Source organism: Dorea sp. BIOML-A1 (assembly GCF_009875615.1).
In the GTDB taxonomy this organism is placed as follows: domain Bacteria; phylum Bacillota; class Clostridia; order Lachnospirales; family Lachnospiraceae; genus Dorea_A; species Dorea_A amylophila.
Window position 1 is genome coordinate 1 of the sequence record NZ_WWSA01000009.1, and the last position, 83343, is coordinate 83343.

Genomic DNA, 83343 nt, shown 5'->3' on the forward strand with positions numbered 1-83343 from the left:
CCTGAACAAGAAGCCTTATCTATTGTTTCCTTCAAGGACTGAGAGGCCGCTTCCCCAGTTAATAAATTAAATCCCAATACACTTACATTGAAATCCACCCAAATGCATTTGCTACCGAACTGACCAGAATAATAATAGCAAAGATTGGGCACAGATACTTGATCATTACGACAAATATCTTCTTTCTGCGGAATTTACTTTCCCCATGCCGGATTTCTTCTTCCATACGATCCACACCAACTACTTTAGATACAAATAAACTTGTCATCAACGCAGCAATCGGCATCATTACAGAATTGGTAAGGAAGTCAAAGAAGTCCAGGAACTGCATTCCGATAATCTTTACGAATGATAATGGTCCATATCCAAGGCATGACAATGTTCCGAGAATAATCATAATGAATCCCACAATAACCGTGGATTTTTTACGACTCCATTTTAATTCGTCTTCTACAGTAGAAACTGCACTTTCTGTTAATGCGATAGAACTTGTAACAGCAGCAAATAATACAAGTAAAAAGAACAGGATTCCTGCAAACGTTCCAAATCCCATGCTGTTAAACACCTTTGGAATTGTAATAAACATTAATGACGGACCTGCCTGCAGCGTATCAGGATCTCCACCTGAGAATGCAAATACAGCCGGAATAATCATCAGACCAGCCATAATTGCAATTGCAGTATCAAATACTTCAACATTCCTTGTCGAATCTTCGATGGACGTGTCTTTTTTCATGTAAGAGCCAAATGTGACCAAAATACCCATAGCAATTGACAGAGAATAGAACATCTGTCCCATGGCTGTTACAACCGTCATCCATGAAAAGTTTTTAGGATTTGGTACAAGGAAGTATTTCACGCCAGCCAGCGCACCCGGTCTTGTCACCGAATAGATTGCAATGATCACAGACAATACCACCAGTATCGGCATCATGAACTTGGAAACACGTTCAATTCCATTACGGACACCCGCATAGATAATGATCAATGTGAACATGCAGAAAACAATAAAGCATATTTCCGTAGAAAGGCCATTGGATATAAATTTTGAAAAATATCCATCTTCTGCTAATTTTGCGCCATTCCCTTTCAGGTATTCCACAAAATATTTAATTACCCATCCTCCGATGACAGAATAATACGGTACGATCAAAACAGGAATGATTGCATTGATCCATCCACCGAACGACAACCATCCGGCCTTTTTGCCAAAGGCTTTAAACGCACCAACCGGACTCTTTCTTGTCATACGTCCAAGAGCTGATTCCGCAACGATCATTGTATAACCAAATGTCAGCGCAAGCAGGATGTAGATCAGGAGGAATATACCTCCACCATATTTTGCGGCCAAATAGGGGAATCTCCAGATATTTCCCAGACCGACGGATGCGCCTGCCGCAGACAGAACGAATCCTATTTTTCCTGAAAAGGAACTTCTGTTATTTTTTTCTTTTTCCATCTCTCTTTCAGTTCTGATTTTCCATGATTACAATCAATCAGAACTTTCCCTCTTTCTTATCAGATTATATTATCAGACATTGATTATTCTTATATGCCAGACGATTTATTTTATCACATTTACGCAGTGAAGTCACTATTAATTTACAGATATCGCATTTGAAAAAGATCCCCGTCAAATGACGGAGATCTTTTTCAAATCATTTTATGTATTTTATTTATCGTATTCGTTCATCCACTTGATCAGCTCTACGCAGTAATCATCGTGTCTGTCTACGAATGTTGTATGTCTTGCTCTCTCCCAGAGGATCCATTTAGAATTCGGGATTTCATCTGCCATAGTCTTTGCAACTAATGGTGAGCACAGATCAGAGATACCACTCATGATCAGTGATGGAACTTTGATCTCGTGAAGTCTGTCGATGTACTCGAAGTCTTTCAGTGTACCAGATGGAACGAATTCGTTCGGTCCCCATCCATACAGATAAGCTTCTCCACCGGATTTCTTAGGTCTTGTACAGCACTCTGGAAGATCTTCTCTCCAGTAATTACAGTATCTGTCCATATAGTTATCTACTGCTTTCAGATAAGCTTCTCCTGTGAAGTCATTGCGCTCCAGAGCATCGTTGATTGCTGCCTGATCCTCTTCAGACATCATCTTAATTCTACGCATACCTTCTCTTGCCCACAGGCTGCTGCTTGGATGTCCGGAAGAAATGATGAAGGATTTTACCCCTTCTGCTCCACGCTCGATGGCATATGCAATCTGCATCATTCCGCCCCATGACTGTCCGATAATGTGGCATTCTTTTAATCCAAGGTGTTCTCTTAAAGCATCTAATTCATCCAGCCAGAGATCCTGTGTCCACATCTCCGGATGTCCGTCAAGATAAGATTTACCACATCCTAACTGGTCGTACATAACGATCATACGATCATCATCATCTGCAACGTTATCCAGGACTTCATAATAGTTGTGTGTAGATCCAGGTCCACCGTGTAAGCAGATCAACGGAGCTTTTCCGTTATCTTTCTGTTCTCCAACGATTCTATAATATGTCTGATAGCCATGGAAAGGCATATATCCTTCTGTAATTTTTGCCATTTTACCTATTCTCCTTTTCTTAAAAGACGCCGCAGACCGCTGGTCCGCGGCATTTTTTTATTATAATTTTCTGACACCCCTTGTCAGTTAAATTTTCTTATGAGTAAGTAAAGTTACTTACTTGCAGCTTTTTCTATGTACTTTAGAAGTATTAGATAGCTCTTGTGTATTCTTTCAGCCATTCTCTTTCTTCATCAGTCAGATATGGACCAACCTTCTCGTAGCAGGCTTTGTGATAATCATTCAGCCATTCTTTCTCTGATCTTGTCAGTTCTTCCGGATCGATACCATCAAGGTCGATTGGTACGAAGTTCAGAGTCTCAAAGTGCATGAACTGTCCATATTTATTCTTCTCACCGTTTACAGTAAGCAGGTTGTTCTCGATACGGATACCAAAATCTCCTTCTTCATAGATTCCCGGCTCATCTGTAATTACCATACCAGGCTCAAACTGATGATGTTCGTTCTTAGAAGGAACGATGTACCAGCGGAATCCTGTTGGCGGCTCGTGGATACTTCCAAGATATCCGAAACCATGTCCGGTTCCGCACTGGAAGTCTTTGTTCATATCCCAGATTGGCTGTCTCGCCAATACATCCAGAGACCATCCGTGGTTACCATAGAGGAAGTTTGCTGCGCTTAAGTGCTGCATTGCTCTGTATACAGCTGTGTAATATTTCTTCAGTTCCGGTGTGATATGTCCCAGTACTGTTGTTCTGGTAATATCAGTAGAACCTTCATAATATCCGCCGCCTGTATCGCTCAGAAGCATACCGCCTTCTTTTAATACAACGTCTGTCTCTTTAGACGGTGCATAATGCATCATTGCAGCGTGCTCACCGAAAGCCTGCAGAGGTTCGAATGAGTCACGGATATATCCTTCCTGTTCTGCACGCAGAGCTGTCAGTTTATCTGAAGCAGAAAGCTCTGTAATCTCCATCTTGTCATAATTTTTCTTAACCCAGTAAATGAACTTCGTCAGTGCAATACTGTCTTTCAATTCTGCATTTTTGATATTTTCAATCTCAACAGCATTCTTAATTGCTTTCATCAAGATAGTCGGATTAGCTCCTTCTACTACCTTACATGGAAGACTCTTATACAGTGCATAGTTCATCTTCATCGGGTCAATCAGTGCAACCTCATCTGCACCAATCTTCTTAGCATCTTCGTAAATGTCATTGTATGGATGAATGTTAACATTATTCTTTGCCATCTCTTCTCTGATGCGGTCATTCAGTTTGCTGTCATCGATATACAGATCTACACTGTCTTTACGTACGATCACATAGTCCAGTACCAATGGGAAGAAGTCAATATCATCTCCTCTGAAGTTCAGAAGCCATGCGTTATCATCCAGAGACGCAATCAAATGTACCGTTGCTCCGTATTCAGCCATCTTCTCACGAACTCGTTTCAGCTTGGATGCAACATTCTCTCCTGTGTATTTGTCTTCCAGGAAGAAACAAGGTTTCTTAGAAAGAGACGGGCGGTCTTCCCAGATCTGGTCGATCAGATCTACTTCATATTCGATCGTGATATTCTTTGCACCCAATACTTCTTCATATTCCTGTCCTTCACCCATAGAAAGGACACGACCATCAAATGCGACCTTACCGCCTTCCGGGATCTTCTGGGCAAGCCATTCTGTTGTAGAAGGTGTATCATCAACGAACATCTTCATCAGACGTACTCCACTGCCTTCCATCTCGGTCAGTGCCTGTGTGAAATATCTTCCATCTGTCCACAGACCTGCATCATCTTTTGCGATTACAGCCGTTCCGTAAGAACCACTGAATCCAGTAATGAACTTTCTTGCTTTGAAATGCTCTCCTACATACTCACTTTGATGGAAATCTGCAGTTGGTACAACATATGCATCGATATTCTGCTCTGCCATCAGTGCGCGAAGCTTTTCAATACGCTTTGCTACTTCTGTCATTCTGTTTTCCTCCTTAGCTACATAGTCCATCTCTTTGCCTGTAAAATGAATTTTCACTTTCCCCATCGGCAGTTTATCTATAGACTACGTTCTATATCTGGTTAAAATTATAACACTTTCAGAAAATGTTGCAACACAAAATGTAATCATTTTATCTTTTTTTCACTATTTTATACAAAATTCAGTCAAAAAAAGAGACGACCAAAACCGATCGTCTCTTTTTATCATTTTTCAAAAATTAATCCTGAGCAATGATTTCTTTTTTGTTGTATGAACCACAAGCCTTGCATACTCTGTGAGGCATCATTAATTCGCCACACTTGCTGCATTTTACCAGGTTTGGTGCGCTCATTTTCCAGTTTGCTCTTCTTTTGTCTCTTCTTGCTTTAGAAGATTTATTCTTTGGACAAATTGACATAGGTTACACCTCCTTAAAATTCTTAAATACATCACGGATAACTGACATTCTAGGGTCGAGCCCCGTATCTTCACAGTTACAGGTACCTTTATTCAGGTTCTGACCACATACGTTGCAAATACCTTTACAGTCTTCGCTGCATAGAATTTTCGTCGGCCACCCTACCAATAACTCGTTGTAGACCAATTGTTCTACATCTAAGCTATATCCGTCAATATAGTTATTCTCGTCTAAATCTTCTGACTGATCATATGCATCTGACTCTGTATCAATCTTATGCTTGAAGTCAAGTGTCACCTTCACTTCTACATCTTCCAGACATCTGTCACACGGTGCAACTGATGTAATCTCAGCTTTACCAGTCACTTCCAACTTGCGGTCACCTGCATATTCTACAGACAATTCAAGTGGTGTCTTCTCTGTAATTGCATAATCTCCCATCTCAGACTTGAAACAAGTCATTTCGATCGGAACAGATTCATGTATTGCTTTATGCTGCTCAGACAGAACGTCGGATAGGTTTAATATCATAGTATCGTCTCCTATTCACACACTAGACTATTATATCATGTAAAATTATTTTGTCAACAGAAATTTACATTCTTTTAGTCATTTAGTCTTAAACTAATTTTGCTGTTTCACGAGCAATAGCTAACTCTTCGTTTGTAGGAAGGACAATTACTTTTACTTTTGATTCTGGTGTAGAAATTACGGTTGTCTCTCCGTGAACATTCTCATTCTTTTCTTCGTCGAGCTCTACGCCAAGATATCCAAGGTAATCACAGATGTCTTTTCTGAGGTCCGGAGCATTCTCTCCAACACCGGCTGTAAATGTGATTGCATCTACACCGTTCATTGCTGCTGTATAAGATCCGATATATTTTGCAACACGGTATTTGTAAGTATCCATTGCAAGCTGTGCTCTTTCGTTTCCGTCAACAGCTGCCTGTCTTACATCACGGAAGTCAGAAGACACACCGCTGATTCCAAGAAGTCCTGACTTTTTGTTCAGGATATTCAGCATCTCATCTACGCTGATATCTTCATGATTGCAGATGAACTGAAGAACTGCAGGATCAACATCTCCACTACGTGTTCCCATAACAAGTCCTTCCAAAGGAGTAAGTCCCATACTTGTGTCTACGCATTTTCCACCGATAGATGCGGAGATACTTGCACCATTACCAATGTGACATACAATAACCTTTGCATCTTCTTTTCCAAGAAGTTTTACAGTTTCACCAGATACGAACATATGGCTTGTTCCGTGGAAACCATATCTTCTGATGCTGTATTTCTCATAATATTCATATGGGATTGCATACATAGCTGCTTTCTTTGGAATATTCATACCAAATGCTGTATCGAATACTGCTACATTCGGTTTGCCAGGCATTGCTTTTTCGCAAGCTTCAATACCGATCAGGTTTGCAGGGTTATGAAGAGGTCCGAGGTCGAAGCAGTCACGAACAACTTTCTTCACGTCTTCTGTTACAAGTGTTGCATCACTGTAAATAGTACCTGCATGCAGTACACGGTGTCCGATTGCTGTAATCTCATCCGCACTTTCGATCACACCATGCTCTTTATCCTGTAAAGCATCCAGTACTAACTGTACTGCTACACCATGATCTGGCATTGCCTGCTCTACAACATATTTATCTTTTCCTGTTGGTTTGTGTGTTAATACAGATCCATCGGCTCCGATTCTTTCACAGATACCTTTTGCAAGAACGCTCTCGTTCTCCATGTCGATCAACTGATATTTTAAAGATGAACTTCCGCAGTTCATTACTAATACTTTCATATTATTTCTCCTCTTACTTTATCTCTTACTGATTCTGGCACTGAACTGCTGTGATTGCAACAACACCTTCAATATCCTTAGCACTGCATCCTCTTGAAAGGTCGTTAACAGGTGCTGCGATTCCCTGTGTCATTGGTCCGTAAGCTTCTGCTTTTGCAAGACGCTGAACAAGTTTGTATCCAATGTTACCTGCATCAAGGTTAGGGAAGATCAGAGTATTGGCTTTTCCTGCAACCTGGCTTCCTGGTGCTTTAGCTGCTCCAGCAGAAGGAACAAGTGCTGCATCAAGCTGCATCTCTCCGTCTAACATAAGATCCGGATTCTCAGCTTTTGCGATCTTAACAGCTTCCTGTACTTTTGTTACGTCATCGTGTTTTGCACTTCCCATTGTTGAGTAAGAAAGCATAGCAACTCTTGGATCAGCACCAACGAGCTGTTTGAAGCTTTCTGCTGAAGACTGAGCGATTGCTGCAAGCTCTTCGGATGTAGGATTCTGGTTCAGTCCGCAGTCAGCGAATACAAATGTTCCGTTCTCTCCCATATCACAATCAGGTACTACCATTACAAAGAATGCTGAGACAAGCTTTGTTCCTGGTTTTGTCTTCAGGATCTGAAGGCATGGGCGGAGTGTGTCAGCTGTAGAGTGGCATGCTCCTGATACCATTCCGTCTGCATCTTTCATCTTAACCATCATTACACCATAGTATAAGTAATTAGTAAGAAGAATCTCTCTTGCCTGTTCTTCTGTCATTCCTTTTTTCTTTCTCAGTTCAACAAGTGTTGCTACATATTCATCTGTTTTCTCGTATGTAGCAGGGTCAACGATTGTTGCTCCTGTGATATCGAAATCCCCTTTATTCTTAGCGATCTCTTCTTCGCTTCCGATCAGGACCAGATTAGCTGTCCCTTCTTTTAAGATTGCCTCTGCTGCCTCATAAGTTCTGATGTCTTCGCTCTCTGGAAGAACGATTGTTTTTTTACAACTTTTTGCTTTTGCTTTGATTTCATCTATAAATCCCATGATAAATAGACTCCTTTCCAAATATTTTTCTCAGTATTTTCATTATAATACAAAGAACCCTTGCGGACAAGGGCTCTTACGGTAATCTTATGTCTCTTTTTGCGTACAATGTACAATATTTATCCTGCTTTTGACAAAAACTATTGCAATTTCACAGTATTATAAGTGAAATACGTAACTCACGATCGCAAAATATACACTGATCGTGCTGATATCAACCAGTGTAGAGATCAGCGGTGTCGCCATGATTGCCGGATCAAGTCCGATTTTCTTAGCGATCAGAGGGAGTGTACATCCGACTACTTTTGCGATCAACACTGTACAAGCCATCGTCAGACCAATGGTAAATGCCATCATGGCATCTCCCTGTCCCATCAACATGATACGGATTCCATTTACCACAGACAGTATGATGCTGATGCAGAATGCAATGCGGATTTCTTTCCAGATTACTTTAAATAGATCCGAAAATTCAATCTCTCCGACAGCAAGTCCGCGGATCACAAGTGTCGAGCTCTGTGATCCACAGTTTCCTCCGGTTCCGGTAAGCATCGGAACAAATCCTGCTAGCTGCGGCATCAGTGCCAGTGCATTCTCGTAGCTGTTCATGATCATCTGTGTTACCGTCGCAGACAGCATCAGAAACAACAGCCAGGGAATACGGCTCTTTACATGCTCGAATATTGATGTCCCGAAATACGAGTCTTCATTTGGATTGACACCGGCCATGATGCTGATATCTTCCGTTGTCTCATCCTGAAGTACCTGCATCGCATCATCAACGGTTACAATACCGACCATACAGTTTTCATGATCTACGATCGGCAATGCGATCAGACCATATTTTGTAATGATATTGGCAACGTCTTCCTGATCGTCTGTCGTACGGGCATACAACATATTTGTATCCATGATCTCTTCAACCGTCTTGGATTCACTGCTGGTCAGCAGTTCTTTTATGTCAACCTGCCCGATCAGATGACGTTGTTCTGTTACATAACAGGTATAAATCGTCTCCCGGTTGAGACCAACCTGTCTTATTTTTAATATGGAATCAGCAACCGTCATCTCTCTTCGCAGTGCAATATAATCTACATTCATCACACTTCCGGCACTGTCCTCCGGATACTGAAGAAGCTGATTGATCTGCTGACGTTTTTCCGCATCTGTCACCATCAGCAGTCTGTCTACCACGTTGGCAGGCATCTCTTCCAGTACATCAACGGTATCATCCAGATACATTTCCTCCATGATCTCTTCCAGTTCGGAATCCGTCAGTGCATTGATCAGGTCTTCGCGCATATCGCTGTTCATATATGAAAATGTCTCTGCCGCTTCTTCTTTTGCAAGCAGACGGAATACCAGCACCATGTGTTTCTGATCAAATTCTTCCAGAATCTCCGCAAGATCCACCGGATACATATTTGTTTCCAGTTCCTCTTTCAATTCTTTATATTCCCGGGCATCCAGCATATCCTTAATACGTTCTTCAGTCAGTTCTTCTCTGTCTTCTACATAATCAATATCATCGTCTTTTTGCCCGTCTGCCGTTAAGGCTTCCTCATTCATATTTTCTTCCATAATAATATGCCTCCTCCTTTCTTCGGATCTTGCCCGGCAAACATCCCATTTGCGTACCAAATCATTGTATAGTATAATCAATTTCAGAATGTTATACAAGGAGATTTTCATGAAAACTGTTGGACTTATTACAGAATATAACCCATTTCACAACGGACATCTTTATCATATAGAAAGAGCCAGGGAACTAACCGGTGCCGACCGGGTTGTAATCGTCATGAGCGGCGATTATGTACAGCGCGGAACTCCTGCGCTTCTATCCAAGCATTCCCGTGCGCATATGGCACTTCTAAACGGCGCATCGGCTATCTGCGAGCTTCCTGTCTGCTATGCATCCGGCAGTGCCGAATTCTTCGCCCAAGGCGCCATCTCTATTCTGGAAGGTCTGGGATGCATCGATACATTATGCTTTGGAAGTGAATGCGGAGAGCTTTCTGTTTTACAGCATATTGCACAGCTGCTTCTCTCCGAATCAGATACTTACAGCCATATGCTTCAGGATGCATTAAAAAAAGGGCATTCTTTTCCTGCCGCCAGACACCAGGCTTTGGAAAAATTAACCGGTGATGCTTCCGTTTCACAGATTCTTTCTGAACCCAATAATATTCTTGGGATTGAATATCTGAAAGCACTGAAAAAGCAGAACAGCAGGATTGTACCATACACGTTAAAGCGGGACTCTTCCGGATACCACGACACAAAACTTCAGCCACAGTCAAGTTCTGCATCTGCCATTCGGAATGCCCTGAGACATTGGGAGGAGCGGCCATTCAGCAGATATCCGGCAGATCCTCAGCAGACACCGGACGGATTCTCCGAACTGTTGCAGAACCAGCTTCCTGAAAACGCCCTGCGTCTGTTACGGGATGCATGGAATCAATCTTGTCCCATTGAAACAAATGATTTCTCCCTTTTATTAAAATACCGCCTGCTCTGCGAAACCCGGAGATCTCTATGTGAGTATCAGGATATATCCGAGGATCTTGCAAACCGTATCATCCGAAACCGGAATCAGTTTCTGAACTTCGAACAGTTCTGTCAGCTTTTAAAAACAAAAGAACTGACTTACAGCCGTATCAGCAGAGGTCTGCTGCATATTCTGTTAGCCGTAAAAAAAGAAGATATGTTGAGATACCGGGAATCTTCCTGCATCTATACCAGAATTCTTGGATTTCGTAAAGAACATGCCGATGTGCTGCGTCAGATAAAAGAAAACGCCAGCATTCCGGTTATTACAAAATTAGGACAGACAGATTCGCTTCTTCCGGAAACAATACGAATGCTGGATCAGACCACTTTTGCATCAGATCTATACGAAAGCGTAGTGTCCGACAAGTTCGGAATTCCTTTCATAAACGAATACCAAAAGCAAATCATACATGTATAGTATATAAATCATTCTTTCGTCAGCAGCGCTCCTTTCCTGTCCCGGCACAAAAACGTGTAGCATATGATAATATAAATTGTATTCATTATCATATGCCACACGTTTTTCTTATAGCTCTGTTCTTTTTTTAGTTCTTAAAGCTGTGTACAGGAGCAGGGATTCTTCCTTTTCTATTCACAAATGCACTGCAGTCATATTCATTGACCGGAATGATTGGTGCATAACCGAGAAGCCCACCAAATTCTGCCGTCTCTCCGACATCTTTTCCAATAACCGGAATCAGACGTACTGCGGTCGTCTTCTGGTTCACCATACCAATTGCCATCTCATCTGCAATAATTCCGGAAATAGTAGAAGCACTTGTCTTACCCGGAATCGCAATCATATCAAGTCCTACCGAACATACACATGTCATTGCTTCCAGTTTTTCAATTGTGAGTGCACCCATTTCCACTGCATCGATCATACCTTTATCTTCACTTACAGGGATAAAAGCACCACTCAGTCCGCCTACGTAAGAAGAAGCCATAACACCGCCCTTTTTAACCTGATCATTTAACATTGCAAGCGCTGCCGTCGTTCCCGGCGCACCAACACGTTCCAGACCGATTTCTTCCAAAATCTCTGCGACGCTGTCTCCAATTGCCGGAGTCGGTGCCAGTGACAGATCAATAATTCCAAATGGAATACCAAGACGTTTGGATGCTTCTCCGGCAACCAACTGTCCGACACGAGTCACCTTAAATGCTGTCTTTTTAATCGTCTCACATAACTCTTCGAAGCCTTTGCCCCGCACCTGTTCAATCGCATGCTTTACAACACCAGGTCCGCTGACACCGACATTGATCACAGCATCTCCTTCTGTTACACCAAGGAATGCACCTGCCATAAATGGATTATCGTCCGGCGCGTTACAGAATACTACAAGTTTTGCACATCCGAGAGAATCATTTTCTTTTGTTGCTTCAGCTGTCTTCTTTACAATTTCACCACACAGACGTACTGCATCCATGTTAATACCGGTCTTCGTTGATCCCACATTGATCGAGCTGCAGATACGGTCTGTACATGCAAGTGCCTGCGGAACCGAGCGGATCAGGTTCTCATCGCTTTTTGTCATAGACTTTGACACCAGCGCCGAATAACCACCGATGAAGTTTACACCGACTTCTTTTGCAGCTTTATCCAATGTCTTTGCAATCGTAACAAAATCCTCAGGACTTTTGCATGCCGCACCGCCGATCAGTGCTACCGGTGTTATGGAGATTCGTTTATTAACGATCGGAATACCAAATTCCTGCTCGATCTCCTCTCCGGTCTTCACAAGATCTTTCGCAACGGTAGTGATTTTGTTGTAAATATTTTCATTTAATTTATCAAGATCTGCATCTATACAATCCAACAGGCTGATTCCAAGGGTAATTGTACGTACATCTAGATTCTCCTCTGCAATCATCTGATTTGTCTCATATACTTCATATCTGTTTATCATATGTTTTTCCTGCCTTTCCGTGAATATTTTTAATTTGCTTATAATCTGTGCATTTTTTCAAATATTTCTTCTCTCTGACAGTGAATGGCAACACCGATAGAAGTTCCAATCTCTTCCAGCTCCTTTGAAACCACAGCCACTTCTTTGCTGCAATTTGTTACATCAACAATCGTCATCATATTAAAGTATCCATCTACGATGGTCTGAGAGATATCAAGGATATTAACATTTGCTCCTGCAAGATACTCACATACTTTTGCAATAATACCTACGGTGTCTTTTCCTACAACTGTGATTACACATTTCTTCATGATTTGTTTTCCTCCTATTGTCTTCGCCATTGTTTCTTTCTTACATTCTACTTTTCTTATAATGCAATGATATCAGATACCTGATCCCGTTTAGCTACCATCATCGGAATGTCATTTCCCTTATAAGGATTATCACCAATGCTGATTTCCAGTCTGACCGTCTCATATGCCAATTCTTCATAATTATTCTCTTTACTTAAATGTCCAAGAACGACATACTGCAAGTCATCATGTAATATATCGCAAAGAAGCTTTCCTGACAATTCGTTAGACAGATGTCCCTTATCTCCCATAACTCTCCGTTTCAGGGGGTATGGATATGGTCCTACTTCCAACATATGTATATCATGATTTGCTTCCAGAACGACCGCATTCAAATCTTTTAGATGTTCTACGGTATAATCATCATATATTCCAAGGTCTGTTGCAACTGCGACTGCCTTTTTTCCATTATCTATCCGGTATCCGGATGGTTCGTTCGCATCATGGGAGATTGCAAACGGATCAATATTCAGTGTTCCCAGCGAAAATGGCTGATCTATATCTACCTCGTGTAATAGTCCATCCGGAAGGTTTCCTAATTTTTTATAATTACGGATTCCTGCAATAGTTCCGGGTGTCGCATAGATTGGAATCTCATATTTTCTGCTGAACACACCAAGTCCCTGAATATGATCCACATGTTCATGTGTAATCAGGATACCTTCCAGTTCATCTCCTTTTATATCCAATTTTGCCAACCCTTCTTCTATCCTTTTCTTGCTGATACCGGTATCAACCAGAAGATGAGTCTGATCATCTCCTATATAGATGCAGTTTCCACTGCTTCCACTTGCAATACTGCATAATCTCATATTAAATATTATCTGCCTTTCTATAAGTCTTCTATGATCTTATTCAGCTGGATCTTTGTCTCTTCAAACTGTCCGCTGTTGTCGATCACCCGGTCACAGTGACGCATGAACAGATCTTTCGGAAGTTGTGCTTCGAAAATCTGATCCACTTTACAGTCCTCATATCCTCTTGCATATTTCAGACGTTTTCTGCGGATCGAATCTTCCACATACACATACCAAAGTTCATCACAGATCTCCTCATAATGATCCTCGATCAGAAGTGCTCCTTCAATCAGCATCAGATTCGTACTTTTGCGTTCTTCTCTTGCAATCTTCTTCTGAATTTCTTCTTTTACTTTTGGATGTACAATCCCATTCAGTACAGAAAGTTCAACCCTGTCGGCAAAAACAATGTCTGAAAGCTTTGTCCGGTCCAACTCTCCTTTTTCATCCAGAATTTTCTCTCCGAAATGTGCAACAATTTCATCAAAGCATTCTGTTCCTTTTTTCTGCAGTTTCTTTCCTACTTCATCTGCCATACAAATAGTCGCACCATATTTATTATTCAGATATTCCAAAATCTGTGTTTTCCCTGCGCCTACTCCTCCGGTAATTCCTATAATCTTCATCTCTCACACCTCTTATTTTGCTTCGTACCAGTTCACTCCTGTATGCATGTCTATTTCAAGCGGCACCTTTAATTTGGCCGCATGCTCCATCTCTTCTTTTAAAATCTTTTGAACTGCTTCCAGTTCCGGTTCGTATGCTTCTATCAGAAGTTCATCATGCACCTGTAAGACAAGTCTTGATTTCATCTTCTGTTTTTTCAGTTTCTGATTCACCCGGATCATTGCAATCTTTATGATATCTGCTGCCGCTCCCTGAATCGGAGAATTCATTGCCACCCGCTCTCCAAACGAACGTTGCATAAAATTACTGGAAGAAAGCTCCGGAACCGGACGTCTTCTTCCGAACAGTGTTACCACATACCCTTCTTCTTTTGCATGTGTCACTGCATGATCCAGAAATGTCTTGATTCCCGGATAGGTTGCAAAATAATCATCAATATATTTTGCAGCCTCTTTTCGTGTAATGCTCAGATCCTGACTAAGTCCAAATGAACTGATTCCATACACAATACCGAAATTTACGGCTTTAGCATTCCTTCTCTGCTGCGGAGTCACCTCGTCAAACGGTATATGAAATACCTGTGAGGCTGTAATACGGTGAATGTCACTTTGTTCTTTATATGCCCGGATCAGATGCTCATCTCCGGAACAATGTGCCAATACGCGAAGTTCGATCTGTGAATAATCGGCATCCACGAACCGGTATCCATCTTCCGGAATGAATACTTTACGGATCAGGCGGCCAAGCTCCATCCGCACCGGAATATTCTGAAGATTTGGTTCTGTACTGCTGATTCTTCCGGTTGCCGTAATCGTCTGATTGAATTTTCCATGAATCCTTCCATCATCCTGAATATAATTTGCCAGTCCGTCCGCATATGTGGATTTGAGCTTTGTATACTGTCTATATTCCAAAATCTTTGCAACTACCGGATGTTCCGGCGCCAGTTTTTCAAGAACATCTGCAGCAGTGGAATAACCCGTCTTTGTCTTTCGCCCACCCGGAAGCTTCATATTTTCAAACAATACCACACCCAGCTGTTTTGGCGAATTAATATTAAATGTTTCGCCAGCCTCTTCGTAGATCTCCTTTTCCAGATCACCGATCTTGCCGGCGAGCTGATTGCCATACTGTTTTAATGCCTCTGCCTCAACACGGATACCATTCTGCTCCATATCGAACAATGTAAATACCAGCGGCATCTCAATTTCCCGGAATAAGGTATCCATCTTCGTATCCGCTAATTTCCGGCTCAGGACTTCTACCGATGCATAATTTGTATAAGCTTCATAGCAGGCCTTTATTTCCTGATCTGCCTTTTCATCAACCATCAGGTCCAGATATTCTCTCGCAACATCTTCCCATGTATAATTATTCTTAAGTGGATTCAGCAGATATGCAGCCACACTCACATCAAAACAATTTTCCGGTTTCCGGATCTTAATCTGATCCATTGATTCTTTCAGATGAAACATCGAAAATGTATCTGTCGCTTCTGCCACATCTGCAAGCTTTTCCAAAAGCCATTCTCCTGATATATCATTCCCGGTTTTTATACAAAAGCCTGCTTCATTTGAGAAGCACAGACCGATACCTCCGAGTCCGGCCTGATCTGCAAATAACGGCAATACATTTTCCATATCTTTAAAAAGTACTGTTCCTGTCGTCTGTGCCTTTTCAGCCTTTGCAAAAATCTCTTCTGCCTCTCTTTTTGAAGTGATAATCCTGAAACCATCCTCGATCTTATTTGCCGGTGCCGCAACATCGAATCTGGAAAGAAGATTTTTAAACTCTAGTTTCTGAAAGAAGACATATGCTTCCTCAGTGTATATGTTACCCAGTTTTGCTTCTGAAAGTTCATATGAAAACTCAGCATTCACATTGATTGTTGCAAGTTCTTTGCTGAGCACCGCAAGATCCCAGTATTCATTTAATGATTTAGACGCTCTCGGCGGCTTCAGTTCTTCCACATGATCGTGCGCCGTTTCTATCGAGTGATACTGTGTAATGATCTTTGTCGCTGTCTTTTCCCCGATACCAGGAACTCCCGGAATATTATCTGCCGTGTCGCCCATTAACGCTTTCAGATCGATGAATTCTTCCGGTGTCACCTGATAGCGTTCAAAAACATCTTTGGCATAATAATCTTCTATCTCCGTTCTGCCCTGCTTCGTCTTCGGAATTCGGATCTTTACATGCTCAGTCGCCAGCTGCAACAGATCACGGTCTCCGGAAATAACCACAACTTCCATATCCTTGCGCTCACAACGCTTGGAAAGTGTACCGATCAGGTCATCGGCCTCCAGCCCCGCACATTCGATCGTCTTCACTCCCATTGCCTGAAGCACTTCTTTGATCACAGGAACCTGCTGCCTTAGTTCATCAGCCATCGGCTTTCTGGTGCCTTTATATTCTGCATACATTTTATGTCTGAAAGTCGGAGCATGGATATCAAATGCCACCGTCAGATAGTCTGGTTTTTCTTCTTCCAGAAGTTTAAACATAATCGTCAGAAATCCATATATTGCATTTGTATGAAGGCCTTCTGCATTCGTCAGATCCGGCAGCCCGTAAAAGGCACGGTTCAAAATACTGTGGCCATCTATCAGAACAATTTTACTGCTCATTTTATCTCTCCACCTAAATAGTTCATTTTCTTATAAAATCACTATCTTACTATACACCAATTTGCTTCTTTTTAAAAGGCTAATTTTTACTCCTACTTATTCTTCCCTTATCTGTCACATTCACCTTTTCTTTTTTTTAAAAAAAGATTGACAGACGATACATTTATAGTTATAATTTATTTTGTTGTGTGAACAACACATATGCGGATATGGCGGAATGGCAGACGCACAAGACTCAAAATCTTGCGGAGGTGACTTCGTGTGGGTTCAAGTCCCACTATCCGCATTGAACTCAACTGAAAAAATGCCGGAAACTCGATGGTTTCCGGCATTTTCTTTTAATCTAAATCTCTGTATGGGACACTCATGGGACAAATTGTTTTTTTAATCTAGTATCCAATATTCTTACAGTCCAAGCAAAACTCTCCATGTGTTCTGGCCAACTACGCCATCCGCCTGAAGTTCATGTGCTTCTTGACAAGCTTTTACTGCTGTTTCTGTTTTGCCCCCGAAGATTCCATCTACAGAACCACAATCGTAGCCGAGGTTGTTTAACCTCTCCTGGATCAGTTTTGTGATGTCACCTCTCGCTCCTATTCTGCAAGTCGGGCAACCAGCAAGCGTATTTTTCCCGGCTATTCCATCAACAGTCTGGTTTGAGAATCCTTGAGCATTGCACGCCGCTTGCAATCTCGCAACCCAAGAGTTATTGACTTTTGCTGATGATCTTGTATTGTACGCATTGTTAAGTTTGGCTCTTGTGACTTCACCGGCAAGGCCATCTTCTTTGATTCCTACGTTATGCTGGAACTTCTCAACGGCCGTATAAGTTTCTTTTCCATACTTTCCATCCGCACCGGAAGGTAAAAAATACCCAATAGCAATAAGTTTTTGCTGTACATCCTCAACTTCTGCTCCCGTGTCACCGATCTGTAGCCATGTACGTTTAGTTTCCTCTTGGCTCGGAATCGTTGCTACAGGTGTCTGTGTTGCTCCTCCCCAGTCTGGAATACCATATCCAATAATCAACGGTGAATCCACATTGATCTGTCGATCGCAGAGCATATCATTTCGATTGCCTTCTCTTACCGTCAGGATATTTCCATTACGTGCGATAATCGTTCCTACATGATCTGATATCAGATCCTTATTCCAGTCATAATAGAGGATGTATCCCGGCTGTGGATTGTACGCATTAGTATAACGTCCTACCCATTTGCCCCACTGTTTGAAAATATTGATACCGGTCGGGCAGTAACAGGTATTCGGCACTTTACCGGCATTCCCAGAAGCATAAGCTGCTGCTGACACTGTTGCATGGCACCAAGGGTCTGTATGTGTCATTTTGTAAGAACCGGCCGGACGCTGCGAATTGTAAATATCGATGATAATGTCATCCTGGTTCTTTGTTTCGCTATATCCATACCATTCCTTTAATTTCTTTTCATATTCTGTCCATCCCATAATGAGTTCTCCTTTCATCTATTAAAAAGAGGATGATTTCTCACCCTCTACTACTCTTTCTTGCTTAATTGTTTAAAAACCTGATTAACGTATGTACTTAATCCGGCTACAAGCACGCCCTGTACGATTGCTGTAAATACTGCCATTGCTATATTCTGCACACCGGAAAGGCTACAGGTTGCGACTACATAGATTCCACAAATCGCAATTCCAACCGCTCCAAGGATGATAGGAATATATTTATCTGTCACCGTCTCTGCCTTTTTCAGCCACATTCCGATGAAATACAATACAATTGCTACAACCACAAGTTCCGGTTTTACATAATTCATAATCTGTTCCATAGTTAATCACCTTTCTTTTTTAAATGCAATTCTTCAATTTCATGCATCATTTTAGTTATCATTCCATTTCCACCAAGCGCATGATACGCTTCGTACATCTCGCAGAAGTTTTCGTATGCATAAGACGGTATATCTCCAATCTGCATATATTTGCTGTGATACTCAATCAGCTGTACCCGGAGCAGAAGCATCGTTCCTTTGCTATTTGCATCCCTGTCTCTTTTCTGATTTTTTAACAGCCAGACAATATAACCCAATATAATAGGAAGTACCAGAGTGTACGTCTGTAACAATAATTCTTTCACTGCGTCTATCTCTCTTTCTATATTCTATGCAATAAAATAAGACCTGGTTAAGGTCTTGCCCTGATTTCCATGTATACCTCCATAAAAATAAGAGCGGTAATTCCGCTCTTATCATGATTTTACCAAAAATCCACAGAACAATCTTTACCACATTTAGGGCAAATTTTTCCGTCTTTCGAATATCCAGAATATCCACAATTCAGACATTTGATGTATTCGATTTTTTTTGATATTTCTTTAAGCTGTTGTAATAATTTTTGACGAACAGTTTTTACAAACGTTATGTATTCATCACTCACTATTTCTCCATGTATGCCACGACTAGTAATTTTTTGAACTTCCATAATTAATTTTTCAGTACCATTGTCAATTAGTCCCTTCTCACTTATTAACCGCAACATTTCCATACTCGCTAATATTTCAGGATGTCCTATTTTCTCACATATTTCACGTAAAGCCATTTCTATTTCTTGTCTAGTCTCGAATAAAAATATATTTTTATCTCTGTTGTTCTGAATCTCCAACTCCGAAACCTCTTTTTCTGAACCAGAAATATTTTTCTGCATATCCTCGAGTGTTTTTTCTGACGGCAATGGAGTATTTTCTATACTAATCTTATTAGATACCGAATTATTCATTTGTAGCTGTATGATTTGTGTCTGAATGTTTTTCAAGGATTCTTTAACTTCTTCAGTTGCCTTTTCAACTTCCTTTTTTACCTTAATCCCAAGTATCTCCATTTCTGAAAATAACGGAAATGCTAACAAAAAAATCCACAAAATAAATATTATATTTTTCGCATTCAATTCTTTCAGCTGATTTATTTCAAAACGATACTTCCATACATATAATGAACTAAGCAAAAGTAATAATGAATACCATTTTCTCCCATTCATGCATTTCCAAATATATCTTATGAACTTCCAAATATACCCTGTTGTTTTTTTATACCATTCACCATTTTTATTATTCACGTTCTTTTTCTCCTTCCACTGCAATTATACAGCAGAAGGAGAAAATCCTCAATTCTATAGTTCGTTAAATCTGATTTCCATATTCACCTCGATTTATTCGAAGAAGCCACTACCTAAGTAATGGCTTCTTCGAATACAATAATATCTTTTTCTTTTAAATCAAGTCTTTTGGCTACATCTTCCTTTAACAATCGTTTCTTATATTCTTCCGTTTTAACAATGACCTTAAATGGAAATCGTGTTATCGTCACATCTCCAGGTATTCTCCACTCACATTCGTGCGTCCAATCCAAGCATTTCATTTTATTAATGTTCAAATCAAGATTAACTACTCGCCAATGTATATCTTCTCTTATGAATTGGAATATTTCTTTTCCATCGTAAATTACTGGTCTTGCTCCTTCAGAAAAAAGCATTCTTTTATCTATCTGTATTCCAAATTCTTGATATCTCTGCGGAATTTCACACCATCTCTCGCCTTCAATTATTTCCTTTATGCCATCCAATGATGCGTCCTGAAAGCAAACTACTTTCTTATCTCCTTTTACAGTTCTAATATTATTTCTCAAAGAAAATGACGCTTTTAACATTTTGTCATCTAATATATCCACGAGGGTTTTATATGCTTTTTCATTGTCGTATGCTCTGATTAAATGTGTCAAATAAACTGATTTAACATTTCTTGCCTCTGTTAGTACTTTCCAATCATCATAAAAAATCCCGTCCATCTTTATCATCTCCTTCTGTTTCTATTATACTTTATCCTCATTTTATTTTCACCCAAAAACTGAACGGGAAACTTATTTATGTTATCAGTTAACTATACTATATTGCTGAAATAACCGTAACTATTTTCAACACATGTGATAAATAGATTTGTATTTGCGTTAGCCATTCCGCTATATAATGGTGCTGTTGGGTGATTAAATTTTTTACCTGTATGGTAAATGCTAGATTGTTGATAATATTCACTGGTTTTAATGTCAATACACGGAATAGAATAAGCGTTAGCTAAAATTTTAATTGCCTCATTAAATTTACTTTCAAGCGCATTGTATGAATACGCAAAAGTCAGTAATATTATTTTACTGTTAAGTGCTTTTGTTTTAATAGCGTCAATAATTTTGGCGTAGTTACCATAGAACGTATCAGATTTAGTGTTAATATCGGACGGTTTACCTAAATAACTTTGGTTTCACAAGAAGTAAATGTTTCTTTTTTTATACAAAAAGCACTAACAGAAGATTCTATTTCTTCCGCTAGTGCTTAACTTTCATCAATCCCGTTTTTTTCTATAAATTGCAATTCCGGCCGCAACCGCTGTTCCCAGAGATCCAAGCGTCAACATCCATAAAAATGTATGATTTTCCACTCCTGTCTTCGGTGATTTACGGATGGATGAAGATGGTTTCGGATTGTCTGTGTTGATTTTCGGCGATACTGCAGATTTTTCATTATTCTTATATATAATTGTCTGATCCGCGTTATCTATATTCGCTTCATCTGCAATCAGATGATCTTCCTCATCGTACAGATTCTCAAATACCACAACCGCTTTCCCGCCCAATTCACGTGCATCAAGTTCGAATGTCATTTCGACTGTTCCTGCTGATTTTTCCGGCGTAAATGTTGTTCTGCCTGTGATTTTTCTGTTGTTTTTATCTGTCATTTCTTTCCCGTCCACTTTATCCATCAAAACGCCTTTTAATATGTAAGTTTCGCCAGGCAGCAGATTTTCATAAGACACCTGATCTATGATTGTCTGCTTTTCTCTTGCATCTCCTTCCTGCGTCTTTGACTTTTTATCCATAGCTTTTGTACCAATCTTCGGGAAATAAATACTTTGTTCTTTTGCCTCCGGATCTTTATGTTCTGCGATGCTTTTTCCGTCTATTTTAATCTCTTCATATATGACTGCCGTTTTTCCAGACAGATCAGTTCCGTTGATTTCAAATGCAATTTCAATACTGCCATCTGCCTTTTCCGGAATAAATTCCTGCTGTTTTTCTTCACTCAACCGCTGTTCTGTCTCCTTCTCGACTACCGTTCCATGTAATGTGTAGGTTTCACCAGGCAGTAGATTCCTGTATTCTATCGTATCTGTGAGTTCTACATATTCACCGGCATATGCATGATGTGTCCCTGTATTTTTTTCAGAAGCCGTTGTCCCTGCTGACGGCACATGGATTGTCTGATCTTCATCTTCCAGATCTGTATGTACTGCATATAATTTATCACCATAATATAATTTTTCAAATGCGACCAATGTCTTTCCTGCAAGATTACTTCCATCAAACACAAATTCTACTTCCGCTGTTCCATCTTTTCCTTCTGCAACAAATTCTACACTTTCTGTTATCTTTCTGCCAGACGCACTTCTTGCTGCTTTTCCTGTTTCCTTATCCATTAACGTTCCGGTAATCTTGTATTTTTTCCCTTTTTTCAGATTATGATATTCTACCGTATCTATAATCCGCATATCTTTCTCAGCTTTTACCATTTTCATATCTGTTACTTCGTCTTTTACAGAAGTTTTTAATTTTGGAAAATGAATCATCTGATCTGCATCTTCCAGATCCTTATGCACTGCGATCACTGTATTATCCAACATGCATTCTTCAAATATTGTAATACTTTTTCCGGCCAGAGACTTTGCATCAAATTCAAATTTCACTTTCACACTGCCTTCGGCTGTCTTCGGCTTAAATCTCTTAGAAGCAGTAATATTTCTGTTTTCGCCATCCAGAATCATTTCCCCTGTTTCCCTGTCCATCAATGTACCCTTCATGACATATTCCTGCCCTTTTTTCAAACCTGTATAAGTGACGGTATCTATGATCGTTACTTTTTCATCTGCATTTGAATAATGTGTTCCGGTTGCTTCATCTTTTGCTGATGTTGCAATTGTAAGATCTGGATTAAGTATTGTCCCAAGATCAACAACATACCGGTCCCTGGAAATACGGAATGTTCCTTTATACAGAACTTTATCTACATTTTCTTCACAGCGAAGTTCTTCCAACCGATAGGTATCATAAGGAAATGCACCATATGCATCATTTACCTCTACACTTTCTCCGTTACTGTTCGTTCCAAACCACACACCACTTTCAGATTGTCCGCTATTGGTATCTTTGCTGTGTTTCGTATAATCAGATGCCGATGAAAAATATCCATTTTCGTCTGTCATGATCCGGTGACATTCACCCGTCGTTACCGATGTGATCTGAAACGGAATTCCTGCCATTGCCATCTGTGTTTCTTCATCTTTTTTCTGAAATTCAATATCCCCTCTACATATACGGTCTGCTATTTTATAGTTGTTTCCACCCTGTATATTGGTCTGATTTCCATTCTGAACGATCTGTGTCAGGTAATAATTTTCTGCAAGTTTTCCGTTATCTCCTTCTATATAAGCCTGTTCCAGCATATATCCTTTTGGTGCTTTGGTTTCTTCAATGCTGACTGTTCCAAGCGGAAGCACCGGCTTATCTCCATTTTCTGCATAATAAAAATCATCACCGGATATCTGATACTCTTTTCCCAGTTTACTTCTGCAGACGTCATTCTCCTTTTTGGTACGTAACACCCATACTTTCGAAGGTTTTTCAGGCAAAGAATCCTGCGTATATCTGCCTGCATAAAAGCGTACTGTAAACTCTGCACCTTCCAGGCTTCCACCGCCAAGTGCTTTTCCCTCTTTGCTCTCCTGATCGATTTTATCCAGGAGCAATTCTATATCTGAATACACCGGTACATCCTTCACATTTACTTCTGCTGTCTGTCCGGATGTAACTGTTACCGGATATATCCTCTCATCCAGTTTATATCCTTTTGGTGCTTTCTTTTCTTTTACATAATACATACCTTCTTCTAATTCCAGCGTATTAGACTCTCCGTTTTTATCCGTTGTAAATACAGCGTTTTCTTTCGTTGCGCCACGATCTGAATAGACTCCGTAGGCTGCACCTTCCAAAGAATATTCTGCATTACCATCTGTAAGCGTTGTCAGTGTCTTTCCTTTTTTTAACTTTGCATACCCGTTGTAACTGCGGTGTATGACGGCAGTTCCGCTGACTCTCTGATACCCGATCAGCCTGCCGCTGCTGTCTTTTGTCACGCCATCCGTTGCCCCAGTCACACTCGTACAGTATAAGTTTCCTGTAACTTCTCCCGTTGCTTTATTCACTGCAGTGATGGTGTATTTATAGGTGCATTCCTGCCCTGTATATGGCGCAGCAGCCGTATGATCCGCACACCCTCCGTTTGCAGTAACGCCGGCAAGGATTCCGGTAAATCCGCCCATGGTTACCCCGTGTACCGTATGACCGTTTCCACCATTCACAGCCGTGACCACACAATTTCCGGTAAATACATCCCCTACTTCCGGCTTTTGCTGATTTTCCCGCGCCTGTACCATTCTTCTTGAATATACACTGCTTCTTCCTGCTTCTTCCCCGAATGTTATGACTACTTTCTTGTTCATACCCATAGCTGTAATATCACGCCAGTAACTCTTCCCCTCTGTCACCGAAGTGTCTTCCAGCTCGTATCTGCCTTCTTCATCAAGTATCTTCATGCTGATCCTGGTGTCTTCTTCTGCATCCGATTGTACACGTATACACATTCCATCAGGCACTGTTATTTCACTGCCTGATTGGACCGTTCTTATACAATCCTCTACATCTGTTACTGTTACGGAACCTTCTCCTACAACTTCAAAACTCATCTTCCTTGCCGGATTTTCCGCATTCACACTGGTCTGTGACACGCCAAACGCAGAGACCTGACATAGCAATATCCCTGCCAGTAACGAAGCTATCGTTTTCTTACTTTTTTGAATCTTCGTCATACAATTCCTCTCTTTCTTGTTATTTATATTAATCCGACCGTTGTAAATACCTCCTTTCCATGTCAAACACAACGTAAAATCTGTCAGATTATTCCATATTCACTTGGATAGATTATAAATGGGTTATCTGGCAACGTCATATGAGAAGCATGACCTGCCTTTTGATCATTTATCTGAAATTAAATAAGACCGAACAACAGAATGTTATTCAATTATTTTTGTATATAATACAACACAGATTCCAGAGATGTCAATCCCCAAAACCTGTGTTTTACATAGTTTTTAATTCATATTTTGTTTACCGGAACCTAAAGCTGATTCTGCGGGAATAGTGCATCATCTACTGCCGTGAGATCATCATTCGGAATATAATATGCTCCGTCTTTATTCACCTTTACGTGAACTTCTTTTTCCATCTTATCGCCATACGTCGGGTCAGCGAGTTTTGCACTCATAATTTCATACATCTTCCGCATAATCGCCTCATTAAGCTCTTCATCTGACGGGATTGATTCTACATTCGAATATGTGTCTGTCACCCATTGATCAAGCTCATCTGATACAGTAGAAAATGCCGTAAACGGACACACTTCAACAGTTACAGTAAATTCATCATCTTCTGTTTCTTTTGCTTCTTTCACTTTATAATTTGCACTCTTTAACATTTTTTCAAACATCGAACGATAGTCCGCTTTTAATTCATCTGATACACCGGTGTCATCAAAGCCGGCTTCTTTCATAATTGTATCAAGATTTGTCTCGTATTCTTTTTTGGCTTCTTTTTCTGTCGTCTCTGTTATCTCGGCATACTTCTCAACTTCTGCTTTGTATCCACAATCCAAGGCAGACTGTACATAATCCATTGCATCGTCCGTTGTCATACCTCCACATCCGCATAACAGTAACATCACTCCGGCCAGCACCAGCGCCAGTACACCATGTTTTTTCATTTTATTGCCTCCTCATAATAAAAAATGATAGTGCCCGTTTCTTAATTGAAAGGACACTATCATTATATCTAAACCCGATTTTTTCCACAACTATTTTTCAATCAGTTTTTTTCCGATATCAAAGCAGTCGAATGTTGCGAAATAATCAGCCGGTGTTTCTGCTCTTCTGATCAGTTGTGTAGTCCCGTCTTCTTTCAGAAGCACTTCGGCAGATTTTAATTTTCCATTGTAATTATATCCCATAGAGAAGCCATGTGCTCCCGTATCATGAATTACCAGCACATCACCCATATCAATCTTCGGAAGCATACGGTCGATTGCAAATTTATCATTGTTTTCACACAACGATCCTGTTATATCATATTTGTGATCGCAAGGTGCATTTTCTTTACCCATTACAGTAATGTGATGATAAGCTCCGTACATAGCAGGGCGCATCAGGTTAACTGCACATGCATCTACACCAATATATTCTTTGTGTGTATGCTTTTCATGAATTGCCGTTGTAACCAGGCATCCGTAAGGTCCCATCATAAAACGTCCCATCTCTGTATAGATTGCCACATCGCCCATACCGGCAGGTACCAGTACTTCTTCATATACGCGGCGCACACCGTCACCAATCGCACGGATATCATTTGGCTCCTGATCTGGTTTATAAGGGATACCTACACCACCGGACAGGTTAATAAATTTGATATGTACACCTGTTTCTTTCTGAAGCTTTACTGCAACTTCGAACAGAACTTTCGCAAGCATCGGATAATACTCATTGGTTACTGTATTACTTGCAAGGAATGCATGAATGCCGAATTCTTTGGCACCTTTTCCCTTTAAAATCTTAAATGCATCAAATAACTGTTCTGTTGTCATTCCATATTTCGCATCTCCCGGATTATCCATGATGTCATTACTGATCTTGAACATTCCACCCGGATTGTAGCGGCAGCTGATCGTCTCCGGAATATGTCCGATTGCTTCTTCAAGGAAATCAATGTGTGTGATGTCATCCAGATTGATGATTGCATTCAGCTTGTCTGCCAGTACAAATTCCTCTGCCGGAGTATCATTCGAAGAAAACATGATATCTTCTCCTGTTGCCCCAATTGCATCGGAAAGCATCAGTTCTGTATAGGAAGAACAGTCACATCCACATCCATACTCTCTTAAAATATTGATCAGAAACGGATTTGGCGTTGCCTTTACCGCAAAATACTCTCTGTATCCTTTATTCCACGAAAATGCTTCTTTTAAAGCTTTCATATTCTCACGGATTCCTTTTTCGTCATATAAATGAAACGGTGTCGGATAAGTTTTAATAATCTCGTCTAACTGTGCTTTTGTTACAAATGGTTCTTTTTTCATCAATCCTTGTTCTCCTCTCGTATAGATAATAACTTTATCTCATTCGCAAGTGCTGTTTTGTACAATTCTACAAAGTTTTTCTGTCCGGAATAGAGACATGTATTCATACTCCCCTCTCCGTATTCACCTGTCAGTACATATTTCGAATCGGCAATGATTCCTATCTGCATTCCTCTGTTTTCTCCAAAATATACTTTTGCATTGTGAAAGGTCGCCGGTTGATCGGTGATGATCACCACTTTTTTTCTTTCTTCCATCAATGTATCAAGCTCCCGGATCAGAAGCAGCAGATAATTTCTTGTACAACTGATATAGACTCTCTGATCAACCTGAGATAACAGATTCTTTATCTTATTCAGTATATTCTCTGCGCCTTCAATTGTAATGTATCCTTCTACATACGCTTTCTCCGTCGGCATATGTTCCTGCAGCCATTTTCCGGATTCCTCCAGCTTACGGATACGATTCTTACAGAATTCGTTAAGCGGGACAGGCACATATTTTCTGGTACTGGCCTCTTCTACAAGGTAAGCCGCACCTTTCTCTGTCATACTAGCCAGAGAATTATATGCATTGGATCTGGATATTCCGGTCTGTTTAGCAACTTCGTATCCAGTTACCTTTCCCTCTGTCAGCAGGCACTGATAAATGCTTGCTTCTTGTCTTGTGAGTCCGAATTCCATCAGGCGCTCTGTAAATGATGTCTGTTCCATCTTCGTCATCCACCTTTTGATTCTTTAGTAGTTCTCTACAGGAACACTATAAGTGAATTTTCGCTGTATGTCAAGGAGAAACTTTCTCAAAAACATGCAAAGAACCAGAAGGCCCAGGCTGATTCAGCCTCATTGCTTTCTGGTTCTTTATAAGCAGTCCTGCTTATTTACTATTTTTATTTTCTGTCATCTACCATCGCAATTCTCATCATGTTACTTACTGTTCTGTTCTCAGATACATTTGTAGATGGAATTCCAAGCGTTAATACAACCATGTCTCCTGCTTCTGCAAGCTTCTTTGCACAGATCAGATCGATTGCAGTATCACAGATATCTTCTGTTGTATATACAGCAACTGATTTCAGCGGCATAACTCCCCAGTTGATCTGCATTCTTCTCAGTGTTGCCTCATCCGGGCTGATACCGATAATACCTGTCTTAGGTTTGAACTTAGATACAACTCTTGCCGTAGCACCTGATACAGTTGGTGTTACGATACATTTAGCACGAAGATTATTAGCCGTTGTTACTGTTGCATTTGCAAGTGCGCTGGATGCACTCTTAAGTCTGTGTTCTCCTGCTTTTCTAAGGATCATATCATAATCCAGATGCTCCTCTGTATTTTCAACAATATGAACCATCATCTGTAAAGCTTCTAACGGATATTTACCCTGAGCTGTCTCTCCGGAAAGCATGACTGCATCTGTTCCGTCATATACCGCATTGGCAACATCTGTAACCTCTGCTCTTGTAGGACGTGGATTACGCATCATAGAATCAAGCATCTGCGTAGCTGTGATAACCGGTTTAAAGTTATCGTTACATTTCTGGATAATTGTCTTCTGAAGGTATGGAACTTCCTCTGCCGGAATTTCAACACCAAGATCTCCTCTGGCTACCATGATTCCGTCTGCGCAACGGATAATCTCATCAATATTCTTGATTGCTTCAAAGTTCTCGATTTTTGCAATTACAGGGATATACGGAGCCTTACATTCTCTTAAGAATGATTTGATCTCCAGAATACATTCTGCATTTCTGACAAATGAAGCTGCAATAAAATCTACACCCTGCTCCACACCGAATTTCAGGTCATCACGGTCTTTATCTGTGATAGCTGGAAGACGGATCGCAACGTTTGGTACATTAACACCCTTCTTTTCTCCGAGCTCGCCGCCATTGACAATTTCACAATTGATGTTATTTCCCTTTTTATCTTTTACTTTCAGTTCAATCAGACCATCATCGATCAGGATCGTACTTCCGGCTTTGACATCTTCTACCAGACCTTTGTATGTAATAGAAACAATCTTGTTATCTCCGACAATCTCGTCTGTTGTCAGGGTAAATGTCTCTCCTGCTTCAAGCTGTACTTTCTTTCCATCTTTTAATACACCTGTACGGATCTCAGGTCCTTTTGTATCCAGAAGAATTGCGATCGGTTTGTTCTCTTCTTCACGAATCTTCTTTAACATATCCATACGGCCCTTCTGTTCTTCGTGATCACCGTGTGAAAAGTTAAATCTTGCAATGTCCATTCCATTCTGAACTAACTTTCTCATCATGGTTTCATCATTTGTATTTGGTCCCATTGTACAGATAATTTTTGTTTTTTTCATATTTCTCCTATTCCTCTCTTGATTATTTAACATGTGTATGTGTGAACAAATGATCCTGGCAATATTCATAATTGCCATTACATTTTGAACAATACCGGAATTCCAGATTCGGATCATCCAGTTCTGTTCTTCCGCAAACTGCGCATCTGTGTTTTGCCCCATTTGCATAGCTGTTTACCGGTCTTTCCGCATGTCTCATCTTGCGTTTGAAATCATTCTTTCTTTTCATCTGACCTGGTGTGTAAGGCTTCATATTACGTGAACTCAGGAAAAAAATGATAAAGTTCAGTATTGAGATAAATGCTGCAAGCGCATTCGCCTTATAATATATACCGAAAACACCTCCGCCGTAGGCCGGAAGAAAAGCCTGCACAATCGCATAGATAAAATACAAGCCATCAAGTATAGCCAGCCATTTGATCTTAATCGGAATAACGAAAAATAATAACAGCTGGATATCCGGATACAGTGCTGCAAATGCAAAGAATAACGATAAATTCAGATACCATGTATCCATTGGTAACACAGTGCCTGTCAGTAAATATGCCAGTATGGCTCCCAGTACAATAAAGAGCATTCCCGAAAAGAAATACAGATTAAAACGAAACGCCCCCCACGCTGCCTCTAACTGCTTCCCTATCATATAATAGAGATACAGTGCAAATGCAATAAAGATCAGACTGTCAGACGGAGGCTGGATAATAAATGTAACAATTCTCCATATCTGCCCCTGGAGAATCTTGCTGGCATCCAGACTTAAGAACTGGCTATAGAACGTCGGGTTAATCAACTCCAGCGCAAATCCGGCTGCATATAATATTATAATATATGTGATCAAATTCGGAATAGCATATCTGCTAAATTTCCGTTCAAGTTTATCTAACCAATTGTTCATATAACTGCTCCTTTACGTTTATTCTCACACTGTAGATATTCTACCTTCCCAACTGATATTTGTCAATTGTGCCAAGTAAAGTTCATCTCTTTTTAACATATCTTCAACATTTGTTAATTGTCTTTTGAGAACTTTTGTCGTATAATGTTACAGGTTGCAATTAAGCAAAATGCATTTAATAAGAAGAAAGACATATAGATCAACATGATAAGGAGTTACATAATATGAATCAAAAAGAATTATACGCACTTGGTATCGACATCGGTTCTACAACCGTAAAGATTGCCATATTAGATGAGAATAATGAAGTGGTATTTTCTGATTATGAGAGGCATTTCGCGAACATCCAGGAAACTCTTTCCGATCTGTTAGGAAGAGCGGTACATAAATTAGGTCCTGTCCATGCATCACCGGTCATTACTGGTTCCGGCGGACTGACTCTTGCGAAACATCTTGGTGTACCGTTTGTACAGGAAGTAATCGCTGTATCTACTGCTCTCCAGGACTATGCACCTCAGACAGACGTTGCTATCGAACTCGGCGGAGAAGATGCCAAGATTATCTACTTTGAAGGTGGTAATGTAGAACAGCGTATGAACGGCGTCTGTGCCGGTGGTACAGGATCCTTCATCGATCAGATGGCATCTCTTTTACAGACTGACGCCTCCGGACTGAACGAATATGCAAAAAATTATAAAGCTCTCTATACCATTGCTGCACGATGTGGTGTATTTGCCAAGACGGATATCCAGCCTCTGATCAATGATGGTGCTGCCAAAGAAGACCTTGCTGCTTCTATATTCCAGGCAGTTGTCAACCAGACTATCAGCGGACTGGCCTGTGGTAAACCAATCCGCGGACATGTTGCATTCTTAGGAGGACCTCTTCATTTCCTCTCTGAACTGCGCGAAGCTTTCATCCGCACACTGAAACTGGACGATGAACACATCATCGCCCCGACACATTCCCATCTGTTTGCAGCAGCCGGTTCTGCTCTGAATTCAAAGAAAGATCTGGACGTGCCTCTCATTGATATGCAGCACCGTCTGGAAGGAAAGATCAAAATGGAATTCGAAGTGGATCGTATGGAGCCGTTGTTTGCAACGGAAGCAGATTTTAAAGAATTCGAAAACCGTCATGCAAAGCATCAGGTACCTGTGAAGGATCTTGCCACTTATCAGGGGAAAGCATTCCTTGGTATTGATGCAGGTTCCACCACAACCAAAGCTGCCCTGGTAGGCGAAGACGGTACTTTATTATATTCTTTCTATCATAATAATGAAGGAGATCCTCTTGGTACAACGATCTCTGCCATCAAAGATATTTACAGTAAACTGCCGGAAGGCGTGGAGATTGTTCACTCCTGCTCTACCGGCTATGGTGAGGCACTGATCAAAGCTGCCCTCCTGTTAGACGAAGGAGAGGTAGAGACAGTTTCTCATTACTATGCCGCATCCTTCTTTGAACCGGATGTAGACTGTATCCTGGATATCGGAGGCCAGGATATGAAATGTATCAAGATCAAGAATCAGACGGTTGACAGCGTACAATTGAATGAAGCCTGTTCATCCGGATGCGGTTCTTTTATTGAAACATTTGCAAAATCTCTAAATTATACGGTAGAAGATTTTGCTCATGAAGCATTATTTGCCAAAAACCCGATTGACCTTGGTACCCGCTGTACTGTTTTCATGAATTCAAAAGTAAAACAGGCTCAGAAAGAGGGTGCGGAGGTTGCAGATATTTCAGCCGGTCTTGCTTACTCCGTAATCAAGAACGCATTATTTAAAGTTATCAAGGTGTCCGATGCATCTGAACTCGGTAAACACATCGTTGTTCAGGGAGGAACATTCTACAACAACGCTGTACTGCGGAGCTTTGAAAAGATCGCCAACTGCGAAGCCATTCGTCCGGATATTGCCGGTATCATGGGCGCATTCGGTGCTGCACTGATCGCACGTGAGCGTTACGTTGACTGCGAAGGTACAACCATGCTTTCCATCGAAGATATTGAAGCCATGGAATATTCTACTACTATGACAAAATGCAAGGGATGTACGAATAGCTGCCGCCTGACGATCAATCATTTCAGCGGCGGACGTAAGTTCATCACAGGTAACCGTTGTGAACGTGGTCTCGGGAAACAGAAAACAACTAACAAGCTTCCGAACTTATTTGAATATAAATTAAAACGCTATTTTGATTATGAACCATTGGCAGAGGAAAATGCTCCTCGCGGAATCATTGGTATTCCTCGTGTACTGAATATGTACGAGAATTATCCGTTCTGGTTCACATTCTTTAATGAACTGGGATTTCGGGTTGTTCTTTCTCCTGTGTCAAACCGCAAGGTATACGAACTGGGAATTGATTCCATCCCAAGTGAATCCGAATGTTATCCGGCAAAGCTGGCACACGGACATGTACAATGGCTGATCAACAACGGTATCCACACCATCTTTTATCCCAGCATTCCATATGAGAGGAATGAATTTGCGGAAGCCAATAACCATTACAACTGTCCGATCGTAACTTCCTACCCGGAAAATATCAAGAACAACATTGATGCAATTGTTCACGGAGAAGTAGATTTTCTTCATCCATTTATTTCTTTTGCCAGCGAAGACACCATCTCTTACCGGCTGGTTGATGAATTATCCGGAAAGTTCCATATCCCGGCTGACGAGATCAAAAAAGCAACGCATACTGCCTGGGAAGAACTCGCTGCATGCAGAAAAGATATGCAGAAAAAAGGCGAAGAGACGATCAGGTTCTTAAACGAAACCGGAAACCGTGGTATTGTTCTTGCAGGACGTCCGTATCACATCGATCCGGAAGTAAACCATGGTATTCCCGAACTGATCAATTCTTATAATATTGCAGTTTTGACAGAAGATTCCATCTCCCACTTAAATCCTGCCGAGCATCCGCTCAATGTTATGGATCAGTGGATGTATCATTCCCGTCTGTATGCCGCAGCAAACTACGTAAAGACGGTAGACAACCTGGATCTGATCCAGTTAAATTCTTTCGGATGTGGTCTGGATGCTGTTACGACTGATCAGGTGGCATCAATACTGAATGGCTCTGACAAGATCTACACCTCTTTAAAAATCGATGAGGTTAATAACTTAGGCGCCGCAAGAATCCGTGTCAGATCACTGCTTGCCGCAATCCGTGTCAGAGAGAAACGTGGGGAAAAACGTACCATTCATTCTTCTGCAATAAAAAAGGTCGTATTCACCAAAGAAATGCGTAAGAATTATACAATTCTCTGCCCACAGATGTCTCCCATCCATTTCGAGCTTCTGGAGCCTGCATTCAACGCATCCGGATATAACCTTCAGGTATTGCCTAATGACAACAAACAGGCTGTAGACGTAGGACTGAAATATGTAAACAATGATGCCTGCTATCCATCTCTGATGGTAGTCGGTCAGATCATGGAAGCGATTCTTTCCGGTAAATATGATACAGATAAAATCGCTGTGATCATCAGTCAGACCGGCGGTGGATGCCGTGCTTCCAACTACATCGGATTTATCCGCCGGGCTCTTAAGAAGGCCGGATACGGAAATATTCCGGTTATCTCCATCAACTTAAGCGGTCTGGAAGACAATCCGGGATTCAAGCTGACTCCGAAGCTGATCTTACGAGGCATCTATGGTGCTATATTCGGTGACATTTTTATGAAATGTGTATACCGTCTGCGTCCATATGAAGCAGTTACCGGATCTGTCAATGCAATGCACAGAAAATGGGTGAAAGTATGCCAGGACTTCTTGTCTAACGGCTACCCGAGCAGGCGTAAATTCAAACGTCTCTGCCGTGAGATCATTGGAGATTTTGACAACAACATTGAATTACTGGACATTAAGAAACCTCGTGTCGGCGTTGTCGGCGAGATTCTCGTCAAATTCCTTCCGGCTGCCAATAACTACCTGGTAGACCTCCTGGAAAGTGAAGGAGCCGAAGCTGTTGTCCCGGATCTCCTGGACTTCCTGCTCTACTGCTTCTACAACCAGAACTTCAAGGTTGAAAAGCTTGGATTCGAAAAGAAAAAAGCCACAACAGCTAATCTTGGTATCAAAGTTCTGGAATGGTTCCGTGCTCCGGCAACTGAAGCATTTGCAGCAAGCAAGCACTTCACGCCGCCAGCTAAGATCCAGGATCTTGGAAAGATGGCTTCGGACATCGTATCTCTTGGTAACCAGACTGGTGAAGGATGGTTCCTTACAGGAGAAATGTTAGAGCTGATCCACAGTGGTGCGCCAAATATCGTATGTACACAGCCATTCGCCTGCCTGCCGAACCATGTCGTAGGTAAGGGAGTTATCAAAGAACTTCGCAGACGCTATCCGAAGTCTAATATCGTGGCAATTGATTTCGACCCAGGTGCAAGCGAAGTCAACCAGTTGAACCGGTTGAAACTGATGCTTTCTACGGCGAATAAAAACTTAAACAAATAATTTTGCTTGGGATTTAATTCAGGAAGGCATGATTACCCGGACCTGCATAAAAAGTAGGAAGCTGTTCCTGTTCAGGTTCCGTCGGTGGGAAATACTAAAGCGTCAAAATTATGCTAAAAACGGGCTTCCGAAATTTGCAACTCGCCATTCGGCTCAAACAGGCAAATTTCGAAAACCCAACGCATAATTTTGACGCTTAACTATTTCCAACACCTTCTTCACATTCACTGGAACGGCTTCCTACTTTTTATTCCGTGGGTATCAAATGCCTTACGAATAAAATGGCAAATGCGTAACCGTAGTGGCTTCCGCTGGGTTACACTTCCGGGCATTTCATTTATTAACATCCGCTGCCAGTCACGAGTTGAAGGAAACAATAGATAAGGATTATTGTGAATGTGGAATGCCGTTAGAAACAGTTAGAGAGTCAGAAGCACCGTTAAAGGAACGAAGCGAACGTGTTTGAGGCGAACGCCGAGTTTGAGCGTAGTTTCTTTGCTTTTAGGTGATTCTGGCTCTCTTAGTGTTTCTTATGGTATGGAACCTGAACAAGAAGCCTTATCTATTGTTTCCTTCAAAGACTGAGAGGCCGCTTCCCCAGTTAATAAATTAAATCCTAAATCACTAAAAAAAGAGAGAACATTTTTGTTCTCTCTTTTCAAATCCGGCCTATACAAGCCAAACTAAATATTCAATTTCTTAGAACTTACCAGCCTTAGCTGCTTCCTCAACAGAAACGGCAACTGCAACAGTCATACCAACCATCGGGTTGTTTCCTGCTCCGATCAGTCCCATCATTTCTACGTGAGCAGGTACTGATGAAGATCCTGCGAACTGTGCATCTGAGTGCATACGTCCAAGAGTATCTGTCATACCGTAAGAAGCTGGACCTGCAGCCATGTTATCTGGGTGAAGTGTACGTCCTGTACCACCGCCTGATGCTACTGAGAAGTACTTCTTGCCCTGCTCGATACATTCTTTCTTATATGTACCTGCAACTGGATGCTGGAAACGTGTCGGGTTTGTAGAGTTACCTGTGATAGATACGTCTACGCCTTCTTTGTGCATGATTGCAACACCTTCACGTACGTCATTAGCACCGTAGCAGTTAACTTTAGAACGGAGTCCGTCAGAGTAAGAGATTCTCTGTACTTCTTTCAGTTCTCCTGTGTAGTAATCATATTCTGTCTGAACATATGTGAATCCGTTAATTCTTGAGATAATCTTTGCAGCATCTTTTCCAAGACCGTTCAGGATAACACGAAGAGGTTTCTTACGAACTTTGTTAGCCTTCTCTGCGATACCGATAGCACCCTCAGCAGCTGCGAATGATTCATGACCAGCCAGGAATGCGAAACACTCTGTATCTTCTTCCAGAAGCATCTTTCCTAAGTTACCATGTCCAAGACCTACTTTTCTCTGATCAGCAACTGATCCAGGAATACAGAAAGCCTGAAGTCCTTCTCCGATTGCTGCTGCAGCTTCTGCTGCTGTCTTACATCCTTTTTTGATTGCGATTGCTGCACCTACGATGTATGCCCAGCATGCATTTTCAAAACAGATTGGCTGAATACCTTTGATCTGATTGTATACATCAAGTCCGGCATCCTTTGTGATCTGCTGTGCTTCTTCGATAGAAGAAATACCATAACCAGCCAATACTTCATTGATTTTATCAATTCTTCTTTCATATGATTCAAATAAAGCCATTAATTTATCCTCCTGATTAAATTACCTTAAAATATTGAGATTACTCCTTACGTGGGTCGATGATCTTAACTGCATCTGCAACACGTCCGTACTGTCCTTTTGCTTTCTCCCAAGCTTCGTTTGGAGTGTCTCCAGCTTTTACGAAGTCTGTGAATTTTCCAAGGCTTACGAACTGATATCCGATGATCTCATCGTTCTCATCAAGAGCGATACCTGTTACATATCCTTCTGCCATTTCAAGGTAACGAGGACCTTTCGCTAATGTTCCGTACATTGTACCAACCTGTGAACGAAGTCCTTTTCCGAGGTCTTCCAGTCCGGCTCCGATAGCAAGTCCGTCTTCAGAGAATGCACTCTGAGTTCTTCCGTATACGATCTGCAGGAATAACTCACGCATTGCTGTATTGATAGCATCACAAACAAGGTCTGTGTTTAATGCCTCTAAAATAGTTTTTCCTGGAAGAATCTCAGAAGCCATAGCTGCTGAATGTGTCATTCCTGAACATCCGATAGTCTCAACGAGAGCCTCCTGGATGATACCGTCTTTAACATTCAGTGTTAATTTACAGGCACCCTGCTGAGGAGCACACCAGCCTACACCATGTGTAAAACCAGAGATATCTTTAATTTCCTTAGCCTGAACCCATTTTGCTTCTTCCGGAATCGGAGCTGGTCCGTGGTTTGCACCCTGAGCTACCGGACACATCATTTCTACTTCCTGTGAATAAATCATTTTAAAACTCCTTTCAACTATGTAAGTTTGCTTATCGTAAGGTTTGTTATCTCTTTAACATCCATACTTGTATTTATTTTCTCATATATTTCGACATTCGTCAATTGATTTTTCTCTACATTTTTGTATGGAATTTTTTCTTTTTTTGGCACAATTTGCAAAAGGTTCTTCTCGGGGAAATACTATTCCCGAAGAAGAACCTTCTCACATCTCTTTCGACCTGTTTTCTTTCAAAAGAATCCTTATCTGCCTTTTTTACAAATTTCTTCTGAGCCTACATACCGCCCTGTGTCAGTACCTGTACATTCTTTGCAATATAATCGATCAAAGATACGATTGTAAGTACCAGAGATACCCAGATCAGTACCTGTGCGATCATGTTAAATGCACCGCCAAGATCTGCGATCAGAAGGATCAGCATGAACATCTGGGATACCGTTTTGAATTTTCCCCAGTAGCTTGCAGCGATCACAATATCGTTGTCTGCTGCTACCAGACGGAAACCGCTGATGATAAACTCTCTTGCAATAATAACGATCACAAACCATGCCTGCAGTTTTCCAAGCGGGATCATGCAGATCATAGCCGAACATACAAGCAGTTTATCTGCCAACGGATCCATAAACTTTCCGAAATTGGTTACAAGATTTCTGGCTCTGGCGATCTTTCCATCCAGCATATCTGTGAGACTTGCCACACAGAAAATGATCAGTGCGATCCATTTGTTTGCAGCTCCGCCCACACCTGTCAGCATGAAAAACACAAAAAACGGAACCATGATTACTCTTAAAACAGTTAACTTATTTGGTAAATTCATTACATCAGCTCTCCTATCAAATCATATTCTGCTGCTCCGGTAACTTTCACTTTTGCGAAATCACCAGTCATCAGTTCTTCATCGGTATTTACAAAAATCAGTCCGTCTACATTCGGTGCATCGCGGTAAGTTCTTCCGACATATGCATTCTCATCGGCAACTTTTCCTTCGATCATAACCAGTACTTCTTTTCCGATCATATCTTCTGCCTGATCGAATACAATCTCCTGCTGCAGCTCCATAATATCTGCCTGACGGTCTTCTTTTACTTCTTCGTCGATCTGATCCGGCATGGTCGCCGCCGGAGTATCTTCTTCCGGCGAATAAGTAAATACGCCCAGTCTTTCAAATTCCATCTCATCTACGAATTCCATTACTTCTTCATGCTGCTCCTGTGTCTCCCCTGGGAAACCGGTGATCAACGTTGTACGAAGTGCGATGTCCGGAATCTCTTTTCTCAGTTTTGTGATCGTATCGATCAGCTGCTGCTTGGAAGTTCTTCTTCCCATTCTCTTTAAGATCGCATCGCTTGCATGCTGGATTGGGAGATCCAGATAATGGCAGATCTTCGGTTCTTCTTTCATTACCTGTATCAGATTGTCATCAATCTCTTCCGGATAACAGTACAGAAGGCGGATCCAGCGGATTCCTTTGATCTGACATAACTCTTTCAGAAGCTTATGCAGGGATTTTTCACCGTAAATATCCTGTCCATATACCGTTGTCTCCTGTGCAACCAGGATCAGTTCTTTTACGCCCTGGTCAGCCAGTTCCTGTGCTTCTTTGATCAGACGCTCCATCGGTACACTGCGGTAATTTCCACGGACTTTCGGGATAATACAGTATGTACAGTGTTTGTCACAGCCTTCTGCAATCTTCAGATATGCATAGTGACCTCCGGTCGTCACAAGTCTCTTTGTCTCCGGAAGCGGCAGCGCATCGATATCAGCAAGTTCTACTTCTGATTTACCTTCCAGTGCTTCTTCTACTGCTTCTACAATCTTATCATACGAAGTCGTCCCAAGCACTACATCAACTTCCGGGATCTCATCAATAATCTCCTGCTTATATCTCTGTGCCAGACATCCGGTTACAACCAATGCCTTTAATCTTCCTTCTTCTTTATATCTTGCCATATCCAGAATCGTCTGGATACTTTCTTCTTTTGCGTCATGAATAAAACAACAGGTATTAATCACCATAACATCTGCCTGTGTCTCATCATCAACAATCTGGTATCCTTTCGCATCCAGAAGTCCAAGCATGACCTCTGAATCTACCAGGTTCTTATCACAGCCAAGTGATACGAAAAATATATTCATTCGGTTCTCCTTTTTATTTATTTCTGATTTTTGCAGTATGCATTCTATTCGGCACACATCTTTGCTATCTTGCTATATCCAGTTCAAGAAAGGCAGACACCTTGCGGCATCTGCCTTTTGTATCTCAGTCAGCAATGTGTCTGAAAGAATCCGTCTACAACGGATCCTTAAGGTGTCAGATTTTATTCTTCTTCCTCTTCATCCTGTGCAATAATCGTCATCTTTCCCTGATTCATCTCATCGATTGCAATAGACAGCGGCTTTTCGCCCATCTTTGCATCAACAAGCGGCATAGATCCGTCAATAATCTCTCTTGCTCTCTTTGCTGTAGCCATAACGATAGAGTAACGGCTGTTAACTACTTTTGTTTCGCCCTCTTCTACGTCTTTATTTACCACTTTCATTAAGTCTGTGTAAGATGGATGTAACATACACTTATTCTCCTTTCAATTCTTCTTTCATATGCTCTATAAATTCAGCGTTACGGAAACTTCTTCTGTGCTCACCCTGGATGATCTGATGCATCTCTTCTACACATTCCTGCAGGTCATCATTTACGATCAGGTAGTCATACCGATCCATCTCCAGTGCTTCTTCTTTTGCACGCTTCATGCGGAATTCAATCACGTCCATTGTCTCCGTACCACGGCCTACCAGACGGTTCTTGAGTTCCTCTGCACTCGGCGGTGTCACGAACAGAAGCAGTGTGTCCGGGAACTTTTCTTTCACTTTCAATGCACCCTGGATTTCTATCTCAAGGATTACATCTTTCCCGGCATCTAGCTGCTCTTCTACATATGCACGTGGTGTTCCATAGTAATTATCCACGTACCTAGCATACTCTATCAGTTCTTCTTTCGCAATCATTTTTTCAAAATCTTCTACTGTTTTAAAAAAATACTCCCGTCCGTCTTTTTCTCCAGGACGTGGATTTCTGGTAGTTGCGGAAATGGATAATGCATAATTATCATACTGTTTTAACAGTTCTTTCATAATCGTTCCTTTACCGGAACCCGAAAAACCTGATACAACGATCAGAATCCCTTTTTCTCTCATTTGGATACCCTCTTTTAATCTTCTTAACAATCTGATTTATTCAATATTCTGTATCTGCTCTCTGACTTTCTCAATCTCTGTCTTAAGTTCGATTCCGATATTGGAAGTCTCCAGATCATTCGCCTTCGAAAGAATCGTATTCGCTTCACGGTTCATCTCCTGTGCAATGAAATCAAGCTTACGTCCGATTCCACTGTCATCAGACTGAAGGGTTGCCTTCATATGTTCCACATGACTTCTCAGACGTACCACTTCTTCATCGGTACAGATCTTGTCCGCAAAGATCACGATCTCTGATGCAATCCGTCCCTCATCGATCTGTGTGTCCTCCAGAAGTTCTTTTACTTTTCCTTCTAGCTTTTCTCTGTACTCCGCAATGATCTTCGGTGCACGTTCTTCAATCTGTCCGACCAGTTCAAGCATACCGTCCAGCTTCGCGATCAGATCCTTCTTCAGATTCTCTCCCTCTACGGTTCTAGTCTGTACGAACTGTGCGATCGCACCATCCAGTGCTTTCTTAAGTCCTTTCCACAGTTCTTCTTCATCATCCATCTTCTCTTCCATTGTGAGGACTTCCGGATAACGGGACAATGTGGATACACGGATGTCATTCTCCAGTGAGAATTTTTCTTCCATCATTTTAAACTTTTCCAGATATTCTGCTGCCAGTGTCTCATTGTATTTTAAAGAGACCTGACTCTCTGAAAAGTCTTCATATGTAATAAAGATGTCCACCTTTCCACGATGAACACTTTCCTTTAAAAGGCTTCGAATGGCACTTTCAAAAAAATTAAGCTTCTTCGGCATACGGATATTGGCATCCAGATAACGATGATTCACTCCCTTCATCTCAACCGTGAATTTACGTTCCTCATCAGCCGCTTCGCAGCGTCCGAATCCTGTCATACTCTTAATCATGATATGATCCTCTTCTTATTCATTATTTAAAATAAACCAGCATTTATTATAAGACATTTGGCAAAGTTCGTCAACTATGCTATACTAGACAAATATGAAATTCTGTAAGGAAAGGAAGGTCTTTTTATGGCTTTTGACGGAATCACAGTCGCAGCAGTCGTTCAGGAATTAGAACATACTCTGGTCGGCGGACGTATCTCCAAGATCGCCCAGCCAGAAAATGACGAACTGCTTTTAACAATAAAAGGAAATGAAGGACAAAAAAGGCTCTATATCTCTGCCAGTGCTTCTCTTCCACTTATCTATTTAACCAACGAGAACAAACCAAGTCCGATGACAGCTCCTGGATTCTGCATGCTTCTGCGCAAGCATATCGGAGGCGGACGGATTACCGCAGTCTCCCAGCCGTCACTCGAGCGTATCATCCACCTGGATATTGAGCATCTGGATGAGATGGGTGACTTGTGCAGGAAAAAACTGATCATCGAGATCATGGGAAAACACAGCAACATTATTTTCTGTGATCTGAACGGACGCATCATCGACAGTATCAAGCACGTCTCTGCACAGATGAGTTCGGTACGTGAAGTATTGCCGGGACGCGATTACTTTATTCCGGATACGATGTCGAAAAAGAATCCGATGACGGCTACGCAGGAAGAATTCATTTCGGCAATCCTTGCAAAACCGATGACGATATCCAAAGCAATCTATTCCAGCATGACAGGTATCAGCCCGGTCATTGCCGAAGAGATCTGTTATCTTGCAGGTGTGGACTCTTCCATGACGGCGCATGATCTTTCCGAAGATGTACTGACACATCTGTACCGTCAGTTTACCTATTATATGGAGGACGTAAGACAGGGAAATTTCCATCCTTCTATTTATTATAATGGAAATGCACCAAAGGAATTCAGTGCCCTTCCGGTCACACATTTTAACGAATATACAAAAAAAGAGTTCTTTTCCATCTCGGAAGTCCTCTATACGTATTATTCCACACGTAACACACTGACCAGAATCCATCAGAAAAGTGCAGATCTCCGGCATGTTGTCCAGACAGCACTGGAACGGAACCGCAAAAAATACGATCTTCAGTCCAAGCAGTTAAAGGGAACGGAAAAGCGTGACAAATATAAAGTTTACGGAGAACTGATCAATACTTACGGCTATAATCTGGAACCGGGATCAAAAGAACTGACTGCCCTGAATTATTATACCAACGAAGAGATTACTATCCCGCTTGATCCGACACAGACTCCGGGCGAGAATGCACAACGTTATTTTGCAAAATACAACAAACAGAAGCGTACATTTGAAGCATTGACGAAGCTGATCCAGGAAACTGCCGATGATATCCAGTATCTGGAATCTATCAGCAACGCACTTGACATTGCTCTGAACGAAGCGGATCTTGCTCAGATCAAAGAGGAACTGATGCAGAGCGGCTATATCCGCAGAAAACATACGAAGAAAAAAGTTAAACTGACCAGCAAACCAATGCATTACATTTCCAGTGATGGTTATGATATGTACGTTGGAAAGAACAACCTGCAAAATGAAGAACTTACTTTTTCTTTTGCCAATGGCAATGACTGGTGGTTCCATGCAAAAGGTGCTCCGGGATCTCACGTTATCGTCAAAAGCGGCGGGGATGAACTTCCGGACCGTACCTTTGAAGAAGCAGGTCGTCTGGCCGCTTACTACTCTAAAAACCGTGGAGCAGACAAAGTGGAGATCGACTATATCCAGAAAAAACATGTCAAGAAACCGAACGGGGCAAAGCCGGGATTCGTTGTTTACTATACAAACTATTCTCTGGTCATTGACTCCGATATTTCAAATATAAAAAATGTGCAGGATTAATTTCTGCACATTTTTTACAATACATTACATTTTATCTGGTTCCGGCCAGATAATCGATAAACTGCTGGGCAGTTCTTCCGGATAATCCACCGTGACTTAATTCCCATTTATTTGCTTCCAGGAATAATTCATCGTCTGACATGTCAATTCCGTTTTTCTTTGCCAGTTCACGCACAATCTCCTGGAACTGTTTCTTATCCGGCTTTCCAAAGTATATAGTAACACCGAATCTTGCCACCAGAGACAGTTTTTCCTGAACGGTATCATTTGTATGAAGTTCTTCATCTCTGTCTTCTTTATCTTTGAATGTCTCGCGGATCAGATGTCTTCTGTTTGAAGTTGCATAGATCAATACATTATCAGGCTTCTTTTCAAGTCCGCCTTCGATCACAGCTTTCAGATATTTATATTCAATCTCGAATTCTTCAAAAGAAAGATCATCCATGTAAATGATAAATTTGTAATTGCGATTCTTAATCTGTGCGATCACATCATTCAGATCCTGGAACTGATGTTTGTATACTTCGATCATACGCAGTCCCAGGTCATAGTACTGGTTCAGGATTGCTTTGATAGAAGAAGATTTTCCTGTTCCCGCATCACCGAACAGCAGACAGTTATTTGCTTTCTTTCCCTCAACAAATGCTTTTGTATTATCGATCAGTTTTTTCTTGGCAATCTCGTATCCTACCAGATCATCCAGATGTACGTGCGCAATCTTTGTGATCGGTTCGATCAATGCACCCTCTTCTGTGTGCGCAATACGAAATGCTTTGTGAAGTCCAAGTTTTCCGACACCGAATTCCTTGTAAAACTGTGTTATAACAGCTTTAAATTCTTCTGCCGTCTCTGCTTTTGCAAGTGATTTGCTCAGATCGCAGATACGATCCCGGATTCTTTGGTTGAACACACTTCCGTGTCCGCTTGTTCCCACATAATCATGCAGCATGGAAATACAGTCAACGCCCATCACACTTTCCATATCCGCGAAGTCATAATCAAATAATTCTTTGAATATTTCGAAATCGTGCAGTGCAACCTGATTGATGCTTCCATCTACCGATCCGACAATTTCGCAGGATGTACTGTAAGCATTCTCATGGCTTGCCATCAGGTAAGTCAGATAATTATGCCAGAGATCACCCTCGAATCCATGGCTGACTGCCATCTCCAGGATCTCGTTGACTGCATCATATAACAGTCCTTTCATATCTTCCATATTATAATAGTCATTCTGATAATTCTCGATCAAGAATGTGATATCCTGCAGAATCTGTCCGTTCTCCATATGTTTATATAACATCAGTTCATTTGTTCTCATCGTCTTTCCTCCAATATATATCCATTCTGCCTCTGCCTGATGACTTTGACGTTGTGTTTTTTCTTTTAATAATTTCCAAGAATTCTCAAGTTTCTGCTTTCCTCGCGCAAACCACGAATTGCATTCTTTACTGCCGGATCTGCAAGATTTCCCTCAAAATCAATGAAGAAGCGGTATTCCCAGCTTTTTCCTTCCATTGGTCTTGATTCAATCTTAGTCATATTCAGATCATTGTATGCAAAATGCGACAGCAGATGATAAAGAGAACTGCTTTCATGTGGAAGTTCCAGGCAGATACTGATCTTTGTTGCATCCTTCAGGAATACTTTCTGATTGGTGATCACGATAAATCTGGTAGAATTGTTCTTTTCATCATTGATATTATCTGCAAGCACAGACAGACCATACACAGATGCCGCATATGCACTGCACACTGCCGCATGACGCTTATCTTGATCTTCCAGGATCTTCTTTGCCGCCAGTGCGGTATTTGCCACACTGATCTGCTGCCAGTCACCATGATCTCCCAGAAAATGTGATGCCTGCATCAATGCTTCTGCCTTGGAATATACTCGTTCAATCTCTGAAATGTCTGTCCCCGGTAATCCGGACAGCGTATTTTTAATCGGAATGATCGTCTCTCCGACAATATAATTTTCAAATTCTACCAGCAGATCATAAATCTCATTGACTGCACCTGCTGTCGAATTTTCAATCGGAAGCACCGCATAGTCGGCTGCACCTTCTTCGATTGCTTCCATTGCTTCCCGGAACGTATGCACATGATAATTATTACAGTCTTTTCCGAAATAATGCTCCATAGCAGCCTGACTGTAAGCACCTTCCGTCCCCTGAAAGACAACTCTGGCTGTATCTTTATCCAGAAGATCAATTCCTATAAACGGCAGTCGTCCAAGTGCTCCAGCCTCAACCAGCTGCTTATACTGCAGCTTTCTGCTGATTGCAAGAAGCTGCTCATACACTTCCCCGATGCCCTTTTTATTAATATCGGATGATACCTTGTTCATCACGTCTGTTATAGTATTTTTTTCACGCTGACGGTCAAACGTCTTATAGCCATTTTCAATCTTACAGATTCCGATCTCTTCACAGAGTTTCATCCGCTCTTCGTAAAGTTCTACGATCTTGTCATCTACACTGCCAAGCTGTGCCCTAAGCTCTTCCAATGATGCCATATACTCTCTCCTTTATGTATATTATGCAGAAAATCTGCAAATCTATTAAATTATAATACATTCTTTCCATAAAATCTACCCATCCGTATCATAGCATTTCAAAAAATTACATAGATTAAATTTCTTTAAAAATTATTTCAAGACATTGAAAATCCATGTTAAATATTATATGATGTATGAAAGATTTGAAAACGGAGGTGAAACCATGAATACAATTGAATGTATGAAAACAAGACGCAGTATTCGCAAATTCAAACCTGATTCTGTAAATCATGCCACATTAGAATCTGTGATCGAGGCGGCATCTTATTCTCCATCTTGGAAAAACACCCAGATCACACGTTATACAGCAATTGAAGATTCTTCTGTTCTTGATAAAATCGTTACCGATTATACCCCAGATTTCAATGCAAAAATTATAAAGCAGGCACCGATGCTGATAGCAGTTACTTTCAAAAAAGGCCGTTGCGGCTTTGAACGTGACGGTTCTTACAGTACCAAAAAAGAAGACCGCTGGCAGATGTTCGATGTAGGCGCCGCCTGCCAGACATTTTGTCTCGCCGCACATGATGCCGGTCTCGGAACTGTTATTATGGGAATCTGGGATGAAGACGGTATCACAGATCTGCTGCAGATTCCGGAAGACCAGGAACTTGCCGCTCTCATCGCGATCGGACATCCGGATATCGATCCGGACACACCTAAGAGAAAATCCGTAAGTGATTTATTAACTTATTTATAAAACAGGAGGTTTTTACATGAAACACTTATTAAGTCCACTAGATTTTTCCGTGGAAGAACTAGACAACCTGATGGATATTGCGAAAGACATTGAAGCCAATCCCGAAAAATATGCACATGCATGCGAGGGCAAAAAACTTGCCACTCTTTTCTACGAACCAAGTACACGTACCAGATTAAGCCACGAAGCAGCCATGATCAATCTTGGCGGCAGCGTTCTTGGTTTCTCATCTGCCGATTCAAGTTCTGCTTCCAAGGGGGAAAGTGTAGCAGATACAATCCGTGTAATTTCCTGCTTCGCAGACATCTGTGCAATGCGCCATCCAAAAGAAGGGGCTGCTATGGTTGCAAGCCAGCACGCCACGATTCCGGTAATCAATGCCGGTGACGGCGGACATCAGCATCCGACACAGACTCTTACTGATATGCTCACGATCCGTTCTTTAAAAGGCCGTCTTGACAATATGACGATCGGATTATGCGGGGATCTGAAATTCGGCCGTACCGTACACTCTCTGATTCATGCGCTGGTACGTTATCCGGGTATTCGTTTTGTTCTGATCTCACCAGAAGAATTAAAACTTCCAAGCTATATCAAGAATGATGTATTAGATCGTCAGAACATTCCTTACGAAGAGGTTGTACGGCTGGAAGATGCCCTTCCTGATCTGGACATTCTTTACATGACCCGTGTTCAGAAAGAACGTTTCTTTAACGAAGAAGATTATGTACGCATGAAAGACTTCTACATCCTGGATAACAAAAAGATGGAACTGGCAAAAGAAGATATGTATATTCTCCATCCGCTTCCAAGAGTAAATGAAATTGCCACAGAGGTAGATAATGATCCGAGAGCTGCTTACTTCAAGCAGGTACAATATGGTGTTTACATCCGTATGGCACTGATACTTACACTTTTGGGAATTGAAGTTTAGGAGGATAATAACAATGGTAAAAAATACATTAACTGTTGGTCGTATCGAAGAAGGATTTGTTCTGGATCATATTCAGGCAGGGCGAAGCATGGATATCTATAAATATCTGCATCTGGACAAACTGGACTGCTGTGTTGCGATCATTAAAAATGCAAAAAGTAATAAAATGGGAAAGAAAGATATCATGAAGATTGAATGCCCTATCGACTTTATGGATCTGGACATTCTCGGTTTTATTGATCATAACATCACCGTAAATATTATTAAAAATTCCGCGATTGTAGATAAGAAAGCGCTTCATCTGCCTCACGAGATCCGCAATGTGATCCACTGCAAAAACCCGCGCTGCATCACCTCGATCGAACAGGGACTGGATCATATATTTGTACTTACCGATCCTGAAAAGGAAGTCTACCGCTGTAAATACTGTGAAGAAAAATACGACGGAAGACGTAAATAATTTCTTTAGGACAAAAAAGAGAACCTGTCAGCTGACAAGTTCTCTTTTTTATACAAGCAAGACGATAAGCCGGGTTATGTCATTGGATGATCATCTATCTAGACCCGTCGTTGCCAGCGGGTTCAAGCGACCTACCTAAGACGTGACGGGCCGCCACATCGTCTTTATCCGGTCTTGCTTCGGATGGGGTTTACATATGCCCCTGCTGTTACCAGCAAGGCGGTAGTCTCTTACACTGCCCTTCCAACCTTACCAGGATCAGATCCTGGCGGTACATTTCTGTTGCACTATCCTTGGAGTCACCTCCACCGGACGTTATCCGGCATCCTGCCCTGTGAAGCCCGGACTTTCCTCACCTGCTGCCTTTCGGCAATTACAGCTGCGATCATCTGTCTTACTTGCATTTTTTCAAAAGCGTTTATTATTATAACACTATTTTATTAAAATAACAAATCTTTTTTATTCTGATTCTTTGCATTACACATTCACTTCAAATACCTGCCCCGGTTCTTTTACCTCTATTACACGGTCTTTGTATGGCTCTGCCTCAGGGTTCTCCATCAGACGGTCATAAACTTCGTAATCTCCCCACATATGCATCGGAAACACATATTTTGTATGGGTATGTTTCATAAAATAATCCATTCCCCACGCATACTGATTTTCCTGTCTGGGATCCAGCGGAACAAACGCTATATCAATTACAATATCTTTCAGCTTGTCAATCTCCCTCTGATAATCCTGACGCATCTGTTCATTATAGCTTTCTGTTTCTTCTTCCCAGTGCCACCAGTTCAGATCCCCCGCATGATAGATTACTTTGTCTTCCATATACACAATAAATGCAACCCCCTCATCGGTAGACTGAAGTGTCTGTACCTTTATACCATCAAAATCATATTTCTTATTTGCAGTTACATATACAGTCCGCTCTGACTGTTCCTCTGACTGTTCTTTTCCTACAATATCTGCTGAAAGGATGTACCGAACATCTGGATATTGCTCACTCCACCCGAAGATTTTTTTATTAAAATGATCATAATGCGAGTGACTGGCAAATACATAAATCTTTTTCTGCTGATCAAATTCCGGAAGGCTGCCCCTGTACCAGTCAAAAATCAGCACATATTCTTTATATTCTGCTGCAAACCCACTATGTTCCAGGTATGTAACCTTCATATCTCCTATACTTCTCCTTTGATGACCTTAACAGCATGTACAAGCTCCGGAAGTAAGTATCTTAAACTCTCCTTCACTGCCTGTGCTTTTCCCGGAAGATTAACAATCAGAGTCTCTCCACAGATTCCTGCCGCACTTCTATTCAGCATACTGCGTCTGGTGAGCTTCATTGTATGTGCCCGCATTGCTTCCGGGATTCCCGGAACCGGTCTTTCTACAATATCCATCGTTGCTTCCGGTGTACAATCGTCCGGATTGCACCCTGCTCCACCTGTGGTAAGGATCAGGTCTGCTGCTTTTCCATCTGCCAAACGTTTCATAATTGCGGACAATACTTCTCTGTCCAGCGGCAGTGCTCTCATAAATACAACTTCCAGTCCGGCTTCTTCCGCTACAAGCTTTACTGCCTCTCCGCTTTCATTCGCTTTTGTCCCTTTGTATATATCTGTATTTGCTGTAATAATTGCTACTTTCATATTGTACCTCCAACATTTATCTGTGATAGTCATATACTTCTATATTTTAACTCTTTTGTCATGATAATGCAATCTTATAAGCTTTATTTCCGACACTTACGGATGCCAAAAAACTTATTCCACGGCTTTCCGCATGTTCCCACAAAAAAAGATTCACATTTTCCATTTTCTAAAATATTGGTCAAAATGTGAATCTTTTTCTATTATCTTTTTTCGCTATTTTATTTACAGTGCTTTGCGGTACAACATCTCCACATCCTTTAATGTTGTCTGTCTTGGATTAGCCGCAATATTTCCACTCTTCATCGCATCTACAGCCATCTGCGGAATCTTGTCTTCTGTTACACCGACCTCAGAAAGAGTCTTTGGAATACCAAGAGATGCATTTAATTTCTTGATCTCTGCCACCAGCATCTCTGGTTTGAAATCTTTTACCGGCTCTTTATCTTCACTGATATAATTGTAGATTTTTTCATAGCGTCCGTGATCTGCCAGCGCATTATACTCTACGATCACAGGAAGCAGAATAGAGTTCGCCACTCCATGCTGTACACCAAAGAATGCGCTGACCGGATGTGACATAGCATGTACATCTCCCAGTCTTGCCCATGCAAATGCAATTCCGGCAAACATACTTCCTGACATCATTGCACATGCAGCTTCCTCGTCCTTTCTGTTTGCCACAAATCTACGGATATTACCACCGATCAGTTCCATTGCTTTTTCTGCCATTGCATCAGAAAACGGTGAAGCGCCAAGTGATGTATATGCTTCCCATGCATGGATCAGTGCATCAATTCCACAAGAAGCCGCAACCATCGGTGGTACAGACATGATCATCTCCGGATCTAACAGTGCATATTTTGGAAGTAATTCGTAACTGAATACTGTCAGTTTATAATTTCTGGAGGTATCTGTAATAACGGAGAACGCCGTCACTTCACTTCCCGTACCGGCTGTTGTCGGAATTGCAATGATTGGTTCGATCGGTCCCGGAACAAGATGTGCACCTTCATACTCTGTAATGGATCCGCCGTATCTTGCCAGAACACCTACCGCCTTGGCAACATCCATCGGGCTTCCGCCTCCAAGTGCTACGATACTTGTCGCTCCTGATTCCTTATATACCTTTGTCGCCGCATTTACCATATCCACTGTAGGGTTTGGAAGAATATCAAGAAAACTTACTGTTTCTATACCTTCTGTCTCCACAATATCCAGCACTTTCTGTACGACTCCTAATTTCTCCAGTCCTCTGTCTGATACTACCATCATCTTTTTAGAACCGCTTTTTTCAAGAAGCTCCGGCAGTCTTTTTAAAGAACCTACACCAAATACAATATCCTGCGGTACTTTGAACGTGTAATCTTTCATTTTTATCATCCTCCAGATTCTTATTATCTATTATGGTAAAAAAAGAGACCACACCCTGACGAGTATGGCCCCTTTACCAATTTCTAATTCATATTATAGACACGGTCATTCACAGATTTCAAGTATTTTTTCATATTTATTTACTTTTTTTCTAAATGATAATGCATACCATGCCTCCATTACTGTCATTTACGATTTTCTGCATACTATCCTGAAGTTTTTCCTGGCTTTCTTCATTGATGACCGCCATCTTATTTTTCAGGCCGTCCATAACCAGTTCTTCCACTGTTTTTCCGAATATACTGGTTTTCCAGATACCTCCTTCCATTTTTTCTTCATTTTTAATATACTGGATCAAATCTTCCGCCTGCTGCTCATTTCCAACAATCGGGGCTATCTCCGTCTCTATATTTGCACGGATCAAATGAATGGAAGGCGCCTGCGAATGAATTTTCACCCCATATTTATTTCCCTGTCTGATGATCTCCGGTTCATCCAGAATAATCTCTTCTTTTGTCGGACTGACTACTCCATACCCTTTCATCCGGACTGCTGTAAATGCATCTTCTACATTTTCATATTCATTCTTTAACATTGAAAGCTTCTTCATCGTCTTTATCAGGTCATACTGACCTGAAATTGTAGTTCCCGTCATCTCACTCAACATTTCATAATAATACTTTTCATACATATGGATCCGAATGATAACACAGCCTGTATCCATCTGTATCTGTTCTACATACCAGTCTTTTATGTAAGAACTGTCCGGTCTTCCGGTCAAAGATACCGCATCCTTAATTTCTTCAAGATTTCCAAGAATTTCTTGTATATGTTCCAGCAGATCCTGTTTGATCTTATGCGTAACCGGAAGCATTTCCACCCATTTCGGTATATAAAACTGTACCTCCGATACCGGAAATTCATACAAAACGGCCTCCAAAATCTGGTAAATATCTTCTTCTTTTATCTGTTCACAATTTACAGTCATCGCTCTGATCTGATAGGTATCTTCCAGCTTTTTGACCTTTTCTTTAGCTTCCTGTCCATGCGGTTTTTTTGAATTTACCAATACCACGAACGGTTTCCGGATCGACTGAAGTTCCCTTATCGTACGTGCCTCCGCATCTTCATAATTATCTGACGGGATATCTGTGATCGTTCCGTCTGTTGTGACCACGATTCCTATCGTTGCATGCTCACGTATCACTTTCTGGGTACCTGTCACTGCCGCTTTGGTAAATGGTATTTCTTCCTGGTACCACGGAGTTTTTACCATACGTTCATGCCCGGCCTCCTCGTATCCCGAAGCACCCTTTACCAAATATCCGACGCAGTCTATCAGACGGACCTTCACTTCAACGTCCCGGTTCAGATGTATTACTGCTGCATCTTTCGGTACAAATTTTGGTTCTGTTGTCATAATCGTTTTGCCTGCGGCAGACTGCGGAAGTTCGTCTCTTGTCTGCTCTTTCATATGTTCATCTTCCATTCTCGGCAATACCATTACATCCATAAAACGCTTAATAAATGTCGATTTTCCCGTTCTTACCGGTCCTACAACACCGATATAGATTTCTCCGTGCGTTCTTGCTTTTATATCTTTATATAACTGTTCTGTGTCCACTTTCCCTGCTCCTTCCTGCTGTGCTGTTAAAGTATATGCACTTCTTCGCTCTTTATAGAACTTGTACTACAGATCAATAGTCATTTTCTATCATTTCCGTATCTGTTTAGCATTTGATTATGCATCTGCAATTTGTTAAAATATAAGCAAAGACTAAGTTTTATTACAAAAAGGAGATTTCTTATTATGGAAAGACATCAGATTACCGGACACACCGAATTAATCGGTCTTCTGGCTTATCCTATCCGTCACTCACAGTCACCGGCAACACATAATGCAGCTTACGAAAAGTTGGGTGTTGATATCGTAAATCTGGCATTTGAAGTAGATGCACCTGAACTTGAAGACGCGATCAAAGGCTTACGTGCACTGAAACTCCGTGGTGCCAATGTTTCAATGCCAAATAAAACAATCGTACATCAGTATCTGGATGAAATCTCTCCAGCTGCCAGACTCTGCGGCGCAGTAAATACCATCGTTAACAAAGATGGCTACCTGGTCGGACACATCACAGACGGTATCGGTTATATACAGTCTTTAAAAGACAATGATATTGATCCTGCCGGAAAGAAACTGACAATTGTAGGTTCCGGTGGAGCTGCTACTGCTGTTGAAATTCAGGCTGCACTGGATGGTGTTGCTGAGATGTCTATTTTCGCAAGAGACGACAAATTCAAACAGAATGCACTGGATACGGTAAAAAAAATCAACGAAAATACCAATTGTAAAGCAACATTCTATCCACTGGAAGATCTGGACAAATTAAAAGAAGAGATGCATTCATCTTATCTTTTCACAAATGCCACAGGTGTTGGAATGAAACCGCTCGAAGGAATTACCTATATTCCTGATCCTTCTTTCTTCCGCCCTGATCTTATCGTAACGGATGTTGTCTACGCACCACACGAAACAGCAATGCTCAAAATGGCACGACATGCAGGATGTAAAACAATGAATGGTCAGGGCATGATGCTCTTCCAGGCAATTGCCGCTATCGAACTGATTCTCGGCAAACGTGTGGACAGCGAATATATGAAAGAAAAACTGGGAATTTCCTACGTTTATGAAGATTAAGGAGAAGTTTTCTATGAACACTGTAAAAGTAAGAAATCTGGAACTTGGAAACGGAATTCCGGCAATCTGCATTCCTAATGTCGGTAAGACAAAAGAGGACATCCTTTCCCTTACCCGTACATATCTTGATATGCATATGGATCTGATGGAATGGCGTATGGACTGGTATGAAGATGTCGAAGATATTGCAAAAGTCACAGAACTCGTAAAAGAACTTCGTAATGTAATGGGTGATACTCCTCTTCTCTGTACATTCCGTACAGACAAAGAGGGCGGCGTACATCCAATGTCCACAGAAAAATACGCCAAGCTCAACAAAGCCGTTGCCGCCACCGGCAATGCGGATATCATTGACGTAGAGATCTTTACGGGTGATGATATTGTAAGGGAAATGATCGATGCGATTCATGCTTCCGGCACAAAAGTCATTGCCTCTAACCATGATTTTGACAAAACGCCTGCCAAATCTGATCTTCTATACCGTCTTCGCAAAATGCAGGATATGGGAGCCGATATCCCTAAGATGGCTGTTATGCCGCAGACGAAAAAAGATGTCCTGACTCTTCTTTCCGCAACTGAAGAGATGGCATCCGACTATGCCGACAGACCGATCATCACGATGTCCATGGCGGGGCTTGGAAGTATCAGCCGTATTGCCTGTGAGATATTTGGATCCTGTCTGACATTTGGTTCCGGCGCACAGGCTTCTGCACCCGGACAGATTGGAGCAGAAGCATTACATCAGGCACTTCAGATTGTGCACGATGCACTGTAAAAAAATTCAAGCAGAGAGAGGGCCCATGGATATTCCCACAGGCCCTCATTTTATGTTTATTTTATTATTTTTATTCCTGTTTTTTCTGGGCAAGAAGCCTCTGCACTTCTTCGTTTCTTTTCGCTTCTACCTGATCCAGTTCTTCCGTTGTAAGCGCTCCCAGTTTTTTCTTCTGGAAATCCATATTTGAAAGTAACAGGTTCATTACAAAACCGACAAGCAATGCCCATCCGGATCCTTTGAATGCCAATACCGCTGCCATAACACCTGCAATACTCTTATCTGTGTTAGACTGACAGTATTCCATACCTATTCTGGCACAGACATAAGCCTGGAACAATAATGTGATTGCCGATCCGACTCCCATGATTGGTTTCATGAAAGATACGATCGGTACCAGAATAACACTGATAAATGTCGCCATACGGAAAGAACTCATTCCACCGATCAATGATTTCATTGCTTTCTTTCCTTCTTTATAGCGCATTGCTACCGATACGGTCATTCCAACCCAAAGCGGTCCTGCCAGTGGTGGGAATGGTGCGAAAATCGCAAGGATCAGGTTTCTCAGTCCACTGATCAGATTTGATCTGCTCGAGTTAAAGTCAATATATTCATCGCTTCTGCTCTCCTGTGCTTCCTCTACCAGAGTCTTTGATGTAACAAAATCTCCAAATGCCAGTACATAGCAGATCAAGGCCAGAGGTATGGCACTGATGAACTTTGAAAGCGGAGGGAAACCTACCGCAAAGATACTGACTGTATGGAATATATTACTGAAATCAGGAATTCTGATGACTGTTCCAAGTTCTAATACAGGTTTTGATAACTCTCCAAGAGCAACCCCTGCTACCATAGCAATCAGATACGGGAACAAATTGCCGTATTTTGCCATGATATCTAATATTTTATATTTACTTCTGTTCTTTTCGCAGAATGGTGAAAAGCTTAAAAATGCGAGCAATAATGTACCGGCGAGTGTTGCTACCGGTGCAGTCATAAGCTGGCTTCCATCCGATAATTGTCCCTGCAATACCGTAATCGGTGCAGCGATCAAGATACCACCTTTAATTGAATTTGGCACACCATTTACAAATTTGTCTGCCAGTTTCGTAATTCCCATAAATATAAATACAAATGCGACCAGAAGCTGCAACGCGATCATTGCCTGTATTCTGTCTGGTCCCTTTTCGAACCCATTTAAATACGCCAGGGTAAATGGCAGTGTCGGAGTAATCCATCCCGGAACTACCGGATCCCCTAACCATCCATGAAGCATATACATAAATACTTCAATGATGACACAGCTCCATGCAAGTTCATATGGAAGTCCAAGATTATCTGTCAGATACGGAATAGAACTTAAAGCTGTTGCGCCAAGGATCAGACCCTGAAAAAATTCCACATATTCTACTCTGTAATGGATTCCCGGAATTCTCCATTGAAATGGACCAAGAGGAATAAAGGGAAGTTCATTGGCTCTTTTTGCTCTTTTCGGACTCATCTTTGAGTGTCCTCCTTCGTCTTATGATTTTTTCATACAAATATTCTTCGTATGCTTCAGCATCAGCTAGCTATTATGATATAACACCGGTCATTCCATAGATGTTTTCTATAGAATGGCATGTATTATCCTCTAATTTTTTAGTATTTTCTATGAATGTCTTTTTTTTAACAATCCTATGTTAAAAGGAAGGGACTGTCTATCCGCTGCCATCCGGAACAACAGTCCCTTTTTGTCCTTCATTACATTTTTTTACAATGCACTCTTTCCGAAGATTTTCTTGTGCTGCGCTACTAAGTAGAGGGAACTTAAAATAGCAAGAATTGCAAATACCAATAACATGATCATGAGGCTGTATACTGCATTTGCCTCACCCGATGCTTTTGTAAGCTGTGCTGCCACTACCGGGATCAGGTAGCTTGCTGCACCCATAAATGTGTAATAGATACCGGTGTTTCTTCCCTTTGGTCCCGGGTTAAACAGCTGAACCACTGCAAGACCAGTCTGAAGGGCACCACCTGCCGCAAAAAATCCTAACATTGCAATTGCAACATAGATGATTGCCACCTGATGAATAAACAGCACACCTGCAAGAGCTGCTGCTGTACAGATAGAATCAATCAGGACAACTTTCAGCGGGCTCCATTTTAACTTAGCCATCATGAATGCCCAGAAAAGTACTGCACAGATAGAACCGATTGTATAGATAGATGTCATACCTGCTGCCTGCATCTCAGACAATCCACATACAGATAATCCGAACGCTTTCGTATACTGCTGAGCACCATACATGATTGCCATGCAGAGGAATGCATAAAACATTACCAGAAATACTACAAATTTGCTCGGTTTTGTAAGCATAGCTGCTTTCGCTGCATCAATTTCTGCCTGTACTGCATTTTTTGATTTTCCATCATTTCCTTCCGATGCCTTCTTCTGATCATCATATACGAATGGTGCAATAATTGCAAGTACTAAACAGATAATAGACATAACTACCGGAATCATAACATTTAATTTCCAGTTTCCACTGTTTGCATTATGTACTACCAGAAGTGGATATACCATACCTGACAGTGAAACAAAGAATTTGATTCCTACAAGCGCTGATCCAGGTGCTGCCGGATAAGCTTCCTGTACTGCAGGGTATCCTGAAGCATCCCAGAATCCTGAAGTTGCAACTCCAGATGCAAAACCGCATACAGAAGCAACCAGTGCACTCTTAGTAAATAAGAATCCAAGGAAGCAGATAATATATAATGCTGCTCCACCGATCATCAGTTTCTTACGTCCGACACGGTCAGAGATTTCTCCACCAATCCATACGCTTATGAATTTACCAAATCCAGTCCATGCAACTGCTGTACTTACTGCTGCAAGTCCTGCTGCATATGCTGCAGACTGCGGATCTGACATATTGAATCCCCACTGTTTTGCGAAATTCACATTATTCTGGCTTAATATAATTGCCTGAATTCCATGTGTCAGATAGCAAAAATATACGCAGATGATAGACCATAAATATTTCTTTGCTTTCATTCCCTCATTCTCCTTTGTCTTTTATTTTGCCTGTGCTTTCTGGAATTCCTGATACTCGGCAAGCGGCATTTCTTTTCCAACGAACAGTCCATAGTTTACTGCTCCCTGCTGCTGAAGCATTCCCACTCCGCCGATTGCCTTGCATCCTGCTTCTTCTGCTTCCAGGATCATTTTTGTTTTTTCCGGGCTGTATACAGTATCTGCAACAACCAGATCTTTACGGAATAACGATTTGTCAACCAGTGTCACATCCTGATGTGGTTTCATTCCCATAATTGTAGCATTTACAAGAATGTCACATGCTTTGATTGCTTCTTCCAGTTTAACCTTGTCATCAAGGTCATCTACGGTAACTACACACTCCGGACACTTCTCTGCTAATTTAGCTTTTGTTCCTTCTGCTCTTTCAAAGAATTTATCTTTGATATTGAAGATATTTACTTCTTTTGCTCCATCCAGTGCTAACTGAACCTGAATTGCTGTAGCAGCTCCGCCTGCTCCAAGGACAACAACCTTTTTGTCTTTTACAGGTGCTCCGTTGAGTTCCAGATTCTTAACGAATCCGACACCATCTGTAATGTGTCCTGTGATTACTCCGTCATCGTTAACGAATACATTGCAGGCTCCGATGATCTCAGCTGCAGGTGATAGTTTGTCCACCAGCTGTGCAGCGATGTTCTTGCATGGCATAGTAAAGTTACCACCACGCATATTTAATAAACGGATAGACTCGAATACTTTCGGCATTTCCTCTTCTGTTACATCAAATGCCATATACGCATAATCCAATCCATCATGCTGGAAGCTGAAGTTGTACATTGCAGGAGATCCTGAATGTCCGACCGGTGTTCCAAATAACGCCATTAAGCCTGTATGTCCGGAAATTCTTTTTTCCATGATCTTAACCCTCCTGGTTTTCTCTTATTCATAACAGCCCGTATGCTGCGGGCTGTCACATACACATTCTTATCATTTCTAAATTCAATTATTAAAGTTTTAATGCCACATCGTAAGCTTCTTTTGTAGCATCCAATGCACGACGTGCTCTTACTGCATCACCTACTACATGAACTTCCGGAACGATGTCCTTTAATTCATCGGCGAAGTCATATACAACATTCTGACCATCGCGGTGTGTATAACGGGAGCTGAATCCCATAGAAAGAACAACTGTGTCGAATCCTCTTGCCTCGTAAATTGTCTCATCAGATTTATCTGCGGCATTCTTATAGCTTACGCCGTCTGAGAAGATTTCAGATACTGCTGCACTTGTAATCTGTTCAATTCCGTATTTTTCAAATGCTTCCATAAGGAAGATACGGTGCTCGTGGATCACATCCGGTCCAATGGCATCTCTCATCTCGATAACAGATACTTCATGTCCCTGTTCAGCAAGGAAATCTGCTGTCTCGGCACCTACCATACCGCCGCCTACAACTAAGACTTTATGTCCTATCGGACGTGTTCCTTCCAGACAATCCACACCATATACAATATCAGGGTTGTGGATACCTTTGATAAACGGAAGGACTAATGTCTCAGATCCGGTTGCAAGGATAACTACATCCGGTGTATCTTCTTTTAACATCTGTGCTGTTACTTTTGTGTTCATCTTGATATTTACACCGGCTTTTTCGCATTTTACGATATAGCTTCTGATCATACCTGTGATGTCACCTTTTCCCGGCGGATAAGCTGCCAGTCTCATGTTTCCACCAAGTTTATCTGTAGCTTCAAATAATGTCACGTCATGCCCACGTCTCTTAGCTGTAAATGCGGCACACATACCTGCTACTCCGCCACCGATGACATATACTTTCTTTGCCTTTTCTGCTTTCGGAAGACCTTCTGACTCACGGCCAAGCACAGGATTTACCAGACAGCAAAGAGGTTTTCCGGCATACATGTTAGCGACACATCCCTGCAGACATGCGATACAAGGTGTCATATCTTCCAGTCTCTCTTCCTGCGCTTTTTCAGGAGTATGAGGATCTGCCAGTGACTGACGTCCAAATGCCACCAGATCAGCTTTTCCAAGTTTTACCATCTGTTCTGCGAACTGTGGCTCTGTGTAACGTCCGACTGTAATAACCGGAACAGATACACAATTTTTGATATTTGCTACAAGCTCTGCCGAGAATCCGCCATGAATTCCTGTCGGAGCCCACATATACTCATCTTTCAGATGTACCGCACGTGATACATGAAGTCCATCCACTCCGCAATCTTCAAGATAAGAAGCAATTGCACACATATCATGGTTATCCAGACCGCCAAACATATCTTCTGTACTGTTGATACGTGCAAGCACTGCAATTTTACCTTCTGTTCTCTTCTTAACTTCTTCAACGATCAGACGAGAAAATCTCATTCTGTTTTCGAAGTTTCCACCAAATTCATCTACACGTTTATTCGTTCTTGGTGACATAAAAGAATTCACAAGATAACCGTGTGCCATGTGAATTTCCACTGCATCTGCTCCGCCCTTCATTGCGCGGACCGCTGCATCTCCATATCCTTTAATAAGCTCATATACCTGCTCTGTAGGAACTGCTTCCGGAATGTCTCTTCCATCAGCCGCTGCAATAGCTGTTGCTGCCTGGATTGGTGCTCCCGCATTCTTGGCATTTCCTTCCGGTCCGGCATTCTGAAGCTGAATGGAAATCTTAGCACCTTCTGCATGACAGGCATCGGTAATCTTTTTCAGACTCTCAATGCTGTTGTCATCATACAGACAAGGTTTTCTCGGGCCGCCCTTTGCTCCTTTATGGACAACTGTTGCTTCGATCGTGATCAGGCCAAACTGACCTTTTGCACGTTCAGCATAGTATGCAACAGACTCATCGCTCCATGTTCCATCTGTATTTGCAAAATTATTTCCCATTGGCGGTACTACAAAGCGGTTCTTTACTGTCATTGGTCCGATCTGAATCGGAGAAAACATATTTTTGAACTTCATTATTTTTTTCCTCTCTCTTTTGAACAAATCTGATTTCTATAAATTAGTCTACCAGTTCTGGCCAAGCTTCTTTTAATACTTTTTCAGTATTCTCATATGTATAAGCTGCTGCTTCGTTAATTCCTCTTCCAAGGATCTCGTCAGAAATTACTTCTACACCAACAACCTTTGGATCAATTCCTGCATCTTTGATCATCTTAACGAATCCAGCTGTATCTTTTGCTCCTGTTCCAGGTGCAAGACGGTCATGCATGGACTCATCTCTTAAGATTGAATCTGCATATGGCCTCTCATAGGCATCATTGATCTGGATGGAAATAACTTTTTCAGCGATCTCCGGTGTAAGAATATCATACGGCTGATTAGCTCTTACCCAGTGCCATGTATCAAGGATAAGCATTGCATTCTCACATCCGGATGCTTTTACAACTTCCCAGCCTTTCTGAAGGTTTGGAATACCGCTGTATGGCATTGGCTCAACACCAATAATGTATTTTCCGGCTCTCTGACACAGTTCTTTTAATTTCTGCGCTGTATATTCTACGGAATAATTTTCCATCAGTCCACAGTTGATATGACCAACTCCGAAAAGTTCACACATATGGAAGCACATCTGCTCTTTGTATTTCTGCTCGTATGAACGATGCTCTTCGCACCACTGAACGATATACTCAACTTCTGTTACTTTCATGTCATGTTTATCAAGAATTGCAAGAATGTCTTTGTCATGAAGTCCCTCATTCAAAGCATCAACATAAGTTTCTGCACGAAGACCGATTCCTTCATACCCTGCTTCTTTTGCAGCGATCACACGGTCTTCAAATTTGCACTGATCTCCAAGTGTCCATGAACTTACTGTAATTGGATTCTTTTTTGACATAATTCTACCTCCATTGTTAAAATTGAACAGATTCCCTTTTTACTTAATGTTCAATCTAGTAATATTTGCTATGGTTTGATTATATATCCTTGTTAAATAAAAAACAAATTGGTTATTCTATTATAATTTATAGATTTTATTCATAGTTTTTCCACTCCGTTCATGATAAGATATAAACATATATAAATATAACAAAAGAAAGGGGGACCGGCTTTATGAATCTGTATCATCTAAGATATTTTGCCACGTTGGCACATCTGGAGCATTACACAAAAGCCGCTGAAATTCTTTCCATTACTCAGCCAAGCCTGAGTCATGCGATCGCATCTCTTGAAAAAGAACTGGGGGTAAAACTTTTTGAGAAAGAGGGCCGGAATGTAGTCCTTACAAAATGCGGGCAGGCCTTTCTCATTGATGTGGAACAGGCTCTGGATATGATTGATTCCAGTGTTAACAAGCTTCAGATGACAGGTCGTGGTGAAGGTCGTATCGACATCGTGGAACTGCGCACTCTAAGCAGTACTGTGGTTCCCGGTTTCGTAAAAGGATTCCTGGATTCTACGCCGGACAAAAAGATTGATTTCTATTTTCATAGTTCTACAGGTCTTACTTCTGATATGATCCAGGGGTTAAAAGACCGGAAATATGATATTGCATTTTGCTCTATGATGGACAATGAACCTCTGATCGAATTCATACCTGTCGCAAAACAGGAACTGGTATTGATCGTGCCAAAAGGACATCCGCTTGAAGAACGCAGCTCTATTGATCTGAAAGATACACTTTCTTATCCGCATATTGCTTTTTCCAAACGAAGCGGCTTAAGACATGTTATTGACAAATTGTTTCATAAATGTGGAGGTTACCCGCAGATTGCTTACTCCATGGAAGAAGATCAGGGCGTTGCAGGTCTTGTCGGTGCAGGTTTTGGTATTGCAGTTGTTCCAAAAATGCCCATTCTTTCTTATATGCCGGTATCTATTATCGAAATAGAAAAACCTTCGTGGGAAAGACTCTTTTATATGGCTACTTTAAAAAATGTCTATCAGGCACCTGTCATCATGGATTTCAAAAAGTATGTAATAGAACATGCGGATCTTTAAAAAATAACAGAGAGGAAAGATTATTAAAAATCTTTCCTCTCTGTTATTTTTATATCATATTGCAAAACTGACTCTTTTTATTATTCCCATGGAAGAGCCATATGTTCCGCTTTTCCAACACGCAGCATCAGTTCATTTACCGCTTCTTTCGGACTTTTGTCCTCAAACAGCACCTTATTTACTTCTTCAATAATCGGAAGTGATACCTGATATTTCTTTCCAAGCTTCGCTGCTGCCTTTGCAGAATATACACCTTCCACTACCATCTTAACTTCATCCATAGCTTCCTGCATCGTTCTGCCCTGTCCCATCAGATATCCGGCCTTGCGGTTACGGCTGTGTACACTTGCACAGGTTACAATAAGATCTCCGATACCGGCCAAACCACCAAAAGTCTCAGCCGCTCCTCCCATCTTCACACCAAGTCTTGATATCTCGGCAATTCCACGGGTGATCAATGCAGCCTTGGTATTATCTCCATATCCCATTCCGTCTGCAACCCCGGCTGCAAGTGCAATAACATTCTTAAGCGATCCGCCAAGTTCAATTCCCAGGATATCCGGACTGATATATACGCGGAATACTTCATTCATAAAAAGCTGCTGTAAATACTTTGCAGTTGTCTCTGTATGTGCTCCGATACAGACCGTTGTAGGAAGACCTCTTCCTACTTCTTCGGCATGACTTGGTCCTGAAAGAACCGCCACATCTGCCTGCGGTATCTCCTCTTCGATCTGCTGAGACAGTGTCATCAGGGTGTCTTCTTCTATTCCTTTTGCTACATCCACTAAAATCTGTCCGCCTTTTACATATGCGTTCATCTTTTTCGCAGTATTTCTCACATGAATAGACGGTACTGCAAGTACAACTACGTCCTTTCCTTCTACCGCCTCTTTCAGATCCGCAGTAAAAAAAATCTCATTCGGAATCTTTACTCCCGGAAGCTTACTTACATGTTCTCTTTTCTCACTCAGCGTGCGCACTTCTTCTTCCTTATATGACCATACCGTCACACCATGTCCATTTTTACATAATAGTAATGCCAGTGCTGTTCCCCAGCTTCCGGCTCCGATCACACTTACGTTTGCCATAGCCTGTCCTTTCTTTTTATCTGTCATCCCTGACTATTTTTTATCCTTTCCGCCAACACTGATCTTATTCTCTGTGCCGCTTAAAAGTCTCTTAATATTCGCTCTGTGTCTCCAGAATGCCAGTATCATTAGAAACGCTGCTACACCATACATCTCATGCAGATAGGATACATTCTCCACACCAAATCCACCGTGCTGACCATATACGATCACACTGATCAGATAGATTGTAACAACCGTCATGGAACCAAGGGATACATATCTGGTTGCCGCAACAATTGCAATAAATGCTGCAAGACAGATCAGTACGATCCATATATTCGTAGTACTGATGATCAGACCTGCTGTCGCTGCTATACCTTTTCCGCCTTTGAATTTCAGATAGAATGGATAATTATGTCCGAGGACTGCTCCCATTCCGGCATACATGGAAAGTAAAGGCATCATATCTGTATGTGTCTTTCCATAGATCAGATGTACGACAACCACTGCCGCTACGCATTTAAAGCAGTCTCCAAGCAGTGTGACCGCTCCTGCTTTCCAGCCCATAGTACGAAGTGCATTCGTTGTTCCTGCATTCCCGCTCCCCTTTTTTCTAAGGTCAACGCCATTCTTTTTTCCATATATGTATCCGGTCTGTATCAGACCAAACACATATCCGACAAGTACACATATCAACCGTTCCATGATTACTGATCCTTTTCCTTTCTTTCCCTGATAAAGAATTTCAAAGCTGTACCACGGAATCCAAATGCCTCCCGGATCTTATTCTCCAGATATCTGGTATAAGAAAAATGCATCAGTTCTTTATTATTTACAAAAATCACAAATGATGGCGGTTTTACCGCTACCTGTGTAATGTAATACAGTTTGAGTCTCTTTCCTTTGTCTGAAGGTGGCTGCTGCATTGCAACAGCTTCTGTCATGATCTCATTCAGAACACCTGTTGCGACACGCAGTGTCTGGTTCTCAATGACCATATCGATCATATCATATAGCTTGTTCAGGCGCTGTCCCGTCTCTGCCGATACATACATGATCTCTGCATACGGCATAAAAGAAAGCACACGGCGTACATTATTCTCGTACTCTTTCATAGTCTTGTCATTCTTTTCAATGGCATCCCATTTATTTACAACAATAATGATACCTTTCCCTCTTTCATGTGCGATACCGGCAATCTTCGCATCCTGTTCCGTTACACCTTCCGTCGCATCGATTACTACCAGAACGACATCTGCCCGTTCCACTGCAGTTACCGTACGGATGATACTGTAGCGCTCCAGTTCTTCTTTTATCTTGCTCTTTCGTCTCAGCCCTGCAGTATCAATAAACACATAATCTTTTCCATTATATTTCACATTGGTATCAATAGCATCTCTAGTTGTTCCTGCTATATCTGATACGATCACACGCTGCTTTCCGGTCAGTTTGTTGATGATTGAAGATTTTCCTACATTTGGTTTTCCTACAATCGCCACTCTCGGACGCTCGTCCTCTTTCTCTTCAGCTTCATGTTCCGGGAAATGTGCGATCACAGCATCTAACATGTCACCGATACCAAGTCTGGAAGCTGCAGATACCGGCACAGGATCACCAATCCCCAGATTATAGAATTCGTATACATCCGGCATAAACTTCTCAAAACTGTCTACTTTATTCACCGCCAGAACGACTGGTTTGCCTGATCTGCGGAGCATATCCGCAACTTTTGAATCGGCATCTACAAGTCCCTGTCTGACATCCGTAATGAAAATGATCACATCTGCAGTATCAATAGCAATCTGTGCCTGTTCTCTCATCTGTGCAAGAATGATATCTTTGCTCTCCGGCTCAATACCACCGGTATCGATCATAGTAAATTCTTTGTCCAGCCATGTGACATCTGCATAGATACGGTCTCTTGTTACTCCGGGCGTATCTTTGACGATTGAAATCATCTCTCCCGCCAGTACATTAAAAAGGGTTGACTTCCCTACATTCGGTCTTCCCACAATAGCAACTACTGGTTTACTCATCTTAACTCTCCTCTATATTTCATTCTATATTTGTCTCTTAACGATACTATTATACATTACCTTTGTCAAATAGTCCAATCAGTAGTTGACCTTTTTATAGAAAAAGTGATATAAATAATTAGGAGTAACTTAATATATAAAATACACAGGAGTTTTTATTATGCCAAATATCAAATTAATGGAAAGCGGACTTCCTGTTGCGCCATTAAAAATCGGTGCTTTGGAATCATGCCGCGAACTTGGTGAAAAAGTAAATGATTACATTGTACAATTCAGGAAAAGCACAATGGACAAGAACACAGATTCACCATTATATTATAATTACCTGCGTGACAATTATCTGATTGATTGTCCGTGTCCACGTTTTGGAAGTGGCGAAGCAAAAGGACTTCTTACAGAATCTATCCGCGGAACAGATCTGTTCCTTATGGTAGATGTCTGTAACCACAGCCTTACTTATTCTGTAAACGGCCATCTGAATCATATGTCACCGGATGATCATTTTCAGGACTTAAAGAGAATCATTGCTGCCGCCAATGGAAAAGCGCACCGTGTCAATGTGTTAATGCCTTTCCTCTATGAAAGCCGTCAGCACAAACGTACCAAACGTGAATCTTTAGACAGTGCCCTTGCACTTCAGGAACTGATCGATATGGGTGTGTCTAATATATTTACATTTGATGCCCACGATCCACGTGTACAGAATTCTATTCCTCTCCACGGATTTGACAGCTTTAACCCACCGTATCAATTTATGAAAGCATTATTAAAAGCGGAGCCGGATCTTAAAGTTGACAAGGAACATCTGATGATCATCAGCCCGGATGAGGGAGCTATGCAGCGTGCTGTATACTTTTCTAACGTTATGGGTGTTAATATGGGTATGTTCTACAAACGCCGTGACTATTCAACTATTGTAAACGGAAAGAATCCGATTGTTGCACATGAATTCTTAGGTGAACATCTGGATGGAAAAGATGCGATCATCATTGACGACATGATTTCTTCCGGTGAAAGTATGCTGGATGTTGCAAAACAGATTAAAGCCCGCGGAGCAAATCGGGTATTTGTCTGCACCACATTCGGACTCTTTACCGATGGTTTTGAAAAATTTGATGATTATTATGAAAAAGGTTACATCGACCGCGTGATCACTACTAATCTCACTTATCTTCCTGCCGAAGCAAAGGAAAAACCTTATTTCCTGATCGCAGATATGAGTAAGTTTATCGCACTGATCATCGATTCTATGAACCATGATATCAGCATCGGAAAGGTTATGGATCCTACAGAAAAGATTCACCGTCTGTTAGCAAAACATAATACTTCGTTATAAACGAACCTAAAAACAGGATCAACTTTTACCGGTTGATCCTGTTTTATAATAGATATATCTAATTATTTTTTACTTGTACTTATAAAATCACTGTAAGCAGTTCCGTTTTCCAACGTCTTGTTTTTTGCCGCTGCCATTTCCGAAACGGTTACGAGCTGATAGCCCTCTTCTTCCAGTTTTGGAATCAGCTGAAGCGCCGCATCTACTGTCTGTGTGTGAATATCATGCATCAGTATGATATCTCCGTCTTTCAAATTACGCATAACCTCGTCAATTGTGCTCTGTGTATTTCTCGTCTTCCAGTCCAGTGTATCCACATTCCAGAGGATCATCGGCATACCTACGCTTGATTTCACTGTATCATTAATTGCACCATACGGAGGCCTTAATACAGTAGCCGGACTTCCACAGATATTCTTGATATTTTCATTCGTATCATTGACCTCTTTGGCTATTGCTTCTGCATCAATCTTTGTCAGTTGCTGGTGATCATAGGAATGGTTTCCAAGTTCATTTTCATCTTTCAACATCTGCTTTATGGCATCCGGATAGGATTTTACATTTTTTCCGAGCATAAAAAATGTAGCATGTGCATTATATTTTTTCAACTGATCCAGAATCTCTGATGTTCTTGGTCCGGGTCCATCATCAAATGTAAGTGCCACCATCGGTTTTCCCGGATCTATCTCTGTTTTTTCTTTCGAGAGCAATTCTCCCGACTCGCTGAATTTACATTTCTCAAGTCCGAGCTTCAACTCTCCTGTTGCCGCAATTCCTTTTGAATCAAAATAATACTCTTTTCCGTCAATGGTCTGCCAGCCGCTCAGTGCCTTTCCGTCATCACTCAGATATGCTCTTCCGTCATCCGTTGTAATCCATCCGGACTTCTGCATGATTCCTTTTTCATCAAAACAATATAACGCATTCTCAATGGTCTGCCAGCCGGTCACTTTATTTCCATCTGCATCAAAATAATATGTATTTCCCTTCGACACCACGAAATCTGATGTTACATAAGTTCCATCGTATTTTTTAAATTTATTACCATTCCATACACCGATTGGATTCTTCACGGTACAGGTTCCGTTCCGGATTGTTACCTGCGCCTTTTTCTTCCATGCTCCATTCAGTTCTTTTTTAATCTTCTCTGACAGTTTTGCTGTAATTACATAAGTTCCTTCTATATTCGAATCAGCTTTACTGGAAATGGTAATATCTTTTCCTTTTTGCAGATCTTTTGCAAAGTCCTCAGCAGTATATGTCTTTGTAAGCTTGTTCTTATCTTTGTCCTGTATCTTTACATCTGCCGTATACGACGGAAGTGCTGTTCCCTGCGTAACCTCAATATCAGCAACCTGTATCGTAATCTGTGCCGGTTTTCTTAGCATTTCACGTATGACCGGTATTGCCACTGCGATCAGGCATATGACAAAAAGAGTAAGACCCACACGAATGTTTCTTACTCTTCTCCTATATTTCTTACGTCTTGATCGAATCCCTGTATTGTCCATTCCCTGTATCCCCCGGATTTCATAAGTTCTGTTTATCAGATATGAAGATATCTTTACTGCATCTCTTTCATTAATAGGATACTCTAATTCGACATATTTCGCAATTAAGGGATTCTTACAAATTTATTAAGTTTTATTTAACATATAACACGTACACGTAACACTTCACCGATCTGTTTCAGTTCTTCCACAACACCTTCCGGCACATCGGAATCTACATCGATCATTGTATACGCATATTTCCCCTTGCTCTTATTCGTAAGGTCTGCAATATTCATATTATCTTTTGCAAGGACAGCGGAAATCTGACCGATCATATTCGGTACATTGTGATGTAATACAAGAATACGTGTCTTATCTCCTCTCAGCCCCATATCACAATCCGGATAGTTCACCGAATGTCTGATATTACCGTTTTCCAGATAATCCATCACTTCTTTCACTGCCATCTTTGCACAGTTATCTTCAGATTCTTCCGTAGATGCTCCGAGATGAGGAATTACAATCGCTCCCTTTACACCTGCAATCTCAGGTGTCGGGAAATCTGTAACATAATGCTTTACTTTACCGGCAACAAGTGCATCTACCATTGCTTCAGAATCCACCAGCACATCTCTTGCAAAGTTCAGAACGATCACACCTTCCTTCATAAGGCTCAGGGCATCTTTTCCGATCATTCCCTTTGTGCTGTCAAGTGCCGGCACGTGAACGGTAATGTAATCACAGTTTTCATAGATTTCATCTACATTTGTTGTATGATGAATACTTCTGGAAAGTCTCCATGCAGAATCCACCGATACATATGGATCGTATCCGTATACATCCATGCCAAGATGTGTTGCAGCATTTGCCACAAGCACACCGATTGCTCCAAGACCGATAACTCCAAGTTTCTTTCCTTGCAATTCCTGTCCCGCAAATGCTTTTTTCGCCTTTTCGGCATCTTTGGCTATGTTTCCATCCTCTTCATTCTCCTGCACCCAGTTGATGCCTCCAATGATATCTCTGGATGCCAGCAGCATACCGGCGATCACCAGTTCTTTTACTCCATTTGCATTAGCTCCCGGTGTATTAAATACAACAATTCCCTGTTCCGCACATTTCTCAAGCGGGATATTATTCACACCTGCACCGGCTCTTGCGATTGCTTTCAGATCTGCTGCAAATTCCATTTCGTGCATTGCCGCACTTCTTACCAGGATCGCATCAGCTGTCTCCGGTGTGCTTACAGGTGCATAGTCTTTTGTAAATTCATCCAGTCCTACCTGTGAAATTGGATTCAGATTATGATACTTATACATGATTACAGATTCTCCTTTTCAAATGCTTTCATAAATTCCACGAGTTTTTCCACTCCTTCAACCGGCATCGCATTGTAGATACTTGCACGCATACCTCCGACACTTCTGTGTCCTTTCAAATTTTCAAATCCGGCTTCTTTCGCTTCTTTTACAAATTTTGCATCCAGCTCTTTATTACCTGTTATAAATGGAACATTCATAAGTGAACGGTCTTTTGGAACAACTGTACCTTTGAATAATTTACTTTCATCCAGGTAATCATAGAGAATCTTTGCCTTCTTTTCATTACGCTCTTTGATTGCTTCCAGACCACCCTGCTTTTTCAGCCATTTGAATACTTTCCCGCAGATATAGATTCCATATGCCGGCGGTGTATTGTATAAAGACCCGGCATCTGCATGTGTCTTATATTTCAGCATGGTCGGTGTACCATCTAATACATCATCTGTAATCAGATCTTCACGTATAATTGCGATCACCACACCCGCAGGTCCTACATTTTTCTGAACTCCTCCGTAGATCACGCCATATTTTGACACATCTACCGGTTCAGACAGAAAGCAGGATGACACATCTGCCACCAGTGTCTTCCCTTTTGTATCCGGAAGTTCTTTGAACTTTGTACCATAAATCGTATTATTCTCGCAGATGTATACATAATCTGCATCTTCAGAGATTTCAAGATCAGAGCAGTCCGGAATATAAGAAAATGTCTTATCTTCGGAAGATGCGACTACATGAACCTCTCCGTATTTTTCTGCTTCTTTGGCTGCCTTTTTCGCCCATTGTCCGGTTACGATATAGTCAGCCACTTTATTTTTCATCAGATTCATAGGAATCATGGCAAATTGCTGAGATGCGCCGCCCTGCAGGAATAATACCTTATAATTATCCGGAATCTGCATCAGATCACGGATATCAGCTTCTGCTGTCTCAATAATCTCCTGGAACACCGATGAACGGTGACTCATTTCCATAACCGACATTCCACAGCCTTTATAATCTAACATCTCTGCTGCTGCTTCTTTTAATACTTCTTCCGGCAATACGGCCGGACCTGCTGAAAAATTGTACACTCTGCTCATTGTTGTTCCTCCACTTTTCTTTACTTTTTGCTTCTTTTATTCTGCATTTTTTGTTTTCAGGTCTTTCTCATCAAAAGCTTCACTGATTGGAGCACCAGGGGCAACCATCGGCCATACTTTGTCATCACTGTCAATCTGACAATCAATCACTACCGGGTGACCGCTCTTTAATGCCTTTGCAAATGCTTCTTTGAATTCTTCCCTGGTCGATGCACGTACTCCTTCTGCTCCCATAGCTTCTGCAAGTTTTACAAAATCTACAGCATCATTGAGTACAGTAGCCGAGTAGCGCTGTTCGTAAAACAGATTCTGCCACTGACGCACCATACCAAGTACATGGTTATTGATCACTACCTGAATTACCGGGATATTATGGCGTGTTGCGGTAGCAATCTCATTCATATTCATACGGAAACATCCGTCTCCTGCAATATTGACTACCGTCTTTTCCGGTCTTCCGACCTTCGCTCCAAGTGAAGCACCAAGACCATATCCCATCGTTCCAAGCCCTCCTGATGTAAGAAATGTTCTTGGTTCTGTATATTTATAATATTGCGCCGCCCACATCTGATGCTGTCCGACTTCCGTAGAAATGATTGCTTCGCCATTTGTCTGACGGTAAATTTCTTCCACTATGAACGGACCACTGAGTACATCCGGATGATATGTCATTGGATACTTTTCTTTATAAGAAATGATCTTCTCTATCCATTCCTTATGATTCTGCTGTTCCAGGCGTTCATTCATCTTCTGAAGAACGACTTTCAGATCACCGACTACCCCTTCTGTAATCAGGATATTTTTATTCATCTCCGCTGCATCTACGTCAAACTGCAGGATTTTTGCATCCTTGGCAAATTTCTTAGCATTTCCTGTCACACGGTCACTGAATCTTGCTCCTGTTACAATCAGAAGATCACATTCACTGACTCCGTAATTGGATGTTTTGGTGCCATGCATTCCAAGCATTCCGGTATACAGCGGATCCGTTCCCGGGAATGCACCTTTTCCCATCAGGGAATCGGTAACCGGTGCGTCTACCTTCTTTACAAATTCATATAATTCCTTGCTGGCTCCTGATAATATTGCCCCGCCGCCAACAAATATATATGGTCTTTCCGACTCCCTGATCATGCGAACTGCACTTTCCAGATCTTCTTCGCAGATATCTTCGGACGGTTTTACAATCTCTGGTTTCCGTGATATAAATTCTGCTTTATTAGCTGTTACATCCTTTGGAATATCGATCAGAACCGGACCTGGCCTTCCTTCTTTAGCGATCACAAATGCCTTGCGGATTGTATCCGCCAGGTTATTGACATCCTTTACAATATAATTATGCTTTGTGATCGGCATCGTAACACCTGCTATATCAATCTCCTGGAAACTGTCTTTTCCCAGAAGTGCTACTCCCACATTGCAAGTAATTGCAACCACCGGAATGGAATCCATGTATGCGGTTGCAATCCCAGTTACAAGGTTCGTTGCACCTGGTCCGCTGGTTGCAAGACATACACCGACTTTTCCTGTTGCTCTTGCATATCCGTCCGCCGCATGAGCAGCACCCTGTTCGTGCGATGTGAGGATATGTGTAATCTCATCTTTATGCTTATACAATTCATCGTATACGTTCAAAATCGCTCCGCCCGGATAACCGAATACGGTATCTACTCCCTGCTCTTTCAAACATTCGATTACAATTTGTGATCCTGTTAACTGCATACCATTCATTCCCCTGTCATAATTTTTATTTTGCTTTTGGAACTTCAAGGATTGCGCCTCTGTTTCCGGAAGTAACCATTGCCGCATATCTTGCAAGATATCCGGTTGTAACCTTTGGCTCTCTTGGAGTCCAGTTTTCCTTTCTCTTAGCCAGTTCTTCATCCGATACATCCAGATGAATAGAAAGATTCGGGATATCTATCTGGATCAGATCTCCCTCCTCTACCAGTGCGATTGGTCCGCCGACAGCAGCTTCCGGAGATACATGCCCGATAGATGCTCCTCTTGATGCTCCACTGAAACGTCCGTCTGTGATCAACGCCACACTCGATCCAAGCCCCATACCTGCGATTGCAGATGTAGGATTTAACATCTCGCGCATTCCCGGACCTCCCTTTGGTCCCTCGTAACGGATAACAACAACATCACCGGCTACAATTTTACCACCTTTGATTGCTGCAATTGCATCTTCCTCACAGTCAAATACTCTTGCAGGTCCTTCGTGTACCAGCATCTCATCTACGACTGCCGAACGCTTTACAACACTTCCATCCGGTGCAAGATTACCTTTTAACACTGCAAGCCCACCTGTTGGTGTATATGGATTGTCAATCGGGCGGATAACCTCTGGATCTTTGTTCACTACTCCTTCAATATTCTCTCCTACTGTCTTTCCTGTAACTGTCATACATTCTGTATGAAGGAGTCCCTTCTTATTCAGTTCTGCCATAACTGCATAGACACCACCTGCTTCATTCAGGTCTTCCATATAAGTAGGACCTGCCGGTGCAAGGTGACAGAGATTTGGTGTCTTTTCACTGATTCCATTTGCGAAATCAATCTCAAAGTCCATTCCCACTTCATGTGCGATTGCCGGAAGATGAAGCATACTGTTTGTAGAGCATCCAAGTGCCATATCAACAGTAAGTGCATTCAGAATTGCTTCTTTTGTCATAATATCTCTTGGGCGGATATTCTTCTCAAGAAGTTCCATGACTTTCATACCTGCATGTTTTGCAAGACGGATTCTTTCTGAATATACTGCCGGGATTGTTCCGTTTCCGCGAAGTCCCATACCAAGTACCTCTGTCAGACAGTTCATGCTGTTTGCTGTGTACATACCCGAACATGATCCGCATGTAGGACATACTTTATTCTCGAATTCACACAGGTCTGCATCTGACATTGTTCCGGCCGCATTCGCTCCTACCGCCTCAAACATACTGGAAAGACTTCTCTTCTGTCCTTTTACATGTCCTGCAAGCATCGGTCCGCCACTGACAAATACAGTCGGTACATTAATTCTTGCTGCAGCCATCAGAAGTCCCGGTACATTCTTATCACAGTTCGGGATCATAACTAACGCATCAAACTGATGTGCCATCGCCATTGCTTCTGTAGAATCTGCGATCAGGTCTCTGGTTACCAGAGAATACTTCATTCCGATATGTCCCATTGCTATTCCGTCACAAACTGCAATTGCAGGAAACATGATCGGTGTACCACCTGCCATGGCAACTCCCTGTTTTACTGCATTCGCAATTTTATCCAGGTTCATATGCCCCGGCACGATTTCATTATAAGAACATACGATGCCTACCAGTGGTCTGTTCATCTCTTCTTCTGTCAGTCCAAGTGCATTGAACAATGAACGGTGAGGTGCCTGCTGTTTTCCTTTTGTTACTGTATCACTTCTCATTTTTATCCTCCTGTTTTCTTTCTGTCAAATACTTCTTATCTATATATAATTCTACAATTAACGAATGTTTTCTGAAATCAGATCGCCCATCTCTTCTGTTCCAATCTGCGTCTTTCCTTCTGACATAATATCAATCGTACGATATCCGTCTTTTAACACCTTTGCAACAGCTGCTTCGATCGCATCTGCTTCTTTATCAAGATCAAAGCTGAAACGCAGCATCATTGCTGCAGAAAGGATAGTTGCGATTGGATTAGCAATTCCTTTTCCTGCTATATCCGGTGCCGATCCGCCGCTCGGCTCATATAAACCGAATTTTGTCTCATTTAAGCTGGCACTTGCAAGCATTCCGATAGATCCGGTCACCATACTTGCTTCATCGGAAAGAATATCTCCAAACATATTCTCTGTAAGAATGACATCAAACTGTTTTGGGTCTTTTACAAGCTGCATTGCACAGTTGTCTACCAGCATATTTTCCACTGCCACCTCTGGATAATCTTGTGCAACTTCTTCTACCACTTTTCTCCATAATCTTGAAGAATCCAGAACATTTGCCTTATCTACGCTAGTTACTTTTTTGCGTCGCTTCATTGCAATATCAAATCCCCGTTTTGCGATTCTTCGAATCTCCTCTTCATTATATGTAAGAGAATCTTTTGCTGTCATCACTCCGTCAATCTCTTCTGTCTTTCTCTCTCCAAAGTAAAGACCACCAGTCAGTTCTCTCATGATCATCATGTCGAACCCACCTTCTGTAATCTCTTCTTTCAACGGACATGCACCTTTTAATTCCTCATAAAGTACTGCAGGTCTTAAGTTTGCAAAAAGATTCAGGGCTTTTCTGATCTTCAAAAGTCCTGCTTCCGGTCTTTTAGACGGCTCTAACTTATACCACGGAGATGTCTTTGCATCTCCTCCGATGGAACCCATCAGAACTGCATCACATGCTTTTGCCTCTGCGATTGTCTCATCTGTAAGAGGCACTCCGTGAACATCAATGGATGCTCCCCCCATGAGTAACTGTGTATAATCACAAGTGTGTCCATATACTCCTGCAACTTTATCCAGAACTTTCATTGCCTCCGTTACGATCTCCGGACCAATTCCGTCTCCCTTAATCACACCAATTTTAAGATTCATCGTTCTTCTTCCTTCCTTCGGTAAAAATCTATAAAAATAATATTATCGTATTTTTATACATGTTTCAAGACTTTAATTGGCTAAATTGACAAATTGCTACATTTTACCTACTTAAAAAACGCTTTTTATAATATTTCTTGTACACTTTGATGATTGATTGCTATAAAAAAATGCGGAACACATTATTTCCATGTGTTCCACATTTTTTATGCATGATATTTTGCTGTTTCAAGAATCCGGTTCGCATTTTCCACCCGTTCTTGCGATGGTGGATCAATGCCCTCCAACTGATACGGAATCCCCAGTTCTTTCCATTTATATACACCAAGTGTATGATACGGAAGGACTTCTACTTTCTCCACATTATCTAACGTCTCAATAAAATCATGAAGTCTGTGCAGATATTCGTCTTTATCACTTCTTTCCGGGACCAGTACATGACGGATCCAGACTGGTTTTCCGGTCTCTGAAAGATATTCTGCCATATCAAGAATATTCTTATTCGTCTGACCGGTAAGGATCTTATGCTGCTCATCATCAATATGCTTGATATCCAGCATTACAAGATCTGTCACCTTCATAAGTTCCTGGAATTTACTGAAGAATGGCTCTTCTCTTGTGAATGGATTTCCACAGGTATCCAGTGTTGTGTTGATTCCTCTTTCTTTTGCTTTCTGGAACAACTCCAGCAGAAAATCGATCTGCAGAAGCGGTTCGCCCCCACTGACGGTAATACCGCCCTTACTTCCCCAGTAAGTGCGGTATTTCCAGGCTTTATCAATCAGTTCATCTGCTGTGTAGAGAGTCCCTGAATTCATGTTCCATGTGTCCGGGTTATGACAGAACTGGCAGCGCATAGCACAACCGGTTGTAAAGATCAGATAGCGGACACCTGGACCGTCAACGGAGCCGAAACTTTCCAGAGAATGAATATATCCTTTGGTCATAGCTTTGCTCCTTTTCTTATTTATTACATGTAATTCGCCATGTACTCCGCCATGCGCAGCTCGATTCCGCTTTGCTTCATCTCGCTGACGGCTGTCGCCGTATATCATCTGATCCAGATATCATAATTCAAGCAAGCTTGATTATAACATCTGTCTCATCTGATGCATGGCTCATAGCTTTTACATATGATCGTGGCAAGTTCTTGCGATAACGTCTAACTGCTGTTCGCGGGTCAGGTCGATGAACTTAACTGCGTATCCAGATACACGGATTGTGAAGTTAGCGTATTCTGGTTTTTCCGGATGCTCCATAGCATCAATAAGTTTATCTGTACCAAATACGTTAACATTCAGGTGATGTGCTCCCTGATCGAAGTATCCGTCCATTACACGTGCAAGATTTTCTTTACGCTCATCATCTGTATGTCCAAGTGCACTTGGGCTGATTGTCTGAGTATTAGAAATACCATCCAGTGCCAGCTCGTATGGAAGCTTAGCAACAGAGTTAAGGGATGCAAGAAGTCCGTTCTTTTCTGCACCGTAAGATGGGTTAGCACCTGGTGAAAGTGGCTCTCCTCCTTTTCTTCCGTCCGGAAGAGATCCTGTAGCCTTACCGTATACTACATTGGAAGTAATTGTAAGGATTGATGTTGTAGGTACAGAATTTCTGTATGTATGGCACTTATTCAGTTTGTGCATGAATGTCTTCAGAAGCCATACAGCCATGTCGTCTGCACGATCATCGTCGTTACCGTATCTTGGGAAATCTCCTTCGATCTCGAAATCTGTTGTGATTCCATCTTCGTCACGGATAGCTTTTACTTTTGCGTATTTGATAGCGCAAAGTGAATCTACCACATGAGAGAATCCAGCGATACCTGTTGCAAATGAACGTTTAACGTCTGTATCAATCAATGCCATCTGAGCTGCTTCATAGTAATACTTGTCATGCATGTAGTGAATCATATTCAGTGTATCTACATACAGTTTGCTCAGCCATTCCATCATGGCATCATATTTTTCCATTACTTCATCGAAGTCAAGATATTCAGATGTGATTGGTCTGTAAGCAGGTGCAACCTGAATTTTATTCTTTTCATCAATACCACCGTTGATGGCGTATAACAGACACTTAGCAAGGTTCGCACGAGCTCCGAAGAACTGCATCTCTTTACCTGTCTCTGTAGCAGATACGCAGCAGCAGATTGAGTAGTCATCGCCCCATACCGGACGCATAACATCATCATTTTCATACTGGATTGAGCTTGTCTCTACTGAGATCAGGGCTGCAAACTTCTTGAAGTTTTCAGGCAGTCTTGAAGAGTAAAGTACAGTAAGGTTTGGTTCTGGAGAAGGTCCCATGTTCTTCAGTGTGTGAAGGAAACGGTAATCATTCTTTGTTACCATAGAACGTCCGTCCTGTCCAAGTCCACCAACTTCCAGTGTTGCCCATGTCGGGTCTCCTGAGAACAGTTCGTTGTAAGATGGAATTCTTGCGAACTTAACCATACGGAATTTCATAACCATGTGGTCAATTAATTCCTGAGCTTCTTTTTCTGTAATCTTTCCGGCTTTTAAGTCTCTTTCAATATAGATATCAAGGAATGTAGAGATACGTCCAACACTCATTGCAGCTCCGTTCTGAGTCTTGATTGCTGCAAGATATCCGAAGTACAGCCACTGTACTGCTTCATGAGCATCTTTCGCCGGCTGTGAAATGTCATAACCGTAAGCAGCTGCCATTTCTTTCATTTCTTTCAGAGCTTTGATCTGATCAGCAAGCTCTTCGCGGAGACGGAAATCTGTTCCTTTCATTCCGTGTCTTGCATAACGCTCAAAGTCATACTGTTTTCTTTCGATCAGGAAGTCGATACCATAAAGAGCTACTCGACGGTAATCACCAACGATACGTCCTCTTCCATATGTATCCGGAAGACCTGTGATGATCTTATTATGTCTTGCTTTCTTCATTTCAGGTGTATAGATATCGAATACTCCCTGGTTGTGTGTTTTATGATATTTTGTAAAAATCTCGTGAAGCTTTTCGCTCGGCTGATAACCATAAGTTGTACAAGCCTGCTCAGCCATCTTAATTCCACCATATGGCATAAAAGCTCTCTTCAGAGGTTTGTCTGTCTGAAGACCAACGACCTTCTCAAGATCTTTTGTCTCTTCGCTAATGTATCCAGGTCCATATGCTGTAAGTCCGGATACTACTTCTGTCTCCATATCAAGAACGCCGCCTTTTGCACGCTCCTCTTTCTGAAGTTCCTGAAGTTTACCCCACAGAATATCTGTTGCTTCTGTTGGTCCTTCCAGGAAAGATTCGTCTCCTTCATAAGGTGTGTAGTTCTCCTGGATAAAGCTGCGAACATCTACAGAATTTACCCATTCTTTTCCTTTAAAACCAGCCCACTGCTCAAAATGTGCCATTTCTTTGTTCCCCTTTCCTATCTTTCATTTTCTTATGCGCCGTCAGTATAACATTTCGTGAAGAAAATATCAAGCCTTATTCTGATAATCGTTTTCAATATCACGCTTGTATGCAATTTTATGCAATTTGTGTATATTTATATGAACAATACACTGTTATTTTGTATTTATTCCAACACAATTTCACATATATGTACTATTTTGTTTTCTGACATTTCCGTGTACAAAAAGGAAAAAGAGAACCTGCACACAACAGATTCTCTACGTTCATCTTTTATTCTGCAGAAGCCTTTTCAACCTGTGCGATTGCTGCTTTCTGCATTGGAATACGGCAGTTCTTATTGCTTCCGAATTCTACGATCACATCTTCATCACTGATGTCAATAAGCACACCGTAAAATCCACTCGTTGTCAGTACTGTATCGCCAACTTCCATCTCGTTGATCATAGCCTGAACTCTTTTCTGCTCTTTTTTCTGAGGTCTCATAAAAATCATGTAGAATCCTCCGAAAATAACTGCATATACAACAATTAAAATAACCCAGCTTGTACCACTGGAGCTCTGTGCTGCTAATGAAAACATCTCTTTTCCTCCTACTTATCTTTAAACACTATTGCTATCATACACAAAAACCTCGCATTCAGCAAGGTTTTTTATGCTTTTTTCATTATTTTATTCATTCTTTCCTGTTACAGCAGCGATTTTTTGGGTTTTATACTCTTTGTAACAGTCATGATCAATTGCATCTCTGATTTCTTCCATCATTGTATTATAGAAATAAAGGTTATGAAGGACACACAGACGCATACCAAGCATCTCTTTTGCTTTTAGCAGATGCCTGATATATGCTCTCGAATAATTACGGCATGCCGGACACTGACATCCCTCTTCAATCGGTCTGGCATCCAGCTCAAATCTGGCGTTAAACAGATTAAGTTTCCCATGGTTTGTGTACACGTGTCCGTGTCTTCCGTTTCTGCTTGGATATACACAATCAAAGAAATCCACTCCCCTGTCGACTGCTTCCAGAATGTTTGCCGGAGTTCCGACTCCCATCAGATAAGTTGGTTTATTATCCGGAAGATGTGGAACAACCGCATCCAGAATGCGATACATCTCTTCATGCGATTCACCAACCGCCAGCCCGCCGACTGCATAACCATCCAGATCCAGTTTTGAGATTTCATCTGCATGTTTGATACGGATATCTTCATACACACCGCCCTGATTAATACCAAAAAGCATCTGATGCTTATTGATCGTATCCGGAAGTGCATTCAAACGTTCCATTTCTTTCTTGCAGCGTACCAGCCATCTTGTCGTACGCGCTACGGACTTTTCCATATAATCCCTGTCTGCAACGCTGGATGGACATTCATCAAATGCCATAGCGATCGTAGATGCAAGGTTTGACTGTATCTGCATACTCTCTTCCGGTCCCATGAAGATTTTTCTTCCATCAATATGCGAATTAAAATATACGCCTTCTTCTTTAATTCTGCGAAGCCCGGCAAGTGAAAACACCTGAAATCCACCTGAGTCGGTAAGAATCGGTTTGTCCCAGTTCATAAACTTGTGAAGTCCACCCAGTTTCTTTACTACTTCATCTCCGGGACGCACATGTAAATGATATGTATTAGACAATTCCACCTGAGTCTTTATCTCCTGAAGATCTGAGGTTGCAACAGCACCTTTGATCGCCGCTGCAGTACCCACATTCATAAATACAGGTGTCTCAATGACCCCGTGTACTGTGTGTAGTCTTCCCCTTTTTGCAAGACCATCTTTTTTTATTAATTCATACATGTTCTATTTCCTTTTCTCTAATTATGTACTACTACCGGTGTGCCTGCCGAAATCAGATCAAACAGCTTTCCTGCCATCTCCGGTGGCATATTTACACATCCGTGCGAACCATTTGTCAGATATCTGCTTCCACCAAAAGTCGGCTGCCATGATGCATCGTGGAATCCCACGCCTCCATTAAATGGCATCCAGTATTTTACCGGCGTTTCATATTCATATGTTCCATCGGCTTTTTTCGTTCCCCTAAGAGTCTGATCCTTGGCTTTGTATGCCAGTGAATATACTCCTGTCGGAGTATCGTTTCCTTTATTGGGATTACCTGTTACTACATCTGTTTCCAGTGCAATCTGGCCGTCTTTTACATAATACATATGTTGTGTTGTCAGATTTACTTCTGCATAAGTATTTCCCACATCATTGCCCTCATGACTTGCAGCGCGGCTTGAATAATTCGGTTCTCTTGTTACTGTTTCTGCATTCTGAATATTCGCGATCAACGCATTATATTCTGCATTCTGGTCAATCTTCCAACCGTAGTTTCCACCAGAAACAGTGACAGTGTTACCACTTGCGGATGTAAATGTTCTTTCTTTTCCTTTTGTATCGTATTTTGCCGCAAGTGACTGAATGTATTCTTTGACAGCGTTATTATCAAACGTAACATTCATATCATCATCTACTTTTACCCACTGAGATATCATTGACGAGTCCACCACTTCCGTGTTTGGTTTAAAATCATAAGTAACCATGGCTCCGAGATATTTATTCATTGCATCACAGGCCTCTGTCACTTTTTTTGATTCAGCAGTATATGATGGTTTTAAATAGCAGCCTTCTTTCGAAAGATCCAGCTCCGCATTCAATCCATCTACAGCAGTGATTACTTTTTCCCTGAATGTATCTGTATCAATCTTTGTCCCGTCAGTTTCCGGTATGACTACAAATTTATCATTCTGAAATTCCGGATGTGCATTAACCGGTTCCGTCTGATTTTCTTCCTTCATACAATCCAGATTTGCAATCAGTGCTTTCAATGCACTTTCATCGTATTCAACACCTATTTTTGCTTCCATCTTTCTGGATTTCCAAAAAGCTTCCGGCCACAGAAACGGGTTCTGGCTCTTCACAAGTTTCTCAACCTGCTTTCCTTCCACATATTTCAAAGAAATATCCTGCCCGCTGATTTCTTCCGTTTTTCCTTCTGTTTCCTTCAAAGTAAGATTATAATCAGAAACCTGCTTCTCCAGATAAGCTTCCACCTGCTTTATACTTTTATTTGAGCAGTCCACTCCGTTAATTTCTGTATTTGCGAAAAAATGTGTGCTGTAAAATACCGCTGTTGCCACATATCCGATTGCTATAACTGCCACAATCAGCGAAAGGGCAATCGCTACTTTATTGCTCATTTTCCGCTTTTTTCTTCTTGATTTTCTTTCTGCTTTTTTCTCTTTTTTCATTGCTTTCTTCGATTCATGCCGGTTATCTTCTCTATCAATATCCTCAAATCCCTCATCTGCATACTCATCATCGTTCAGCATTTCTTTCATTATTTCTTCAATCTCATCTGACTGCATATCTTTTCTGCTCATTAATCTTAACTCCTCTATATGAATATTCTACTTCTATAAGATTCATGCTTTCTAATTATAATATGCATATATCAAAAAGTACAGTCTAATTCTTATTTTTTTACAGGATATTTTATACACATTTTATGATTGCGGCTTCGTTTCTTTTTATATATAATGCTTTATAGATTATTATATTCACGATGACTAATACATAATTAAGGAGACTATGATATGGCAGGATCAACTTTTGGAACTTTATTTACTATTACAACATGGGGGGAATCCCATGGTCCGGCACTCGGTGTTGTTGTCGATGGATGCCCGGCAGGCATTCCCCTTACCAGTGATTATATACAGACATTCCTTGACCGCAGGAAACCCGGACAAAGCAAATTCACCACAGCAAGAAAGGAATCCGATAGCGTAGAGATTCTTTCGGGTGTCTTTGAAGGATATACAACCGGAACACCGATTTCTCTTATCGTACGCAACACTGACCAGCGTTCTCATGATTACAGCAAGATCAAAGACTGTTACCGCCCCGGACATGCTGATTATACCTTCGACCAGAAATACGGAGTGCGTGACTATCGCGGTGGCGGACGTACTTCCGGGCGTGAAACCATCGGACGGGTTGCCGGCGGTGCAATTGCCTGCCGGATTCTTGAAGCACTCGGAATTCATCTTACCACTTACACCAAAGCTATCGGACCTTTTTCTATTCCTTCTGATGCATATGATTACTCTGCAATTAACGAGAACCGGCTTTATATGCCGAATCAGAAATATGCTGAACAGGCAAGTGCATATCTCGAATCCTGTATCAGAAAACAGGATTCTTCCGGTGGACTGATCGAATGTATGATTCACGGCATGCCATCCGGTATCGGTGAACCGGTATTTAACAAACTGGATGCCGCTCTTGCAAAAGCAGTCATGTCCATCGGTGCTGTAAAAGGTGTCGAAATCGGCGATGGATTTTCTGTCGTCTCTTCTAAAGGAAGTAAGAATAACGACTCATTCTTCGCTGAAAACGGGCAGATATCCAAACTGACCAATCACAGCGGCGGAATTCTCGGAGGTCTCAGTGACGGAAGCCCGATCCTTTTACGTGCGGCCATAAAGCCTACTCCATCTATTTCCCAGCCGCAGAAAACAGTGAACACTAATGGTGAAAATATTGAAATTGAGATTTCCGGACGCCACGATCCAGTTATCGTTCCTCGTGCAGTTGTTGTGGTAGAATCCATGGCTGCCGTTACACTTGTAGATCTCCTGATGCAAAATATGAGTTCCCGGATTGAATATATGAAACAAGTGTATCTTGGGATTTAATTCAGGAAGGCTGTGGATACCCGAACCGGAATAAATGCCTTACGAATGAAATGGCAATTGCGTAACCGTAGTGGCCTCCACCGGGTTACACTTCCGGGCATTTCATTTATTAACATTCGCAGCCAGTCACGACTTGAAGGAAACAATAGATAAGGATTATTGTGAATGTGGAATGCCGTTAGAAACAATTAGAGAGTCAGAAGCACCGTTAAAGGAA

Annotated in this window: 67 protein-coding genes, 1 tRNA gene and 1 other RNA gene; 12 read left to right on the forward strand and 57 right to left on the reverse strand. The window is 41.5% G+C overall.

Translation table 11 applies throughout. From position 1 onward, the window contains the following. Positions 1-82: 82 nt before the first annotated feature. The 8 genes from GT508_RS05380 to mgtE form a co-directional block, all read right to left on the reverse strand. Positions 83-1459: a sodium-dependent transporter gene (locus GT508_RS05380; RefSeq protein ID WP_161143721.1), complete on the reverse strand. Its 1377-nt coding sequence runs from the start codon at positions 1457-1459 to the stop codon at positions 83-85. 213 nt (positions 1460-1672) lie between these two features. Then, the gene (gene pepI / locus GT508_RS05385) at positions 1673-2563 is read right to left on the reverse strand and encodes a proline iminopeptidase (RefSeq protein WP_055284482.1); all 891 of its coding nucleotides are present in this window, start codon (positions 2561-2563) and stop codon (positions 1673-1675) included. Positions 2564-2714: 151 nt separating this feature from the next. After that, the gene (locus GT508_RS05390) at positions 2715-4505 is read right to left on the reverse strand and encodes an aminopeptidase P family N-terminal domain-containing protein (RefSeq protein ID WP_006426676.1); all 1791 of its coding nucleotides are present in this window, start codon (positions 4503-4505) and stop codon (positions 2715-2717) included. Between the two features lie 238 nt (positions 4506-4743). Then, positions 4744-4923, reverse strand: a complete 180-nt coding sequence (gene rpmF / locus GT508_RS05395; protein WP_005332600.1) for a 50S ribosomal protein L32 — start codon at positions 4921-4923, stop codon at positions 4744-4746. A 3-nt stretch (positions 4924-4926) separates the two neighbouring features. Next, positions 4927-5454, reverse strand: coding sequence for a YceD family protein (locus GT508_RS05400; RefSeq protein ID WP_022415680.1), 528 nt, complete (start codon positions 5452-5454; stop codon positions 4927-4929). 88 nt (positions 5455-5542) lie between these two features. Next, positions 5543-6730, reverse strand: coding sequence for an acetate kinase (locus tag GT508_RS05405; RefSeq protein WP_028086206.1), 1188 nt, complete (start codon positions 6728-6730; stop codon positions 5543-5545). Positions 6731-6755: 25 nt separating this feature from the next. Then, entirely contained in the window at positions 6756-7751 is a 996-nt protein-coding gene (gene pta / locus GT508_RS05410) for a phosphate acetyltransferase (protein WP_161143722.1), read from the reverse strand. A gap of 159 nt (positions 7752-7910) precedes the next feature. After that, complete coding sequence (gene mgtE / locus GT508_RS05415; protein ID WP_028086204.1) at positions 7911-9248, reverse strand: magnesium transporter; 1338 nt, start codon at positions 9246-9248, stop codon at positions 7911-7913. Positions 9249-9441: 193 nt separating this feature from the next. Between mgtE and GT508_RS05420 the strand changes: the two genes are divergently transcribed. Then, complete coding sequence (locus GT508_RS05420) at positions 9442-10719, forward strand: nucleotidyltransferase (RefSeq protein ID WP_161143723.1); 1278 nt, start codon at positions 9442-9444, stop codon at positions 10717-10719. Positions 10720-10846: 127 nt separating this feature from the next. On the opposite strand, the gene GT508_RS05425 is transcribed toward GT508_RS05420, so the two are convergent. Genes GT508_RS05425 through polA form a run of 5 tightly spaced genes read right to left on the reverse strand, consistent with a single transcriptional unit; the run spans position 10847 to position 16615 of the window. Then, positions 10847-12211, reverse strand: a complete 1365-nt coding sequence (locus tag GT508_RS05425) for a PFL family protein (protein ID WP_055284478.1) — start codon at positions 12209-12211, stop codon at positions 10847-10849. Positions 12212-12249: 38 nt separating this feature from the next. Then, positions 12250-12522: an ACT domain-containing protein gene (locus GT508_RS05430; protein WP_055284476.1), complete on the reverse strand. Its 273-nt coding sequence runs from the start codon at positions 12520-12522 to the stop codon at positions 12250-12252. Positions 12523-12578: 56 nt separating this feature from the next. Then, positions 12579-13376: an MBL fold metallo-hydrolase gene (locus GT508_RS05435; protein WP_161143724.1), complete on the reverse strand. Its 798-nt coding sequence runs from the start codon at positions 13374-13376 to the stop codon at positions 12579-12581. A 20-nt stretch (positions 13377-13396) separates the two neighbouring features. After that, entirely contained in the window at positions 13397-13987 is a 591-nt protein-coding gene (gene coaE / locus GT508_RS05440; protein WP_117598566.1) for a dephospho-CoA kinase, read from the reverse strand. Positions 13988-13999: 12 nt separating this feature from the next. Continuing rightward, on the reverse strand, positions 14000-16615 hold the full coding sequence (gene polA, locus GT508_RS05445) for a DNA polymerase I (RefSeq protein ID WP_161143725.1): 2616 nt from the start codon (positions 16613-16615) through the stop codon (positions 14000-14002). A gap of 203 nt (positions 16616-16818) precedes the next feature. Here polA and GT508_RS05450 point away from each other — a divergent pair. Beyond that, positions 16819-16901: transfer RNA gene (locus GT508_RS05450), tRNA-Leu, on the forward strand. A 119-nt stretch (positions 16902-17020) separates the two neighbouring features. Here the strand turns inward: GT508_RS05450 and GT508_RS14405 are convergent. From GT508_RS14405 to GT508_RS05505, 11 genes are all read right to left on the reverse strand, one after another. Next, positions 17021-18079 carry a peptidoglycan-binding domain-containing protein gene (locus GT508_RS14405; RefSeq protein ID WP_192934780.1) on the reverse strand — a complete coding sequence of 353 codons (1059 nt, stop codon included), beginning with the start codon at positions 18077-18079 and terminating at the stop codon, positions 17021-17023. 50 nt (positions 18080-18129) lie between these two features. After that, positions 18130-18423: a phage holin family protein gene (locus GT508_RS05460; RefSeq protein ID WP_161143726.1), complete on the reverse strand. Its 294-nt coding sequence runs from the start codon at positions 18421-18423 to the stop codon at positions 18130-18132. Positions 18424-18425: 2 nt separating this feature from the next. After that, entirely contained in the window at positions 18426-18728 is a 303-nt protein-coding gene (locus tag GT508_RS05465) for a hypothetical protein (protein WP_161143727.1), read from the reverse strand. Positions 18729-18847: 119 nt separating this feature from the next. Then, entirely contained in the window at positions 18848-19702 is an 855-nt protein-coding gene (locus tag GT508_RS05470) for a hypothetical protein (protein WP_161143728.1), read from the reverse strand. Positions 19703-19815: 113 nt separating this feature from the next. Continuing rightward, positions 19816-20430: a hypothetical protein gene (locus tag GT508_RS05475; protein WP_161143729.1), complete on the reverse strand. Its 615-nt coding sequence runs from the start codon at positions 20428-20430 to the stop codon at positions 19816-19818. A 548-nt stretch (positions 20431-20978) separates the two neighbouring features. Beyond that, positions 20979-24554 (reverse strand): VaFE repeat-containing surface-anchored protein, encoded by a 3576-nt coding sequence (locus GT508_RS05480; protein ID WP_161143730.1) that lies wholly within the window; start codon positions 24552-24554, stop codon positions 20979-20981. Positions 24555-24862: 308 nt separating this feature from the next. Further along, entirely contained in the window at positions 24863-25504 is a 642-nt protein-coding gene (locus GT508_RS05485) for a hypothetical protein (RefSeq protein ID WP_161143731.1), read from the reverse strand. Between the two features lie 90 nt (positions 25505-25594). Further along, positions 25595-26869 (reverse strand): diaminopimelate decarboxylase, encoded by a 1275-nt coding sequence (locus GT508_RS05490; RefSeq protein ID WP_161143732.1) that lies wholly within the window; start codon positions 26867-26869, stop codon positions 25595-25597. Then, the gene (locus GT508_RS05495; RefSeq protein WP_028086151.1) at positions 26869-27582 is read right to left on the reverse strand and encodes a TrmB family transcriptional regulator; all 714 of its coding nucleotides are present in this window, start codon (positions 27580-27582) and stop codon (positions 26869-26871) included. Before GT508_RS05495 ends, GT508_RS05490 begins: the two co-directional genes overlap by 1 nt. Positions 27583-27758: 176 nt before the next feature. Beyond that, the gene (pyk, locus tag GT508_RS05500) at positions 27759-29201 is read right to left on the reverse strand and encodes a pyruvate kinase (RefSeq protein WP_055284462.1); all 1443 of its coding nucleotides are present in this window, start codon (positions 29199-29201) and stop codon (positions 27759-27761) included. A gap of 22 nt (positions 29202-29223) precedes the next feature. Beyond that, positions 29224-30096: a rhomboid family intramembrane serine protease gene (locus GT508_RS05505; protein WP_118224940.1), complete on the reverse strand. Its 873-nt coding sequence runs from the start codon at positions 30094-30096 to the stop codon at positions 29224-29226. Positions 30097-30320: 224 nt separating this feature from the next. Here GT508_RS05505 and GT508_RS05510 point away from each other — a divergent pair, with 224 nt between their 5' ends. Next, positions 30321-34565, forward strand: a complete 4245-nt coding sequence (locus tag GT508_RS05510) for a 2-hydroxyacyl-CoA dehydratase (protein WP_161143733.1) — start codon at positions 30321-30323, stop codon at positions 34563-34565. Between the two features lie 699 nt (positions 34566-35264). On the opposite strand, the gene GT508_RS05515 is transcribed toward GT508_RS05510, so the two are convergent. The 7 genes from GT508_RS05515 to GT508_RS05545 all read right to left on the reverse strand — a co-directional run bounded on the left by GT508_RS05515 (position 35265) and on the right by GT508_RS05545 (position 41121). Continuing rightward, positions 35265-36275, reverse strand: coding sequence for a GGGtGRT protein (locus tag GT508_RS05515; protein ID WP_028087576.1), 1011 nt, complete (start codon positions 36273-36275; stop codon positions 35265-35267). Between the two features lie 40 nt (positions 36276-36315). Next, entirely contained in the window at positions 36316-37008 is a 693-nt protein-coding gene (locus GT508_RS05520; protein WP_006426700.1) for an iron-sulfur cluster assembly scaffold protein, read from the reverse strand. A 274-nt stretch (positions 37009-37282) separates the two neighbouring features. Further along, positions 37283-37825, reverse strand: coding sequence for a CDP-diacylglycerol--glycerol-3-phosphate 3-phosphatidyltransferase (gene pgsA, locus GT508_RS05525; RefSeq protein WP_006426701.1), 543 nt, complete (start codon positions 37823-37825; stop codon positions 37283-37285). Beyond that, complete coding sequence (gene rimO / locus GT508_RS05530; protein ID WP_117598533.1) at positions 37825-39147, reverse strand: 30S ribosomal protein S12 methylthiotransferase RimO; 1323 nt, start codon at positions 39145-39147, stop codon at positions 37825-37827. Before rimO ends, pgsA begins: the two co-directional genes overlap by 1 nt. Positions 39148-39329: 182 nt before the next feature. Further along, entirely contained in the window at positions 39330-39578 is a 249-nt protein-coding gene (gene rpoZ, locus GT508_RS05535; protein ID WP_117598532.1) for a DNA-directed RNA polymerase subunit omega, read from the reverse strand. Between the two features lie 4 nt (positions 39579-39582). Next, on the reverse strand, positions 39583-40203 hold the full coding sequence (gene gmk, locus GT508_RS05540) for a guanylate kinase (RefSeq protein ID WP_028087581.1): 621 nt from the start codon (positions 40201-40203) through the stop codon (positions 39583-39585). A 36-nt stretch (positions 40204-40239) separates the two neighbouring features. Next, positions 40240-41121, reverse strand: coding sequence for a YicC/YloC family endoribonuclease (locus GT508_RS05545; protein WP_006426705.1), 882 nt, complete (start codon positions 41119-41121; stop codon positions 40240-40242). Positions 41122-41247: 126 nt separating this feature from the next. Here GT508_RS05545 and GT508_RS05550 point away from each other — a divergent pair, with 126 nt between their 5' ends. Further along, positions 41248-42987, forward strand: coding sequence for an Rqc2 family fibronectin-binding protein (locus tag GT508_RS05550; protein ID WP_055284810.1), 1740 nt, complete (start codon positions 41248-41250; stop codon positions 42985-42987). A 31-nt stretch (positions 42988-43018) separates the two neighbouring features. Here the strand turns inward: GT508_RS05550 and GT508_RS05555 are convergent, their stop codons facing one another. After that, complete coding sequence (locus GT508_RS05555) at positions 43019-44308, reverse strand: ATP-binding protein (RefSeq protein WP_161143734.1); 1290 nt, start codon at positions 44306-44308, stop codon at positions 43019-43021. A gap of 65 nt (positions 44309-44373) precedes the next feature. After that, positions 44374-45504, reverse strand: coding sequence for a prephenate dehydratase (pheA, locus tag GT508_RS05560; RefSeq protein ID WP_055284806.1), 1131 nt, complete (start codon positions 45502-45504; stop codon positions 44374-44376). Between the two features lie 205 nt (positions 45505-45709). Here pheA and GT508_RS05565 point away from each other — a divergent pair, with 205 nt between their 5' ends. The 3 genes from GT508_RS05565 to GT508_RS05575 are packed head-to-tail and all read left to right on the forward strand — an operon-like array spanning position 45710 to position 47640. Next, the gene (locus tag GT508_RS05565; protein ID WP_055284804.1) at positions 45710-46246 is read left to right on the forward strand and encodes a nitroreductase family protein; all 537 of its coding nucleotides are present in this window, start codon (positions 45710-45712) and stop codon (positions 46244-46246) included. A 16-nt stretch (positions 46247-46262) separates the two neighbouring features. Then, positions 46263-47180, forward strand: a complete 918-nt coding sequence (pyrB, locus tag GT508_RS05570) for an aspartate carbamoyltransferase (protein ID WP_055284802.1) — start codon at positions 46263-46265, stop codon at positions 47178-47180. Between the two features lie 13 nt (positions 47181-47193). After that, entirely contained in the window at positions 47194-47640 is a 447-nt protein-coding gene (locus GT508_RS05575) for an aspartate carbamoyltransferase regulatory subunit (protein WP_028087588.1), read from the forward strand. A 49-nt stretch (positions 47641-47689) separates the two neighbouring features. Here GT508_RS05575 and rnpB read toward each other — a convergent pair. From rnpB to spoIVA, 5 genes are all read right to left on the reverse strand, one after another. Then, positions 47690-48041, reverse strand: an RNA gene (gene rnpB, locus GT508_RS05580) — RNase P RNA component class A. A 76-nt stretch (positions 48042-48117) separates the two neighbouring features. Then, complete coding sequence (locus tag GT508_RS05585) at positions 48118-48819, reverse strand: MBL fold metallo-hydrolase (protein ID WP_161143735.1); 702 nt, start codon at positions 48817-48819, stop codon at positions 48118-48120. Between the two features lie 5 nt (positions 48820-48824). Then, the gene (locus GT508_RS05590; RefSeq protein WP_055284798.1) at positions 48825-49295 is read right to left on the reverse strand and encodes a MogA/MoaB family molybdenum cofactor biosynthesis protein; all 471 of its coding nucleotides are present in this window, start codon (positions 49293-49295) and stop codon (positions 48825-48827) included. A 225-nt stretch (positions 49296-49520) separates the two neighbouring features. Beyond that, positions 49521-50669 carry an iron-containing alcohol dehydrogenase gene (locus tag GT508_RS05595; protein WP_055284796.1) on the reverse strand — a complete coding sequence of 383 codons (1149 nt, stop codon included), beginning with the start codon at positions 50667-50669 and terminating at the stop codon, positions 49521-49523. A gap of 151 nt (positions 50670-50820) precedes the next feature. Further along, a complete protein-coding gene (gene spoIVA, locus GT508_RS05600) occupies positions 50821-52293 on the reverse strand; it encodes a stage IV sporulation protein A (RefSeq protein WP_028087592.1) in 1473 nt (490 codons plus the stop codon). 186 nt (positions 52294-52479) lie between these two features. Between spoIVA and GT508_RS05605 the strand changes: the two genes are divergently transcribed. Together GT508_RS05605 and aroD are read left to right on the forward strand one after the other, a co-directional pair. Continuing rightward, positions 52480-53367: a shikimate dehydrogenase gene (locus tag GT508_RS05605; protein WP_161143736.1), complete on the forward strand. Its 888-nt coding sequence runs from the start codon at positions 52480-52482 to the stop codon at positions 53365-53367. A gap of 13 nt (positions 53368-53380) precedes the next feature. Then, positions 53381-54142, forward strand: a complete 762-nt coding sequence (gene aroD, locus GT508_RS05610; RefSeq protein WP_161143737.1) for a type I 3-dehydroquinate dehydratase — start codon at positions 53381-53383, stop codon at positions 54140-54142. Between the two features lie 70 nt (positions 54143-54212). Here aroD and GT508_RS05615 read toward each other — a convergent pair whose 3' ends face one another. The 5 genes from GT508_RS05615 to GT508_RS05635 form a co-directional block, all read right to left on the reverse strand. Further along, a complete protein-coding gene (locus GT508_RS05615) occupies positions 54213-55646 on the reverse strand; it encodes a hypothetical protein (protein ID WP_161143738.1) in 1434 nt (477 codons plus the stop codon). Positions 55647-55898: 252 nt separating this feature from the next. Next, the gene (locus GT508_RS05620; protein WP_161143739.1) at positions 55899-57185 is read right to left on the reverse strand and encodes an MFS transporter; all 1287 of its coding nucleotides are present in this window, start codon (positions 57183-57185) and stop codon (positions 55899-55901) included. A 21-nt stretch (positions 57186-57206) separates the two neighbouring features. Next, on the reverse strand, positions 57207-58082 hold the full coding sequence (locus tag GT508_RS05625; protein WP_161143740.1) for a shikimate dehydrogenase: 876 nt from the start codon (positions 58080-58082) through the stop codon (positions 57207-57209). A gap of 91 nt (positions 58083-58173) precedes the next feature. Further along, positions 58174-60144, reverse strand: coding sequence for an FAD-dependent oxidoreductase (locus GT508_RS05630; RefSeq protein WP_161143741.1), 1971 nt, complete (start codon positions 60142-60144; stop codon positions 58174-58176). Between the two features lie 43 nt (positions 60145-60187). Continuing rightward, positions 60188-61024, reverse strand: a complete 837-nt coding sequence (locus tag GT508_RS05635; RefSeq protein WP_055284782.1) for a sugar phosphate isomerase/epimerase family protein — start codon at positions 61022-61024, stop codon at positions 60188-60190. Between the two features lie 215 nt (positions 61025-61239). Here GT508_RS05635 and GT508_RS05640 point away from each other — a divergent pair, with 215 nt between their 5' ends. Then, positions 61240-62127 carry a LysR family transcriptional regulator gene (locus GT508_RS05640; protein ID WP_055284780.1) on the forward strand — a complete coding sequence of 296 codons (888 nt, stop codon included), beginning with the start codon at positions 61240-61242 and terminating at the stop codon, positions 62125-62127. An 80-nt stretch (positions 62128-62207) separates the two neighbouring features. On the opposite strand, the gene GT508_RS05645 is transcribed toward GT508_RS05640, so the two are convergent. The 3 genes from GT508_RS05645 to der are packed head-to-tail and all read right to left on the reverse strand — an operon-like array spanning position 62208 to position 65236. Further along, positions 62208-63218, reverse strand: coding sequence for an NAD(P)H-dependent glycerol-3-phosphate dehydrogenase (locus GT508_RS05645; protein ID WP_243144073.1), 1011 nt, complete (start codon positions 63216-63218; stop codon positions 62208-62210). A gap of 33 nt (positions 63219-63251) precedes the next feature. Further along, the gene (gene plsY, locus GT508_RS05650; RefSeq protein ID WP_055284779.1) at positions 63252-63905 is read right to left on the reverse strand and encodes a glycerol-3-phosphate 1-O-acyltransferase PlsY; all 654 of its coding nucleotides are present in this window, start codon (positions 63903-63905) and stop codon (positions 63252-63254) included. 2 nt (positions 63906-63907) lie between these two features. Beyond that, the gene (gene der / locus GT508_RS05655) at positions 63908-65236 is read right to left on the reverse strand and encodes a ribosome biogenesis GTPase Der (RefSeq protein ID WP_028086296.1); all 1329 of its coding nucleotides are present in this window, start codon (positions 65234-65236) and stop codon (positions 63908-63910) included. Between the two features lie 160 nt (positions 65237-65396). Here der and GT508_RS05660 point away from each other — a divergent pair, with 160 nt between their 5' ends. After that, entirely contained in the window at positions 65397-66572 is a 1176-nt protein-coding gene (locus GT508_RS05660; protein WP_028086295.1) for a ribose-phosphate pyrophosphokinase, read from the forward strand. Between the two features lie 62 nt (positions 66573-66634). Here the strand turns inward: GT508_RS05660 and GT508_RS05665 are convergent, their stop codons facing one another. The 11 genes from GT508_RS05665 to GT508_RS05715 form a co-directional block, all read right to left on the reverse strand. Next, complete coding sequence (locus GT508_RS05665) at positions 66635-68083, reverse strand: polysaccharide deacetylase family protein (protein WP_161143743.1); 1449 nt, start codon at positions 68081-68083, stop codon at positions 66635-66637. Positions 68084-68220: 137 nt separating this feature from the next. Continuing rightward, positions 68221-69384 carry a phosphoglycerate dehydrogenase gene (locus GT508_RS05670; protein ID WP_161143744.1) on the reverse strand — a complete coding sequence of 388 codons (1164 nt, stop codon included), beginning with the start codon at positions 69382-69384 and terminating at the stop codon, positions 68221-68223. A gap of 2 nt (positions 69385-69386) precedes the next feature. Further along, positions 69387-70469: a 3-phosphoserine/phosphohydroxythreonine transaminase gene (gene serC, locus GT508_RS05675; RefSeq protein WP_055284772.1), complete on the reverse strand. Its 1083-nt coding sequence runs from the start codon at positions 70467-70469 to the stop codon at positions 69387-69389. Positions 70470-70505: 36 nt separating this feature from the next. Next, entirely contained in the window at positions 70506-72191 is a 1686-nt protein-coding gene (ilvB, locus tag GT508_RS05680) for a biosynthetic-type acetolactate synthase large subunit (RefSeq protein ID WP_161143745.1), read from the reverse strand. A gap of 25 nt (positions 72192-72216) precedes the next feature. After that, positions 72217-73890, reverse strand: coding sequence for a dihydroxy-acid dehydratase (gene ilvD / locus GT508_RS05685; protein ID WP_028086290.1), 1674 nt, complete (start codon positions 73888-73890; stop codon positions 72217-72219). Positions 73891-73947: 57 nt separating this feature from the next. After that, complete coding sequence (leuB, locus tag GT508_RS05690; RefSeq protein WP_161143746.1) at positions 73948-75033, reverse strand: 3-isopropylmalate dehydrogenase; 1086 nt, start codon at positions 75031-75033, stop codon at positions 73948-73950. 206 nt (positions 75034-75239) lie between these two features. Further along, positions 75240-75980 (reverse strand): pyruvate formate-lyase-activating protein, encoded by a 741-nt coding sequence (gene pflA, locus GT508_RS05695; protein WP_055284769.1) that lies wholly within the window; start codon positions 75978-75980, stop codon positions 75240-75242. Between the two features lie 180 nt (positions 75981-76160). After that, complete coding sequence (pflB, locus tag GT508_RS05700) at positions 76161-78413, reverse strand: formate C-acetyltransferase (RefSeq protein WP_161143747.1); 2253 nt, start codon at positions 78411-78413, stop codon at positions 76161-76163. Between the two features lie 274 nt (positions 78414-78687). Beyond that, positions 78688-78996: a preprotein translocase subunit YajC gene (yajC, locus tag GT508_RS05705; RefSeq protein WP_022416065.1), complete on the reverse strand. Its 309-nt coding sequence runs from the start codon at positions 78994-78996 to the stop codon at positions 78688-78690. A gap of 90 nt (positions 78997-79086) precedes the next feature. Beyond that, entirely contained in the window at positions 79087-80220 is a 1134-nt protein-coding gene (tgt, locus tag GT508_RS05710) for a tRNA guanosine(34) transglycosylase Tgt (RefSeq protein ID WP_055284765.1), read from the reverse strand. A gap of 17 nt (positions 80221-80237) precedes the next feature. After that, a complete protein-coding gene (locus GT508_RS05715) occupies positions 80238-81809 on the reverse strand; it encodes a L,D-transpeptidase family protein (RefSeq protein ID WP_117598512.1) in 1572 nt (523 codons plus the stop codon). A gap of 213 nt (positions 81810-82022) precedes the next feature. On the opposite strand from GT508_RS05715, the gene aroC reads away from it, so the two are divergent. Continuing rightward, positions 82023-83126, forward strand: a complete 1104-nt coding sequence (gene aroC / locus GT508_RS05720; RefSeq protein ID WP_161143748.1) for a chorismate synthase — start codon at positions 82023-82025, stop codon at positions 83124-83126. The last annotated feature ends 217 nt before the right edge of the window (positions 83127-83343 follow it).

What these genes read in the sequence shown, in the direction of transcription:
- GT508_RS14405 (WP_192934780.1), bottom strand. Translation starts at nt 18,079, where the DNA reads ATGGGATGGACAGAATATGAAAAGAAATTAAAGGAATGGTATGGATAT.
- ilvB (WP_161143745.1), bottom strand. Translation starts at nt 72,191, where the DNA reads ATGCAGTTAACAGGATCACAAATTGTAATCGAATGTTTGAAAGAGCAG.
- GT508_RS05475 (WP_161143729.1), bottom strand. Translation starts at nt 20,430, where the DNA reads ATGGACGGGATTTTTTATGATGATTGGAAAGTACTAACAGAGGCAAGA.
- GT508_RS05495 (WP_028086151.1), bottom strand. Translation starts at nt 27,582, where the DNA reads ATGGAACAGACATCATTTACAGAGCGCCTGATGGAATTCGGACTCACA.
- serC (WP_055284772.1), bottom strand. Translation starts at nt 70,469, where the DNA reads ATGAGCAGAGTGTACAATTTTTCAGCAGGTCCGGCCGTATTGCCGGAA.
- GT508_RS05515 (WP_028087576.1), bottom strand. Translation starts at nt 36,275, where the DNA reads ATGGCTTTATTTGAATCATATGAAAGAAGAATTGATAAAATCAATGAA.
- ilvD (WP_028086290.1), bottom strand. Translation starts at nt 73,890, where the DNA reads ATGAGAAGTGATACAGTAACAAAAGGAAAACAGCAGGCACCTCACCGT.
- GT508_RS05660 (WP_028086295.1), top strand. Translation starts at nt 65,397, where the DNA reads ATGCCAAATATCAAATTAATGGAAAGCGGACTTCCTGTTGCGCCATTA.
- pyrB (WP_055284802.1), top strand. Translation starts at nt 46,263, where the DNA reads ATGAAACACTTATTAAGTCCACTAGATTTTTCCGTGGAAGAACTAGAC.
- GT508_RS05605 (WP_161143736.1), top strand. Translation starts at nt 52,480, where the DNA reads ATGGAAAGACATCAGATTACCGGACACACCGAATTAATCGGTCTTCTG.
- rpoZ (WP_117598532.1), bottom strand. Translation starts at nt 39,578, where the DNA reads ATGTTACATCCATCTTACACAGACTTAATGAAAGTGGTAAATAAAGAC.
- GT508_RS05425 (WP_055284478.1), bottom strand. Translation starts at nt 12,211, where the DNA reads ATGATAAACAGATATGAAGTATATGAGACAAATCAGATGATTGCAGAG.
- GT508_RS05555 (WP_161143734.1), bottom strand. Translation starts at nt 44,308, where the DNA reads ATGAGAACAAATGAACTGATGTTATATAAACATATGGAGAACGGACAG.
- GT508_RS05715 (WP_117598512.1), bottom strand. Translation starts at nt 81,809, where the DNA reads ATGAGCAGAAAAGATATGCAGTCAGATGAGATTGAAGAAATAATGAAA.
- aroC (WP_161143748.1), top strand. Translation starts at nt 82,023, where the DNA reads ATGGCAGGATCAACTTTTGGAACTTTATTTACTATTACAACATGGGGG.
- GT508_RS05565 (WP_055284804.1), top strand. Translation starts at nt 45,710, where the DNA reads ATGAATACAATTGAATGTATGAAAACAAGACGCAGTATTCGCAAATTC.
- leuB (WP_161143746.1), bottom strand. Translation starts at nt 75,033, where the DNA reads ATGAATCTTAAAATTGGTGTGATTAAGGGAGACGGAATTGGTCCGGAG.
- pflA (WP_055284769.1), bottom strand. Translation starts at nt 75,980, where the DNA reads ATGACCAAAGGATATATTCATTCTCTGGAAAGTTTCGGCTCCGTTGAC.
- aroD (WP_161143737.1), top strand. Translation starts at nt 53,381, where the DNA reads ATGAACACTGTAAAAGTAAGAAATCTGGAACTTGGAAACGGAATTCCG.
- GT508_RS05620 (WP_161143739.1), bottom strand. Translation starts at nt 57,185, where the DNA reads ATGAAAGCAAAGAAATATTTATGGTCTATCATCTGCGTATATTTTTGC.
- GT508_RS05420 (WP_161143723.1), top strand. Translation starts at nt 9,442, where the DNA reads ATGAAAACTGTTGGACTTATTACAGAATATAACCCATTTCACAACGGA.
- GT508_RS05635 (WP_055284782.1), bottom strand. Translation starts at nt 61,024, where the DNA reads ATGTCAAAAAAGAATCCAATTACAGTAAGTTCATGGACACTTGGAGAT.
- pflB (WP_161143747.1), bottom strand. Translation starts at nt 78,413, where the DNA reads ATGGCACATTTTGAGCAGTGGGCTGGTTTTAAAGGAAAAGAATGGGTA.
- GT508_RS05510 (WP_161143733.1), top strand. Translation starts at nt 30,321, where the DNA reads ATGAATCAAAAAGAATTATACGCACTTGGTATCGACATCGGTTCTACA.
- GT508_RS05575 (WP_028087588.1), top strand. Translation starts at nt 47,194, where the DNA reads ATGGTAAAAAATACATTAACTGTTGGTCGTATCGAAGAAGGATTTGTT.
- GT508_RS05390 (WP_006426676.1), bottom strand. Translation starts at nt 4,505, where the DNA reads ATGACAGAAGTAGCAAAGCGTATTGAAAAGCTTCGCGCACTGATGGCA.
- yajC (WP_022416065.1), bottom strand. Translation starts at nt 78,996, where the DNA reads ATGTTTTCATTAGCAGCACAGAGCTCCAGTGGTACAAGCTGGGTTATT.
- gmk (WP_028087581.1), bottom strand. Translation starts at nt 40,203, where the DNA reads ATGAGAGAAAAAGGGATTCTGATCGTTGTATCAGGTTTTTCGGGTTCC.
- GT508_RS05645 (WP_243144073.1), bottom strand. Translation starts at nt 63,218, where the DNA reads ATGGCAAACGTAAGTGTGATCGGAGCCGGAAGCTGGGGAACAGCACTG.
- GT508_RS05480 (WP_161143730.1), bottom strand. Translation starts at nt 24,554, where the DNA reads ATGACGAAGATTCAAAAAAGTAAGAAAACGATAGCTTCGTTACTGGCA.
- GT508_RS05670 (WP_161143744.1), bottom strand. Translation starts at nt 69,384, where the DNA reads ATGTATAAGTATCATAATCTGAATCCAATTTCACAGGTAGGACTGGAT.
- GT508_RS05400 (WP_022415680.1), bottom strand. Translation starts at nt 5,454, where the DNA reads ATGATATTAAACCTATCCGACGTTCTGTCTGAGCAGCATAAAGCAATA.
- tgt (WP_055284765.1), bottom strand. Translation starts at nt 80,220, where the DNA reads ATGTATGAATTAATAAAAAAAGATGGTCTTGCAAAAAGGGGAAGACTA.
- GT508_RS05615 (WP_161143738.1), bottom strand. Translation starts at nt 55,646, where the DNA reads ATGAGTCCGAAAAGAGCAAAAAGAGCCAATGAACTTCCCTTTATTCCT.
- polA (WP_161143725.1), bottom strand. Translation starts at nt 16,615, where the DNA reads ATGAGCAGTAAAATTGTTCTGATAGATGGCCACAGTATTTTGAACCGT.
- GT508_RS05505 (WP_118224940.1), bottom strand. Translation starts at nt 30,096, where the DNA reads ATGAACAATTGGTTAGATAAACTTGAACGGAAATTTAGCAGATATGCT.
- plsY (WP_055284779.1), bottom strand. Translation starts at nt 63,905, where the DNA reads ATGGAACGGTTGATATGTGTACTTGTCGGATATGTGTTTGGTCTGATA.
- pepI (WP_055284482.1), bottom strand. Translation starts at nt 2,563, where the DNA reads ATGGCAAAAATTACAGAAGGATATATGCCTTTCCATGGCTATCAGACA.
- GT508_RS05405 (WP_028086206.1), bottom strand. Translation starts at nt 6,730, where the DNA reads ATGAAAGTATTAGTAATGAACTGCGGAAGTTCATCTTTAAAATATCAG.
- GT508_RS05380 (WP_161143721.1), bottom strand. Translation starts at nt 1,459, where the DNA reads ATGGAAAAAGAAAAAAATAACAGAAGTTCCTTTTCAGGAAAAATAGGA.
- GT508_RS05630 (WP_161143741.1), bottom strand. Translation starts at nt 60,144, where the DNA reads ATGAAGTTCAAAAATATGTTTTCTCCGATTCAGATCGGACCAATGACA.
- GT508_RS05490 (WP_161143732.1), bottom strand. Translation starts at nt 26,869, where the DNA reads ATGAAAAAAGAACCATTTGTAACAAAAGCACAGTTAGACGAGATTATT.
- GT508_RS05485 (WP_161143731.1), bottom strand. Translation starts at nt 25,504, where the DNA reads ATGAAAAAACATGGTGTACTGGCGCTGGTGCTGGCCGGAGTGATGTTA.
- rpmF (WP_005332600.1), bottom strand. Translation starts at nt 4,923, where the DNA reads ATGTCAATTTGTCCAAAGAATAAATCTTCTAAAGCAAGAAGAGACAAA.
- GT508_RS05665 (WP_161143743.1), bottom strand. Translation starts at nt 68,083, where the DNA reads ATGGACAATACAGGGATTCGATCAAGACGTAAGAAATATAGGAGAAGA.
- coaE (WP_117598566.1), bottom strand. Translation starts at nt 13,987, where the DNA reads ATGAAGATTATAGGAATTACCGGAGGAGTAGGCGCAGGGAAAACACAG.
- GT508_RS05625 (WP_161143740.1), bottom strand. Translation starts at nt 58,082, where the DNA reads ATGGAAAAAAGAATTTCCGGACATACAGGCTTAATGGCGTTATTTGGA.
- pyk (WP_055284462.1), bottom strand. Translation starts at nt 29,201, where the DNA reads ATGAAAAAAACAAAAATTATCTGTACAATGGGACCAAATACAAATGAT.
- der (WP_028086296.1), bottom strand. Translation starts at nt 65,236, where the DNA reads ATGAGTAAACCAGTAGTTGCTATTGTGGGAAGACCGAATGTAGGGAAG.
- GT508_RS05435 (WP_161143724.1), bottom strand. Translation starts at nt 13,376, where the DNA reads ATGAGATTATGCAGTATTGCAAGTGGAAGCAGTGGAAACTGCATCTAT.
- GT508_RS05460 (WP_161143726.1), bottom strand. Translation starts at nt 18,423, where the DNA reads ATGGAACAGATTATGAATTATGTAAAACCGGAACTTGTGGTTGTAGCA.
- GT508_RS05520 (WP_006426700.1), bottom strand. Translation starts at nt 37,008, where the DNA reads ATGATTTATTCACAGGAAGTAGAAATGATGTGTCCGGTAGCTCAGGGT.
- pta (WP_161143722.1), bottom strand. Translation starts at nt 7,751, where the DNA reads ATGGGATTTATAGATGAAATCAAAGCAAAAGCAAAAAGTTGTAAAAAA.
- GT508_RS05430 (WP_055284476.1), bottom strand. Translation starts at nt 12,522, where the DNA reads ATGAAGAAATGTGTAATCACAGTTGTAGGAAAAGACACCGTAGGTATT.
- GT508_RS05590 (WP_055284798.1), bottom strand. Translation starts at nt 49,295, where the DNA reads ATGAAAGTAGCAATTATTACAGCAAATACAGATATATACAAAGGGACA.
- GT508_RS05545 (WP_006426705.1), bottom strand. Translation starts at nt 41,121, where the DNA reads ATGATTAAGAGTATGACAGGATTCGGACGCTGCGAAGCGGCTGATGAG.
- GT508_RS05550 (WP_055284810.1), top strand. Translation starts at nt 41,248, where the DNA reads ATGGCTTTTGACGGAATCACAGTCGCAGCAGTCGTTCAGGAATTAGAA.
- GT508_RS05640 (WP_055284780.1), top strand. Translation starts at nt 61,240, where the DNA reads ATGAATCTGTATCATCTAAGATATTTTGCCACGTTGGCACATCTGGAG.
- pheA (WP_055284806.1), bottom strand. Translation starts at nt 45,504, where the DNA reads ATGGCATCATTGGAAGAGCTTAGGGCACAGCTTGGCAGTGTAGATGAC.
- GT508_RS05585 (WP_161143735.1), bottom strand. Translation starts at nt 48,819, where the DNA reads ATGAAGGTTACATACCTGGAACATAGTGGGTTTGCAGCAGAATATAAA.
- rimO (WP_117598533.1), bottom strand. Translation starts at nt 39,147, where the DNA reads ATGAATATATTTTTCGTATCACTTGGCTGTGATAAGAACCTGGTAGAT.
- pgsA (WP_006426701.1), bottom strand. Translation starts at nt 37,825, where the DNA reads ATGAATTTACCAAATAAGTTAACTGTTTTAAGAGTAATCATGGTTCCG.
- GT508_RS05595 (WP_055284796.1), bottom strand. Translation starts at nt 50,669, where the DNA reads ATGAAAGATTACACGTTCAAAGTACCGCAGGATATTGTATTTGGTGTA.